Source organism: Salmonella sp. SAL04157 (assembly GCF_046551635.1).
GTDB classification, from domain to species: domain Bacteria; phylum Pseudomonadota; class Gammaproteobacteria; order Enterobacterales; family Enterobacteriaceae; genus Salmonella; species Salmonella enterica.
Genome location: NZ_JBGDVS010000001.1, coordinates 468,561 through 583,903, shown reverse-complemented (window position 1 = coordinate 583,903; position 115,343 = coordinate 468,561). Strand labels below are relative to the sequence as shown.

At 51.6% G+C, this 115,343-nt stretch carries 107 protein-coding genes, 1 tRNA gene, 1 other RNA gene, 4 pseudogenes and 1 riboswitch (2 of these 114 cut by a window edge); of the genes and pseudogenes, 53 read left to right on the top strand and 60 right to left on the bottom strand.

Translation table 11 applies throughout. The features are described from left to right. From gatD to ACLJRE_RS02805, 9 genes are all read right to left on the bottom strand, one after another. Positions 1–22, bottom strand: the 5' end (the start) of a protein-coding gene (gatD, locus tag ACLJRE_RS02845) for a galactitol-1-phosphate 5-dehydrogenase (protein WP_023212279.1). It extends 1,022 nt beyond the left edge of the window; the window shows 22 of its 1,044 coding nt (coding positions 1–22); it begins with the start codon at positions 20–22; its stop codon lies off the left edge, out of view. Positions 23–65: 43 nt separating this feature from the next. After that, positions 66–1,439, bottom strand: coding sequence for a galactitol-specific PTS transporter subunit IIC (locus ACLJRE_RS02840; RefSeq protein WP_023212278.1), 1,374 nt, complete (start codon positions 1,437–1,439; stop codon positions 66–68). Between the two features lie 3 nt (positions 1,440–1,442). Then, positions 1,443–1,727, bottom strand: coding sequence for a PTS galactitol transporter subunit IIB (gene gatB, locus ACLJRE_RS02835; RefSeq protein WP_000824293.1), 285 nt, complete (start codon positions 1,725–1,727; stop codon positions 1,443–1,445). A 30-nt stretch (positions 1,728–1,757) separates the two neighbouring features. Then, complete coding sequence (gene gatA / locus ACLJRE_RS02830) at positions 1,758–2,222, bottom strand: PTS galactitol transporter subunit IIA (RefSeq protein ID WP_000080444.1); 465 nt, start codon at positions 2,220–2,222, stop codon at positions 1,758–1,760. A 14-nt stretch (positions 2,223–2,236) separates the two neighbouring features. Next, positions 2,237–3,514, bottom strand: coding sequence for a tagatose-bisphosphate aldolase subunit GatZ (gene gatZ / locus ACLJRE_RS02825; RefSeq protein WP_058109002.1), 1,278 nt, complete (start codon positions 3,512–3,514; stop codon positions 2,237–2,239). A gap of 191 nt (positions 3,515–3,705) precedes the next feature. Continuing rightward, a complete protein-coding gene (locus ACLJRE_RS02820) occupies positions 3,706–4,512 on the bottom strand; it encodes an HPr family phosphocarrier protein (RefSeq protein WP_001175244.1) in 807 nt (268 codons plus the stop codon). Beyond that, positions 4,499–5,926 (bottom strand): PTS fructose transporter subunit IIC, encoded by a 1,428-nt coding sequence (locus tag ACLJRE_RS02815; protein ID WP_000719914.1) that lies wholly within the window; start codon positions 5,924–5,926, stop codon positions 4,499–4,501. Before ACLJRE_RS02815 ends, ACLJRE_RS02820 begins: the two co-directional genes overlap by 14 nt. 26 nt (positions 5,927–5,952) lie before the next feature. Continuing rightward, positions 5,953–6,867 carry a 1-phosphofructokinase gene (gene pfkB, locus ACLJRE_RS02810; RefSeq protein ID WP_000640685.1) on the bottom strand — a complete coding sequence of 305 codons (915 nt, stop codon included), beginning with the start codon at positions 6,865–6,867 and terminating at the stop codon, positions 5,953–5,955. 10 nt (positions 6,868–6,877) lie between these two features. Continuing rightward, entirely contained in the window at positions 6,878–7,732 is an 855-nt protein-coding gene (locus tag ACLJRE_RS02805) for a tagatose bisphosphate family class II aldolase (protein ID WP_000469985.1), read from the bottom strand. 333 nt (positions 7,733–8,065) lie between these two features. Here ACLJRE_RS02805 and ACLJRE_RS02800 point away from each other — a divergent pair, with 333 nt between their 5' ends. Both ACLJRE_RS02800 and ACLJRE_RS02795 read left to right on the top strand, forming a co-directional pair. Then, positions 8,066–8,899, top strand: coding sequence for a DeoR/GlpR family DNA-binding transcription regulator (locus ACLJRE_RS02800; RefSeq protein ID WP_001118368.1), 834 nt, complete (start codon positions 8,066–8,068; stop codon positions 8,897–8,899). 10 nt (positions 8,900–8,909) lie between these two features. After that, on the top strand, positions 8,910–9,857 hold the full coding sequence (locus tag ACLJRE_RS02795) for a sugar kinase (RefSeq protein ID WP_001027806.1): 948 nt from the start codon (positions 8,910–8,912) through the stop codon (positions 9,855–9,857). A gap of 239 nt (positions 9,858–10,096) precedes the next feature. Here the strand turns inward: ACLJRE_RS02795 and garD are convergent, their stop codons facing one another. Continuing rightward, positions 10,097–11,668, bottom strand: a complete 1,572-nt coding sequence (gene garD / locus ACLJRE_RS02790) for a galactarate dehydratase (protein WP_001273723.1) — start codon at positions 11,666–11,668, stop codon at positions 10,097–10,099. Between the two features lie 529 nt (positions 11,669–12,197). Between garD and garL the strand changes: the two genes are divergently transcribed. From garL to ACLJRE_RS02730, 12 genes are all read left to right on the top strand, one after another. Next, positions 12,198–12,968 (top strand): 2-dehydro-3-deoxyglucarate aldolase, encoded by a 771-nt coding sequence (garL, locus tag ACLJRE_RS02785; RefSeq protein ID WP_023212276.1) that lies wholly within the window; start codon positions 12,198–12,200, stop codon positions 12,966–12,968. Between the two features lie 25 nt (positions 12,969–12,993). Further along, positions 12,994–13,884, top strand: a complete 891-nt coding sequence (garR, locus tag ACLJRE_RS02780; RefSeq protein ID WP_000178106.1) for a 2-hydroxy-3-oxopropionate reductase — start codon at positions 12,994–12,996, stop codon at positions 13,882–13,884. A 97-nt stretch (positions 13,885–13,981) separates the two neighbouring features. Next, positions 13,982–15,127, top strand: coding sequence for a glycerate 2-kinase (garK, locus tag ACLJRE_RS02775; protein WP_000706456.1), 1,146 nt, complete (start codon positions 13,982–13,984; stop codon positions 15,125–15,127). 32 nt (positions 15,128–15,159) lie between these two features. Then, positions 15,160–15,534, top strand: an RNA gene (gene rnpB / locus ACLJRE_RS02770) — RNase P RNA component class A. A gap of 719 nt (positions 15,535–16,253) precedes the next feature. Continuing rightward, positions 16,254–17,192, top strand: coding sequence for a transcriptional regulator TdcA (gene tdcA / locus ACLJRE_RS02765; protein ID WP_001094907.1), 939 nt, complete (start codon positions 16,254–16,256; stop codon positions 17,190–17,192). A 97-nt stretch (positions 17,193–17,289) separates the two neighbouring features. Next, positions 17,290–18,279 carry a bifunctional threonine ammonia-lyase/L-serine ammonia-lyase TdcB gene (gene tdcB, locus ACLJRE_RS02760; protein ID WP_000548368.1) on the top strand — a complete coding sequence of 330 codons (990 nt, stop codon included), beginning with the start codon at positions 17,290–17,292 and terminating at the stop codon, positions 18,277–18,279. A 20-nt stretch (positions 18,280–18,299) separates the two neighbouring features. Continuing rightward, entirely contained in the window at positions 18,300–19,631 is a 1,332-nt protein-coding gene (gene tdcC, locus ACLJRE_RS02755) for a threonine/serine transporter TdcC (RefSeq protein WP_000108129.1), read from the top strand. Between the two features lie 66 nt (positions 19,632–19,697). Beyond that, complete coding sequence (gene tdcD / locus ACLJRE_RS02750) at positions 19,698–20,906, top strand: propionate kinase (protein ID WP_001001862.1); 1,209 nt, start codon at positions 19,698–19,700, stop codon at positions 20,904–20,906. A 33-nt stretch (positions 20,907–20,939) separates the two neighbouring features. After that, entirely contained in the window at positions 20,940–23,234 is a 2,295-nt protein-coding gene (pflB, locus tag ACLJRE_RS02745; RefSeq protein ID WP_410957305.1) for a formate C-acetyltransferase, read from the top strand. Between the two features lie 69 nt (positions 23,235–23,303). Further along, positions 23,304–24,668 (top strand): L-serine ammonia-lyase, encoded by a 1,365-nt coding sequence (gene tdcG, locus ACLJRE_RS02740; protein ID WP_000622073.1) that lies wholly within the window; start codon positions 23,304–23,306, stop codon positions 24,666–24,668. Between the two features lie 315 nt (positions 24,669–24,983). Continuing rightward, positions 24,984–26,315: an amino acid permease gene (locus tag ACLJRE_RS02735; protein ID WP_000443189.1), complete on the top strand. Its 1,332-nt coding sequence runs from the start codon at positions 24,984–24,986 to the stop codon at positions 26,313–26,315. A 25-nt stretch (positions 26,316–26,340) separates the two neighbouring features. Then, on the top strand, positions 26,341–27,651 hold the full coding sequence (locus ACLJRE_RS02730) for a serine dehydratase subunit alpha family protein (RefSeq protein ID WP_023212274.1): 1,311 nt from the start codon (positions 26,341–26,343) through the stop codon (positions 27,649–27,651). A gap of 112 nt (positions 27,652–27,763) precedes the next feature. Here ACLJRE_RS02730 and ACLJRE_RS02725 read toward each other — a convergent pair whose 3' ends face one another. Together ACLJRE_RS02725 and ACLJRE_RS02720 are read right to left on the bottom strand one after the other, a co-directional pair. Continuing rightward, positions 27,764–27,928, bottom strand: a complete 165-nt coding sequence (locus tag ACLJRE_RS02725; RefSeq protein WP_000039326.1) for a hypothetical protein — start codon at positions 27,926–27,928, stop codon at positions 27,764–27,766. A 23-nt stretch (positions 27,929–27,951) separates the two neighbouring features. After that, entirely contained in the window at positions 27,952–28,653 is a 702-nt protein-coding gene (locus ACLJRE_RS02720; protein WP_000633548.1) for a pirin family protein, read from the bottom strand. A gap of 104 nt (positions 28,654–28,757) precedes the next feature. Here ACLJRE_RS02720 and yhaJ point away from each other — a divergent pair, with 104 nt between their 5' ends. After that, positions 28,758–29,654: a DNA-binding transcriptional regulator YhaJ gene (gene yhaJ / locus ACLJRE_RS02715; RefSeq protein WP_001041026.1), complete on the top strand. Its 897-nt coding sequence runs from the start codon at positions 28,758–28,760 to the stop codon at positions 29,652–29,654. Between the two features lie 38 nt (positions 29,655–29,692). Here yhaJ and ACLJRE_RS02710 read toward each other — a convergent pair whose 3' ends face one another. The 14 genes from ACLJRE_RS02710 to ACLJRE_RS02645 form a co-directional block, all read right to left on the bottom strand. Further along, a complete protein-coding gene (locus ACLJRE_RS02710; RefSeq protein ID WP_000384139.1) occupies positions 29,693–30,058 on the bottom strand; it encodes a DUF805 domain-containing protein in 366 nt (121 codons plus the stop codon). A 123-nt stretch (positions 30,059–30,181) separates the two neighbouring features. Continuing rightward, entirely contained in the window at positions 30,182–31,168 is a 987-nt protein-coding gene (locus tag ACLJRE_RS02705) for a glutathione S-transferase family protein (RefSeq protein WP_000531160.1), read from the bottom strand. A 67-nt stretch (positions 31,169–31,235) separates the two neighbouring features. Beyond that, positions 31,236–31,628 carry a DoxX family protein gene (locus tag ACLJRE_RS02700; protein ID WP_001592732.1) on the bottom strand — a complete coding sequence of 131 codons (393 nt, stop codon included), beginning with the start codon at positions 31,626–31,628 and terminating at the stop codon, positions 31,236–31,238. Positions 31,629–31,875: 247 nt separating this feature from the next. Beyond that, positions 31,876–32,175: a YqjK-like family protein gene (locus ACLJRE_RS02695; protein ID WP_000095496.1), complete on the bottom strand. Its 300-nt coding sequence runs from the start codon at positions 32,173–32,175 to the stop codon at positions 31,876–31,878. Further along, complete coding sequence (locus ACLJRE_RS02690) at positions 32,172–32,570, bottom strand: phage holin family protein (RefSeq protein WP_000785622.1); 399 nt, start codon at positions 32,568–32,570, stop codon at positions 32,172–32,174. The genes ACLJRE_RS02695 and ACLJRE_RS02690 overlap by 4 nt, the downstream gene beginning before the upstream one ends. A gap of 2 nt (positions 32,571–32,572) precedes the next feature. Further along, on the bottom strand, positions 32,573–32,878 hold the full coding sequence (locus ACLJRE_RS02685) for a YqjD family protein (protein WP_000031219.1): 306 nt from the start codon (positions 32,876–32,878) through the stop codon (positions 32,573–32,575). A 41-nt stretch (positions 32,879–32,919) separates the two neighbouring features. Further along, a complete protein-coding gene (locus tag ACLJRE_RS02680) occupies positions 32,920–33,288 on the bottom strand; it encodes a DUF1090 domain-containing protein (protein WP_000877297.1) in 369 nt (122 codons plus the stop codon). 144 nt (positions 33,289–33,432) lie between these two features. Continuing rightward, on the bottom strand, positions 33,433–33,816 hold the full coding sequence (gene mzrA, locus ACLJRE_RS02675; RefSeq protein WP_000917516.1) for an EnvZ/OmpR regulon moderator MzrA: 384 nt from the start codon (positions 33,814–33,816) through the stop codon (positions 33,433–33,435). Between the two features lie 3 nt (positions 33,817–33,819). Next, positions 33,820–34,482, bottom strand: a complete 663-nt coding sequence (gene yqjA / locus ACLJRE_RS02670) for a DedA family general envelope maintenance protein YqjA (RefSeq protein WP_000422141.1) — start codon at positions 34,480–34,482, stop codon at positions 33,820–33,822. Positions 34,483–34,931: 449 nt separating this feature from the next. Beyond that, complete coding sequence (gene sstT / locus ACLJRE_RS02665; protein ID WP_000235360.1) at positions 34,932–36,176, bottom strand: serine/threonine transporter SstT; 1,245 nt, start codon at positions 36,174–36,176, stop codon at positions 34,932–34,934. Positions 36,177–36,430: 254 nt separating this feature from the next. After that, positions 36,431–37,399, bottom strand: a complete 969-nt coding sequence (locus tag ACLJRE_RS02660; protein ID WP_001098836.1) for a TerC family protein — start codon at positions 37,397–37,399, stop codon at positions 36,431–36,433. Between the two features lie 269 nt (positions 37,400–37,668). Continuing rightward, positions 37,669–38,667 (bottom strand): Gfo/Idh/MocA family protein, encoded by a 999-nt coding sequence (locus ACLJRE_RS02655; protein ID WP_000617687.1) that lies wholly within the window; start codon positions 38,665–38,667, stop codon positions 37,669–37,671. Positions 38,668–38,755: 88 nt separating this feature from the next. Next, entirely contained in the window at positions 38,756–39,448 is a 693-nt protein-coding gene (locus tag ACLJRE_RS02650; protein ID WP_000951044.1) for a vancomycin high temperature exclusion protein, read from the bottom strand. Between the two features lie 151 nt (positions 39,449–39,599). After that, positions 39,600–40,097, bottom strand: coding sequence for a M48 family metallopeptidase (locus ACLJRE_RS02645; RefSeq protein WP_000202969.1), 498 nt, complete (start codon positions 40,095–40,097; stop codon positions 39,600–39,602). 85 nt (positions 40,098–40,182) lie between these two features. On the opposite strand from ACLJRE_RS02645, the gene rlmG reads away from it, so the two are divergent. Then, positions 40,183–41,319, top strand: coding sequence for a 23S rRNA (guanine(1835)-N(2))-methyltransferase RlmG (gene rlmG / locus ACLJRE_RS02640; protein WP_000019989.1), 1,137 nt, complete (start codon positions 40,183–40,185; stop codon positions 41,317–41,319). A gap of 80 nt (positions 41,320–41,399) precedes the next feature. Here rlmG and ACLJRE_RS02635 read toward each other — a convergent pair whose 3' ends face one another. Further along, entirely contained in the window at positions 41,400–43,418 is a 2,019-nt protein-coding gene (locus tag ACLJRE_RS02635; protein WP_000121535.1) for an NADPH-dependent 2,4-dienoyl-CoA reductase, read from the bottom strand. A gap of 170 nt (positions 43,419–43,588) precedes the next feature. Further along, a complete protein-coding gene (gene ygjG, locus ACLJRE_RS02630; RefSeq protein WP_001520281.1) occupies positions 43,589–44,968 on the bottom strand; it encodes a putrescine aminotransferase in 1,380 nt (459 codons plus the stop codon). 429 nt (positions 44,969–45,397) lie between these two features. Between ygjG and ACLJRE_RS02625 the strand changes: the two genes are divergently transcribed. Then, on the top strand, positions 45,398–46,918 hold the full coding sequence (locus ACLJRE_RS02625) for a PAS domain-containing methyl-accepting chemotaxis protein (protein ID WP_023212682.1): 1,521 nt from the start codon (positions 45,398–45,400) through the stop codon (positions 46,916–46,918). A gap of 387 nt (positions 46,919–47,305) precedes the next feature. Beyond that, positions 47,306–48,874: a methyl-accepting chemotaxis protein gene (locus ACLJRE_RS02620; protein ID WP_000478462.1), complete on the top strand. Its 1,569-nt coding sequence runs from the start codon at positions 47,306–47,308 to the stop codon at positions 48,872–48,874. Here the strand turns inward: ACLJRE_RS02620 and ACLJRE_RS02615 are convergent. Continuing rightward, positions 48,871–49,518 (bottom strand): PadR family transcriptional regulator, encoded by a 648-nt coding sequence (locus tag ACLJRE_RS02615; RefSeq protein WP_000983434.1) that lies wholly within the window; start codon positions 49,516–49,518, stop codon positions 48,871–48,873. The genes ACLJRE_RS02620 and ACLJRE_RS02615 overlap by 4 nt on opposite strands. A 231-nt stretch (positions 49,519–49,749) precedes the next feature. Here ACLJRE_RS02615 and ACLJRE_RS02610 point away from each other — a divergent pair, with 231 nt between their 5' ends. Beyond that, on the top strand, positions 49,750–50,517 hold the full coding sequence (locus ACLJRE_RS02610) for a siderophore-interacting protein (protein WP_023212683.1): 768 nt from the start codon (positions 49,750–49,752) through the stop codon (positions 50,515–50,517). Between the two features lie 233 nt (positions 50,518–50,750). Here ACLJRE_RS02610 and ACLJRE_RS02605 read toward each other — a convergent pair whose 3' ends face one another. The 4 genes from ACLJRE_RS02605 to ACLJRE_RS02590 all read right to left on the bottom strand — a co-directional run bounded on the left by ACLJRE_RS02605 (position 50,751) and on the right by ACLJRE_RS02590 (position 54,023). After that, positions 50,751–51,125: a hypothetical protein gene (locus tag ACLJRE_RS02605; protein WP_053296622.1), complete on the bottom strand. Its 375-nt coding sequence runs from the start codon at positions 51,123–51,125 to the stop codon at positions 50,751–50,753. A 435-nt stretch (positions 51,126–51,560) separates the two neighbouring features. Beyond that, positions 51,561–52,604 (bottom strand): tyrosine-type recombinase/integrase, encoded by a 1,044-nt coding sequence (locus ACLJRE_RS02600; RefSeq protein ID WP_023136705.1) that lies wholly within the window; start codon positions 52,602–52,604, stop codon positions 51,561–51,563. Positions 52,605–52,618: 14 nt separating this feature from the next. After that, a complete protein-coding gene (locus ACLJRE_RS02595) occupies positions 52,619–53,431 on the bottom strand; it encodes a hypothetical protein (protein WP_023212685.1) in 813 nt (270 codons plus the stop codon). A gap of 1 nt (position 53,432) precedes the next feature. Continuing rightward, a complete protein-coding gene (locus ACLJRE_RS02590) occupies positions 53,433–54,023 on the bottom strand; it encodes a phage repressor protein CI (protein ID WP_023212686.1) in 591 nt (196 codons plus the stop codon). Between the two features lie 134 nt (positions 54,024–54,157). Here ACLJRE_RS02590 and ACLJRE_RS02585 point away from each other — a divergent pair, with 134 nt between their 5' ends. The 5 genes and pseudogenes from ACLJRE_RS02585 to ACLJRE_RS02565 all read left to right on the top strand — a co-directional run bounded on the left by ACLJRE_RS02585 (position 54,158) and on the right by ACLJRE_RS02565 (position 58,616). Beyond that, positions 54,158–54,379 (top strand): hypothetical protein, encoded by a 222-nt coding sequence (locus ACLJRE_RS02585; protein ID WP_023136702.1) that lies wholly within the window; start codon positions 54,158–54,160, stop codon positions 54,377–54,379. Between the two features lie 30 nt (positions 54,380–54,409). After that, a pseudogene (locus ACLJRE_RS02580) lies at positions 54,410–54,837 on the top strand (phage regulatory CII family protein); the annotation flags it as partial. After that, positions 54,801–56,282 (top strand): annotated as a pseudogene (locus ACLJRE_RS02575) (hypothetical protein); the annotation flags it as partial. The pseudogenes ACLJRE_RS02580 and ACLJRE_RS02575, both read left to right, overlap by 37 nt. A gap of 671 nt (positions 56,283–56,953) precedes the next feature. Then, complete coding sequence (locus ACLJRE_RS02570; protein ID WP_023136699.1) at positions 56,954–57,886, top strand: HipA domain-containing protein; 933 nt, start codon at positions 56,954–56,956, stop codon at positions 57,884–57,886. After that, positions 57,876–58,616: an HIRAN domain-containing protein gene (locus ACLJRE_RS02565; protein ID WP_023136698.1), complete on the top strand. Its 741-nt coding sequence runs from the start codon at positions 57,876–57,878 to the stop codon at positions 58,614–58,616. The genes ACLJRE_RS02570 and ACLJRE_RS02565 overlap by 11 nt, the downstream gene beginning before the upstream one ends. A gap of 353 nt (positions 58,617–58,969) precedes the next feature. On the opposite strand, the gene ACLJRE_RS02560 is transcribed toward ACLJRE_RS02565, so the two are convergent. Next, positions 58,970–59,045, bottom strand: a tRNA-Ile gene (locus ACLJRE_RS02560). Between the two features lie 125 nt (positions 59,046–59,170). Here ACLJRE_RS02560 and mug point away from each other — a divergent pair. Beyond that, positions 59,171–59,677, top strand: a complete 507-nt coding sequence (mug, locus tag ACLJRE_RS02555) for a G/U mismatch-specific DNA glycosylase (RefSeq protein ID WP_000237779.1) — start codon at positions 59,171–59,173, stop codon at positions 59,675–59,677. Between the two features lie 123 nt (positions 59,678–59,800). On the opposite strand, the gene rpoD is transcribed toward mug, so the two are convergent. The 3 genes from rpoD to rpsU all read right to left on the bottom strand — a co-directional run bounded on the left by rpoD (position 59,801) and on the right by rpsU (position 63,994). Beyond that, complete coding sequence (gene rpoD / locus ACLJRE_RS02550) at positions 59,801–61,783, bottom strand: RNA polymerase sigma factor RpoD (RefSeq protein ID WP_001120162.1); 1,983 nt, start codon at positions 61,781–61,783, stop codon at positions 59,801–59,803. A 14-nt stretch (positions 61,784–61,797) separates the two neighbouring features. Then, positions 61,798–63,543, bottom strand: coding sequence for a DNA primase (gene dnaG, locus ACLJRE_RS02545; RefSeq protein WP_000918870.1), 1,746 nt, complete (start codon positions 63,541–63,543; stop codon positions 61,798–61,800). A 235-nt stretch (positions 63,544–63,778) separates the two neighbouring features. Then, on the bottom strand, positions 63,779–63,994 hold the full coding sequence (gene rpsU / locus ACLJRE_RS02540) for a 30S ribosomal protein S21 (protein WP_001144069.1): 216 nt from the start codon (positions 63,992–63,994) through the stop codon (positions 63,779–63,781). A gap of 227 nt (positions 63,995–64,221) precedes the next feature. Here rpsU and tsaD point away from each other — a divergent pair, with 227 nt between their 5' ends. After that, the gene (gene tsaD, locus ACLJRE_RS02535) at positions 64,222–65,235 is read left to right on the top strand and encodes a tRNA (adenosine(37)-N6)-threonylcarbamoyltransferase complex transferase subunit TsaD (protein ID WP_001264389.1); all 1,014 of its coding nucleotides are present in this window, start codon (positions 64,222–64,224) and stop codon (positions 65,233–65,235) included. 23 nt (positions 65,236–65,258) lie between these two features. Then, on the top strand, positions 65,259–65,453 hold the full coding sequence (locus ACLJRE_RS02530) for a hypothetical protein (RefSeq protein WP_001135053.1): 195 nt from the start codon (positions 65,259–65,261) through the stop codon (positions 65,451–65,453). 4 nt (positions 65,454–65,457) lie between these two features. On the opposite strand, the gene plsY is transcribed toward ACLJRE_RS02530, so the two are convergent. After that, entirely contained in the window at positions 65,458–66,075 is a 618-nt protein-coding gene (plsY, locus tag ACLJRE_RS02525; RefSeq protein ID WP_001272785.1) for a glycerol-3-phosphate 1-O-acyltransferase PlsY, read from the bottom strand. 106 nt (positions 66,076–66,181) lie between these two features. Here plsY and folB point away from each other — a divergent pair, with 106 nt between their 5' ends. Together folB and bacA are read left to right on the top strand one after the other, a co-directional pair. Further along, a complete protein-coding gene (folB, locus tag ACLJRE_RS02520) occupies positions 66,182–66,541 on the top strand; it encodes a bifunctional dihydroneopterin aldolase/7,8-dihydroneopterin epimerase (RefSeq protein WP_000355776.1) in 360 nt (119 codons plus the stop codon). Between the two features lie 97 nt (positions 66,542–66,638). Continuing rightward, positions 66,639–67,460, top strand: coding sequence for an undecaprenyl-diphosphate phosphatase (bacA, locus tag ACLJRE_RS02515; RefSeq protein WP_001281933.1), 822 nt, complete (start codon positions 66,639–66,641; stop codon positions 67,458–67,460). On the opposite strand, the pseudogene ACLJRE_RS02510 reads toward bacA, so the two are convergent. The 3 genes and pseudogenes from ACLJRE_RS02510 to ACLJRE_RS02500 form a co-directional block, all read right to left on the bottom strand. Continuing rightward, positions 67,459–67,543 (bottom strand): annotated as a pseudogene (locus ACLJRE_RS02510) (hypothetical protein); the annotation flags it as partial. The gene bacA and the pseudogene ACLJRE_RS02510 overlap by 2 nt on opposite strands. A gap of 20 nt (positions 67,544–67,563) precedes the next feature. Further along, positions 67,564–68,805 carry a multifunctional CCA addition/repair protein gene (locus ACLJRE_RS02505; RefSeq protein WP_000708454.1) on the bottom strand — a complete coding sequence of 414 codons (1,242 nt, stop codon included), beginning with the start codon at positions 68,803–68,805 and terminating at the stop codon, positions 67,564–67,566. Between the two features lie 62 nt (positions 68,806–68,867). Next, positions 68,868–69,482, bottom strand: a complete 615-nt coding sequence (locus ACLJRE_RS02500; RefSeq protein ID WP_001125344.1) for a TIGR04211 family SH3 domain-containing protein — start codon at positions 69,480–69,482, stop codon at positions 68,868–68,870. A gap of 241 nt (positions 69,483–69,723) precedes the next feature. Here ACLJRE_RS02500 and ACLJRE_RS02495 point away from each other — a divergent pair, with 241 nt between their 5' ends. The 3 genes from ACLJRE_RS02495 (at position 69,724) to hldE (ending at position 75,467) form a co-directional block, all read left to right on the top strand. After that, positions 69,724–71,025: an inorganic triphosphatase gene (locus tag ACLJRE_RS02495; RefSeq protein WP_000046232.1), complete on the top strand. Its 1,302-nt coding sequence runs from the start codon at positions 69,724–69,726 to the stop codon at positions 71,023–71,025. Between the two features lie 117 nt (positions 71,026–71,142). Next, positions 71,143–73,986, top strand: a complete 2,844-nt coding sequence (gene glnE / locus ACLJRE_RS02490) for a bifunctional [glutamate--ammonia ligase]-adenylyl-L-tyrosine phosphorylase/[glutamate--ammonia-ligase] adenylyltransferase (protein WP_000188315.1) — start codon at positions 71,143–71,145, stop codon at positions 73,984–73,986. 47 nt (positions 73,987–74,033) lie between these two features. Beyond that, on the top strand, positions 74,034–75,467 hold the full coding sequence (gene hldE, locus ACLJRE_RS02485) for a bifunctional D-glycero-beta-D-manno-heptose-7-phosphate kinase/D-glycero-beta-D-manno-heptose 1-phosphate adenylyltransferase HldE (protein ID WP_000867682.1): 1,434 nt from the start codon (positions 74,034–74,036) through the stop codon (positions 75,465–75,467). Between the two features lie 159 nt (positions 75,468–75,626). Here the strand turns inward: hldE and ACLJRE_RS02480 are convergent, their stop codons facing one another. The 3 genes from ACLJRE_RS02480 to ACLJRE_RS02470 form a co-directional block, all read right to left on the bottom strand. After that, the gene (locus ACLJRE_RS02480) at positions 75,627–75,686 is read right to left on the bottom strand and encodes a type I toxin-antitoxin system Ibs family toxin (protein ID WP_001804776.1); all 60 of its coding nucleotides are present in this window, start codon (positions 75,684–75,686) and stop codon (positions 75,627–75,629) included. A 238-nt stretch (positions 75,687–75,924) separates the two neighbouring features. Beyond that, entirely contained in the window at positions 75,925–77,604 is a 1,680-nt protein-coding gene (locus ACLJRE_RS02475) for a flotillin family protein (RefSeq protein ID WP_000342876.1), read from the bottom strand. 18 nt (positions 77,605–77,622) lie between these two features. Next, positions 77,623–78,243 (bottom strand): OB-fold-containig protein, encoded by a 621-nt coding sequence (locus ACLJRE_RS02470; protein WP_000171742.1) that lies wholly within the window; start codon positions 78,241–78,243, stop codon positions 77,623–77,625. Positions 78,244–78,500: 257 nt separating this feature from the next. On the opposite strand from ACLJRE_RS02470, the gene glgS reads away from it, so the two are divergent. Beyond that, entirely contained in the window at positions 78,501–78,710 is a 210-nt protein-coding gene (gene glgS / locus ACLJRE_RS02465) for a cell surface composition regulator GlgS (protein ID WP_000928927.1), read from the top strand. Between the two features lie 73 nt (positions 78,711–78,783). Here the strand turns inward: glgS and ubiK are convergent, their stop codons facing one another. Then, complete coding sequence (ubiK, locus tag ACLJRE_RS02460) at positions 78,784–79,080, bottom strand: ubiquinone biosynthesis accessory factor UbiK (protein WP_000566824.1); 297 nt, start codon at positions 79,078–79,080, stop codon at positions 78,784–78,786. 132 nt (positions 79,081–79,212) lie between these two features. Then, a riboswitch (FMN riboswitch) is annotated at positions 79,213–79,411 on the top strand. A gap of 105 nt (positions 79,412–79,516) precedes the next feature. On the opposite strand from ubiK, the gene ribB reads away from it, so the two are divergent. After that, the gene (ribB, locus tag ACLJRE_RS02455; protein ID WP_001076978.1) at positions 79,517–80,170 is read left to right on the top strand and encodes a 3,4-dihydroxy-2-butanone-4-phosphate synthase; all 654 of its coding nucleotides are present in this window, start codon (positions 79,517–79,519) and stop codon (positions 80,168–80,170) included. A gap of 170 nt (positions 80,171–80,340) precedes the next feature. On the opposite strand, the gene dsbI is transcribed toward ribB, so the two are convergent. Genes dsbI through ACLJRE_RS02440 form a run of 3 tightly spaced genes read right to left on the bottom strand, consistent with a single transcriptional unit; the run spans position 80,341 to position 83,520 of the window. Beyond that, complete coding sequence (gene dsbI, locus ACLJRE_RS02450; RefSeq protein ID WP_000345576.1) at positions 80,341–81,018, bottom strand: protein-disulfide oxidoreductase DsbI; 678 nt, start codon at positions 81,016–81,018, stop codon at positions 80,341–80,343. Between the two features lie 14 nt (positions 81,019–81,032). Beyond that, positions 81,033–81,704 carry a thiol:disulfide interchange protein DsbA/DsbL gene (locus tag ACLJRE_RS02445; protein WP_000096230.1) on the bottom strand — a complete coding sequence of 224 codons (672 nt, stop codon included), beginning with the start codon at positions 81,702–81,704 and terminating at the stop codon, positions 81,033–81,035. A 19-nt stretch (positions 81,705–81,723) separates the two neighbouring features. Beyond that, entirely contained in the window at positions 81,724–83,520 is a 1,797-nt protein-coding gene (locus ACLJRE_RS02440) for an aryl-sulfate sulfotransferase (RefSeq protein ID WP_410957301.1), read from the bottom strand. Positions 83,521–83,919: 399 nt separating this feature from the next. Here ACLJRE_RS02440 and ACLJRE_RS02435 point away from each other — a divergent pair, with 399 nt between their 5' ends. Beyond that, positions 83,920–84,096 (top strand): hypothetical protein, encoded by a 177-nt coding sequence (locus ACLJRE_RS02435; RefSeq protein WP_000469257.1) that lies wholly within the window; start codon positions 83,920–83,922, stop codon positions 84,094–84,096. Between the two features lie 66 nt (positions 84,097–84,162). Here ACLJRE_RS02435 and zupT read toward each other — a convergent pair whose 3' ends face one another. Then, positions 84,163–84,936, bottom strand: a complete 774-nt coding sequence (gene zupT / locus ACLJRE_RS02430; protein WP_000115874.1) for a zinc transporter ZupT — start codon at positions 84,934–84,936, stop codon at positions 84,163–84,165. A gap of 140 nt (positions 84,937–85,076) precedes the next feature. Between zupT and ygiD the strand changes: the two genes are divergently transcribed. Next, positions 85,077–85,865, top strand: coding sequence for a 4,5-DOPA dioxygenase extradiol (ygiD, locus tag ACLJRE_RS02425; protein WP_023220866.1), 789 nt, complete (start codon positions 85,077–85,079; stop codon positions 85,863–85,865). 61 nt (positions 85,866–85,926) lie between these two features. On the opposite strand, the gene ACLJRE_RS02420 is transcribed toward ygiD, so the two are convergent. The 3 genes from ACLJRE_RS02420 to tolC all read right to left on the bottom strand — a co-directional run bounded on the left by ACLJRE_RS02420 (position 85,927) and on the right by tolC (position 89,455). Further along, positions 85,927–87,090, bottom strand: a complete 1,164-nt coding sequence (locus ACLJRE_RS02420; protein WP_023212691.1) for a glutathionylspermidine synthase family protein — start codon at positions 87,088–87,090, stop codon at positions 85,927–85,929. A gap of 5 nt (positions 87,091–87,095) precedes the next feature. Then, complete coding sequence (locus ACLJRE_RS02415) at positions 87,096–87,767, bottom strand: DUF1190 family protein (RefSeq protein WP_000831528.1); 672 nt, start codon at positions 87,765–87,767, stop codon at positions 87,096–87,098. Between the two features lie 212 nt (positions 87,768–87,979). Continuing rightward, positions 87,980–89,455, bottom strand: a complete 1,476-nt coding sequence (gene tolC / locus ACLJRE_RS02410) for an outer membrane channel protein TolC (RefSeq protein WP_015899378.1) — start codon at positions 89,453–89,455, stop codon at positions 87,980–87,982. A 200-nt stretch (positions 89,456–89,655) separates the two neighbouring features. Here tolC and nudF point away from each other — a divergent pair, with 200 nt between their 5' ends. Genes nudF through parE form a run of 5 tightly spaced genes read left to right on the top strand, consistent with a single transcriptional unit; the run spans position 89,656 to position 94,060 of the window. Then, entirely contained in the window at positions 89,656–90,288 is a 633-nt protein-coding gene (gene nudF / locus ACLJRE_RS02405; RefSeq protein WP_001231950.1) for an ADP-ribose diphosphatase, read from the top strand. Further along, on the top strand, positions 90,285–90,707 hold the full coding sequence (locus ACLJRE_RS02400) for a DUF1249 family protein (RefSeq protein ID WP_000833404.1): 423 nt from the start codon (positions 90,285–90,287) through the stop codon (positions 90,705–90,707). The genes nudF and ACLJRE_RS02400 overlap by 4 nt, the downstream gene beginning before the upstream one ends. A gap of 24 nt (positions 90,708–90,731) precedes the next feature. Then, a complete protein-coding gene (gene cpdA / locus ACLJRE_RS02395) occupies positions 90,732–91,559 on the top strand; it encodes a 3',5'-cyclic-AMP phosphodiesterase (RefSeq protein ID WP_000444735.1) in 828 nt (275 codons plus the stop codon). Further along, positions 91,559–92,140 (top strand): esterase YqiA, encoded by a 582-nt coding sequence (gene yqiA / locus ACLJRE_RS02390; protein ID WP_000105725.1) that lies wholly within the window; start codon positions 91,559–91,561, stop codon positions 92,138–92,140. Before cpdA ends, yqiA begins: the two co-directional genes overlap by 1 nt. Positions 92,141–92,167: 27 nt before the next feature. Next, entirely contained in the window at positions 92,168–94,060 is a 1,893-nt protein-coding gene (parE, locus tag ACLJRE_RS02385; protein WP_000195315.1) for a DNA topoisomerase IV subunit B, read from the top strand. Positions 94,061–94,184: 124 nt separating this feature from the next. Here the strand turns inward: parE and ACLJRE_RS02380 are convergent, their stop codons facing one another. From ACLJRE_RS02380 to qseB, 4 genes are all read right to left on the bottom strand, one after another. Then, on the bottom strand, positions 94,185–94,499 hold the full coding sequence (locus ACLJRE_RS02380; protein WP_000958587.1) for a putative quinol monooxygenase: 315 nt from the start codon (positions 94,497–94,499) through the stop codon (positions 94,185–94,187). Positions 94,500–94,530: 31 nt separating this feature from the next. Further along, complete coding sequence (locus ACLJRE_RS02375; protein WP_000065416.1) at positions 94,531–95,112, bottom strand: NAD(P)H-dependent oxidoreductase; 582 nt, start codon at positions 95,110–95,112, stop codon at positions 94,531–94,533. A gap of 106 nt (positions 95,113–95,218) precedes the next feature. Then, complete coding sequence (gene qseC / locus ACLJRE_RS02370; protein ID WP_000779333.1) at positions 95,219–96,568, bottom strand: quorum sensing histidine kinase QseC; 1,350 nt, start codon at positions 96,566–96,568, stop codon at positions 95,219–95,221. Then, positions 96,565–97,224: a quorum sensing response regulator transcription factor QseB gene (qseB, locus tag ACLJRE_RS02365; RefSeq protein ID WP_001221574.1), complete on the bottom strand. Its 660-nt coding sequence runs from the start codon at positions 97,222–97,224 to the stop codon at positions 96,565–96,567. The genes qseC and qseB overlap by 4 nt, the downstream gene beginning before the upstream one ends. A gap of 151 nt (positions 97,225–97,375) precedes the next feature. Here qseB and ACLJRE_RS02360 point away from each other — a divergent pair, with 151 nt between their 5' ends. From ACLJRE_RS02360 to ACLJRE_RS02310, 11 genes are all read left to right on the top strand, one after another. Beyond that, positions 97,376–97,768, top strand: coding sequence for a YgiW/YdeI family stress tolerance OB fold protein (locus ACLJRE_RS02360; protein ID WP_000731553.1), 393 nt, complete (start codon positions 97,376–97,378; stop codon positions 97,766–97,768). Between the two features lie 129 nt (positions 97,769–97,897). Next, positions 97,898–100,156 carry a DNA topoisomerase IV subunit A gene (gene parC / locus ACLJRE_RS02355; RefSeq protein WP_410957300.1) on the top strand — a complete coding sequence of 753 codons (2,259 nt, stop codon included), beginning with the start codon at positions 97,898–97,900 and terminating at the stop codon, positions 100,154–100,156. Between the two features lie 256 nt (positions 100,157–100,412). Then, the gene (gene plsC, locus ACLJRE_RS02350; protein ID WP_000965733.1) at positions 100,413–101,150 is read left to right on the top strand and encodes a 1-acylglycerol-3-phosphate O-acyltransferase; all 738 of its coding nucleotides are present in this window, start codon (positions 100,413–100,415) and stop codon (positions 101,148–101,150) included. A gap of 73 nt (positions 101,151–101,223) precedes the next feature. Further along, positions 101,224–102,636 (top strand): cell division protein FtsP, encoded by a 1,413-nt coding sequence (gene ftsP / locus ACLJRE_RS02345; RefSeq protein WP_023212692.1) that lies wholly within the window; start codon positions 101,224–101,226, stop codon positions 102,634–102,636. Positions 102,637–102,656: 20 nt separating this feature from the next. Next, positions 102,657–103,310 (top strand): hypothetical protein, encoded by a 654-nt coding sequence (locus ACLJRE_RS02340; protein ID WP_024147019.1) that lies wholly within the window; start codon positions 102,657–102,659, stop codon positions 103,308–103,310. A gap of 20 nt (positions 103,311–103,330) precedes the next feature. After that, positions 103,331–103,522, top strand: coding sequence for a hypothetical protein (locus ACLJRE_RS02335; RefSeq protein WP_043942885.1), 192 nt, complete (start codon positions 103,331–103,333; stop codon positions 103,520–103,522). Between the two features lie 183 nt (positions 103,523–103,705). Continuing rightward, complete coding sequence (locus ACLJRE_RS02330) at positions 103,706–104,083, top strand: hypothetical protein (protein WP_175527785.1); 378 nt, start codon at positions 103,706–103,708, stop codon at positions 104,081–104,083. A gap of 139 nt (positions 104,084–104,222) precedes the next feature. Continuing rightward, complete coding sequence (locus ACLJRE_RS02325; protein WP_223202024.1) at positions 104,223–105,128, top strand: hypothetical protein; 906 nt, start codon at positions 104,223–104,225, stop codon at positions 105,126–105,128. Between the two features lie 15 nt (positions 105,129–105,143). Further along, a complete protein-coding gene (locus ACLJRE_RS02320) occupies positions 105,144–106,568 on the top strand; it encodes a hypothetical protein (protein WP_001630791.1) in 1,425 nt (474 codons plus the stop codon). Positions 106,569–106,632: 64 nt separating this feature from the next. Then, positions 106,633–108,054: a DUF4459 domain-containing protein gene (locus tag ACLJRE_RS02315; RefSeq protein ID WP_023212694.1), complete on the top strand. Its 1,422-nt coding sequence runs from the start codon at positions 106,633–106,635 to the stop codon at positions 108,052–108,054. A gap of 134 nt (positions 108,055–108,188) precedes the next feature. Beyond that, complete coding sequence (locus ACLJRE_RS02310) at positions 108,189–110,360, top strand: YgiQ family radical SAM protein (RefSeq protein ID WP_001274469.1); 2,172 nt, start codon at positions 108,189–108,191, stop codon at positions 110,358–110,360. A gap of 135 nt (positions 110,361–110,495) precedes the next feature. Here the strand turns inward: ACLJRE_RS02310 and ACLJRE_RS02305 are convergent, their stop codons facing one another. From ACLJRE_RS02305 to yqhD, 4 genes and pseudogenes are all read right to left on the bottom strand, one after another. After that, positions 110,496–110,951, bottom strand: a complete 456-nt coding sequence (locus ACLJRE_RS02305) for an HIT family protein (RefSeq protein ID WP_000128242.1) — start codon at positions 110,949–110,951, stop codon at positions 110,496–110,498. A gap of 44 nt (positions 110,952–110,995) precedes the next feature. Then, a pseudogene (locus ACLJRE_RS02300) lies at positions 110,996–112,481 on the bottom strand (DASS family sodium-coupled anion symporter). A 165-nt stretch (positions 112,482–112,646) separates the two neighbouring features. Then, positions 112,647–113,474 (bottom strand): 2,5-didehydrogluconate reductase DkgA, encoded by an 828-nt coding sequence (gene dkgA / locus ACLJRE_RS02295; protein WP_000013100.1) that lies wholly within the window; start codon positions 113,472–113,474, stop codon positions 112,647–112,649. A gap of 105 nt (positions 113,475–113,579) precedes the next feature. After that, a complete protein-coding gene (gene yqhD, locus ACLJRE_RS02290) occupies positions 113,580–114,743 on the bottom strand; it encodes an alcohol dehydrogenase (protein WP_023212695.1) in 1,164 nt (387 codons plus the stop codon). Between the two features lie 192 nt (positions 114,744–114,935). On the opposite strand from yqhD, the gene ACLJRE_RS02285 reads away from it, so the two are divergent. Beyond that, positions 114,936–115,343: the 5' portion of an AraC family transcriptional regulator gene (locus ACLJRE_RS02285; protein WP_001078198.1), read on the top strand. Its footprint extends 492 nt past the window's final position; the window shows 408 of its 900 coding nt (coding positions 1–408); it begins with the start codon at positions 114,936–114,938; the stop codon falls past the right edge of the window.

Here is a 115,343-nt window from a genome sequence, read left to right as displayed (position 1 = left end):
CGTGAATAACCACTGATTTCATAACATTCTCCAGGAAGGTGAGGGGAGCGATTGCTCCCCTAAAATTAAGAGGCGATTTGATTTTGCTGTAGCGCCGTGGCTTTCTCAGCCGCAACAAACTGTCGGGCGCGACGCCAGGTCAGCAGTACGCCGGCCAGATAGATAATGGCAATGACGGCGAAGCCGACGATATTCTGCCAGGTAAAAAGTTGAATCAGCAGCCAGGTGATGGGGGAACCGCCCTGATCCAGCGAGGCGACTTGTCCGCCGGCTTTTAGCGCTCCGGCATTGGCAGCCAGTTGGGTATGCAGGCCAATCGTCTGCGTGGCTATCCACAGGGTGATACCCATGATAATGACACCTGAAATCAGCGTGCGGAACAGGTTGCCCTGGTGTACCGCGACCGCCATCGCAATAAAGAAACCGATGGTGGCGAGGTCGCCGAACGGCAGCACCTGGTTCCCCGGTACTAAGACGGCAATCAGGATGGTCAGCGGAATGAATATCAGGCTCGCGGAGACAACAGAGGTATGACCGAGCAGTAGCGCTGGATCAAGGCCTATCAGGAACTCCTGCCCGCCAAATTTGGCCTGTAGACGTTTACGCGCATGTTTCGCGATAGGCGTTAGGCCATCCATAATAGGTTTAATGACGCGTGGCATAAGCAGCATCACCGCTGCGGTTTTGACCGCCAGTTGCAGAACGGCTTTGGCGTCGTAGCCTGCCAGCACACCAATCACCAGCCCCATCACGAAGCCGACAGTCACCGGCTCGCCAAACGGTCCGAAGCGTTTCTGAACATCATCTGCGCTAAAGCGAATACGATTGAGGCCCGGAATTTTTTCGATGATGGTATCAACGAGCACCGCCACGGGGCCCAGGTAGGCGGATGAACCGTGTGGGATAGCAATCCCCTCGAGGCCAAAATAGTCGCGGGTATCTTTGGCAAACCAGTCCCCCAGTTTGTAGACAAAGGCGGCATGAACCACAACGCCCAGAATCCCCAGCCAGTATGAACCGGTCGCCAGATGCAGCATGGCGCCCGTAAAGGTCATGTGCCAGATATTCCAGATATCGACATTCACCACGCGGGTCATGCGGGTCACCAGCATCAGGACGTTAACCCCGATAGCGACAGGGATCGCGACCAGCGCGATTTGTGACGCCCAGGTCATGGGCGATGAACCCGGCCAGCCGACGTCAATAACGTGGAGATTGATTTGGAAATGTTCCGCCATGGCTTTTGCCGCGGGGCCGATAGAATCCAGCATCAGGCCGATGACCAGACCAATACCCACGAAGCCGATACCAATATGCAAACCCGATTTAAAACAATCCCCAAGCTTCATTCCCAGCAGTTTAGAGAACACGATGATCACCAGGGGCAACATCACCGTTGGGCCTAAGTCGAGGATATAACGCATTATTTCGCTAAACATACGTTACCCCATGAGAATGGACAGAATTTTTTGCTGTAATGCTTCAATACCCACGCCGGAAACAAAAGGCATACCGTGAACGACGGGAATATCGCCAAAGGCGCGATCGACCCTGGCAGTGGTACAGATAAGATCGGCTCCGTCCATATAGGTTTCGATTTCGGTGACCCGACATTGCACTAAGTCGAGCTCAATATGGTTGGCATCACATAGCTCTTTAATTTCTTCCGCAGCCATCGTTGAGGTTGCAACCGCACCGCCACAGGCCACAATTACTTTACGTTTCATAGGGTATTCCTCATTATTATCAATTTATTATCAAACCTGGGCGCACTGCTCAGGCTCAAGGATGGTTTCCTGAAAGCGTATCGCCAGTTCGGCATCCGGCGCGCTTAACAGGGCATCGAGGGTGCTCGGGTTCTGTAGCTCACTAAACAGGCGGCGCAGAAGTTTTAGCTGTGCCGCCGGGTTTTCAACGATTAAGGCGATGATTAACGAAACGGCAATCTCTTCGTCATCATCCGCCTGTTGAAACATGACCGGCTTATCTGGACGAATCAGATAGATAGCGGGTGATTTCGCATGAACCGCCTCGCAATGAGGGATAGCGACGGCGTGACGCTCCAGCGCAATGCCGGTAGGAAAAGACGCTTCACGTTCCACCAGCGCCTGCGGATAACTATCATGTACCACGCCTTTCGCCAGCATCTCTTTGCCAATGTGCGCCAGCGCCTGTTGGCTCGAGTCGAATGTGATTCCGGTTCGGACAAATAGTTGGCTCATAAATTCTCCATTATTCAGGCGACATCCGGCGTGCAACCGAAGCGATAAGCGCGCAGAACATCCTGAATTTTGTCAATAATCAGGTTATGCGGCGTAGGGGTGAGCACGCCCTCAGACAGGCGTTCAAACTGTACGGGCATAAACTGGCTAATTAATCCCAGCGGCAATGTGACGTTGTTCAGATTGGCGATTAACTTCTCTACGCTTTGACGAATACGCGGGTGCGGCCAGTAATAGCGAATACGGTCAGACAAACTAAAGTGGATGTCGACCATCGCCTGGCTCCAGGTTGGACGGTAGTATTTTTTCCAGTAGCCCGGTTCGTTTAGCATAACTTCATCAATGACCTCCAGTACCCGACTACGTTGTTCCGGGGAGATCAGCTCGTTTTCCATTTGCGCAAGTGCGAAAATGGCTTCGCGCAGCGCGAAAGTGAGCGCCGGGCCGACCTTCAGAATGGCGTAATGATCGCGAACGAGGGCGCGGTAGGCCTGTCGCGTCTGATAATCAGTCGAATGCGCTTCATAGACCATCGGCGTTTCTTTTATCCAGTCGGAAAGCGCTTTAGCGGCCTGCGGTTGATAGTGGATAATCTGTGTATGATCAAATTCTACGCCCGGCTGTACGACAATCGCGATAACCCGGTTCAATGCCTCATCCAGCCCCAGGGCGCGAAAAGCAGCCTGATGCGTTTGCAGCGTGCGGGCCGCATCCTGTTCGCGGGTAACATGCACGGCGTTAATGGCGCTGGCTTCCCCGCCAGGAACCGGAACTTCAGTGCCGATAACATAGGTTAAATGGCGTTTTTGTTCGTCGGTCGCCGTCGTTTCCGCTGCCTGGCAAAGCAGGGCGGCGCGTTTAGCGACAACCATTGGGTCCAGCGGCGTCGGGTCGTCAGCGCAGGACATAGAGGCATCAAGATGGATTTTGCTAAACCCGGCAGCGACGTAAGCCTTAATGAGTTCGACAGATTTTTCCATCGCCGTATCTGCCGGTTCGTTCTGCCAGCAGTTAGGCCCTAAATGATCGCCACCAAGAATCAACCGCTCACGTGGAAATCCCACTTCCTGGGCGATGCCATAGACAAAATCACGAAAGTCAGCCGGTTTCATGCCGGTATAACCGCCAAACTGATTCACCTGATTGGATGTGGCTTCAATCAATACTTTGTTGTCAGTGTTGAGATCGAAAAGCAGAGCTGATTCGATAACCAGGGGATGAGCAGAACAAACTGAACAGATGCCCAGATGTTCTCCTGCTTTATGACGAGCAATTATTCCTTTCTCTTTTATCTCCGAATTCTTTCGTTTATCTTCTTCGAAAGAATTTATAGGCTTTCGTAATGTTGTTTTGTGATTTTGATCTGATAAATGAAAGTTGCGAAAGAAAATGTAAGATGACGAAAGGGTATGTAATGTCTGTGATTTCACTTTGTCATGAAAAACCGTACCCGCCGGAGCGGGCACGGAGGAACAAACGAAGGCTAATTAAACAATCGAGATAGCCAACTGCGCTTTGGCTGCATGACTTCTGGTGGTGGGGTAACGGGAACGGTGATCATCTCGCCTGCACCAGAGGCGATAAGCTCCTCGATTTCACGTAGTGCCTGCTGTGCATCTTCGCCCTGCGCCCGGAACAACAAGCGATGCCCCTTTTTCGCGCCGAGCGACACCACCCGCATCAGGTTTTTCCCGTCCACCGGGCCGGAGGCGTTATCCAGATTTTCTACCGTAATGTGGCTTTGAAACTGTTTGATAAACTTCACCAGCACCGCACTGGGTCTGGCATGTAAACCATGCGGATTATGGATGACAAACGTTGCCTGCTCACCCTCCTGCAACTCCACGGCTGCTGGCGTATTGGTCGTCGATCCAGTCAGTAGCGTTAAAACCTGACTGGGGGATTCGGCTTTAGCCAATGCTTGCGGAATAGCGTCATCGCTGAGCACGCGAGTCAGTTGGCGCAAAATCTCAAGATGTTCATTGGAGCGCGCGGCAATTCCGGTGACCAGATACGCGGTGTTGCCGTCACCCCAGTCAACGCCGTAGCGAAAAACGATTACCTTTACACCGGTTTGTAATACCGCATCGCGAGACTCTGGCGTACCGTGTGGGATCGCGATTCCATTGCCCAGATAAGTGGAAATCTGTGCTTCGCGATCCAACATGCCGCGTAAATAGTCAGGCGTGGTATTGCCAGCCGCAGATAACTTTTCCACCACACGGTGCAGAGCGGTGACTTTATCGAGGCGCTCATCGCTGACAAAAATATCGTGTTCACAGAGCTGCATTCTGACCTCCAGCCTTTACTACAGGAGTTGTGTTGACTGAATTTTTGCGCACAGCCCACAATCTCCATAGGCCAAGCATCACCGCACCACATGCAGAGCCCGCAAGGATACATAACACCCAGGCCAGCGGCTGACTCACCAAAGGTAAAATTAAGAAGCCGCCGTGAGGAGCCGGAACCTGAATACGCAAGCTGTAGCTAAGTACCGCGGAAATGCTGGAAGCAATCATCATCATCGGGATGACACGCAAAGGATCTTTCGCTGCGAAAGGAATCGCGCCTTCAGTGATGTGTGTACAACCGAGGATATAGTTAACCATGCCTGCGGCACGTTCTTCCTCGCTAAAACCTTTTGGAAAGAAGGTGGTCGCCAGAGCAATTACCAGTGGTGGAGTAATACATGCGGCAGACACACCAGCCATAAAGTAGAAGTTGCCCTGGCCCAGTAAAAGCGTGCCGGTGACATAAGCGGCTTTGTTTACCGGGCCGCCAAAGTCAAAGGAGCACATTGCACCCACCACAATACCCAGCAATATTGGATTCGCTTCCTGTAGAGATGCCAGCCAGTTCATCATGCTATTATTGATAGCTGCGACAGGTTGCCCAAGCAGCGACATCAACACGCCAATAACCAGTACGCCAATGAGCGGCATAATAAAAATCGATTTCAGGCCTTCATACTGACGCGGTAAGCCTTCGAGTCGATTCTTTACCCATAACATCAGGTAACCGGCGGCGAATCCGGCAATTATCCCACCGAGAAATCCTGCGCCGGTAGCATTTGCCAGTAAGCCGCCGACAAATCCAGCCACCATCCCTGGTCTGCCAGAAATAGAGAATGCAATATAAGCGGTAAAGACCGGAACCATAATCGAAAAGGCTTGCTGACCGATTTTCATTAGCATAGCGGCGGTTGCATTGTATTCAGCTGAATTAGGATCAGCGGAATAAATCCCCCATAAAAACGACACCGCAATTAATATGCCTCCGGCAACTACAAAAGGCAGCATATTTGAAACACCACTCATCAGGTGTTTATAAATTTGTCGCCCAAGCGATTCTTTTTCGATAATTTCCGTTCTGGTGGTTGATTCGCCTTTACGTATTGGGGCTTCACCATTAATAACTTTGTTAATCAGCTCCGCAGGATGATGGATTGCTTCTTTTACCGGTACTTCAATAACCGGTAAACCATTAAAGCGATCAGGTAAGACATCTTTATCCGCCGCAATAATGACTCCGGCAATATCTACCAGATCAGCAGGTTGAATAGCATTTTCAACGCCACTGGCACCATTGGTTTCAACTTTTATTTCAACAGATAATTTTTTCGCGGCATTTTTTAAGGCTTCTTCAGCCATAAATGTATGCGCAATACCGGTAGGGCAGCCGGTCACTGCAATGATCTTTTTCATAAGCAGACCTTAAATTGTAATTTAACCTACAGCTTTCTGACGTGGATTTGCGAAAGTAAGGTTTCTATTGCCGCAAGTTGGCCTAATCCGGCAGAACTTGCGACATCAGCTCCTGTTGCACTGGCAAGAGATAAGGCATATTCCACTTCTCCTGTAGATAACCACTGGCTGAGAAAGGCGGCCAGTGCAGCATCGCCTGCACAGGCGGAGCTCACCAAATCAACTGTTGGCGCGCTACAAAACCAGTAATCAATCCCATTGGAGAAATACATTCCTTTAGCGCCAAGGGTTAGCAGAACATTTTGTGCACCAAGTGCATGTAAAGTGGTAAGAGTATTTTTCGCATCATTGTCGTCAGAGACAGTTAAACCGAATATTGCTTTAACCTCTTCATCATTTGGTTTAATTAATAACGGTTTGAACTCCAGTAACTGACGTAATGACGGATGACTAATATCTAAAATTACGCCGATATTTTTTTGCTGACAAATATGCATAATTTCTGCGTAAAAGCGGCTTTCAATACCTTGTGGCAGGCTGCCGCTTATCACCAGATATTCTGCATCGGGCAGTTGAGAAATAATCGTGATGATTTGTTGTTTACATTCATCTGGAATATATGAGCCAGGGTTGATCAGTTTATATTCCTGCTGCCCGTCATGAATGAAAATATTAATCCGCGTGGGTTCTTCTACCCATGCTGGTGTGACTGGCATTTTTCGGGTACGCAGGCTTTCTACAATATAATGCCCGGTGAAACCTCCAAAAATTCCTAATATATGCGCAGGTATTTGAAAGTGATCCAGAACCAGCGCAACATTTACCCCTTTACCATTTGGGCAAAACTCGGTGTGGTGAGTGCGATTGACAATATTTGGCTGTAAAGGATCGCTAAATATATTCATATCAATCGCGCTATTAAGTGTTAGCGTGTAGATCACAGGCGATTCCTCACAGTTGCCCTTCACAGCCGCAAACATGAATTACTTTGCGTACCACCTCTTTCATCGCCTGTTTTGCTGGTTGCATATAGTGGCGGGGATCATTGGCTTTCGGGTTTTGCAGGAAATACTCTTTTAAGGCGTCGGAGAAGGCGATTTTCAGTTCGGTGGCAACATTGACTTTGCATACCCCAAGGCTGATGGCCTGGCGAATATCGCTTTCCGGCAAACCAGATGCCCCATGCAATACCAGAGGGATATCCACCAGAGCGCGTATTTCTGCCAGTCGCTCAAAATCAAGTTTAGGTTCAGCGGCATACATGCCGTGTGCCGTGCCGATAGCAACCGCCAGCGAATCAATGCCGGTGCGCGCCACAAACTCACGTGCTTGCTGTGGATTGGTGTAAAGGGCATCTTTGCTGTCTACCACTAAATCATCTTCGATCCCACCAAGGCGGCCCAGTTCTGCCTCCACGCTGGTGTCGTAGCGATGGCAAAAATCGACCACGCTTTTCACCAGCGCCACATTCTCTTCAAAGGGAAAGTGGGAACCATCGATCATGACTGAACGGATCCCTGCCATAACTTTGCTTTCGATATCGGCTAACGATTCATGATGATCCAGATGAATGGCCAGTGGCAGATTGTATTCACGAGCCAGATCGCCCGCGATCGCCACAATGTTACCCATTCCGGCATAGCTAAACGTGCCTGGTGTTCCGGCAACGATCAGCGGTGAGCGCATTTCTGCGGCGGTTTCTACCACCACCTGCAAGGTTTCCAGGTTATGGATGTTAAAGGCTGGCACGGCATAGCCTGCATGCTGGGCCTTCTGGAGCATATTTTTACTGGAAATAATGAACATAGTGGTCTCCGTTTATAACTTTCGAAATTAAAGTTTAAAATAAAAATAACCTTCGTTTTGAAAGTAATGTAACGATCATTGCCACACATGATTGTGATCATCGACACAAAAGCAGGATAATTTTTCTTAAATGAAAGCAAAAATGTGGATTTAAATTTTGTTTTGTAAGTAAATAGGAGACGTGAAAATTCTATAATTAATTGATTTTATTGTTATGTTTTCCATTGAGCATTCGGTGACGTGGTGCAAAATTGACATCCCCTGTCAGAAGTTTAAAAATGAAAGTTAAAGCACGGGATAACTTCCCGACGAAGCGGAAAAAAAGGGTATGTTGTGGCAAAACCATCTACCAGCCTGTTGAAAAGGCGTCTGGACATTGCCGAAATCGTCCGTAAAAACGGCGAAATAAAAGTAGACGATTTGGCTGAAATGTTATCGGTTTCAGGGGTAACGATCCGTAATGATCTCAATTACCTGGAGCAACAAGGCTATCTGAAACGCTCCTTTGGCGGAGCGATTTACACGGCCCAACCCGTCAGAGCAGCGGTAAGCCATGAAGTGGTGCAGTCGCAGGCGTTAGAGCATAGCGTAGAGCTGGAACTGGCTAAGCAGGTTGCCCGTCTGGTCTGCGACGACGATACCGTGTTTCTGGGGGCCGGAGAGGTGTTGCGTAAAGCGCTTCCTTTCCTGGGCGATTATCGGGATCTGTGCCTTATCATCAACGATCTTAGCCATGTTGCGCCGGCCCGTGATTATATCGATGGTGAAATTGTGTTGTTGGGCGGTGTACTGGGGCGTAGTGGCCAGGCGCTGGGGGGCGAAATCGCCATCCAATCTTTGCAACAATTTCAACCGTCATGTTGTCTGGTGATGGTAGACCATATCAGCGAGGATGGCACGCTCAACGTGAAAAACGAAAGTGCAGCTGCTTTGCTAAGTGAATGCCTGCGCCTTAGTGGACAGAGTATTGCCGTGGTGGCGCAGCGTCCGATTCATGATGTGGCGCGTTATCCGGTAGGGAAACTGAATACGCTGAGCGCGATTATTACGCCACAGATTGTCGCCGCTGAGTACCACTCACGGTTTCTGGCCGACGGCTTAACCAACAGTTATACCAATAACGAATGTCTGACCTGGATAAACCCGACCCTGCATCAGGCAAGATGAAGGACAACGCATGAACATAACAATCGCAACATTGGGTGAATTGCTCGTCGAGTTTCTGGCAAAAAAAGAGAACCAGGGATTTTCCTCTCCGGGAGAATTTTGGGGGCCGTATCCCAGTGGGGCGCCCGCCATATTTGCCGATCAGGTTGCTAAACTTGGTTTTCGTTCATTGTTGTTTAGCTGTGTTGGCAACGATGCCTTTGGCGTTATGAATATTACCCGCTTGTCGCGCGATGGCGTAAATGTACAGGGAATTTCCGTACTGCCGAACGCCACAACAGGCAGTGCTTTTGTCAGCTACCGAAGCCAGGCCCAGCGCGATTTTATTTTCAACATGCCGGACAGTGCGTGCGGTTTGCTGAGTGCCGATCACCTTGATGAAACATTACTCAGACAATATCGCCACTTTCATATTATGGGATCGTCATTATTTTCCTTTCGTTTGATCGATGCCGTACGCAAGGCGATTAGCATTGTAAAAGAAAATGGTGGCACAATTTCTTTCGATCCTAATATCCGTAAAGAGATGCTAAAGATCCGCGAAATGTCGCAGGCCTTTGAATACATTCTTGATTACACGGATTTCTTCCTGCCAAGCGATGGCGAACTGGATTATTTCGGCCTGAGTAAATCCCGCGATGAAGAGAAAATTGTCGCAAGGCTTCACAAGCGTGGAATTGCCCACGTCATCATTAAACGTGGCGCCCGTGGAGCCAGTTACTATTCAAAAGACGAACAACATCATGTGGCTGGGTATCCGGTGAAGGTGGTTGATCCTACAGGCGCTGGCGATTGCTTTGGCGCAACCTTTGTTAGCCTGTTTCTTGCGGGATATTCCGTACCCGATGCTTTAGCCCATGCTAATGCCGCAGGATCGCTGGCTATCTCTGCGCGTGGGCCGATGGAAGGCACGTCCACGCTGGCACAAATTAAAGAATTGATGATGCAGCAGAATTGAGTAAAGGTGATTAATAGGCTGTCGTTATATTCGACATACCTCAAATTGCATGTGCTGCGACTCAAATTAGTGAGAAACGTAATGTTGCGCCTGGCAGAGAATTTCAATTTATTGAATTTTAATGCTTTTATGGTGGAGTGGGTGTTTTTGCCATATCCGGTATGAACATGGCGCAGTTTATCAAACATATGAAAACATGGCCCTTAAGCCATGTTTTGCGAGGCGCTTTCCAGAATAGATCAGGTCACAGGTGCCGGGTTAAACACTGCCAGCTGGTTATGCAATCCCCACTGGTCCGAGAAAGTCTTTTTCCGGCCGCTGGCGACATCGAGAATAAAGTGAAACAGCTTCCAGCCCACATCTTCGATTGTCTCTTCACCCGTGGCGATGGTGCCTGCATTGATATCCATTAAGTCATACCAACGGTTCGCCAGCTCGGTACGCGTCGCCATTTTAATGACCGGCACCGCCATCAGCCCGTAAGGCGTGCCGCGTCCGGTGGTAAAGACCTGTACGGTAATGCCGGAAGCGACCTGCTGCGTGCCGCAGACGAAATCGCTGGCGGGCGTCGCGGCGTAAATCAGGCCGCGTTTGGTGGGGCGCTGGCCCGGCGATAATACTTCGACAATGGCGCTCTTACCCGATTTAGCGATAGAGCCCAACGCTTTTTCCACGACGTTCGCCAGGCCGCCTTTTTTGTTGCCAGGGGACGGGTTAGCGCTGCGATCGGTTTTCCCCATATCAAGATAGTTATCGTACCAGGCCATTTCATCCAGCAGGCGTTTACCCACGGCTTCGTTGATGGCGCGCGGCGTCAGAAGATGAATGGCATCGCGCACTTCGGTGACCTCCGAGAACATGACGGTCGCGCCGCAGCGTACCAACAGATCGGAAGCATAACCCACCGCCGGGTTTGCCGTGACGCCGGAAAACGCATCGCTGCCGCCACACTGCATCCCGACGACCAGCTCGGAGGCCGGGCAGGTTTCGCGCTGGCGCTGGTTCAGTTTCGTCAGATGGCGTTCGGCGACCCGCAAAATATCGTCGACCATTGATTTAAAGCCGACATGCTGCTCGTCCTGTAAACGCACAATACTGGCGCTTTCAACGGCGATGGCGGGAACATCCTCGGTGCCTTCCAGCAGCCGTTCCGGCTGCAGTTTTTCGCAACCGAGGCCAATCACCATCACTTCGCCGCCAAAATTGGGGTTGAGCGCGATATTATGAATCGTGCGAATCGGCACGACCGCCGCCGGCGCGTTGATTGCCACGCCGCAGCCGTACAGATGGTTTAGCCCTACAACGCCATCGACATTCGGGTATTTGGGCAGGAGATCGCGCTCAATCACTTTCACCACATAATCGACCACGCCCGCCACACAGTGCACGCTGGTGGTAATGCCAAGCAGATTTTTGGTGCCGACGCTGCCATCGGCGTTACGATAGCCCTCAAACGTGTAGCCTTCCAGCGGCGGCAGCGGTTCCGGTACTTTGGTCGCCAACGGTAGCGTATTCAGCGGCGGCGCTTTTGGCAGTTCAACCAGCGACTCGTCGATCCAGCTTCCGCGCGGGATGTCGCGTACCGCATAACCGATGACTTCGCCATAACGGATGATTTCGCCGTGAGCGGGGATATCCGTCAGAGCGACTTTATGGCCTTGCGGAATATGTTCAGTCAGTTCCAGGCCATCCGGAAAACGTGTTCCGGCTTTAAGACCGTGGTCATTAACAATAATTGCGACATTATCGGTTTCATGTACTTTTATATAAAACGCCGATGGCGATTCCTGGCGAATTTCGATATTGGCCATTGTTCAACATTCTCCAGCCTGGATGATAGAAATAGGATTATCTATTTTGGTTATGGTTAAATCGTTAAATCTCAATATAAGAAATAAAGTTCATGCATAATGAAATAAGAATGACAGGAGTATAAATATAAGAATGTGATCCAGATCACCGCAAATTATGAAATTTTTTATGTAGGCCGGGTAAAGCGTAAATGTGTGCATTAGCGCCCAGTATCATGGGCGTATGCTCAAAAATAAGCGTTAAATAATCCCTTTTTAATGAGCGTTTGCACAATGATTATCCGCCATAGGCTGTTTATACTGAATGGCGAATTCAGTGTATCTGACGAGTTATTTGAAAATACCATGATAATAATAAAAGACGCTAAAGATATCAGAACGGTATATTGTGCTACAGGATGTGTACCACATTAGAAATAGAATGTGGAGATCCATTCTGATTTCAGATAAGCATTTTATTGTCGTTGCTATAAGTTATGGTGGCGGCATCACATGTAGAGAATTAAAGAAATAAGCGAAGGTATAAGCGATGAATAACGCTATTTTCCCTAATAAGTTTAAAGCGGCGCTGGCGGCGCAACAGGTGCAGATTGGCTGCTGGTCTGCACTGGCAAGCCCAATCACCACCGAAGTTCTCGGTCTGGCGGGATTTGACTGGCTGGTGCTGGATGGCGAACATGCGCCGAACGATGTGACCACCTTAATTCCGCAGCTAATGGCATTGAAAGGCAGCGCCAGCGCGCCTGTAGTACGTGTGCCAACCAATGAACCGGTCATTATCAAACGGATGCTGGATATTGGGTTTTATAACTTCCTGATCCCCTTTGTTGAAACGCAAGAGGAAGCGGCTCGCGCCGTCGCCTCGACGCGTTACCCGCCGGAAGGCATTCGCGGCGTCTCCGTTTCTCACCGCGCGAATATGTTCGGCACGGTGCCTGATTACTTTGCGCAGTCAAACAAAAACATCACCATTATTGTTCAAATCGAAAGCCAGTTGGGTGTCGACAATGTTGATGCCATCGCCGCAACGGAAGGCGTTGATGGCATTTTTGTTGGCCCAAGCGATCTGGCCGCCGCGCTGGGTCATCTCGGCAATGCTTCTCACCCTGACGTGCAGCAGACGATTCAACATATTTTCGCCCGCGCTAAAGCGCACGGTAAACCGTGCGGCATTCTGGCGCCGGTAGACGCGGATGCCCGCCGTTATCTGGAATGGGGCGCGACCTTTGTCGCCGTTGGCAGCGATTTAGGCGCATTCCGCGCCAGCACGCAGAAGCTTGCCGACACCTTTAAAAAATAATCCTGGTATGGAAAGAGAGAACGCTATGACGATGAAAGTTGGCTTTATTGGCTTAGGCATCATGGGTAAGCCCATGAGCAAAAACTTACTGAAAGCAGGGTATTCGCTGGTGGTGTCCGATCGTAATCCTGAAGCGATTGCCGACGTCATTGCCGCAGGCGCGGAAACGGCCTCTACGGCGAAGGCGATCGCTGAACAGTGTGACGTCATCATCACGATGCTGCCTAACTCTCCGCATGTGAAAGAGGTTGCGCTGGGCGAGAACGGTATCATCGAAGGCGCGAAGCCGGGAACCGTATTGATTGATATGAGTTCTATCGCGCCGCTGGCAAGCCGTGAAATCAGCGATGCGCTGAAGGCGAAGGGCGTTGAGATGTTGGATGCGCCGGTCAGCGGCGGCGAGCCGAAGGCGATTGATGGCACGCTGTCGGTGATGGTGGGGGGCGATAAAGCCATTTTCGACAAGTACTACGACCTGATGAAAGCGATGGCGGGTTCCGTGGTGCATACCGGCGATATCGGCGCAGGCAACGTCACAAAACTGGCTAACCAGGTGATCGTGGCGTTGAATATCGCCGCCATGTCTGAAGCGCTGACGCTGGCGACTAAAGCGGGCGTCAACCCGGATCTGGTCTATCAGGCGATTCGCGGCGGTCTGGCTGGCAGCACGGTACTGGATGCGAAAGCGCCGATGGTCATGGACAGAAACTTTAAGCCAGGTTTCCGTATCGATCTGCACATTAAAGATCTGGCGAATGCGCTGGATACCTCCCACGGCGTTGGCGCGCAGCTCCCGCTGACCGCCGCCGTTATGGAAATGATGCAGGCGTTACGCGCGGATGGACACGGTAATGACGACCATAGCGCGCTGGCGTGCTACTACGAAAAACTGGCGAAAGTGGAAGTCACTCGCTAACGACGTTGTGCCCGGATGGCGTGTAGCGATCCGGGCCTGAATTTCAGGCTGGATAAGTGAAACGCCATCCGGCGTTGTGCAGTAACAGGCTACCACTATGAAAATCGTAATTGCCCCCGACTCCTACAAAGAAAGCCTTTCTGCCGCCGAGGTAGCGCAGGCGATAGAAAAAGGATTTCGGGAAATTTTCCCCGATGCGCAATATGTCTCTGTTCCGGTTGCCGATGGCGGCGAAGGAACGGTCGAAGCCATGATTGCCGCGACGCAGGGCGTTGAACGCGCCGCATGGGTGACCGGGCCGTTGGGTGAAAAAGTGAAAGCCTGCTGGGGAATGTCCGGGGATGGTAAAACCGCGTTTATTGAAATGGCGGCGGCCAGCGGACTGGCGCTGGTTCCGCCAGAAAAACGCAACCCTTTGATTACTACCTCGCGGGGAACGGGGGAGCTGATATTGCAGGCGCTGGAAAGCGGCGCAAGCAATATCATTATCGGCATTGGCGGCAGCGCGACAAATGATGGCGGCGCGGGGATGATGCAGGCGTTAGGCGCAAAACTGCGCGATGCAAACGGCGCGGATATCGGTTACGGTGGCGGAAGCCTTCATTGTCTAAGCGACATTGATATTTCAGAGCTCGATCCCCGTTTAAAACTCTGCGCTATTCGTGTCGCTTGCGATGTCTCTAATCCTCTGATCGGCGACAACGGCGCATCACGAATTTTTGGGCCGCAGAAAGGCGCGACCGAAGAGAACATTGTTGAGCTGGACAGAAATCTTGCTCACTATGCCGACATCATAAAAAAATCGCTGAATATCGACGTAAAGGCGGCGCCCGGCGCAGGCGCGGCAGGCGGTATGGGGGCGGCGTTAATGGCTTTTCTCGGTGCGGAATTACGCAGCGGGATCGAAATTGTCACGGCGGCACTGAACCTGGAGGAGCATATCCACGACTGTACGCTGGTGGTGACGGGAGAAGGGCGGATTGATAGCCAAAGTATTCGCGGTAAAGTGCCGATTGGCGTCGCGAATGTGGCGAAAAAATATCATAAGCCAGTGATTGGCATTGCCGGCAGCCTGACGCACGATGTAGGGATAGTGCATCACTATGGCATCGACGCTGTCTTTAGCGTACTCACGCGCATCGTGACGCTGGAGGAGGCTTTTCGGGGCGCTTTTGACAATATTTATCGGGCATCCAGAAATGTTGCTGCCGCTCTGGCGATAGGAATGCGCAGCGCAGGGTGACAAAGTCGCGCGAACCCTCTATACTTCGCGCCGAAGCTGACCAGACAGTCGCCGCTTCGTCGTCGTCCTTTCGGGGAGACGGGCGGAGGGGAGGAAAGTCCGGGCTCCATAGGGCAGGGTGCCAGGTAACGCCTGGGGGGGAAACCCACGACCAGTGCAACAGAGAGCAAACCGCCGATGGCCCACGCAAGTGGGATCAGGTAAGGGTGAAAGGGTGCGGTAAGAGCGCACCGCGCGGCTGGTAACAGTCCGTGGCACGGTAAACTCCACCCGGAGCAAGGCCAAATAGGGGTTCATAAGGTACGGCCCGTACTGAACCCGGGTAGGCTGCTTGAGCCAGTGAGCGATTGCTGGCCTAGATGAATGACTGTCCACGACAGAACCCGGCTTATCGGTCAGTTTCACCTCTTCATAAAACCCGTCAGTGTAAGCTGGCGGGTTTTTGCTTATCAGGCCGGTGAAGGGGATAGAGGTTGCAGAAGACGCCAGCGTCACTATCCGGCAATTAATTGACAGCCGTGGTGACATAATATTATTCGTTTTTGTGATGAGAAACACAAAACGCTATAGACTGCGCTCTTTTTAGTTGAAGTGAAAAGCAATCGATTTCTTTCACAAAATTACATCCTGAAAAACAGCAAGAAAGCGGTGTAAATTATTTGTTGTAAATGAAAATTAAATGTATGAAATATTTTGGTTAAAATTTTATTAAATGTTTCTTTACAAACAAATAAGGTAAAAAAATGTGACGCGTAACGGTTTTTAAGCGCATTTACCTCCGGTTTATACTTAAATTTGAGAAATTACGCTTTAAATTTAACGCTGGAATTGTCGATAAAATGTCCCGTAATTGATTGAAATATCGTCTTCATAGGATGTCGAAAATAGGAGGTAAAATAGACTGGTTATCGCCATAATATATCGTTATCCCGACCCTGTTTTTTGATTGAAATCAGACTAAGTTACTGCTTTATTTTTGCAACTTATTGAAATAATAGGTTTTATTTATTTAATAGAGACCATGTAAAAATTGCGGCAAGTTAATTTGTGAGTGGTCGCACATAACCTTTAAGATTTAATTTGCTACACTTCCTGCCGTTCACAATGTTATTTCAGAGCGGTAGATATGAATACTCTTGTTCTCCCTAAAACACAGCATTTGGTGGTCTTTCAGGAAGTCATTAGAAGTGGTTCTATCGGTTCTGCCGCAAAATCGTTAGGGTTAACCCAGCCCGCCGTCAGTAAAATCATTAGCGATGTTGAGGCCTATTTTGGCGTTGAGCTAATTGTACGCAAAAATACCGGCGTTACGTTGACCGAAGCGGGACAGGTACTGCTTTCCTGGTCTGAATCTATCACCCGCGAAATGAAAAACATGATCAACGAGATGAACAGTATGACGTGCAATACCGTTGTCGACGTCTCGTTTGGCTTTCCTTCGCTGATTGGCTTTACCTTCATGTCCGATATGATTCATAAGTTCAAAGAGGTCTTTCCAAAAGCGCAAGTATCCATGTACGAAGCCCAGCTCTCTTCATTCCTGCCGGCCCTGCGCGACGGGCGGCTGGACTTTGCTATCGGTACGCTCAGTAATGAAATGCAGCTACAGGATCTGCATGTCGAGCCGCTGTTTGAATCAGAGTTTGTCCTGGTAGCCAGCAAGTCCCGAACATGCACCGGCACCATCACACTGGAATCGTTAAAAGACGAACAGTGGGTGTTGCCGCAAACGAATATGGGCTACTACAGCGAATTACTCACCACTCTACAACGAAATGGCATCAGCATCGAAAACATTGTTAAAACAGATTCCGTCGTCACAATATATAATCTTGTTCTCAATGCTGATTTCTTAACTGTTATTCCCTGCGATATGACCACGCCTTTTGGCTCTAATCAATTTATCACGATACCAATCAAAGACACATTACCCGTTGCACGTTATGCGGCGGTATGGTCTAAAAATTATCGTATCAAAAAAGCCGCTTCAGTATTAGTAGAATTGGCTAAACAATATTCATCATATAATGGATGCAGACGCAGGCAGTTAATAGAAATTGAATGATATGGAATAAACATATTTAGCGAAATTGACGTCACCTGTTTCTTTTGAACAGTGGGCAACGGTAACTTATTTTTAATACCCAGGTTAAGAGGTTATAATGCACATTACATACGATCTCCCGGTTGCAATTGAAGATATCCTCGAAGCGAAAAAAAGACTGGCGGGGAAGATATATAAAACGGGAATGCCTCGCTCTAACTATTTTAGTGAACGTTGCAAAGGCGAAATATTTCTCAAGTTTGAAAATATGCAGCGTACGGGTTCATTTAAAATTCGTGGCGCTTTTAACAAACTTAGCTCGTTAACGGAGGCGGAAAAACGTAAAGGCGTCGTGGCCTGTTCCGCAGGTAATCATGCACAGGGCGTTTCTCTTTCTTGCGCAATGCTGGGTATTGACGGCAAAGTCGTGATGCCGAAGGGCGCGCCAAAGTCAAAAGTGGCGGCCACCTGTGATTATTCGGCGGAAGTGGTGCTCCACGGTGACAACTTCAATGACACCATTGCTAAGGTGAGTGAAATTGTCGAAACCGAAGGCCGCATTTTTATTCCGCCTTACGACGATCCAAAAGTCATTGCCGGACAGGGCACTATTGGTCTGGAAATTATGGAAGATCTGTACGATGTCGATAATGTCATCGTGCCTATTGGCGGCGGCGGTTTAATTGCAGGTATTGCCATTGCGATTAAATCGATTAACCCGACCATTAAAGTTATCGGCGTACAGGCCGAAAATGTTCACGGTATGGCGGCGTCTTATTACGCTGGCGAAATAACCACGCACCGAACGACCGGCACCCTGGCGGATGGTTGTGATGTCTCCCGCCCGGGTAATTTAACCTATGAAATCGTTCGTGAATTAGTCGATGACATTGTCCTGGTTAGCGAAGATGAAATTCGTAACAGCATGATCGCTTTAATTCAGCGCAATAAGGTTATTACTGAAGGCGCTGGCGCTCTGGCCTGCGCTGCACTATTAAGCGGGAAATTAGATAGCCATATTCAGAACAGAAAAACGGTCAGTATTATTTCTGGCGGCAATATCGATCTTTCTCGTGTATCACAAATTACGGGTTTAGTTGACGCTTAATCTTTTCGTGAGGATAGGATATGAGTACTACTGATAGCATTGTATCCAGCCAGGCAAAACAGTCGTCATGGCGTAAATCGGACACGACGTGGACGCTGGGTTTATTTGGTACCGCCATTGGCGCCGGGGTGCTGTTTTTCCCTATCCGCGCCGGGTTTGGCGGGCTTATCCCCATTCTGCTGATGCTGGTTTTAGCTTACCCCATTGCGTTCTATTGTCACCGGGCGCTGGCGCGTCTGTGTTTATCCGGATCTAATCCGTCCGGCAATATTACGGAAACGGTCGAAGAGCACTTTGGTAAAACGGGCGGGGTAGTTATCACGTTCCTTTACTTCTTTGCGATTTGTCCGCTGCTGTGGATTTATGGCGTCACCATTACTAATACGTTCATGACGTTTTGGGAAAACCAGTTGCAGATGCCAGCGTTGAATCGCGGTTTCGTGGCGCTGTTCTTGCTGCTGCTGATGGCCTTTGTGATCTGGTTTGGTAAAGATCTGATGGTTAAGGTGATGAGTTACCTGGTATGGCCGTTTATCGCCAGTCTGGTGCTAATCTCATTATCGCTGATTCCTTACTGGAACTCGGCGGTTATCGATCAGGTTGATCTCAGTAATATCGCGCTGACCGGGCATGATGGCATACTGGTTACGGTGTGGCTGGGCATCTCTATCATGGTGTTCTCCTTTAACTTTTCGCCCATCGTCTCTTCCTTCGTGGTGTCTAAGCGTGAAGAGTATGAGAAAGAGTTTGGTCGCGAATTTACCGAGCGGAAATGTTCACAGATCATCTCGCGCGCCAGTATGCTGATGGTCGCCGTGGTGATGTTCTTCGCCTTTAGCTGCCTGTTTACGCTCTCTCCGCAGAACATGGCGGATGCGAAAGCGCAGAACATTCCGGTACTTTCCTACCTGGCCAACCATTTCGCCTCTTTGTCGGGGACAAAATCTACTTTTGCAACGGTGCTGGAGTATGGCGCGTCTATCATCGCGCTGGTTGCTATTTTCAAATCTTTCTTCGGTCACTACCTGGGGACGCTGGAAGGGCTGAACGGCCTGGTGCTGAAATTCGGTTATAAAGGCGATAAAACCAAAGTCTCTATGGGCAAGCTTAACACCATCAGCATGATCTTCATTATGGGGTCTACCTGGGTCGTAGCTTACGCAAACCCGAACATTCTGGACCTGATTGAAGCGATGGGCGCGCCGATTATCGCCTCGCTGTTATGCCTGCTGCCGATGTACGCCATTCGTAAAGCGCCGTCGCTGGCGAAGTACCGTGGTCGTCTGGATAACGTGTTCGTCACCCTGATTGGTCTGCTGACCATCCTGAATATTGTCTACAAATTGTTCTAATCCTCACGTTTAGCCTGCGTTCCGCCCCAGGGCGCGGACGCAGGCTGACATCGACGGAGGCACTACATGAATGAATTTCCGGTCGTTCTGGTCATTAATTGCGGCTCATCTTCTATCAAATTCTCTGTACTGGATGTCGCTACCTGTGATGTTTTAATGGCGGGAATAGCAGATGGAATGAATACTGAAAACGCCTTTTTATCTATTAATGGCGGTAAGCCGATACACCTCGCGCACTCTAATTATGAGGACGCGTTAAAAGCCATTGCCTTTGAGCTGGAAAAACGTGATTTAACGGATAGCGTGGCATTAATTGGTCACCGTATCGCGCACGGTGGAGAGCTATTTACACAGTCCGTCATTATTACCGATGAGATTATCGATAATATTCGTCGGGTATCACCTTTGGCGCCGCTGCATAATTACGCTAATTTAAGCGGCATTGACGCGGCGCGGCACCTTTTCCCGGCCGTGCGTCAGGTGGCGGTATTTGATACCAGTTTCCACCAGACGCTGGCGCCGGAAGCCTATTTGTACGGATTGCCGTGGGAGTATTTTTCCAGCCTGGGTGTGCGTCGCTACGGCTTTCACGGTACGTCGCATCGCTATGTTTCGCGGCGCGCGTATGAACTACTCGATCTCGATGAAAAAAACTCGGGTCTGATTGTCGCGCATCTGGGCAATGGGGCGTCTATCTGCGCGGTACGCAATGGTCAGAGCGTGGATACCTCAATGGGGATGACGCCGCTTGAGGGGCTGATGATGGGCACTCGCAGCGGCGACGTTGATTTCGGCGCGATGGCGTGGATAGCCAAAGAAACCGGGCAGACGTTGAGCGATCTGGAGCGAGTGGTGAATAAAGAGTCCGGTTTGCTCGGCATCTCCGGGTTGTCATCCGACCTTAGAGTCCTGGAAAAAGCCTGGCACGAAGGACATGAGCGCGCCCGGTTAGCGATAAAAACATTTGTCCACCGTATCGCCCGTCATATTGCCGGACACGCGGCATCGTTACATCGGCTGGATGGCATTATTTTTACCGGCGGTATTGGTGAAAATTCAGTATTAATTCGCCAGTTGGTGATTGAACATTTGGGCGTACTGGGGCTTACGTTAGACGTTGAAATGAATAAGCAGCTGAATTCTCACGGCGAGCGCATTATTTCCGCTAACCCTTCTCAGGTTATTTGCGCTGTTATTCCCACGAATGAAGAGAAAATGATTGCCCTTGATGCCATTCATTTAGGCAACGTGAAAGCACCAGTGGAATTTGCATAACTTAACGGCTGTTCTGTAGAGAGATTATTTTTCATGAAGGTAAATATCGATACCAGCGATATGCTGTATGCCGAAGCATGGCGTGATTTTAAAGGTACGGACTGGAAAGAAGAAATTAATGTCCGTGATTTTATTCAGCATAACTATACGCCCTATGAGGGGGATGAATCTTTTCTCGCCGACGCGACGCCAGCGACCACGGCGTTGTGGGAAAAGGTGATGGCGGGAATACGTATCGAGAACGCGACCCATGCGCCGGTGGATTTCGATACCAACATCGCGACGACGATTACCGCGCACGATGCGGGATATATTGAAAAAGATCTGGAAAAAATCGTCGGTTTACAAACGGATAAGCCGCTTAAACGCGCTTTGCATCCGTTTGGCGGCGTTAACATGATCAAAAGTTCATTCCACGCTTATGGCCGCGAAATGGACGCCGATTTTGAATATACCTTTACCGACCTGCGGAAAACCCATAATCAGGGCGTATTCAATGTTTACTCGCCGGATATGCTGCGCTGCCGTAAATCCGGCGTATTAACCGGTTTGCCGGATGGTTATGGTCGCGGGCGCATTATTGGCGATTATCGCCGCGTCGCGCTGTATGGCATCCGTTATCTGGTGCGCGAACGCGAGCTGCAATTCGCCGACCTGCAGTCGAATCTGGAGCGGGGACAGAATCTTGAGGCGACGATTCGCCTGCGTGAGGAGTTGGCGGAGCACCGTCGCGCGCTGCTGCAAATGCAAGAGATGGCGGCGAAATACGGCTATGATATCTCCCGCCCGGCGCGGAACGCGCAGGAAGCGGTACAGTGGCTCTACTTCGCTTATCTGGCGGCGGTAAAATCGCAAAATGGCGGTGCAATGTCGCTGGGAAGAACCGCCTCGTTCCTTGATATCTACATTGAGCGCGATTTCAACGCGGGCCTTCTGACAGAGCAGCAGGCGCAGGAACTGATCGACCATTTCATCATGAAGATCCGCATGGTGCGCTTCCTGCGCACGCCGGAATTTGACTCGCTCTTTTCCGGCGATCCGATCTGGGCCACCGAAGTTATTGGCGGGATGGGGCTTGATGGCCGCACGCTGGTGACGAAGAACTCCTTCCGTTATCTGCATACCCTGCACACGATGGGGCCAGCGCCGGAGCCGAACCTGACCATACTGTGGTCAGAAGCGTTGCCGGTGGCATTCAAAAAATATGCTGCGCAGGTCTCCATCGTGACCTCATCTTTGCAGTATGAAAACGACGATTTAATGCGTACCGACTTTAACAGCGACGATTACGCCATCGCTTGTTGCGTCAGCCCGATGGTCATCGGTAAGCAGATGCAGTTCTTCGGCGCGCGCGCCAACCTTGCCAAAACGTTGCTGTACGCTATCAATGGCGGCGTTGACGAGAAACTGAAAATCCAGGTTGGGCCGAAAACCGCGCCGTTAACGGATGAGGTGTTGGATTACGACGCAGTAATGGAGAGCCTCGACCATTTTATGGACTGGCTGGCGGTGCAGTACATTAGCGCGCTGAACATCATTCACTACATGCACGATAAGTACAGCTATGAAGCTTCGCTGATGGCGCTGCACGACCGTGATGTGTATCGGACGATGGCGTGCGGCATCGCCGGACTGTCGGTGGCGGCGGATTCCCTGTCCGCCATCAGGTACGCTCAGGTGAAGCCGATCCGCGACGAAAACGGCCTTGCCATCGACTTCGCTATTGAAGGCGAGTATCCGCAGTACGGCAACAACGATGAGCGCGTGGACAGCATCGCCTGCGACCTGGTGAAACGCTTTATGCAAAAAATTAGTGTGTTGCCGACGTATCGCAATGCGGTGCCGACGCAGTCCATTTTGACCATCACCTCGAACGTCGTGTACGGGCAGAAGACCGGCAATACGCCGGATGGACGCCGCGCCGGAACGCCATTCGCGCCGGGGGCGAACCCGATGCATGGTCGTGACCGCAAAGGGGCGGTAGCCTCGCTGACGTCGGTGGCGAAACTGCCGTTTACCTACGCCAAAGACGGTATTTCGTACACCTTCTCGATTGTGCCTGCGGCGCTCGGGAAAGAAGATGCGGTGCGGAAAACCAATCTTGTCGGCCTGCTGGACGGCTATTTCCATCATGAAGCACAGGTAGAAGGCGGGCAGCATCTGAACGTCAATGTCATGAACCGTGAAATGTTGCTGGATGCGATTGAACATCCGGAAAACTACCCGAACCTGACGATCCGCGTTTCCGGCTATGCCGTGCGCTTCAATGCGCTGACTCGTGAGCAGCAACAGGACGTTATTTCGCGCACCTTTACTCAGGCGATGTAACGTGAACGGGGCGATCGTGTGGATCGCCCCGCGACGGATCTTCACTGAACGGTAATCTTAGGGGGAGATATGATTAGCGCATTTGATATTTTTAAGATTGGCATTGGACCTTCAAGCTCCCATACCGTAGGGCCAATGAATGCAGGAAAATGTTTTATCGATCGGCTGATCGACAGCGGCGACCTGCCGCGAACGACTCGCATCACGGTTGATCTTTACGGATCGCTATCGCTGACGGGCAAAGGCCACGCGACCGATACCGCCATCATTATGGGCCTGGCGGGCAATACGCCGCAGGATGTCAATATTGATAGCATTCCGGCGTTTATCCAGGAGGTTGCCCGCAGCAGCCGTTTATCGGTGGCGGGTGGCGCGCATGTGGTGGATTTTCCCGTCGCCGACAGTATTCTCTTTCACGCTGAAACCCTGGCGCGCCATGAAAACGGTATGCGAATTACCGCCTGGCACGGGCAAACGCCGCTTTTACACAAAACGTATTACTCTATTGGCGGCGGCTTTATTGTCGAAGAGGAGCGTTTTGGTCAGTCGCACGACGTAGAAAAATCGGTGCCGTATGATTTTCATTCCGCCAGCGAACTGTTGACGCTGTGTGAAAGACAGGGGCTCTCGGTTTCCGGCCTGATGATGCAAAATGAACTGGCGTTGCGGAGCAAAGAGCAGATTGACGCTGGCTTTGCCCGCATCTGGCAGGTGATGGAGACCGGAATTGAACGTGGCATGAATACTGAGGGCGTGCTGCCGGGGCCGCTGAACGTTCCACGCCGCGCGGTAGCGTTACGGCGTCTGCTGGTCTCCAGCGATAATCTCTCCCGCGATCCAATGAACGTCATCGACTGGATTAACATGTTCGCCCTGGCCGTGAGCGAAGAGAACGCGGCGGGCGGGCGAGTGGTCACCGCGCCGACCAACGGCGCGTGCGGCATTATTCCTGCGGTGCTGGCCTATTACGACAAATTCCGTCGTCCGGTCAATGCCAACTCTATCGCCCGTTATCTGTTGTCGGCGGGGGCGATTGGCATGCTGTACAAGATGAACGCCTCGATATCCGGCGCGGAAGTGGGGTGTCAGGGCGAGGTTGGCGTCGCGTGTTCGATGGCGGCGGCGGGGCTGACAGAACTGCTGGGCGGTAGCCCGGCGCAGGTCTGTATTGCGGCGGAAATTGCGATGGAGCATAACCTTGGCCTCACCTGTGACCCGGTGGCGGGTCAGGTGCAAATCCCTTGTATTGAACGTAATGCGATTAACGCCGTTAAAGCGGTAAATGCGGCGCGAATGGCGCTACGCCGTACCTCTGAGCCGCGGGTTTCGCTCGATAAAGTGATCGAAACCATGTACGAAACGGGTAAAGACATGAACGACAAATATCGCGAGACGTCGCGCGGCGGTCTGGCGATTAAAGTCGTTTGTGGATAGGCCCGACAGGCGCAGAGTGAGTAGGCTATGGGATAACGCAGAAGACAGAAGCTGAGAAAAGGGCGCACCAATGTGCGCCCTTTTTTGTTGTGATGTGCGTCAAATAGAGAAAATAACAACATTAAACCAATAGTAAATAGAAAAGAATTCTTAACCCACAAGAAATGCAGGTGTTTTATTGGTAAGTTTTTCTCTTATCGTGCGCGTATGATTTTCTTATTACAAGAAAGTACCTGCACCTCACGTTCTGCATATCGCCTTGCTGCGGCACGAAAAATAAAAAAAACCTCTACCTACACATTGAGCGAGAATTTTATGGAATCGGCTAGTAATACCAGCGTAATCCTCGACGCATCAGCCCCGGCGCGTCGGGCAGGGATGACAGAAAGCGAATGGCGTGAAGCCATCAAATTTGATAGTACCGACACCGGTTGGGTCATTATGAGTATCGGGATGGCGATCGGCGCAGGAATCGTTTTTCTTCCTGTCCAGGTTGGCCTGATGGGACTTTGGGTCTTTTTACTCTCTTCTATTATTGGCTATCCGGCCATGTACCTGTTCCAGCGGCTGTTTATTAATACGCTGGCGGAATCCCCGGAATGTAAAGACTACCCCAGCGTGATCAGCGGCTATCTGGGCAAAAACTGGGGTATTTTATTAGGCGCGCTGTACTTTGTAATGCTCGTCATCTGGATGTTCGTCTATTCTACGGCGATTACTAACGACAGCGCCTCTTATCTGCATACTTTCGGCGTAACGGAAGGATTACTTTCCGATAGTCCGTTTTATGGTCTGGTGCTGATCTGCATCCTGGTGGCGATTTCCTCACGCGGTGAAAAATTACTGTTCAAAATTTCCACCGGCATGGTGCTGACCAAGCTACTGGTAGTAGCGGCGCTGGGCGTCTCCATGGTGGGTATGTGGCATCTGTATAACATTGGCGCGCTGCCGCCGATGGCCCTGCTGATTAAAAACGCCATTATTACCCTGCCATTTACGCTGACCTCGATTTTATTTATCCAGACGTTAAGCCCAATGGTGATCTCTTACCGTTCACGCGAAAAATCTATTGAGGTCGCACGTCATAAAGCGTTGCGCGCCATGAATATCGCGTTTGGCGTCCTGTTCGTTACCGTATTTTTCTATGCGGTTTCCTTCACCCTGGCGATGGGGCATGACGAAGCGGTGAAAGCCTACGAGCAGAATATTTCCGCCCTGGCGATCGCCGCGCAGTTTATTAGTGGCGATGGCGCTGGCTGGGTCAAAGTGGTTAGCGTAATTCTGAACATCTTTGCCGTCATGACCGCCTTCTTTGGCGTTTACTTAGGATTCCGCGAAGCGACGCAAGGCATTGTGATGAATATCCTGCGCCGCAAAATGCCCGCCGAGAAGATTAAGGAAAATCTGGTACAGCGCGGCATTATGATTTTCGCTATTTTGCTGGCCTGGAGCGCCATTGTGCTCAACGCGCCGGTACTGAGCTTCACCTCTATTTGTAGCCCTATCTTCGGTATGGTGGGCTGTTTAATTCCGGCATGGTTGGTCTACAAGGTTCCCGCATTGCACAAATATAAAGGCGCTTCGTTGTACCTGATTATTATTACCGGTCTGCTGCTATGCGTTTCTCCGTTCCTAGCATTCTCTTGATATACCTGAGATTAAGGTTGTTGTTATGTTTGAATCTAAAATAAATCCATTGTGGCAAAGTTTTATCCTGGCCGTACAGGAAGAAGTAAAACCGGCGCTGGGGTGTACTGAGCCAATTTCACTGGCGCTGGCGGCAGCGGCGGCGGCGGCTGAACTTGACGGCACAGTTGAACGCATTGACGCGTGGGTTTCGCCTAATCTGATGAAAAATGGTATGGGCGTTACCGTTCCAGGAACGGGAATGGTAGGGCTACCGATCGCCGCGGCGCTTGGCGCGTTGGGCGGTGATGCGAAAGCCGGGTTGGAGGTGTTAAAAGACGCTTCCGCTAAAGCCGTTGCCGATGCAAAAGCGATGCTGGCCGCCGGACATGTCGCAGTGATGTTGCAGGAGCCATGTAACGACATCCTGTTTTCACGGGCGAAAGTTTATCGCGGCGATAGCTGGGCATGTGTCACGATCGTCGGCGATCATACAAACATTGTGCGGATAGAAACCGACAAGGGCGTGGTATTTACCCAGGCCGATAATGCGCAGGAAGAAGAAAAAACCTCGCCACTGGGAGTGCTGTCTCATACCTCGCTGGAAGAGATCCTGGCGTTTGTGAATGCGGTGCCCTTTGACGCTATCCGCTTTATTCTCGATGCGGCCAGGCTAAACGGCGCGTTGTCGCAGGAGGGACTGCGTGGTTCCTGGGGGCTGCATATCGGTTCGACGCTGGCCAAACAGTGCGATCGCGGTCTGCTGGCGAAAGATCTCTCCACGGCGATTTTGATCCGTACCAGCGCGGCGTCAGACGCCAGAATGGGCGGCGCCACGTTGCCCGCGATGAGCAACTCCGGCTCCGGCAACCAGGGGATTACCGCCACGGTGCCAGTCATGGTGGTTGCTGAACATGTCGGTGCCGATGACGAGCGCCTGGCGCGCGCGCTAATGTTATCGCATTTGAGCGCTATCTATATTCACCATCAGCTTCCGCGTTTGTCGGCGCTGTGCGCGGCAACTACGGCGGCGATGGGCGCGGCGGCGGGTATGGCGTGGCTGATAGATGGTCGTTATGACACTATCGCAATGGCTATCAGCAGTATGATCGGCGATGTCAGCGGGATGATTTGCGATGGCGCGTCGAATAGCTGTGCGATGAAAGTCTCTACCAGCGCGTCGGCGGCGTGGAAAGCCGTACTGATGGCGTTGGATGATACGGCGGTGACCGGAAACGAAGGGATTGTGGCGCACAATGTCGAACAATCTATTTCGAATTTGTGTTCGCTGGCGTGTCGCTCAATGCAGCAGACAGACAAGCAGATCATCGAGATTATGGCCAGTAAAGCGCATTAATAATAACGCCCCGGCATGACGTCGGGGCAGCGTGTTGCCCGATGGCGCTGCGCTTATCGGGTCTACCTGTTCTAAGCCGGATCGGGCGCTTGCGCCGCCATCCGGCATGATTTCAGGCTGCGGCCTCTTCTTCTGCCAGCCGGGCTTCGGCGTCCGCCACGATGGCTTCCAGTTCGGTTAGCATCTCTTCATAGCCCAGCGGCACAGTGGCGCTCATCGCCTCCTGTACGGCAGGTTTTACCACGGGCTGACGTTTCTTCGCCGATTTTTTGCTCATCTTGTGACTCCTTTTCTGGCTGACTACACCGGTAAATCTACCAGTAATGCGCGCAGCGGCGTATCGGCAACCAGCGTAATGTTAGGTTCATCACGAATAAATGCGCCATCCCCGCAGGTTAACGCCTCGCGTTCTTCGTTGTGCGTCAGCGCGTGGAACGTACCGTGAATCGACTGCAAATAGGCGCGCGGCCCGTGAAGCTGGAAATTAAGCGATTCGCCTTTCTCCAGCGTAATATGATGTACCCAGACCTGTTGGCGCAGTTGTAAGCTGTTTTGCTCACCGTCGGGCGAGGCAAGAAGCTGTTGTTGCGCCGCCAGGAGTGGGATTTTTTGTACCAGCGCGTTTTCCCGTTCAGGACAGGCGTCAAGCCACAGTTGCATTCGGGTTAACGGCTTAACTTTGCTGAGATTATGTTCGCTGTAGCTAATGCCCGGCTGCGCGGCGAGCAGTAACGCTTCGCCCGCTTTAGCCTGTACATGGTTGCCGTCGCTGTCGCGGTATTCCGCTTCGCCGTCCAGAATCAGGTTTAAAATATCCACCTTTGGATAAGTTCGAGGCTGAAAAGAGGCGCCCGGCGCCAGCACTTCCTGGTTCAGTACGCGCAACGACGCGTAGCCCAGCAGTGTAGGGTCGAAATAGTGTCCAAAGGAGAAGGTATAGCGGGCCTGTAGCCATCCGTAGTCTGCTTGTCCACATTGTTTGGCGGTTCGGGTCGTAATCATCGTTATTAACCTCTCTTTACTTCCTTTTATGTTAAGGGGCTGGACGCTGCATTGTTAGCCAGATATTCTGCCCGGTATGTTCAAATTTCCTGAATGAGAACGTTATGGCTAAAGAGAGAGCGCTGACGCTTGAAGCATTGCGTGTGATGGACGCCATTGACCGCCGGGGCAGTTTTGCCGCAGCGGCTGATGAGTTGGGGCGGGTGCCCTCCGCGCTGAGTTACACCATGCAGAAGCTGGAAGAAGAGTTGGACGTTGTACTGTTCGATCGCTCCGGCCATCGTACAAAATTCACCAACGTCGGGCGTATGCTGCTGGAACGCGGGCGGGTATTGCTGGAAGCGGCAGACAAGTTAACGACGGATGCTGAAGCGTTGGCCCGCGGTTGGGAAACGCATCTGACGCTGGTCACTGAAGCTCTGGTACCGACGCCTGCTTTTTTTCCGCTGATCGACCGGCTGGCCGCTAAAGCCAATACGCAGCTTTCATTGATTACCGAAGTACTGGCTGGCGCATGGGAGCGGCTTGAGCAGGGACGGGCGGATATCGTTATCGCCCCGGATATGCATTTTCGATCGTCGTCGGAAATTAACTCCCGTAAGTTGTATACGTTAATGAATGTGTATGTCGCCGCGCCTGACCACCCTATTCATCAGGAGCCGGAGCCGCTTTCGGAAGTGACGCGGGTTAAATACCGCGGCGTAGCGGTAGCGGATACCGCGCGCGAGCGGCCGGTATTAACGGTGCAACTGCTGGATAAGCAGCCACGTCTGACGGTAAGCACGATTGAAGATAAACGTCAGGCGCTGCTGGCCGGGCTTGGCGTCGCGACCATGCCATATTCGATGGTGGAACAGGATATTGCCGAAGGGCGGCTACGCGTGGTCAGCCCGGAATCGACCAGCGAAATCGATATTATTATGGCCTGGCGGCGCGACAGTATGGGGGAGGCAAAAGCCTGGTGCCTGCGGGAAATACCTAAGCTATTCGCCGGAAAATAAATAGCGCGCGGCGCTTTAAAAGCGGCGCCGCGCTGCCATCAGGAAAAACGTTTCGGGTCGGGGCCGAAGCGGTTGTCGCCTGGCGTACCATTCTGGCAGTTGAACGCGATGATGATAAGCCAGCCGATAATGGGGATAAGTAGCAACAGTAGCCACCATGCGGAGCGGTCAGTGTCATGCAGACGACGGAACTGCACGGCCCACCACGGTAAAAAGATCAGAACGCCGTAAATGGTGGTCAGAACGCCTTCACCCCCGGCGCGTTGCCAGCCAAGCATGGCGTCCAGCAGGCCCAACACAAAGGTAAAGATGATATTGACCAGAATAAACATCCAGTACTCTTTGCGTCGCGCGCGGCCGCCAAATCCCAGATAATTTTTTAAAACCTTTAAATACCAATCCATTTTCGCCTCAATAATGGTTCAATCACTTGTTTTTAAAGTAATCAAACTAAGAATAGCCGCGAATGAAATGCTGGTAAATATTTGTGGTATTAATTAATAAGGCGTCCCGGAGGACGCCTGAAATTAGCCAAAGCGCACGTCGCGTCCGTGAGGTTCGAGCAGATCCTGCCACGGTCCGATAGAAATGATACCTGTGGGGTTAATCGTTTTATGGCTACGGAAATAGTGGTGACGAATATGGTCCATATTAACGGTTTCAGCAATGCCCGGTATTTGATAGATATCGCGCAGGAAACCGTACAGATTCAGGTAGTCGCTGATTCGGTATTTGTCGCACTTGAAATGAGTCACGTAAACCGGATCAAAGCGTACCAGGGTCGTCCATAAGCGGATATCCGCCTCGGTCAACTGGTCGCCCGTCAGATAGCGGTGCTGTCCGAGAATCTGTTCCAGGCGCGCCAGCGCAGTAAATACCTTGTCTACCGCTTCATCATACGCTTGCTGGCTGGTGGCGAATCCTGCTTTATAAACGCCGTTATTAACGTTGTCATAAATCCAGCCGTTTAACTCGTCAATTTTGCTTTGCAGCGCGGGGGGATAGTAATCCCCGGCTTTAGCGCCCAGCCCATCGAAGGCGGAGTTAAACATACGAATGATTTCGGCGGACTCGTTGCTGACGATAGTATGATTTTTTTTATCCCATAAGACCGGTACGGTGACGCGGCCGCTGTAGTGTGGATCGGCGTGCAGATACAACTGGTAGAGAAATTCATGCTGATAGAGGGTATCGCCGGTGGCCGCCGGAAAAGTATCATCAAACGTCCAGCCGTTTTCCAGCATCAATGGATTCACGACGGAAACCGGAATAAATGGCTCCAGACCTTTCAGTTTACGGAAAATGAGCGTGCGATGCGCCCAGGGGCAGGCAAGGGAAACGTACAGATGGTAACGATCTTTTTCTGCGGCGAATCCGCCTTCGCCGGAAGGTCCGGGCGCGCCGTCAGCGGTAAGCCAGTTGCGGAAAGCCGACGCTGAACGCTGAAATTTCCCCCCGGAAGATTTGGTGTCATACCAGGTGTCGTGCCAGACGCCATCGATCAGTTGTCCCATGTCTCTCTCCTTCAGATGACAAAAGCGAGGCGCTATTCCCTCGCTTTTTTAATTGAGTATAGATTGCTTACCACTTTTTATTCAGCAGACGGTCAAGGCTGAACGCGCCAGGCCCGGTTAACGCCAGTAATAAGAATCCGCCGGCAATGGTCAGGTTTTTCATAAACATCAGCGAGTTTACACCTTCTGCAAAATTGCTATGGAAGATCAATGCCGTCAGCAACGTAAAACCAGCGGTAAAAAGCGCAGTGGTGCGGGTGAGGAACCCCAGCAGAATCGCCAGACCGCCGCCGAACTCAAGCAGTATGGTGAGCGGCAGCAGGAATCCTGGTACGCCCATCGCTTCCATATACTGTTGTGTGCCCGCATAGCCGCTAATTTTTCCCCATCCTGCGGTAATAAACAGAACTGGCATTAAAATACGCGCTATCAGTACACCAACATCTTCTAATTTTTTCATTTTATTCTCCAGGAGGCCGATTCGGCTGCTGCTGCTATTTTCATGAGCAATGGCGCGGTTTAGCGCGTCATTGTTATCGCTGGAGAGAATCATAAACGTGGCGTACAGGAATTGTTAGCAAGGAAAATTGCCAAATTTTTTCAAAAAATTTGAGTGATTGATAAAGAGACGATATGCATAAAAGTATCGCGCCACCAGGTGTAATAGGGCGATAACCTGATGGCGCGATGCTATAAAAGAAAAGATATTAACCGCGGAGCTGTTGTTGACGGAGGGTAGTTTTTACCAGGCGCCAGGCGCTCCAGATACCCAGGCCGCGTTTCGCCCAGCGTACCAACATATTAGGATGACGGATGGTCCAGATGGCCATTACGCTGCTACCGACCAGCGCCCAGGAGCGCAGGCTTAACACCGTATTCCAGCCGCGATCGTACGCGCCGGTGGTCTCCAGCCAGTCGCGACGACTGGCGGACAGATCCAGCCGTTGCTGCTGGATCTGACTGAGAAGCAGCGCTTTACGTTTTTCGCGTTCGCCTTTGCTGCTCACGACTGATCGTCCTCCAGAATTTGCCGATCGTTAGCCAGTTCGTGCCGCGTATGGCGCAATAGCGTGGACTGACGCGCTTTGCGCAAAGTCCAGATGCCGCCGATTAGCGCAAGCACTAACAGCACAACTGTGGTAGCGATCATCGCGTTCAAACGGTACTGAGGATCGATAGCCCAGATGACCAGAACCATCAGGCTCATTAAGCCAAACGCCGCGAAGAGCATGGTAAGACCTACCATCAGCAAAAGCTGAAAGAGGTTCGCCTTCTCTTCTTCCAGTTCTACTACCGCCAGTCGCAGCCGGGTTTCCACCATCTCAACGATAATGGTGACAATCCGCTGCCCGATATCCAGTACGCTTTTGCCTGGTCCTTGTGCCTGTCGAGAGTCCGCCATAATTAACGACGCGTCAGCAGTACGCCCAACACCAGACCGACAGCGGCGCCAATGCCTACGCCTGTCCAGGGATTTTCGCGCACATAATCATCGGCGCGGGCGGCGGCGACGCGAGTCTGTTTGGCAATCACATCACCCGTTTCGCCCAGGCGGTAACGGCTCTCTTTCAGCGCGCGCTCGGCTTTGCTACGAATCTTACTCAACTCTTCTTTCGACTTTTCGCCCGAAGAGCTCAGCACTTCTTCAAGCGTATCGGTCAGGGATTTCAACTCAGCGCGCAGATGTTCCGTAGTGTTATCTTTCGACATAGTTTTCTCCAGGTGAGTGAGTATTTACATTCGGCGTTAATTTAGTAGTCTCTGGCCTCAAGTTTTTTTAGCTCATCCTGAGCCTCGGCCAGCTTACGTTCACGTTTGTCTATTTTATCCGCATCGCCTTTTGCTTTTGCCTCGGCTAAATCACGTTGGCGTTCGGCTACCTCTTCTTTTTGCTCAGCGATCTTTTTCTGATGCTCGGCGCGTAGCTTGCTGTCAGTACAATTAGCGCGTACTTCGCTGAGCGCCTTGTTCAGACCCTCAATACGGCGCTGATTGTTGTGCTTTTCAGCGTAGCTAATTTCCTTTTGTATATCCTGCTCTTTTTCCTGACAAAGCGAATTAGCGTAGCTACCGGCGCTAAGTGTAAAAAGCGTGATAGCCAAAGCGATGCGGTATTTCATTCCTGAACTTTCCCTTATGTTCGGACCCGTTGTCCGGGGCGGTGATCCCGATAATAACGCGGTGGGTTAAACACCGCTTTATTAATCATAGTCATTAAACAATGAAATCACCAAAGTGAGTGATATGATTCGGATTCCTGGAGATTAGCCAAAGCGGTGTGAGCTTTCCCGTAAGCGGGACAGCCACTGTACCGTTTCGTTGTCATCGTCCTGCTGAGCGACGACATAACCGTGTGGTAACGTTTGATCAAGCACTGTTTTTGCTGCGGCGCTTTGCGCAGGGGAATCGAAGGTAATGAGCAACATGTCATTTTTAGGCGTAATACTTTTAAAATGAATGCCGTTCGCATCCAGATGATGCAGAACTGAGAAGCCGTCTGGCATACTGGCGCCCTGGTTAACCGCGCGAATGGCCAGCGTCGACTCTTGCTGACGCAGCGTTGACCACGTCATCATGAGTATGGTCAGCATCAGTAGAAAAGCGCTGATCCAAATGAGTTGTCGGGCAGTTATGCGTGGTTTAAGCATAAGTTATCCCCGGCTCCCATACTTCTTTTTCCACAGCATGACCAGTGAACCCGCCAGGCCAAAAAAGAGCAGCACCACGGGCAGCAGCATCAGGCATGACATTAACTGATCTTCATACTTCATAAAGACGGGCGTTTTGCCCAGCAGATAGCCCAGCGACGTCAGGATAAGCACCCACAACAAGCCGCTCATCCAGTTGAAGAACTGAAAGCGCGCGTTATTCAGGCCGGATATGCCGGCAATGGTGGGCAGCAGCGTTCTGACAAACGCGATAAAACGGCCTATCAATAATGCCGACAGGCCGTGTTTATGGAAAAGGTGATGGGCGCGTTGATGATAATGTGCGGGGAGATGAGAGAGCCAGTTTTGTACGGTGCGGGTATTCCCCAGCCAGCGGCCCTGAATATAGCTCACCCAGCAACCCAGGCTGGCCGCGACGGTAAGCAGCAAAATGGTTTGTGGAAAACCCATCGCGCCTTTGGCGATCAGCACGCCGACCAGGATCAACAGGCTGTCGCCAGGTAAAAAGGCGGCAGGGAGCAGCCCATTTTCCAGAAACAAAATCATAAATAACACAAAATATAACATGCCAATCATGGAAGGATTGGCCAGTGTTTCAAAGTCCTGAGCCCACAGGGCATTCAGCAATTGAGTCAGTAGTTCCATTCAGTATTCCTGGAGAATCGGTTAACGTCACGCCGGTGATCTGAGGTTTGCACTGCCGCAACAGAGTTGGAGTTTTTATCAGCGTTGCGGAAACGGCAAATTCGCGGCCTGAACTATTCCTTGTTAAGTTGTGAAGTAAGCAAGCACTAACACACAAAAATTCAAAATGCATCTAATTGTAACAAAGGTCAACGAAGTCCGTTATAGAAATTACGCGTCGTTGAGCTTTGATTTTGCTTATCGCAAAGGAGGGTGGCGAGAGGATTTACACAGGCTGACACTTTATACTGTACGCTGACCGAGCGCCGCGGCAGACGCCATCTACATATAACGTTACGCGAGGATGTCGCGCGTGAACATCAATTCGCTTTAGGTCACAGCCTATGGATTGGGAGATTCAGATCTATCGTTACGCCGGATGGCATACGCCATCCGACATCGATAATCACTTAGCTACGCAAGGCGTTATTCGCCAGACGTTCGTCCTCTGCCTGGCAGGCTGCCGCAGTGAACAGAACATCGGTAGATGAGTTCAGCGCCGTTTCACACGAATCCTGCAATACGCCGATAATAAAGCCGACCGCTACTACCTGCATCGCGATATCGTTCGGGATGCCAAACATGTTGCACGCCAGCGGGATCAGCAGCAATGAACCGCCTGCCACGCCGGAGGCGCCGCAAGCACACAGCGAGGCCACCACGCTCAGCAGCAGCGCTGTAGGCAGATCCACCGGGACGCCTAACGTATGAACTGCCGCCAACGTCAGAACCGTAATGGTAATTGCCGCGCCGGCCATATTGATGGTGGCGCCCAGCGGAATGGAAACGGAGTAAGTATCCCTGTCCAGATTCAGTTTTTCGCACAGCGCCATATTCACTGGAATATTGGCGGCAGAGCTGCGGGTAAAGAAGGCATAAACGCCGCTTTCACGCAGGCAGGCGAACACCAGCGGATAAGGGTTGCGACGAATTTTCCAGAATACCAACAGCGGGTTGACCACCAGCGCGACCAGCAGCATACAGCCAATCAAGACGACCAGCAGGTGCGCATAGCCCCACAGGGTGGAGAAGCCAGTGGTTGCAAGCGTTGATGAAACCAGACCAAAAATACCGATTGGCGCGAAACGGATCACCAGTTTCACCATAAAGGTCACGGCGTTAGACATATCGTTCACGAGGTTTTTGGTGGTTTCATTGCCATGACGCAGGGCAAATCCCAGGCCGACGGCCCACACCAGAATCCCGATATAGTTAGCGTTCAGCAGCGCGTCGATGGGGTTCGACACCATGCTCATCAGCAGACCGCGCAGGACTTCTACAATGCCGGACGGCGGCACGATATCCTGGGCGCTACTGGACAGATGCAGCGTTGAAGGGAAGGCGAAGCTGAACACAACGGCCGCCAGCGCGGCTGAAAAGGTGCCTAGCAGGTAAAGGAAGAGAATAGGGCGAATATTGGTTTTTTGACCGTGCTGGTGGTTGGCGATCGAGGCCATTACCAGCATCAGCACCAGAACGGGGGCGACCGCTTTTAAGGCGCCGACGAACAGGGTGCCAAGCAAGCCAACCGCTTCTGCCGCAGGCTTAGAAATCCATGCCAGTAAAATCCCCAGTACCAGACCCACTAAAATTTGTTTAACCAGACTGCCTTGCGCTAAACGCTGCAGTAGCCCTGATGCTCGTTGCGTAGCCATTTCATGTTCCTTGTATTGTGTTGCTGGTCATCCCCTGCACGCTCTTACGGCGCATCTTTCAGGATGTAACAAAGTGTTTGCCTGGTTGAGTATAAGGAAAGTTGAAGGTTCGGGAAGCGAAATATCCTGGATTTTTTGCTGCGATCATGTTTTATAACTTTATATTAACAGTATTGTGACATGTTAAACAAAAACGCCCGGCAGGTGTGCGCTGCCGGGCGTTTTTGACGGGGCAGGTTTACCCCGATAAAAGATTATTGCGCTCGCAGTTTCTTATCGCGCTGATGGTTAACCCAGGCGTTAATCACCAGCGTAATGGTCAGAATGCCAAACACTACGCCCAGCGAAATCGCGATAGGAATATGGTAGAAGTCGACGATCAGCATCTTAATGCCGATAAAGACCAGAATGACCGCCAGACCATATTTCAGCATCGAGAAGCGTTCCGCCACGCCGGACAGCAGGAAGTACATCGCGCGCAGTCCTAAGATGGCAAACAGGTTAGAGGTCAGTACGATGAACGGGTCGGTGGTGACCGCAAAGATCGCCGGAATACTGTCAACGGCGAAGATTACATCGCTGAGCTCAACCATAATCAGCACCAGCAGCAGCGGCGTGGCATACAACAGGCCGTTTTTACGTACGAAAAAGTGCTCGTTCTCGATCGTATCGGTCATACGCAGATGCCCGCGCAGCCAACGCACCATCGGTTTTTCGCCAATGCCGGATTCGTCTTCCTTCGCCAGCGCCATTTTTACGCCGGTAAACAGCAGGAAGGCGCCGAACACATACAGCAGCCATTCGAACTGAGTGATAAGCCAGGTACCGGCGAAAATCATGATAGTACGCAACACGATCGCGCCAAGGACCCCATACACCAGCACCCGGCGTTGCAGAGCCGGAGGGACGGAGAAATAGCTAAACAGCATCAGCCAGACAAAGACGTTATCTACGGCCAGCGACTTTTCAATCAGATAGCCGGTAAGGAACGCCAATGCCTGCGGGTCAGCAACTTCGCGCCCTTGCGTTTCAGCCAGATACCACCAGAAAGCAGCGTTAAACAGTAGCGAGAGCGTTACCCACAGGATTGACCATCCTGCCGCTTGTTTCATCGACATCGCATGTGCGCCACGGCGTCCCTGCAACAACAGGTCGATGGATAGCATTATCACCACAACAACCGCGAATCCACCCCATAATAATGGCGTACCAACAGTATTCATTATTTCTCCCTATGCAAAAAAAAACGGCTAACGCCGAATGGCATTAGCCGCTGCTTTTATGCATAGACCTTGCCATTCGGCAAGGTCTCACTTACAACAATAAAGGAATACGCTGACGCATTCCTTTATGGCTGCCCGGTGACCGGATGTGGTTTTGCACACATCGTAATGACGATCGACCGGCAATGAAGTTACTCCCCTTTGCGCGTAACAAAGTATGACAGGCCACGCGTAGAGTCAATGACCTGTAACATATAATTTACATAATTTTACGCAGTAAGGGGATGGGTCAGATCGTCCGCCGGGAAGATGACCCCGGTTTGACGGCGTATTTCTGTCAGCCATTTTGCCGTGGCGCGACTTAGCGACAACCCCGGATGTTCCACGGCATGGTTTTCAATAAGCTGGGCAAACGCCCCGGCTTCATACAGCATGGTATTAATATGCTGAGGCTGGGTCAGATCCTGCATCAGCGCGCCGCGCGGCGCAAAACACACTTTCTGGCATTCCGACAGCTTTTCAATGACCAGCGATCCCCTCTCGCCCTGAATTTCACTGGCCAGTACCGAGTCGCTGACTTTGGAATGCTGTAGCGTGACGCTAAAATCGCCGTAATCCATAACCACGACGCCGTGCGCATCTACTCCGCTTTCCAACAAATTCGCCGACGCCTGAACGCTGCGCGGCTCGCCCCATAGCGCGATCGCCGACGCCAGACAGTAATACCCGATATCCATAATCGAACCATTGGAGAAGGCCGGATTAAACGTATTCGGATTTTCACCGTTCAGATAGCGCTGATAACGTGAAGAGTACTGGCAGTAATTTAGTAATGCTTTATGCATTCTGCCGATTTTCGGCAACGATTCCCGCAGCAGCAGAAAATTGGGCAGGCAGGCGGTTTTAAAGGCTTCAAACAGTACCCGCTGGTTATCGCGCGCGCAGGCGATAGCGGCATCAACCTCCGCCAGGTTAGAAGCCAGCGGCTTTTCGCACATGACATGTTTTTTATGCTGCAAAAAGCGCTGTGTCTGGGAGAAATGCAGGGAGTTCGGGCTGGCGATATAAACCGCCTCAATCGCGTCGCTTTGCGCCATCGCTTCCAGCGAGGTAAACAGATGCTCGACGGGATAATCATTTGCGAAAGACTGCGCCTGTTCAAGACTACGGGAGTAAACGGCGGCGAGCCTGAATTTGCCGGTTTCGTGGGCGGCGTCGACAAACTGGCGCGTGATCCAGTTAGTCCCAATTACAGCGAAACGTATCATAAACGTCAGCGGACTCCAGAAAGGGATTTTTCGTCAATGTAGCACGCCTTTCCGCCCTTGCCAGTGCGCTGCGACGCACTCTGGCATTTTACTGGCGAGAAGGGCACCCGTGTGCGCTATCAGCCCCAATAGTGACGCCAGCGCCCAGATATTTAGGCTGACGGTGCAAAATTTTGGCATCCAGCACCGCGCTAACCCGCGCCAGCTTTTCCCGAATTCGTGTGTAGGTTCCGTGCCTTTTATTCAGATCCGGCGCGTTAACGCCGATAGCGTCAATGCCATATTGTTGCGCTAGCCAGATCGCCCGTTGATTATGGAATGCTTGCGAGATAATCGTAATGCGGCTTTCGCCAAACACTTTCCGGGCGCGAACTACGGAGTCCAGCGTGGAGAATCCGGCATAATCACAAAAAATGGCCGCTTCCGGCACACCTTTCGCTATCAGCGCCTGCTGCATCGCCGAAGGTTCATCGTACTCTTTTTTGCCGTTATCGCCGCTGACTAACAGCCACTTCACTTTACCGGCGTGATACAACGCGGCGGCAGTATTAATCCGCCGGGTAAAATACCGATTGCCGGGTTTAGCGCCTAACACCAGCCCGACGTTGCGGGCGGGAACGGTCTGAATGTCATTCCATGTCAGATGCTGCGAGGCGTTGACGATAAGCCAGTTGGAATAGAAAAGCGCGACGCCTGCTGCGACAAGCAGAAAACACGCCACTGTTAACGCCCGGCGTGTAAAACAGAGGCGGCGGATAAAACGGGCACATTGTGAGAGCATGGTTGTTGCGCGGTTCCGTTGGCGGTGGATAAAAAATACCCTCTACAGATCGTCATCCTTGACGTGGCGGCAGGCAATGAGCGAAATGTGAACGCGCCGATTTTATGCCCACGCCGTTAAAAAGATACGGGGGAAGGGGCATTTTCAGAATTTATTGTGCCGACAGCGCCTGATGCGTCAGCCACAGTCGCGTATCAAACTCCAGTTGATGGTACTGCGGCTCCATATGGCAGCAGAGCTGATAAAACGCTTTGTTATGATCTTTCTCTTTCAGGTGCGCCAGCTCGTGAACCACAATCATCCGTAAGAATGGCTCCGGGGCGTTACGAAACACGGTGGCGACGCGGATCTCCGCCTTTGCCTTGAGCTTGCCGCCCTGAACGCGCGAGACAGCGGTATGTAGTCCCAGCGCATTTTTCAGCACATGGATCTTGCTGTCATACATCACTTTATTGATGGGCGGCGCATTGCGCAGAAACTGACTTTTCAGTTCCTGAGTATAGTGATATAGCGCTTTGTCAGTGGCGTAATCATGCGCGCCGGGATAACGTTTTTCCAGCACCGCTCCCAGGCGCTGCTCGGCGATTAAGGTACGCACCTGGGCAAGGAGATGTTCCGGATACCCCTGAAGGTAAGTTAGTGAGGTCATCAAAGCTCCATGTTGCTGATAAAAAGTGTATACTCACGCACCCTTTTCAGGGATAACGCCGCAATTTTACCATTCAGGAGGCCTAATGAGCCACGTAGACGACGGTTTCCGTTCACTGACGCTGAAACGTTTTCCGCAAACGGATGATGTTAACCCGCTTCTGGCGTGGGAGGCGGCCGATGAGTATCTGCTGCAACAGTTGGATGAGACGGAAATTCGCGGCCCGGTGCTGATCCTGAATGATACGTTTGGCGCGCTAAGCTGTGCGCTGGCGGAGCATTCGCCATACAGTATTGGCGATTCGTATTTAAGCGAACTGGGTACGCGAGAGAATTTACGCCATAACGGCATCGCGGAGTCCAGCGTAACGTTTCTCGACAGTACCGCTGACTACCCGCAGGCGCCGGGCGTGGTATTGATTAAGGTACCGAAAACACTGGCGTTGCTGGAACAGCAGTTACGCGCTTTGCGTAAGGTCGTTACGGCGCAAACGCGTATTATCGCCGGCGCGAAAGCGCGTGATATTCATACCTCTACGCTGGAACTGTTTGAAAAAGTGCTGGGCCCAACCACGACGACGCTGGCGTGGAAGAAAGCGCGCCTGATTAACTGTACCTTCAGTCATCCGCAACTGGCCGACGCGCCGCAAACGCTAAGCTGGAAACTGGAAGATACAGGCTGGACGATTCACAACCACGCGAATGTGTTTTCTCGTACCGGATTGGATATCGGCGCGCGCTTCTTTATGCAGCATTTGCCGGAAAACCTCGACGGGGAGATTGTCGATCTCGGCTGCGGCAATGGGGTGATTGGCCTGAGCTTACTGGCGAAAAATCCGCAGGCGAACGTGGTATTTGTCGATGAATCGCCGATGGCGGTAGATTCCAGCCGTTTGAATGTAGAAACGAACCTGCCGGAAGCGTTCGAACGCTGCGAATTTATGATCAACAATGCGCTCTCCGGCGTGGAGCCGTTCCGTTTTAACGCTGTGTTCTGCAACCCGCCGTTCCACCAGAAACATGCGCTGACGGATAATATCGCCTGGGAGATGTTCCATCACGCCCGCCGTTGCCTGAAAATCAACGGCGAACTGTATATTGTGGCGAACCGCCATCTGGACTATTTCCACAAGCTGAAGAAGATTTTCGGTAATTGCGCGACGATAGCAACCAACAATAAATTTGTTATTTTGAAAGCGGTGAAGCAGGGACGCCGTCGATAAGGCGCTCAAGCGTCATACCGGCCTATAAAACCGGTATGACGGCGTAAGCCCGATAAGCGCAGCGCCATCAGGTAAAGTCGTTAAATCTCCAGCGCCAGTCGGGTGCCCTGGGCAATCGCCCGTCGGGCATCCAGCTCCATCGCGACATCGCATCCGCCGATAAGATGTACCGTTTTACCTGCGGCGCGTAACGGGTCCGCCAGCTCGCGGCGAGGCTCCTGTCCGGCGCAGATCACCACATGATCCACTTCCAGCAACTGCGGTTCGCCGCCGATCAAGAGATGTAATCCGTCGTCGTCGATCTTCTGGTAACTAACCGCCGGGATCATCTTCACGCCGCGCGCCAGTAACGTCGCGCGATGGATCCAGCCGGTGGTTTTACCTAACCCTTCGCCCGGCTTGCTGGCTTTGCGTTGCAGCATGACGATTTGCCGTGGACTACGTGCCAGGCGTGGGCCTTCCGGGCGCAGACCGCCTGCCTGCTGCAGGCTGGTATCAATTCCCCATTCCGTACAAAATTCAGCAATATTTTGGCTGGTGGATTCGCCGTGCTGGCTCAGATACATGGCCGTGTCAAAACCGATCCCGCCGCAGCCGATGATCGCCACTCGTTTACCAACCGGCGCTTTATCGCGCAATACCTCCAGGTAGGTCAATGCCTTTGGATGATCGATACCGTCTATCGGCGGGCGGCGCGGTACTATTCCACAGGCGAGGATCGCTTCGTCAAACGGCTGAAGATCCTCTGCGTTCACCCGTTGGTTCAGTTTCAGCGTAACGCCAGTAATATCGATCATTCGACGGTAGTAGCGCAGCGTTTCGTAAAACTCCTCTTTACCCGGGATCTGCCTGGCGATAGTGAACTGACCGCCAATTTCACTCTGGGCGTCAAACAGCGTGACATGATGGCCGCGCGACGCGGCGTTAATCGCGAAAGCCAGCCCCGCCGGGCCTGCGCCGACAACGGCCAGGTTCTTTTTGCGTATGACCGGCGTTATCGGCATGTGGGTTTCGTGACAGGCGCGCGGGTTCACCAGACAGGAGGTCACTTTGCCGATGAAGATCCGATCCAGACAGGCCTGATTACAGCCGATACAGGTGTTGATCTCATCTGCGCGTCCGGATTGCGCTTTAGTCAGGAATTCGGCATCGGCAAGGAAGGGACGCGCCATCGACACCATATCGGCATCGCCGCGCGTCAGGATCGTCTCAGCGACCTGCGGATCGTTAATGCGATTGGTCGCGATCAGCGGAACCGACACATGACCTTTGAGTTTCCGCGTCACCCAGCTAAAGGCGCCACGCGGTACTGGCGTGGCGATGGTCGGGATTCGCGCCTCATGCCAGCCAATGCCGGTATTAATTAGGCTTGCGCCTGCGGCTTCAATGGCTTGCGCCAGTTGTACCGTTTCGTCGAACGTGCCGCCATTTTCCACCAGATCGAGCATCGACAGGCGATAGATAATAATAAAGTCGTTCCCTACCCGCTGGCGTACCGCGCGTACTACCTCAACCGCGAAGCGCATACGGCTGGTATAGTCGCCGCCCCATTCGTCATCGCGATGGTTAGTTCGCCGGGTGAGAAATTCATTAATCAGATAGCCCTCTGATCCCATCACCTCTACGCCGTCGTAGCCTGCTTCCCGCGCCAGTTGCGCGCAATGCGCGAAGTCGTCGATTAACTGCAAGATTTCATCATGCGTCAGTTCGTGCGGCATAAAGCGGTTGATTGGCGCCTGAATTGCCGACGGCGCGACCAGGTGCGGCTGATAGCTGTAACGTCCGGTGTGCAGAATTTGCAGCGCGATTTTACCGCCTTGCGCATGTACGGCATCGGTCACCACGCGGTGAGGCGTTAATTGGCTGGCATCGTTCAGCATCGCACCGCCGGTCATCACGACCCCGGAGGGAACGGGCGCAATACCGCCGGTGACGATTAACGCTACGCCGTGTCGCGCGCGCTCGGCATAAAATGCCGCCAGGCGCTCAGCGCCATCAGGATGTTCTTCCAGACCCGTGTGCATCGATCCCATCAGCACGCGGTTTCTGAGAGTAGTAAAGCCCAGATCGAGCGGGGCGAACAGCGACGGGTAGCTCATAAGCGTATCCAGTATGTAAAATTATTGTTATGTGGTCGGATGAGTTACTACTGTAGCCGTCGCGAGGTAAAAGGGAAAAGGGGAATGTGGTGATTGTGATGGGATTCAAAAAAGAGGCCGCGACCCGGGGAAAACAGGCCGGATAAGCATAGCGCCATCCGGCATCGTTTTTAAACCTCTTCAACGCTCACCTGCATCGCCGCCAGCGCATTACGCGCTGATTTCAATACCTGTTCGCACAGTTCAATGGTTAGCGTGAGCGGTGGCTCGATACGAATTGTTTTCGCATTATTCAGCGTACCAGCGACCAGCACGCGTTGACGGAACATCTCACTGGCAAAACGGTAGCCCGTTTCGTTATCGACAAATTCAATGGCCATCAACATACCTTTGCCGCGCGCATCGTGTACCAGATTGGGATATTCACGCGCAAGTTGTCGAAAACCATCCAGTAGCGTATCGCCTTTTTGTTCCGCCTGGGCCGGGAGGTTTTGCTCCAGCAGGACGTTAATGGTCGCCAGCGCGGCAGCACAAGCCAGCGGATTACCGCCAAAAGTGGTGGTATGCAGGAAGGGGTTGTCGAACAGAACCGAAAACACCTCTTCAGTCGCGATGGTGGCGCCAATCGGCATCACGCCGCCGCCCAGGGCTTTCGCCAGACACAGAATATCAGGCTGCACATTTTCGTGCTCACAGGCAAACATCTTGCCGGTACGCCCCATGCCGGTTTGTACTTCATCCAGAATCATCAGCGCGCCGAATTCGTCACAGAGCTTACGTACCTCTGTCAGGTATCCCTGCGGCGGCAGGATCACGCCGCCTTCACCCTGAATAGGCTCCAGAATCACGGCTGCTATCTCGTCGCCCGTTTTTTTGCCTTCGCTAAATGCCATGCTCATCGCGTCAATATTGCCAAACGGCACATGGCGGAAGCCCGGCAGTAAAGGCATAAAGGGTCTGCGGAAGGTAGATTTGGCCGTGGCGGAGAGCGCGCCCAATGATTTGCCGTGAAATGCGCCGCTGGTGGCGATAAAGGTAAACTTGCCGCGCGGCGACTGATACGCTTTTGCCAGTTTTAGCGCCGCTTCGACGGATTCGGTGCCGCTGTTACAGAAAAAGCTGTACTTGAGTTTCCCCGGTGTCAGCGCCGCCAGCGTTTTTGCCAGCATCGCCCGCAAGGGATCAAGTAACTCCTGGCTGTGGAGAGGTTGTTTTGCGAGTTGATTCTGGACGGCGGATACCACAACAGGATTACGGTGCCCCACGTTAAAGATGCCAAATCCCCCAAGACAGTCGATAAACTCCTGCCCCTGGGTGTCGACAAGCGTATTCAAACTGCCCGCTTGCCACTCTACGGCTCCGTAATCCCCGCCGGCGGTAACAGATTTCCGGTATTCCAGAAATCCTGGATTTACATGCTCTTTAAAGTAGTCAATGACCTCTCGGTTTAGTGCTTTCATTTCCTCATGGTTTAGCGTTCGCTTCTCGATGAGATTCAGTGCGTGCGCGCTACAGGCCAAAGCCGATGCGCTGGAAGGTAACCTGTTCAAAATGAGCTCCAGAGGGCCGTGTATCACATGATACTGAATTAAGTATTGCAGGGATTAGCGGGGGTCTAAGCCCATAGTGAAAATCGGGATAAACACCAGGAATAATCACATTTACACAACATTTAATGTTATGTGTTAACAATTGGATGCATTTTGAGCAGATCTTGTTTTATGGTTTACGGTGTGTTGCGTTAACGGCGGCGTGAGAAAAAGGTGAGCCAGGGCAGATTTTAAAGAAAAAGGTTGTCCATGCTAAACAATTTCATAATGAAAATAAGGCGCAGGATGAGGTGAAAATCGTACAAATATTAAGGATTAATCGCAAATTGCGATCCAGAGCAATTTTAACAACTAAAGATAAATAGATTAGCGCCGAAATAACATCTGAGCGAAAAATTAACATCCAGATAACCTGCACAGGACGCTATCATGTCTTCTCATCCCTACGTCAGCCAGCTAAATACCCCGCTGGATGATGATACCACTCTGATGTCTACGACCGACCTGGAAAGCTATATCACTCACGCCAATGACACTTTTGTCCAGGTGAGCGGCTATCAGTTAAACGAGTTACTGGCGCAGCCACATAATCTGGTGCGTCATCCGGATATGCCGAAAGCTGCCTTCGCAGATATGTGGTACACCCTAAAACAGGGCGAACCGTGGAGCGGCATTGTGAAAAACCGGCGTAAAAACGGCGACCATTATTGGGTGAGGGCCAACGCGGTACCGATGATACGTGAAGGGCGTGTGACGGGATATATGTCGATCCGTACCCGCGCCACGGATGATGAGATTGCCGCCGTCGAGCCTTTATATCAGGCGCTAAATGAAGGGCGGTGTAGTAAACGTATTCATAAAGGCCTGGTGGTTCGTCAGGGCTTGCTGGGCAAACTGCCCGCTATGCCTGTTCGCTGGCGAGTGCGTAGCATTATGGGGCTAATGGCCGTAATGCTGGCGTTGGCGCTGTTCGGTACGGATGCCTCATGGCAGGCGTTGCTGTTGGGCGCGTTGGCGATGCTGGCAGGTACGGCGCTATTTGAATGGCAAATTGTGCGTCCCATTGAAAATGTGGCGACGCAGGCGCTGAAAGTGGCGACCGGCGAACGCAACAGCGTACAACATCTTAATCGCAGCGATGAGTTGGGGCTGATGCTGAGGGCCGTGGGGCAGCTTGGCTTGATGTGCCGCTGGCTGATCAATGACGTATCAAGTCAGGTTTCCAGCGTCAGAAACGGCAGTGAAAGGCTGGCGAAGGGTAACAATGATCTGAACGAACACACCCGTCAGACCGTGGAGAATGTTCAGGAAACGGTAACGACCATGAACCAGATGGCGGAGTCCGTGAAGCTCAATTCCGAGACGGCTTCCGCTGCGGATAAGCTTTCCATGGCGGCCAGTAGTGCGGCGACTCAGGGAGGTGAGGCGATGGATACGGTGATTAAAACGATGGATGATATCGCTCACAGTACGCAACGTATCGGGACGATCACCACGCTAATTAACGATATCGCTTTTCAGACGAATATCCTGGCGCTGAATGCGGCGGTAGAAGCGGCGAGAGCGGGCGAGCAGGGGAAAGGGTTTGCCGTGGTTGCTGGCGAGGTACGCCATCTTGCCAGCCGCAGCGCTAACGCGGCGAACGATATTCGTAAATTAATTGATGCCAGCGCAACAAAGGTGCAGTCAGGCTCCGAGCAGGTTCACGCCGCAGGCCGTACCATGGATGACATTGTAGCCCAGGTGCAAAATGTCACCCTGCTTATCGCACGGATCAGCCAGTCGACGCAGGAACAGACAGATGGGCTTTCCAGCCTGACTCGCGCCGTGGACGAGTTGAACCGCATAACCCAGAAGAATGCGGCGCTGGTGGAAGAGAGCACACAAGTCTCCGCAATGGTAAAACACCGTGCCAGCCGGCTGGAGGATGCGGTCACGGTACTGCATTAAGTTTATTTGTAGGTAGCAACGGTAATGACATCCGCCCGGTAGCAACAAGCTTACCGGGCGGATGCGCTCTGATAGAAGGCGGTGCCTGCCATCACAGAGAGTATCAGTGGCCTGTGATGTTAAAAATAATGTGATATTTATTCCTTCTCCCTTGTCTACCTATTAATAGGTATAAGCTCAGTTGATAAATAAGAAATGGTTAACCTTTTAGCGTATTTCTTTCATTATTAGTGCCAATTTATGTCACTTTTGGTTCATCTTTCTGTGAACAATAAAAATTACTTACTAATAATGTTCCGAAATAAAAAGCGATCAATATCATAAAGTTAGTAACATTATTGCCGATAAATCTTCCTGTATGAGGATATGCAATCCCAGGGAGAAAATATGTTTTTGCATAACATTAAAATACGTTCAAAATTATTTATGGCCTTTGGCTTATTCATTGTTCTCATGGTGGTGAGTTCCGCTCTGTCTTTGTTTAGCCTTGATCGGGCTAATACGGGTATGCAGGACATTATTACCAATGATTATCCCACCACGGTAAAAGCCAATCTGTTAATCGATAATTTTAATGATTTCATCATCGCGCAGCAGCTCATGTTACTGGATGAAGAGGGGCGCTGGAGCCAGAGCTCGCAGAAAGAACTCAGTGAGATAAGCCAGCGTATTTCGGCGTTACTGGATGAGCTTTCCAGGGAAAATAGTCACGATGCGGATTCACAGAAAATCATTAATGAGATCCGTGAAGCGCGCCAGCAATATCTGGAGTCCAGATTCCGTATTTTGAAAGATATTCAAAGCAATAATCGTCAGGCGGCCATTCAGGAGATGATGACCAGAACGGTGCAGGTGCAAAAAGTCTATAAGGACAAAGTCCAGGAACTTATCGCTGTTCAGGACGCGCAGATGCATGAAGCGAGCGTGCAGGTCAAAGAGGATTTTAAAAATAATCGGACGCTGTTAATCACTTTGGCGCTGATAAGCATCGCCGCCGGAGGCGTAATGGGATGGTATATTGTGCGTTCTATTACCCGGCCGCTTGATGACGCAGTACGCTTTGCCGAGGCGATTGCCGATGGCGATCTGACTCGCCATATCACCACCGACTATAAAGATGAAACAGGCGTACTACTGCAAGCGTTAATGGCGATGAAAACGCGTCTACTGGATATCGTACAGGAAGTGCAAAACGGTTCGGAGAGTATCTCCACGGCGGCGGCGCAAATTGTCGCCGGTAACCAGGATTTGGCGGCGCGTACGGAAGAGCAGGCCAGCTCGGTTGAAGAAACGGCGGCGTCGATGGAACAGATTACCGCCACGGTTAAAAATACGGCTGACCATACCAGTGAAGCGACCAAACTCTCTGCCGGCGCCGCCAGCGTGGTGAAAAACAATGGGGAGATGATGAATCAAGTGACGCAGAAAATGCGCGTCATTAACGACACGGCAAATCGTATGTCGGATATCATCAATATCATTGATTCCATTGCCTTTCAGACCAATATTCTGGCGCTGAACGCGGCGGTTGAAGCGGCGCGCGCGGGCGAACATGGGCGCGGTTTTGCCGTTGTCGCCGGAGAGGTTCGCCAGTTGGCGCAAAAGAGCGCCTCGTCAGCCAGTGAAATCCGTAATTTGATTGAAGATTCAACCAGTCAGACTCAGGAAGGGATGCACCTGGTGGAGAAAGCCAGCGCCCTGATTAATGGCATGGTGGATAACGTCGAAGAGATGGATGTGATATTACGTGAGATTGGGCAGGCCAGCCGCGAGCAAACTGACGGTATTTCGCAGATTAACAGCGCGATTGGCCTGATTGACGCCGCCACGCAACAAAACTCCTGCCTTGTGGAAGAGTCTGTTGCCGCCGCGGCGTCGCTGAACGAACAGGCGTTACATTTAAAAGAGCTGGTTAACGTGTTCCGCGTCCGCGAAGAGGACACGCAGCCCGCTTAATCCAGTTCGGCGATTTCCAGCGCCGCGCGATCAATCACGCCGATAATGCGTTTGATTTGCGCGTCGTTGATATCGCTGTGGTTTATCCGCAGATCCAGCACGGCCTTGAAGTTATCCAGCGCCCGCTTCATCTGCGGATTTTTACGTAACTCCATGCCCACACAACGGGCTTTTAGCCGCGCCTGAATATGCGTCAGATGTTCGCGATTTTCATCAAGCCATTGCGCGCCGTTCGCGGTAATCGCGATTTTTTTCCGCCCGCCTTCTTCGTCGCTAATCGTGATAAATTGCTGATCCTGTAAAAAATCCAGCGTAGGGTAGATCACGCCAGCGCTTGGCGTATAGCCGCCCCCCGTCAGGTTTTCTATCGCTTTAATCAGTTCATAGCCGTGGCTGGCGTCCCGGGTCAGGATATCAAGAATGACCAGCCGAAGTTCCCCGTGGCCAAAAAATCGCTGACGTCGACCACCGCCCTGTCCATGACGACCACAGCCGTGTCCGTGACGGTGTTCGCCGCCGCAACTGGCGTTCTCATGCTGATGCGCGCTATGGCAGCCTTCATGCTGATGTTCTCGATCTTTGCAGCAACCATCGTGCTTATGATCCCGGTTTTTGCAACACCCTTCATGTTGATTTTGCATCATTGCCTCCTGCTTATTTAGATATATCTAATTTATATCTAAATGATGGGTTTTAGCAAGGGTAAAAGCGATTGTTGCTATAATCTATTAATTTATAACGTTTTATTCTAAGGTTATAGTTAGCGACGCGTTGCCAGATCACTATCAAAAAACAGTTGCATTTTTACTGATTAACAATCATTATCATTTAAAACTTTAATTTAGATATATCGTATTACTTCACGAAGGCAAAAAATGACGACATCATCCTCACGCTATCCACAGCGTGTTCGTAATGAACTGCGTTTTCGCGAGCTGACCGTTCTGCGGGTAGAACGTATTAGCGCAGGATTTCAGCGGATCGTACTTGGCGGCGAGGCGCTGGACGGTTTCACCTCCCTGGGCTTTGACGATCACACGAAAGTTTTTTTCCCTGAGCCAGGCTGTCGCTTTACGCCTCCGACAGTCACTGAGGAAGGCATTATCTGGGGGGAGGGCGTTCGTCCGGTCTCCAGGGATTACACGCCGCTGTATGACGAGGCGCGTCGCGAGCTGGCGCTGGATTTCTTTATCCACGATGGCGGCGTAGCCAGCCGTTGGGCAATGGAAGCCCGTGAAGGCGATACACTGACGATCGGCGGGCCGCGCGGTTCGCTGGTGGTGCCGGAAGATTATGCCTGTCAGGTTTATGTCTGCGATGAGTCCGGTATGCCTGCGCTGCGTCGTCGTCTGGAATCGCTTAGTCGTCTGCCTGCGCGCCCTGCGGTAACCGCGCTGGTGAGCATTCAGGATGCCGCATATCGCGATTATCTCGCCCATTTGACGGATATTACTGTGGAATATGTTGTTGGCGGCGATGAACAGGTAATGCAAACGCGCCTGTCGCAGCTGACAATACCAGAATCGGACTATTTCATCTGGATTACTGGTGAAGGCAAAACGGTAAAACGTTTAAGTCAGTGCTTTGAAAAGGGGTTTGATCCACACCTGGTACGTGCGGCAGCCTATTGGCATCGTAAATAGCGGTATGGGGCGACCCTGTCAGAAACAAAAAAGCCACTCTTTAGAGTGGCTTAATTATATGATTTTAAAGCTAAAATTTGGTGGCCCCTGCTGGGCTTGAACCAGCGACCAAGCGATTATGAGAAGAGTGACCTACCTATAAAAATCAATAAGTTATAGTCAAATCATAAACTTGGATGACGAATGTTATCCAAGTTTATTGAGTATTTGAGTTTTGAGGGGACAAAAAAGGGTCAAAAATCAGTGGCATCATCCCAAGGGGTTTTACCTTCTTTGACTAGGTCGTTAGCGCGAGTAATGACCTCCGCCGCCCGATGAGAAAGAAATAGTATTTTTCTGTCTTGGCGTTCAAAAATATAACGGAACTGAGTCATGTTTGTATTCGTATAGCATGAGATAAAAAAGAGAATATCTTCATTAATTTTTGTATGATACATCCGTAACATTAAACTATAGGTTTCTTCATCGGTAGTTTTGTCTAAAGTGTCGATAAGATACAAAAAATGTTTGAATTCGTCTTTAAAACTTATCTTCATTTCTGATAAAACAATAGCCGGTCGATGAAAATCAAATCCTCTTCTATTTTCCGGAATAGTGTTACTCAGCATTGACCATAAATCATTTAGCAATCTTCTGTAAGCTTCTTTAATGAAATCCTCCTGGGGAACTATGTTTTTTTTTGTTTATAGCATATATTTTCCTCTCAAGTATGGAATTGAATGCGTCGATATAACTCTCAAACAGCTTTAAAGAAAATTCTTTCTCCATGTTTTTTATTTGCCGCTCGTTGTTTTTGATTGACTCCATTGTTAGGTTATGTGTTTTTTCATTGTTTTTAAGTGTGATATGAAGTGTATATATTAACGCAAATATGCTACATGCTGACAAAAGTGTGCCACTCGTCCCGCTTAAAAATGAACCTAGGCTTGACCAATTAGCTTGATTATTAGAAAGTTCACCGTGAAAATGATAAAAATAAACAGCCAATGGAGTTAATGATATAATAATAATTGCAAGGGAAATTAAAAAAGGTATTGTTTTTTTTATTTGTTTTCATTCTTAAATACTCCGGAAAGAGGATTGAATCTTAATGCTTCGTCAAGATGAACAGGGGAGAAATGGGAGTATCTCATGGTCATTTTAATATCTGTGTGCCCTAATATACTTTTAAGAACGAGGATGTTTCCGCCATTCATCATAAAATGTGACGCAAAAGTGTGGCGCAGAACGTGCGAAAGTTGGCCATCTGGTAAGTTCAAATCGGCACGTTCGACAGCTTTACGAAATGCTGAATAACAAGATTTGAAGAATCGCCCAAGCTTTGCCGGTTTTGGTAGTGCGTCATAAAATTCTTGGCTGATAGGCACAGTTCTGTTTCTGTTCCCTTTCGTTTTGAAAAAGCTGACTTTCAGGTTTTTGATTTGTTTAGTTGTAACTGATTCAGCTTCATCCCAGCGAGCCCCTGTAGCCAGGCACAAGCAAGCCACCCAGTACGTGCTTTCATTCCTGCTTTTCATACATTCTTCTAACAAGCGAGCGATCTCTTCATCTTCAAGGTAGGCTAATTCGGCTTCCTCAGATTTGAAGGGACGAATGTTAGTTAGGGGGTTATCTAGTTTCCAGTGGCCGAGGCGCTTCAGCTCATTAAATACCGCCCGGAAATACGCCAGCTCAAGATTCATTGTTCTAGGGGAAACCTGTTTGACGCGTGATGTGCGGGATATCTCACCGGACAGGCGTTTTTTGCGATACAGAGAAAACATGGTGGCATCAAATTCATGAGCCAGTGGATCGCCCATGCTTTCACAGGCAAACTCCATTGCGCTTTTACGCTTCTCACCATCGTCTAATGTCACGCCGTGCTCGTTGTACCATTGCTGCACGAGTTCACGCAGTTTGCGGGGATCTTCTTTTCCATCCAGCCACGGTTTTACATGGATATTCTCCATGATGTGATTTTCGTAGGCTTGCGCTTCGCCTTTCGTAGTGAATGTCTTACGAATTCGCTTGCTGGGTTTACCTTTTGGTTTTCCTTCTGGGTAGAAGTCCAGTAACCATTTCCCATCTAATTGTTTTCGGATTGACACCACTAATACCTTAACTATGAATTATCATCATCTTTTTTCGTATGAGTATAAATAATGTTTATCGTATCTTTAGATTTCTCTTCAAGATAATCATCAACTGCTTGTAGTAAAGAGTTGGAACAATTTTTATTCTCAGATTGACTCAGAATCTTTCTAGTCCAAGAGTTCATAAGTTGATTGTCTAATTTTTTGTTTTTCTGTAATGACTCTATTCTTGACATCTTTTCGTCAAGTCTTTTTATCATTTCAAATATGAGGCTGTCTTTCTCATTAAGTTGCAAATGTTCAACATTGGCTGGTTGAATTTTTAATAATTTCACAATTGAATTAACGTCATCTTCGGTTGCTTCATCTGTTTCCATAAGCATTGCTGCTATTTCATCAATATCATTCATTACACTGTCGACACGTAAAGTATGATCGTATTTTACGTAACGAAAACCAGTTATATCAAACGGTGTATTAGTTCGTCCATCTGTGATGAGAATTGTTTTTTTGTTGAATGCTTGTCTAAGTCCTAATTCGTAGAACACATTGGCATTTTTAGAACTTAAATCACAAATAGCCATGTCGCATTCGACTATGTTTTTTAAAATATCAAACATAATCATGTGCGAGGCTTTGGCGTCATCTGCCCTTACTACTTTGAAGCCTGCTTTCTCACATGCGGGTTTTATTAGGTGGTTATAAACCCGACCAAAATGACCATTGTCATAATCAGGATGATCGGCAATAGGCATAATAGCAAAGCACGTCTTCTCTTTTTCTACTGCTTCCTGAGGTACTTCATCATTATTTCTAGTTATTTTTTTTTGAGAGGTGCTCATGTCAATTCCCTTCTGAAATAATTAAAACCACACGACCTATTACATTAATATCATCAAGTGCGCAGTCAAATGCCATACCAACACCACTAACACGCACTTTTTTAATCGGGATACGTGTGAGCGTTCTGATGCTGGTTTTACCCTCAATGTTTACCAGCCATTCGCCGCCGAAAACTTCTGCAAACTTCTGATCGAGGATAAATTGGGCCTTTTCGTCCTGGACACAAATAGGAGCTGCCGGTAGTGGCGCGCCAGCGCGGAAAAATACTTTGTCAAACATCACATAGCCGGAGTCATAAAGTTGGCCATCAACTAGTTTTTGGCTGGGGAATTTCATGATATCCAGTTCGGCATCCTCAAACTTTTTCCCTTGTCCCGTCGATAGCCATTCTAAGGAAGCCCCTGTCTCTGCAACGCAACGAACAACCATATCTGCAGGAAAAATACCTCTTTTGAATCTTGCTGAAAGGCTACTCGAAGCCATGTCGAAGTGATCGGCTAGTTGAAGCTTAGATGTAAAACCATACGCTTCAACTACGCGATCAAGTACTTCGCTGCTGTGCCCTATTTGGTCAAAGGGGAATTTGCTCATAAGTACACAACTTTCGACTAAAGCGAAAATTTATTTATTTCTCTATTTAGTCGAATTAAAGCCTCTCCATGATTTAGTTTTAATCGAATGCTGATGAGTGTTGCCGCGCTCAACTGAACAAAGGAGTTTGCCTTATGCGTCCTAACATTACAATCACCATCCCTACCCCTTACCTCCCGATTGATGAGTATTGCCGCATTACTGGTACGCCTATGGGGACGGCTCGTGACATGGTACGTGATGGCCGTCTGCCTATCCGTGGAAAAGGTGATAAGCCTCGTGCACGCGTTGAAATCAATATGGCTGCGTTAACGGTGCAAGCGTTAAGCGAATGCAATATTTCGGTTAACGCGTAATTCATCCTACGGATTAGAGTGAGGCAAACAATGTTTGATTACCAGACCTCTAAACATGCGCACTTTAATGCGGCTTGCCGAGCATTTGCAATTGAGCACAATCTGGAAGATGTGGCCGCTGCCGTTGGTATGAAACCACAGATCCTGCGTAACAAACTGAACCCAGCACAGCCGCACCGTTTAACCTGTAACGAGCTTTTAGCTATTACGATTACACCGAAGATGCGCGTTTACTGGATGGGATGCTGGGGCAAATTAACTGCCTTCCATCCGTGCCTGTGAACAATGCCACAGAAGGCAACATGCAGCTGTGTGCACTGAGCGCCACAGCCTGTGTGGGCGCAATTGCTGGGGAAGCCGTATCAACTGGTCATATGACCGCCGCCCGCCGTACACAAATTCTGGATCGCGCTCGCGATGCTATCAGCGTCTGTTCGTCCGCGAGCTGGCTGGCGTATTTGAACGGATGTGGCCATGCTCATTCCAGCATCCGACACTGCGCGATGTGGCCGGATGGCTGGAGGAAAACAGCGGGATCAGCATTGCGGTACCGGATGTGCCGTACAGTGATAAACCGAACCCCCATTTCACCCATAACGGGACGGGATACCAGCTGCTGAATAACCTGGGCAGGGCATTCAGTATCACGGATTACATCTGGTATCCATTGCCGGATGGTTCGCTGTATGTCGGCGGCGCAGAAAAGGCGCTGTTTGCCGGACGCCCGGTAGAAATCCCGGCAGAGTTCAGCCAGGGAACGGCGGGCGGTAATTCCATGACATTGCCGGTGATCCAGAGTCTTCGTCCGGGCGTGGACGTGAACGGGGAACGCGTGACCAAAGTTCATCTGACTAATGACACAATGACCATCACGTGGACACCACGGAACCGCGCCACAGGTCAGCCATTGCAGAAAACACCGGCGCAGCGTCAGATAGAAAGCCATTATCCGGAATTGGCTTCAGGTCTTCACCTGCCCAAACTGGCCAGGGTGGTGGCACCCAGCGAGGCCGTAAAAAGCGGTAATTTTGCCGACCCGTTCCGGCCACGGTACGCTGTTGACGTGCAGCTGCTTGACGCGGACGGCAACCCGGACAACCAGACGCCGGTGTATTCCGCCGTACCGCTGCCAGTGCCAATGGCCGGTAACGATTCGGGAATGTTCCAGTTTCCACCGGAAGGAACGCTGGTAGAAGTGGCGTTTACGGGCGGCAGACCGGACAAGCCCTTTATCAGGCAGACGCTGCCGGATGGCACCAGTCTGCCGGACATTAAGCCCGGCGAACAGCTGCAACAGCAGCGAGCGGAAGTCTCGCAACGCATGACACAGGCAGGAGACTGGGTACGCCAGACGGATCAGACCATCAGTGAAACATCGATGGCGCGGACGGTGAAAGCCGACACGGAACGACGAGAACTGGTCAGCCGTGAAACCACGGTGAAAGCCACGGATAAAATCACAGTACTGGGTACCGCCACGCTGATGGCCGGAGCCATACAGCAGGTCAGTGCTGGCGACTTCAGCCAGGCGGTAAAAGGAAACCGGCTGGCCAGTATTACAGGAAATGAAGAAACCGAAATCGCCGGGCAGCTGTCCACGAAAGTGGCCGGCGCCATGAATGTTGATGTGGGGGGAACCCTGACAGAAAAGATTGCCGCATTACGTAAATCTGTGGCGGCGGGCGGTCAGCAGATTATGGGGCCAACCGTGCATATCGGTAGTGAGGGCGTAAATACGCTAACTATGATGCTGGTCACCATTGATTTACTGGCAGAGCTGGCGCAGCAGTGCGCGAGCCATTCACACCCCAGTGTTGGTACGCCGACCAATGCCGGAGCATTCAACCAGACAGCAGTAAAGGCCGGGCAGACCCGGAGCAAGTACCAGAACATCATCGCCTGATTCTCTCTTTTCAGCCCGCATAATGCGGGTTTTTTTACACCCTTCATCAGGCGTCACCTGACGCATTCTAAGCGCTTCTTTTATCTGACCACTACCGCGCAACACCACAAAAGGATCTGTGCTGTCACGTTACGCTGACGACGCCACACGCTGACAAAATAAATCTTTCGCAGACAAAAACGGCGCTACACCGCACCCGCCTGCGGTTTCTGGAACGATTAAATTTTTCAGTTGGATTTTTCTTCAAATCATATCGCCAGTCCGCACCAGTACTGGCAGATTTGCGGAGGCTGGAAACTGAAAAGATTGAAAGGAATTTCAGTGTGTTTCAGTTTTAAGGATCGCTGAACAATCATTCCAGCTATTCATCCCTCTGAAAACAAAGGGGTTTAATTTATTTATGTGAAAGATGGAGAACACTTTGTAGGATTGAAATAAGGTCATTGGTATATAACTTATTATTTATTAAAGTGTTTTTTGATGGGCTCTGAAAAACTGAAATTTAACTATGTATAATTATATGAAATTGGTAATCATTATCACAACAATAGATAGTAATTAACTGGATATAATTACAGTGTCATGATACTGTTTATTACAAGTTGTGGCGTAACCCTGAGCAGCTTGAGTACAATGATTCAAACTTTTTGTATCTCATACAGGGAAGATTAATGGCTCAGTATCGGTTAGAACGCCTAGCTCCTGTAGCCAGCGATCTTGAGCAACTCGGGACGAAGGAAAAATTCTGGTTTTCATATATGGATACGGAACCAAGATTGTGGCTTTTCAAGTTCTCAAGGGCTGGGACTGGCGAACATTGGTCTGAAAAATGTGCAGCTGAGCTTTGTCATCTGCTAGGAATCCCTCATGCAGAGTATGAGTTAGCTCTGACTGATGGGCGTTACGGTGTGATTTCACCTAATATGATCCCTCCTGGATACCGTATGGTTATGGGGAATGAGGTTCTTCACACTACAACAGTGGATTATCCCCAGCCGTTACCGCCCGGCCAGAGTGCCGTGAGGGTTAAGGAACACACAGTTACTCGTGTATTAGGATGTCTTGATAATGATAATGAAAAAATCCTTCCTCCTGTAAGTGACTATGATTTAAAAGATTTAAACGCGGGAGATGTTTTTTGCGGTTACTTGTTGCTTGATGCATTGATTAGCAATCAAGATCGTCATCATGAAAATTGGGCGATTATGCTAAACAATGAAACTGGTGAGAGAATGTTGTGCCCAACGTATGATCATGCAGCTAGCCTTGGTCGTGAAATGAGGGATGTTGAAAAGGCGGAACGTCTTACAACTAAAGATCGTAATCGGCAAATCCCTACTTTCGTGGGAAAAGCTCGTTCAGAGCTTTTTAAACTTAAGACAGATAGGAAACCGCTGTTAACAGTTGAAGCGTTTAGTCATGCTATAGAAGACAGACCAAGGGCGAGAGAGTACTGGTTAGGCCGGTTAAACGCCTTAACTCATGAGGATATTGTTCGCGTATTCAATGATGTACCAGCAGATTGCATTAGCGAAGTTTCTCGAACTTTTGCAATTGAAATGGTTTTAGAAAATAGAAGAAGGTTACTTGAAGATGAATCGTAATGACTCCGTATATGTTGCATGGCAGGCTCCTGATACCCATGATTGGCATGTCGTGGGAAATTTACAGGCGCGTAATGCTGAATATGTCTTCAACTACACTAAAGGTGCTTTAACTTCTTCAAAGTTCACAAAGTTTAGTGGTATGAATGATTTTAGCGAAACTTATGTTTCTGAGGAATTATTCCCATTATTCAAAAACAGACTTCTGTCACCAAAACGGCCTGAGTATCCAAAATTCATCCATTGGCTAGGATTGGATGGGGCGGGTGCGGAACCAATTGAGATCCTGGCTCGCTCTGGCGGTATGCGTAGCACTGACCAACTGCAAATGTTTAAGCGCATCGAAATTGGTAGTGACGGATATTTTGAACATTTCTTTTTTGCGCACGGGTTAAGGTACATGTCTCATTCCGCTAATGAACGCGTATCTAGCCTGAATCCAGGGGATAGCCTACGCCTATGCCTAGATGTACAAAATGGCTATGATAAGGCTGCTGTGCTCATTAGGGCAGATAACCCAGCAGAAATTGTAGGATACTGCCCTCGTTATTTTGCCAGTGATATCAAGAGAATGCTTCTTGATAACGATACATCGATTAGTTTAAGTGTGGAACGTATCAGTGACGATGCCCCTCATAATTATAGGCTTCTTTGTAAAGTAGTCGGGGAAGTGTCGAGAGCTTTCCTTGATCAGATGATTCTCCAGGAAGAGTTCCAACCTGTAGTGTAAATGTAAAGCCTAGAGGACATCTTCTAGGCTTTTTGCTTTCTACTGTTACGCAAACCTTGTCAACGCCCCATTTTCTACAAAAACTAAGTTTTATATCCCTTCCGTGAGTTACTTTTTACTTTACGAGTTTTGCTCAAAATTGTTCGCTACAAATTTTTTTCAAAAAAATAGCGTTACAGCTTCGAGGTAAATCTCTTTTAGCGTCTAATTTTTACATTTGAACTAGCCTGGTTCAGGTCAATTAGGTAGGCATATTTGGTTCTTGAGGGGACAAAAAGGGGGCACTAACTCTCGAGATAACAAAAAAGCCACTCTTTAGAGTGGCTTAATTATATGATTTTAAGGCTAAAATTTGGTGGCCCCTGCTGGACTTGAACCAGCGACCAAGCGATTATGAGTCGCCTGCTCTAACCACTGAGCTAAGGGGCCGTGGCGGTGGATTATAATGTAACTTTACGCTGTAATCCAGCCGTAACCGTGCGGGTGCTGTTTTTATAAACAATGTGTTTTCAACCCGTTATACTTAAAGTACGTTGTATTGCTCAGGAGTAATAATGGTTAAGGACATACTGGCGCCAGGGCTACGGGTGGTTTTTTGCGGCATCAATCCGGGACTCTCCTCGGCGAATACCGGCTTTCCGTTTGCGCATCCCGCGAATCGTTTTTGGAAAGTTATTCATTTGGCCGGTTTCACCGATCGACAGTTGAAACCGGAAGAGGCGGAAAAATTACTGGATTTTCGCTGCGGGGTAACGAAACTCGTCGACCGACCGACGGTACAAGCGACTGAGGTGAAGTTGCATGAATTACGTAGCGGCGGACGCAACCTGATTGAAAAGATAGAGGACTATCAGCCCGCGGCGCTGGCGGTGCTTGGTAAACAGGCTTTTGAACAGGGATTCAGCCAGCGCGGTATCGCCTGGGGTAAACAAAATATCGCCATTGGCGCGACGATGGTGTGGGTGTTGCCGAATCCCAGCGGCTTAAACCGAATTAAAACGGAAAAACTGGTCGAGGCCTATCGCGAACTGGATCAAGCGCTCATTATGCGTGGGCTATAGCAATGGGGAATGAGGGCGCGAATACTCGCGCTGTGTAGAAATTCTGCAGGCCAAATAGGGCGCTCGCGCATGACCTGATAAAAAAACGCCGCCTTGCGGCGGCGTTTATACGTGTGCGGCGAATTAATCGTCGAGGAAGCTGCGCAGCACTTCAGAACGGCTCGGGTGGCGCAGTTTACGCAGCGCCTTCGCTTCGATCTGACGGATACGTTCGCGGGTAACATCGAACTGTTTACCCACTTCTTCCAGCGTGTGGTCGGTGTTCATATCGATACCGAAACGCATACGCAGCACTTTCGCTTCACGAGCGGTCAGGCCAGCCAAAACGTCGTGAGTGGCGGCACGCAGGCTCTCGGTAGTGGCAGAGTCCAGCGGCAGCTCGAGGGTGGTATCCTCGATGAAATCACCCAGATGCGAATCTTCATCGTCGCCGATCGGCGTTTCCATGGAGATAGGCTCTTTGGCAATCTTCAGCACCTTACGAATTTTATCTTCCGGCATCAGCATCCGTTCAGCCAGCTCTTCCGGCGTTGGCTCGCGGCCCATCTCTTGCAGCATCTGGCGAGAAATACGGTTGAGCTTGTTGATGGTCTCAATCATATGCACCGGAATACGGATGGTGCGCGCCTGATCGGCGATAGAACGGGTGATCGCCTGACGGATCCACCAGGTTGCGTAGGTGGAGAACTTGTAACCACGACGGTATTCAAATTTATCAACCGCTTTCATCAGACCGATGTTGCCTTCCTGAATCAGGTCAAGGAACTGCAAGCCACGGTTGGTGTATTTCTTGGCGATAGAAATAACCAGACGTAAGTTCGCTTCAACCATCTCTTTCTTCGCACGGCGGGCTTTCGCTTCCCCGATGGACATGCGACGGTTGATGTCTTTCACCTGTTCGATGGTCAGACCGGTCTCTTCTTCAATCTGCCGCAGTTTTTGCAGGCAGCGTTGCACTTCTTCCGAGACATCGTGCAGTTTTTCCGACCACGGTTTGTTCATCGCGATAGCGGCGTTGAACCAGGTTTCGCTGGTTTCGTTACCGGTAAACAGCGTGATAAAGTTCTTCTTCGGCATTTTGCACTGCTCGACGCAGAGCTTCATGATCAAACGTTCCTGAGTACGCACGCGATCCATCATCACGCGCATACTGTTGACCAGATAGTCGAATTGCTTCGGTACCAGACGGAACTGTTTGAACACTTCAGACAGCTTCAGAATCTCTTCCTGCGCGGCAGCATGGCTGCGGCCTTTCGCTTTGATGGTGTCGCGCGTAACGACGTATTGCGCGCGCAGCTCAGCGAATTTTTCGCGTGCCAGTTCAGGGTCAATGCTGTTGTCGTCATCGGCGGCGTCATCGTCGCCGTCTTCTTCATCTTCGTCTTCGTCATCATCCAGGTCTTCCTGGGAGAGTTCAGAACCGACGTGAGTTGCGGTCGGCGCCATCTCTTCTTCCGCGTTCGGATCGACAAAGCCGGTGATAAGATCGGACAAACGAGCCTCTTCAGCCTCAACGCGATCGTACTGTTCCAGCAGATAGGTAATGGCTTCCGGGTATTCGGCAACGGAGCATTGAACCTGGTTGATCCCGTCTTCGATACGTTTAGCGATGTCGATTTCGCCTTCCCGGGTCAACAGTTCAACAGTGCCCATTTCACGCATATACATGCGTACCGGGTCAGTCGTACGACCGATTTCAGACTCAACACTGGACAGAACTTGTGCAGCAGCTTCTTCCGCATCTTCATCGGTGCTGGTGGTATTTTCAGCCAGCAGCAGATCATCGGCATCAGGCGCTTCTTCCATTACCTGAATACCCATGTCGTTGATCATTTGGATGATATCTTCAATTTGATCTGAATCGACGATATCTTCCGGCAGATGGTCATTGACCTCAGCATAGGTCAGATAGCCTTGCTCCTTACCACGGGTGACAAGAAGTTTCAGCTGTGACTGCGGGTTTTGCTCCATAAGACGGTATCCACACTTATTCGTTTGATTGGTGTCGACGGTATAGCTGTCGACATTTAAAGCGAGGGCATACTTATATTTTGGCCGCTGCCTCTCACTGCGGCTGTCGGGGGCTTCCCGATCGATATGCGGCATTTAAGCCGTTAAATTCATTTTCTGGCCAGCTCCTGGTTTAACGTCCAGAGCTCTCGGCGTTCTTCGCTGCTTAAACCGTGAGTGCGATCGCGAGCGATCAGCTCTTCTTGTCGCAGTTGCAGCAGCGAATCAAACATATGGTTGAGTGAGTCGGTAAAGGTCTTTTCGGCAATCGCCTTATCTGCTATATCGTCCCACATCGATAATTTTTCAAGGGTCGCAGCATCATTTGTGCCACGGTAGAGTTCCAGAAGTTGTCCGGTAGTAAGACCTGGCTGAGCCAAACAAGTTTTGACCAATTCTTTAAATAAGCCAAGTCCAGGCAGCTTATTCTGATCCAGCGCGTCTAAGGGCGGCACTAACGGCGCGAGATCCGGATTTTGCACCAGTAATCCTATCAGTATACGCATGGTCGTGCGTTTTAGCTGTGGAGCCGGGCGGGAAACGCCGCTTTCCGCCTGTTTTGGCACTAAACGATCAAGCTGACTATCATCGAAAATGCCTAACTTCAGCCCCAACGTCTGGCGCAGCTGAATACGGTGCGCGTCGCCAGGCACCTGATTAATGAGCGGCAGCGCCAGCGCGGCTAACTGCGTGCTGCCATCCGGCGAGCTTAAATCCACCTGCGGCAGGAGGCTATTAAACAGAAACGTAGAGAGCGGCTGCGCCTGCTCCATCCGCGCTTCAAAAGCCGCCTTGCCTTCTTTACGCACCAGCGTATCCGGGTCTTCGCCGTCAGGTAAAAACATAAAGCGTACCTGCCGACCGTCGGTCATATAAGGCATTGCTGTTTCCAGCGCTCTCCAGGCGGCATCACGGCCAGCCCGGTCGCCGTCGTAACAGCAAATTACGTTGTTCGTCGCCCGGAATAACATATGCATATGGTCTGCCGTGGTTGAGGTACCCAGCGAAGCAACCGCATAGTTAATGTCGTATTGCGCTAGTGCGACGACATCCATATAACCTTCGACCACAAGCAAGCGTTGCGGTTCAGCACTATATTGCTGAGCCTCATAAAGACCATATAGCTGGCGGCCTTTATGGAAAATGTTCGTTTCCGGAGAGTTAAGGTATTTCGGCGTGTCGTTCCCCAGAACTCGACCGCCAAAACCAATCACCCTGCCGCGTTTGTCCCGAATAGGGAACATGACCCGATTACGGAAACGATCGTAAGTGCTGCCCTGCTCGTTATTGACCAGCATTCCGGCATCCAGCAACAATGCCTTGTTATCGCTGTTATTACCGAAGCGCTTTAACGCGTTATCCCAACCAGGCGGCGCGAAGCCAATGGCGAAACGCTGAATAATTTCAGCGCTCAGACCGCGCTTTTGCAGATAGTCACGCGCAGGTTTTGCCGCAGGATGGGTAAGCGACTGCTGATAAAAGTCATTCAGACCATTCATCAACTGATAGAGGTTTTGCCGTTGATGGCGCTCTATCTGGCTAAGCCCGGTGCCTGCTTCATAGGGAATTTCCAGGTTATGCATGGCCGCTAATTCTTCGACGGTTTCGACAAATTCGAGCTTGTCGTAATTCATCAAAAAGTCGATCGCATTGCCATGCGCGCCGCATCCAAAGCAGTGATAAAACTGTTTTTCACCGTTTACGGTGAAAGAAGGGGTTTTCTCATTATGGAATGGACAACACGCGTGATAGTTCTTGCCCTGTTTCTTGAGTTTTACGCGCACGTCGATCAGATCGACGATATCGGTTCTCGCCAGCAGGTCATTAATGAATACGCGTGGGATTCGTCCAGCCATATGCCCCTTTTATACACGTCATTCTTCAGGCTGCCGCAGTATTGACTACGTTCGCTCACCCCTGTCGCTGACTTGCGTAAGCGCCGGGGACTTGCTCTCTTGCCGCCTGGACGCAGCATGAATGATTTTGTGTATATGCTAATGCATAAACGAAAACAAGCCGCGCATTCCTTTCGGAAGCACGGCCTTACAACTACAACTCGATCTGAATTGAGAGCAGCCCGCTCTCAAAAGATTAGTACAGACGAGTACGGCGTGCGTTTTCGCGAGCCAGTTTCTTCGCGTGACGTTTCACTGCAGAAGCTTTAGCGCGCTTACGTTCGGTCGTCGGTTTTTCATAGAACTCACGACGACGAACTTCCGCCAGAACACCTGCTTTTTCGCAGGAACGCTTGAAGCGACGCAGAGCTACGTCGAACGGCTCGTTTTCACGTACTTTAATTACCGGCATGTGCCTCTCACCTTTGATTAATTCGGTTTGCCGCTGGCATCAACGCCAGCTTATTTCAAAATGGTGCGGAATTTTACTGCAATTGCTGCTGCTTTGTAAAGCACCGCGGCCTTTTTTGAACGGGACTTTTATAAGGTGAGGGAGTATACACGAAGTCGGGACTGAGGGTATACATCCACCCGCATTCGACCTACACTGCGCGGTATTAGAGCGAGGTAAAACAAGTCATGCGTGTACTGGGTATTGAAACATCCTGCGATGAAACCGGCATCGCTATTTACGACGACAAAAAAGGTCTGTTAGCCAACCAATTGTATAGTCAGGTGAAATTACATGCTGACTACGGCGGCGTAGTGCCTGAACTGGCTTCCCGCGATCATGTGCGTAAAACCGTGCCGCTGATTCAGGCGGCATTAAAAGAAGCCGGTTTGACGGCGAGCGATATCGACGCGGTGGCCTATACCGCAGGCCCGGGCCTGGTCGGCGCGCTGCTGGTCGGCGCAACCGTCGGGCGTTCGCTGGCATTTGCCTGGAATGTGCCGGCCATTCCTGTACACCATATGGAAGGTCATCTGCTGGCGCCGATGCTGGAAGATAACCCTCCGGATTTCCCGTTTGTGGCGCTACTGGTCTCCGGCGGACATACGCAGCTCATTAGCGTGACCGGAATCGGTCAGTACGAACTGCTGGGAGAGTCGATTGACGATGCCGCCGGTGAAGCGTTTGATAAAACCGCCAAATTGTTGGGGCTGGATTATCCTGGCGGCCCGATGCTGTCGAAAATGGCGTCGCAGGGGACGGCGGGACGTTTTGTCTTTCCGCGCCCGATGACCGATCGCCCGGGGCTGGATTTTAGTTTTTCCGGTCTGAAAACCTTTGCCGCTAACACCATTCGTAGTAATGGCGACGACGAACAAACTCGCGCTGATATCGCGCGCGCTTTTGAAGATGCGGTCGTGGATACGCTGATGATCAAGTGCAAGCGCGCGCTGGAAAGCACCGGTTTTAAGCGTCTGGTCATGGCGGGGGGCGTCAGCGCTAACCGCACGCTGCGCGCGAAGCTTGCCGAAATGATGCAAAAACGCCGCGGCGAAGTGTTCTATGCGCGTCCGGAGTTTTGTACTGACAACGGGGCGATGATCGCCTATGCCGGAATGGTGCGGTTTAAGGCGGGCGTTACGGCGGATCTTGGCGTAACGGTACGTCCGCGCTGGCCGCTGGCCGAGCTGCCGGCGGCGTAAAAGCGGAAAAAGGGGGCGACATCATGCCGCCCCAACGGGTTTACAGCAAAACGACGGGCATCCACAACAGCCCGGTGACGATCAGCAGCACCAGGAAAATCAGGCCGAAAATCGCGCCTAACCACGCCAATGGTGGAAGAGTGACGCGCGGCGGATTCGATATGTACGCCTATCACCGAGCTATTTATCCGGCGATGCGCAGGCACGGCATAGCGTAAAAAACTACTCCGAATCTTTCTGGCGTTTCTTTTTCAGCTTCGTCCAGATTTTCGTCTCCTGGCGACGCCACAGACGCTGGATGTTGTCATGATGGCGCAGCAAAATGAGACATGACAGCATCGATACCGGGAAGGTGAACTGCGGTTTAAACCACCAGACGTAAAACGGCGCAATCAAGGCGCTGACAATCGCCCCTAACGATGAATAACCGCTTAACAGGACCGTCAGCAGCCAGGTGCCAGCCATAACGCCGGTTAAATCCCAGCCGATGGGCGCAATGGCACCAAATGCGGTTGCTACGCCTTTCCCACCTTTAAAGCCAAAAAAGACCGGCCAGATATGCCCCAGACAGGCGGCGATAGCGATAAGCCCCAGCCAGAAAGGGGTAACGCCTAACGCATACGCGCCCCAGACGGGCAACATGCCTTTAAGGATGTCAAAAATAAGTACCGCGACAGCCGCTCCCTTGCCACCGATTCGTAATACGTTCGTCGCGCCCGGGTTGCCGGAGCCGCTTTCACGCGGATCGGGCAGCCCGGCGATGCGGCAAACCAGAATGGCACTGGAAATTGAGCCGCAGAGGTACGCGAAGAGGATCATTCCAGGCGCGATTGCACTCATAAGCTGTTCCGTATTGAAAGTGTCGTTTTATTTACTATTTCTGTGGATAATACGCACATTTCGCCGGAAGTGGTATCCGGGTTAGCCAAAAAGCAGGCAGGTCGTGATGGATATTGTATTTATAGAGCAACTTTCGGTAATCACCACTATCGGTGTTTACGACTGGGAACAGACTATCGAGCAAAAACTGGTGTTCGATATCGAAATGGCGTGGGATAACCGTAAGTCGGCGAAAAGCGATGATGTCGCAGATTGTCTAAGTTACGCGGATATCGCCGACACGGTGATAAATCATGTCGAAGGCGGGCGTTTTGCTCTGGTCGAGCGCGTGGCGGAAGAGGTGGCGGATCTGCTGCTTAGCCGATTTAATTCTCCGTGGGTTCGCATCAAACTGAGCAAGCCTGGCGCCGTCGCGCGCGCGGCGAACGTAGGGGTAATTATTGAGCGTGGCAATAATCTGAAATAAAAATAAATAATTTTATATTTTTTAAACCAAACGGTTATATATGGGGTCTTAACGCGAGATCCATTTTTGCAGTGTTTTTCATTTTAGGGGTTTATTGATGAGCGATATGCACTCGCTGCTGATAGCGGCAATTTTGGGTGTGGTCGAAGGATTGACGGAGTTTTTGCCGGTATCCAGCACGGGCCATATGATTATTGTGGGTCATCTGCTGGGGTTTGAAGGCGATACGGCCAAGACATTCGAAGTGGTGATTCAACTTGGATCTATTCTGGCGGTCGTGGTGATGTTCTGGCGGCGGTTGTTTGGTCTCATCGGTATTCACTTTGGCCGCCCGCTACAGCGTGAAGGTGAAAGTAAAGGTCGATTAACGTTGATTCACATCCTGCTGGGCATGATTCCGGCGGTGGTGCTGGGGTTAGTCTTTCATGACACGATCAAGTCGCTATTTAACCCGATTAACGTGATGTACGCGCTGGTGGTAGGCGGTCTGTTGCTGATTGCCGCCGAGTGCCTGAAGCCGAAAGAACCGCGCGCGCCGGGGCTGGATGATATGACGTATCGTCAGGCGTTTATGATTGGCTGTTTCCAGTGTCTGGCGCTGTGGCCGGGCTTCTCGCGTTCCGGAGCGACCATTTCCGGTGGGATGCTAATGGGCGTCAGCCGTTACGCCGCCTCTGAGTTCTCGTTCTTACTGGCTGTGCCGATGATGATGGGCGCAACGGTTCTGGATCTCTACAAAAGTTGGTCATTCCTGACCGCAGCGGATATTCCGATGTTCGCAGTGGGCTTTGTGACGGCGTTTGTGGTGGCGCTGATCGCCATCAAGACCTTCCTGCAACTGATTAAGCGTATCTCGTTTATTCCGTTTGCGATTTACCGCTTTGTGGTGGCGGCTGCCGTTTACGTTGTCTTCTTCTGATGATTGACCTGCCGGATGGCGGCGTACCGCCTTGTCCGGCCTAACTGTTTTGTCGGTCTGATAAGCGCAGCGCCATCAGGCAATTTATCGTGCCGGATGGCGTTTAGCTGGCGGGGTTCGGGCAGCGCTTCTCTTTCCAGTTGGCGACCGCTGCAATTCGTCGCTTTGTCAGCTCCTCGCGAATCTCAATGCCCTTAAATCCGGCCTCCACCACCTCTTTCGTCGGTACCGCCTGCGCCACCTGCCAGGCTTCGCGCAGCCAGCGCCCCTGCGGGTAATCCGACGCTTCAAATCCGGTACGTCCACGGACATCGGCCTCGCTGGTCAGCGCAATCTGCTCGACGCGCTGCGGTTTACGCCATGCATCAATGGCGTCAAACAGCTTAACGATCGTTTTCGGCTGGAGTATCGGAAAGGTGTGGATCAGATCGTGGTATTCGGCGACCAGTTTAGCTAAATCACGCAGGTCATTGGGGACGCGCAAACGCTGGCATAACTGTTCGACCAGTTTCACGCCCGCCGGGCCGTGGCCATGATGGCGCGGCCAGAGGTTTTTCGGCGTTAAGCCTTTGCCCAGATCATGACAAAGCGTGGCGAAACGGACATCAAGCTGCGGACTGAGCATAGCGGCCATCGACAGCGTCATCAGCGTATGAACTCCGGTATCAATTTCCGGATGCCACTTTGCCGGCGCGGGTACGCCAAACAGGGCGTCGATTTCCGGAAACAGGACGCGCAGGGCGCCGCAGTCGCGCAATACCTGGAAGTAAACCTGCGGATTGCGGGTGGTAAGCGCATTTTCCGTCTCTTTCCATACCCGTTCCGGCGTCAGATGTTCCAGCTCGCCTGCCGCGGTCATGTCGCGCATTAGCGACAGTGTTTCATCGGCGATACGGAAACTCAGATGAGCGTAACGGGCGGCAAAACGCGCCACGCGCAATACGCGCAAGGGATCTTCGCCAAACGCGGGAGAGACATGGCGCAGTAGACGCGCCTCCAGATCCCGGCGCCCGTGGTAAGGGTCGATAATCTGGCCGTCATCGTCGCGCGCCAGAGCATTAATGGTCAGATCGCGACGCTGGAGATCGGCTTCCAGGGTAACGTCCGGCGCGGCATAACAGGTGAAGCCCGTGTAGCCGGAACCGGATTTACGCTCAGTACGCGCCAGCGCGTATTCTTCGTGAGTTTGCGGATGGAGAAACACAGGAAAATCACGGCCTACCTGCTGGTAGCCCGCATCAAGCATCTCCTGCGGCGTGGCGCCGACAACGACCCAATCTTTATCTTTAACCGGTAGCCCTAACAACGCATCCCGAACCGCACCACCGACCAGATAAATCTTCACGCCACTTTCCTTTTAAAAACGATCATCCTCTAATGATAAGACAGTGCCGCAGAGAAGGCGATTTAGTTCATCCAGCGGTCTTTGCGTTTACGGCTTGGGATCATATGCGGCAGCACCAGCCCTAACAGCAAGCCAATACCCAATACGCCGCCGCCATACATAAACCACTGCATAATAATGGTGCGCTGTTTGTCATCCAGTTGCAGATTCGCGGCGCTAACTTTTTTCTGCGCGACAATCAGTTCGTTTTTCAGCTTCTGGTTCTCTTCTTTTAGCCCATTGATGACGCTGTCGCTTTGCGCCACTTTCTGCTGCATATCGGCGGTGCGCTGATTCCACGTGGTATCAATATTGTTGAGTTTATCGGTCAACGTTTTGACCTGATTTTCCAGATCCGGCACGCGGGTACGCAGGCTTGGCGTGGTATTCAGTTCTTTTAACGGTATCCAGGCAGTACGACCAGAACTGTCTTTGATTTGACCATAGTTGGCATCGCTCTGTAAGAGCGTGACTTCCTCGCCGGCGTTGACGGTACCCACAAGGCGATAATTATCTCCCGGACCGCTGCGGACCCAGGTATTCAGTTCATCAGAAACGTAACGCGTCTCTTCAGCATGAGAGACGGCGGTGGCGCTAAGCGCAAGTAAAGTTAGTCCAATCAGGCGTAATTTTGGCATCAGGCTGTCGTTATTGTCAGAGAAAGTGGAACGATAGTAACGGCATCAGTGTCGCTACGCAAAGTAGTCGACATCAATCGGAATCATCTGTGTCGCCTTTGCCGCTACGTCAAACTTTTACGCCCGTCAAATTGCTCGTTGCATGGCAATTTGGCGCAAAATACTATCTACTGACAAAAATAATGCGGGTAAGTTCGCCAAGAATCTTCCCAGATGTGACATAACCCATAAGTACAAGGCCATGGCTCAGGAAATCGAATTAAAGTTTATCGTCAATCACGACGCCGTAGATGCGCTGCGAAATCATCTTCATACGCTCGGCGGTGAGCATCATGCGCCCAGCCAGTTGCTGAATATCTACTTCGAAACGCCTGATAACTGGCTACGCCGCCATGATATGGGGCTGCGTATTCGTGGTGAAAATGGGCGCTATGAAATGACCATGAAAATTGCCGGCCGGGTAACGGGCGGGCTGCACCAGCGACCCGAATACAATGTCGCGCTAAGCGAACCCGTGCTGGATCTGACGCAACTTCCGGCGGAGGTCTGGCCGGATGGTAACCTGCCCGCCGGCCTGGCATCAAGCGTACAGCCGCTGTTCAGTACCGATTTTTACCGGGAAAAATGGTGTCTGGACGTTGACGGCAGCAGGATTGAAATTGCGCTCGATCTCGGCGACGTAAAAGCGGGCGAGTTTGCCGAACCGATTTGTGAGCTGGAGCTTGAGTTGCTTCGCGGCGATACGCGCGCCGTGTTAAAACTGGCGAAGCAACTGCTGTCGCAAACCGGTTTGCGTCAGGGCAGTCTGAGTAAGGCGGCGCGAGGTTATCATCTGGCGCAGGGGAATGCGCCGCGAGAGAATACACCAACGACAATTCTGCGGACCGTCGCGAAAGCCACGGTAGAGCAAGGGCTGGAGGCCTCGCTGGATCTGGCGTTGTCACAGTGGCAGTACCATGAAGAGCTCTGGCTGCGCGGCGACGAGTCGGCGAAAGAACACGTGCTGGATGCTATGGGGTTGGTGCGCCATGCCTTAATGCTCTTTGGTGGCATTGTTCCGCGTAAAGCGAGCGCTCACTTACGTGATCTACTTACCCAGGCGGAAGCGACGATGACATCCGCGGTGTCCGCCGTCACAGCCGTTTATAGTACGCAAACGGCGATGGCGAAACTGGCATTGACGGAATGGCTGGTGACGAAAGCCTGGCAGCCATTTCTGGACGCGAAGGCGCAGGCCAAAATGGCCGATTCTTTTAAGCGTTTCGCCGACATTCATCTTTCTCGTCATGCTGCTGAATTAAAGAAGGTTTTTGGACAACCGCTGGGTGATAAGTATCGCGACCAGTTGCCGCGTTTGACTCGCGATATCGACAGCGTTTTACTGCTGGCCGGGTATTATGATGCGATGGTCGCGCAGGCATGGCTGGAGAACTGGCAGGGATTGCGTCACGCCATTATTACCGGGCAACGTATTGAAATTGAACATTTCCGTAATGAGGCCATTAACCAGCAGCCGTTCTGGTTGCACAGCGGAAAACGATAATCAGAACCGTAGAAAGCGCCTGATGACGCTGCGCTTATCAGGCTTACGGTATGCGGACTTGTAGGCCGGATCAGGCGAAACGCCGCCATCCGGCATTATTTAAAGGATATCCCCTAAATGACGCCGCTCTCTTCACCCTTATCGCAGTACTGGCAGACCGTTGTTGAGCGCCTACCAGAAGGATTTACTGAGACATCGCTTAGCGTGCAGGCGAAGTCAGTACTTACATTTAGCGATTTTGCGCTGGATAGCGTGATAGCGCATCCGGAGTGGCTTGCCGAACTGGAATCCGCATCGCCGCAGGCTGATGAATGGCGACATTATGCTGGCTGGTTACAGGAGGCGTTGGCAGGTGTCTGTGACGACGCCTCGCTGATGCGTGAACTGAGGCTTTTTCGTCGTCGCATCATGGTACGCATCGCCTGGGCGCAGACGCTGTCGCTGGTGGACGATGAGACTATTTTACAACAGTTGAGCCATCTGGCGGAGACGCTCATCGTGGGGGCGCGTGACTGGCTGTATGCCGCCTGTTGCCGCGAATGGGGAACCCCCTGTAACCCGCAGGGCGTTCCGCAGCCGCTGCTGATTTTAGGCATGGGAAAGCTGGGCGGCGGCGAACTGAATTTTTCGTCTGATATCGATCTGATTTTCGCCTGGCCGGAACATGGCGAGACCCGGGGCGGACGCCGTGAACTCGATAACGCCCAGTTTTTTACGCGTCTCGGGCAGCGGCTGATCAAAGCGCTGGATCAGCCCACAATGGATGGTTTTGTCTATCGGGTGGACATGCGCCTGCGACCGTTTGGCGACAGCGGCCCGCTGGTACTGAGTTTTGCCGCGCTGGAGGATTACTATCAGGAACAAGGACGCGACTGGGAACGCTACGCCATGGTGAAAGCGCGGCTAATGGGCGATAACGACGACGCCTGGTCTCGTGAATTACGCGCCATGCTGCGGCCTTTCGTTTTCCGCCGCTATATCGATTTCAGCGTCATCCAGTCGCTACGCAATATGAAAGGGATGATCGCCCGCGAAGTGCGACGCCGCGGTTTGAAAGACAACATTAAACTTGGCGCGGGCGGTATTCGTGAAATTGAGTTTATCGTGCAGGTATTCCAGCTGATCCGCGGCGGACGCGAGCCGTCGCTACAGTCGCGTTCGTTACTGCCGACGTTGGATGCTATCGCTGCGCTGCATTTGCTGCCTGAGAATGACGTGGCGCAACTGCGCGTGGCCTATCTTTTTCTACGTCGTCTGGAGAATCTGCTGCAAAGCATCAATGACGAACAGACGCAAACGTTGCCTGCCGACGATCTGAATCGGGCGCGGCTGGCCTGGGGAATGAAGGCGGAGAACTGGCCGCAGCTTGTTGGCGAACTGACGGATCATATGGCTAATGTACGCCGCGTATTCAACGAATTAATTGGCGATGATGAAGCCGATACCCCGCAGGAGGAAGAACGTTCAGAGCCGTGGCGTGAAGTATGGCAGGATGCGCTACAGGAGGATGATTCGACGCCAGTGCTGGCGCATTTAGCCGATGAGGATCGGCGACAAGTTCTGACCCTCATCGCTGACTTCCGTAAGGAACTGGATAAACGCCCTATCGGCCCGCGCGGGCGGCAAGTGCTGGACCAACTGATGCCGCACCTGCTTGCTGATGTCTGCTCTCGCGAAGACGCCGCTGTTACGCTATCGCGGATAACGCCGTTGCTGGCGGGGATTGTCACTCGCACCACCTATCTGGAGCTGCTGAGCGAATTTCCTGGCGCGCTGAAACACCTGATTATGCTCTGCGCCGCTTCGCCAATGATAGCGAGCCAACTGGCGCGTTATCCGTTGTTGCTTGATGAACTGCTCGACCCCGGCACGCTTTATCAGCCGACGGCTACCGACGCTTACCGCGACGAATTACGCCAATATTTGCTGCGCGTACCGGAAGAAGACGAAGAACAACAACTGGAGGCATTACGCCAGTTTAAACAGGCACAGCTTTTGCGGATTGCGGCGGCGGATATTGCCGGTACGCTGCCGGTGATGAAAGTGAGCGATCACCTCACATGGCTGGCGGAGGCGATGATTGATGCTGTGGTGCAGCAGGCGTGGACGCAAATGGTTGCGCGTTATGGTCAGCCAGCGCATCTGGACGAGCGCCAGGGGCGGGGGTTTGCGGTTGTCGGTTATGGCAAGTTGGGCGGATGGGAGCTGGGCTACAGTTCCGATCTGGATCTCATCTTCCTGCATGACTGTCCGATGGACGTCATGACCAACGGCGAACGCGAAATCGACGGGCGGCAGTTTTATCTGCGCCTGGCGCAGCGCATTATGCATCTGTTCAGTACGCGCACCTCCTCCGGCATTTTGTATGAGGTAGATGCGCGTCTACGCCCCTCTGGCGCGGCGGGAATGCTGGTGACTTCAGCGGACGCGTTTGCCGATTATCAGCAGCATGAAGCCTGGACCTGGGAACATCAGGCGTTAGTACGCGCTCGCGTGGTATATGGCGACCCACAACTTACCTCACAGTTTGATGCGGTGCGCCGCACTATCATGACGACGGCGCGCGACGGCAAGACATTGCAGACTGAAGTGCGTGAAATGCGCGAGAAAATGCGGGCGCATCTCGGCAATAAGCATCGCGATCGTTTTGATATTAAAGCTGATGAAGGCGGTATTACGGATATTGAGTTTATCGCGCAATATCTGGTACTGCGCTACGCTCATGAAAAACCTAAATTAACGCGCTGGTCTGATAACGTGCGCATCCTGGAGCTTCTGGCGCAAAACGGCATTATGGATGAACACGAAGCGCAGGCGCTGACGGTAGCCTACACCACACTGCGTGATGAACTGCACCACCTGGCGTTGCAGGAGCTTCCTGGTCATGTGGCGCAGACGTGTTTTAGCAAAGAGCGTGCGCTGGTGCAGGCAAGCTGGCGGAAGTGGCTGGTAGCCGTTTGAATTATGCTATTATCGCGCGCAAATTTTGAATCTCTCAGGAGACAGGAATGAAAGTAAATCTGCCAGCGTTTGAACGTGCAGGCGTCATGGTTGTGGGTGATGTAATGCTGGATCGCTATTGGTATGGCCCCACTTGCCGTATTTCACCGGAAGCGCCGGTGCCCGTGGTTAAGGTAAATACCGTTGAGGAACGTCCGGGCGGCGCGGCGAACGTGGCGATGAACATTGCGTCTCTGGGAGCGAACGCCCGTCTGGTCGGCCTGACGGGTATTGATGACGCCGCGCGCGCGCTGAGCAAAACGTTGGCGGAGGTCAATGTGAAGTGCGACTTCGTTTCTGTGCCGACGCATCCGACGATTACCAAACTGCGCGTACTATCACGTAATCAGCAGCTCATTCGTCTTGATTTTGAAGAAGGCTTTGAGGGCGTGGACCCGCAGCCGTTGCATGAGCGTATCAACCAGGCGCTGGGATCGATCGGCGCGCTGGTATTGTCCGATTATGCCAAAGGCGCTCTGACCAGCGTGCAGACTATGATTTCCCTGGCGCGCCAGGCGGGCGTGCCGGTGCTCATCGATCCGAAAGGAACGGATTTTGAACGTTACCGCGGCGCCACGCTGCTGACGCCAAACCTTTCTGAATTCGAGGCGGTCGCGGGGAAATGTAAAAGCGAAGACGAACTGGTTGAACGTGGTATGAAGCTCATTGCCGATTACGACCTTTCCGCGCTGTTGGTCACGCGTTCCGAACAGGGAATGACGCTGCTGCAACCGAATAAAGCGCCGCTACATATGCCGACGCAGGCGCAGGAAGTTTATGATGTTACCGGTGCGGGCGATACGGTGATCGGCGTGCTGGCGGCGACGCTGGCGGCGGGAAATACCCTGGAGGAGGCGTGTTATTTCGCCAATGCGGCAGCGGGCGTAGTGGTAGGTAAGCTCGGGACGTCAACGGTTTCCCCTATTGAGCTGGAAAACGCAGTGCGCGGACGCGCGGATACCGGCTTCGGCGTCATGACCGAAGAGGAGTTGAGACAGGCCGTCGCCAGCGCGCGTAAGCGTGGCGAGAAAGTGGTCATGACCAACGGCGTTTTCGATATTCTGCACGCGGGCCACGTCTCTTATCTGGCGAACGCGCGCAAACTGGGCGACCGCCTGATTGTTGCGGTCAACAGTGACGCCTCGACTAAACGTCTGAAAGGCGAAAGCCGTCCGGTTAATCCGCTCGAACAGCGTATGATCGTGCTGGGCGCGCTGGAGTCAGTCGACTGGGTTGTCTCTTTTGAAGAGGATACGCCGCAACGACTGATTGCCGGTATTCTGCCGGATCTGCTGGTAAAAGGCGGCGACTATAAGCCGGAAGAGATCGCGGGCAGCGAAGAGGTCTGGGCCAACGGCGGCGAAGTCATGGTGCTGAACTTCGAAGATGGTTGTTCCACGACCAATATCATCAAAAAGATCCAGACCGAGAGCGAAAAGTAAAACCGCGTCATCAGGCGTTACAGACGCTGCGGGCGCTGATTTTGAAGGCGCGTCGGACATTTTGTTTCGACGCGTATCTCGCGGTTGACGCTGCTTTTTTTTCGACCTAAAGTAAAGGAATAAGGGTGAGAGGGGATCTCTCCCCCCTCTGATTGGCTGTTAGTAAGCTGCGAAACTTATCAGTAACAGAACAATCAGTATGATGACCTGGTGCATCATAACCCTTTCCTTATTAAAGCCCCTTCCTCGGGAGGGGCTTTCCCGTTTCAGTCCCTTGCTGACATCGCGATTGTTGGTGAGTGGCCTGTCTGACGCAAGGGCTTTCTCCCGCCGATTTTGCGTTACTGGATCGCCCACGCAAAATGGCCTGCTGGTCATAACGCTTTGTACAGACAAGGTGGAAAAAAGATAAAAAAATCCCCGGTCTTATGACCAGGGACAGGAGATATGGCGGGGATTATTGCTCTTTTACCGTTGCTTCGCGATTAATCTCATCCGTTGCCGATGAAACCAACGGCGTGGTCAGCGCCTTTAGCGAGCCGCCAGCGATGCCAATCTCGTTTAACAGCGAATCGATCAGCGGCGCCTGGGTACGATAGGTGAGCGCGGCAGATAACGCTTGTTCCGCCAGGTTTCCCCCGTTAGCGCCGCCAGCGGCGACGTCGCCCGCCATCGCGCCGCGATTGAGGCCATCGACCTGAATAATCTTAATGCCGTCGATGGATTTCATCGGTTCAACAGACTTCTCAATAACAGCAGGCAACGATTGTAAGAGCGCTAGTTTAAATTTGAGGCTGGTTTGTTCGTCAGATAGTACGTTGATAGCGTCATTCAGCGCCCGCTGCGCTTCGGCTTCCGCCAGACCTTTTTTACGCGTTGCTTCCGCCAGTTCGATGATGGCGGCGGCTTGCAATTCTGCCGCTTCTTTCTCTGCTTTTGCCCGAACGGTCAGTTCGACCGCTTTGGTTTCCGCATCCTGCGCCGCGGCGATCAGAGCGACCTGCTTGGCGCGATCCGCTTCGGCGGTCTGGCGGGTGGTTTCTACGTTTTGCTGGGCGCGAACCGCATCGGCCAGCGCGTCGTTGGCGCGCGCTTCCGCTTGCGATTGCTGCTCGGATTTGGCGGCAATGGCGATAGATTTCGTCTGGTTGGCGATTTCTGTCACCTGTTGCTGTTCGATCTCTTTAATACGTACTTCACGCTCGGCCTCAACTTTCCTGGACCGTACTGCTTGCTCACGTTCGATCTCCGTCTCCTGGATCTGCCGCTCAGCAAGAATGCGCGTCTGTTCTGCTTCACGATGGCGCTCGGCCTCAAAAGCGGCAATTTTAGCGTTTTGTTCGGCGGTGCGGGTTTTAACCTGTTGCTCCTGCTCCAGAGTCATAAAGGCTTCTTGTTGCTCGATTTCCAGCTTGCGTTCAAGCGCGTCGCGGTTCTTTTCGCGCACCGCTACTTCCACATCCTGTTCCACTTCATTACGTTCACGACGGCGGCGTTCGGTTTCCTGCGTCAGTTTCGTCAGACCTTCGGCATCAAAGGCATTGTTTGGATTGAAATGCTCTTTGGACGTTTGGTTAAAGTTGGTTAATGAGACGCTTTCCAGTTCCAGGCCGTTTTTCGACAAATCTTCCGCAACGGTGTTTTGTACGCCCTGAACGAAGTTTTCACGCGTATCCTGTAGCTCATGCATCGTCATCTGGGCTGCGGTAGCGCGTAGGGCGTCAACGAATTTATCCTCAACCAGCATACGAAGATCTTCCGGCGACAGCGTTCGCTGGCCAAGGGTTTGTGCGGCGGTGGCAATACCTTCAACAGAGGGCTTTACACGCACGAAGAAAGCGACGACCACGTCAACGCGCATACGATCTTTGGTGATCAGGCTGTCGACGGTAGCACGGCTGACTTCAAGTTTTAGGGTATTCATATTGATCGGAATAATTTCGTGAAAGATTGGCATCACAATAGCGCCGCCGCTCATCACCACTTTTTGCCCGCCAAGCCCGGTACGGACAAACGCCTGTTCCGCAGATGCGCGGCGATAAAGGCGAGCAAAAATGATCCCGATAATTAGTAAGACGATAACCGCAACGATGGCGGTAAACATCCATGATGGCAATATGCCAAAAACATCATCCATTATGTAAGTTCCTCTCAATTAAACATAGAAGGTACGCTCAGCCAAATAACGCGTTGCGGAAAGTCGGCAGACAATCAGCACCTTGTCTCCTTTTTTAAATTCTTTTCCCTTTTCGGGTTCCAGCAGTAAATAGTGAATCTGGCCGAACTTATCGGTAAATTTTCCTTCGCAAGGTGTACCGGCGACGGCGGCGTGGCCGGTAATAATCGCCATGCCGCCGATAAATTCCTCTTCCCTGAGGGCGGAGCTTTCATCTCTGGGTAGCCAGGGCGCGAGGATTTTTCCGCTGTAATGCACGGCAAAGACCGACAGGACAATGCTCAACGGGACCAGCAGCAGATTGCTGAGCGGCGCTTGCCAGAGCATGATCCCGCCATGCTGGATGAGGATACCGAAGAGGCCGAAATAACCGGCCAATAGACAGAGGACGACCAGGGCGGGAACGCGTCCAATATTCAGATAATGAAGCGCCTGGCCCGTAGGGCCAGATGACAGGGCGTCATAATGATCGAGATGGGCGTCGAGCGCGCCTGAAAGAAAGTGGCCAAAAATCAGAGAAATCATCTCCAGCACGCCGATAAAGAAAACGAACGCGATGGCAAACAGATAGGGGCTGTTATACTCCGCAAATAAGGTCATATTTTCTATCCTTGTCGCCGCCTTCAGAAGGGTGTTCGCGTGATAATTTTCATGCTTGTTATTTCATTGCGTTACAATATCATGTGACCCATATCTCCTTAAGTCCGAAAAGCGATTTATCCGTCGTTATCTTTGGTGAATATTGTGATTTTGCGCATTAAATTTGCGCACGTTATGTATAAAACCGCCGTACATATAGGGAAATACTGAAATTAGAAAAAGCATATAGCCTTAACAGAATTCAATAACTGGAGGGTATGCTGATGAACAACAATAACGTCTATTCATTGAATAATTTCGATTTTCTGGCGCGCAGTTTTGCCAGAATGCAGGCGGAGGGGCGTCCTGTTGATATCCAGGCGGTAACCGGCAATATGGACGAGGAGCACCGCGACTGGTTTTGCAAGCGTTACGCGCTTTACTGCCAGCAGGCGACTCAGGCGAAAAGGTTAGAATTAGAACACTAATCCTCGCTCCCTTTACAGGTGCAGGGCATTATTCAGAGCTTATATGAGCGGGCCGTCAGGCCCGTTCACGTTTTTACTCTTGTGGATCGACTGGCGGGATGGCGGGCGCAGGTTTTACTTCTTCAGGCTTGTCGCGAGCTTCCAGTTCGCTGAGGCGTTGCTCCAGCAGCGCCAGTTTTTCCCGGGTGCGCAGCAAGACCTGAGTCTGGACATCAAACTCTTCGCGGCTCACCAGATCGAGACGCGTCAGCTGAGATTGCAGCGTTTGACGGATTTTTTTCTCGATATCTTCCCCGAACTCGCGAATACCTTTCGGCATTGACTCATGAACCTGGCGTGCGATTTGCTCAATTTTTTTCGGGTCAATCATTGTGGTTTCCCTGAACTGGTAAGTGTTAGCTCTTATTGTAGTGCGATATGTGGACGCCATAAACCAGAATTGTGTGACGTCATACGGAGTAAAGGCGTTGATGAAGGTAATCAATAGCGTTATAGTTAACCCGCTTATTCTCAGGGCGGGGCGAAATTCCCCACCGGCGGTAAATCAGCGATGTTTAACGCATTTCTCATCACGGCGCGCCGTGACGGAACGCGGAGAGCAGGTTGAAAGCCCGCGAGCGCTTTTTGCCATAGCGAAAAGGTCAGCAGATCCGGTGTAATTCCGGGGCCGACGGTTAAAGTCCGGATGGGAGAGGGTAACGATCCAGTCGGGCATGGACCCGCTCACGTTATTTTTTTGCCGCTTGTCGGCACTCCTAAGACTGCCCTGATTCTGGTAACCATAATGTTAATGAGGTTTTTTTACCATGAATCAGACGCTACTTTCCTCTTTTGGTACGCCTTTTGAACGTGTTGAACTTGCACTGGATGCGCTGCGTGAAGGACGCGGTGTGATGGTGCTTGATGATGAAGATCGTGAAAACGAAGGCGATATGATTTTCCCCGCAGAGACGATGACCGTAGAACAGATGGCGTTAACCATTCGTCACGGTAGCGGTATTGTTTGCCTGTGCATTACTGAAGACCGTCGTAAGCAGCTCGACTTGCCAATGATGGTGGAAAACAACACCAGTGCCTACGGCACCGGTTTTACCGTGACCATTGAAGCCGCAGAAGGCGTGACCACCGGCGTTTCCGCCGCTGACCGTGTCACTACGGTGCGTGCGGCAATTAAGGATGGCGCAAAACCGTCCGATCTTAACCGTCCGGGGCACGTTTTCCCACTGCGCGCTCAGGCGGGCGGCGTGCTGACGCGCGGCGGCCATACGGAGGCGACCATCGATCTGATGACGCTGGCCGGTTTTAAACCTGCAGGTGTACTGTGCGAGTTGACTAACGACGATGGGACGATGGCGCGCGCGCCGGAGTGTATCGCGTTTGCAGGCCAGCATAATATGGCGGTGGTCACGATTGAAGATCTGGTGGCTTACCGCCAGGCGCATGAGCGCAAAGCCAGCTGATCGAACGGATCATGGTTGAAAAAAGCCGATGAGATGTCATCGGCTTTTTTGTATTCCTTCGGTGCCATACTGTTCAGTTTCAAAGAACGACGAATAAGCTGAATGGTAAAATTATTGTGAGAAAAGCAGAGGCCTGAATGCAGACCTCTGCTTTGGTTTATCTATTCAGGTTATTTGCCTCTGGCCAGTTTCAATGCCCAGGCGCCGCTCATCACCAGCAGCAGAATCAGGCACAACCCAAAGGCCAACATACATGCCTGCGCCATGTTCATAAAGTGCCAGGGCGGAAGCAGATACCAGCCTTCAGACTGCTGGTAGAGATCGACAAACCACTGCTGTACGCTACTGAGCGTTACGCCATCAGGGACGATAGGCGCGTCATAACCGCAGTCTCCGGTAGGTTTAAACCACTCCGGTGCCCATTCCGCCAACGGTAAGTTGAAAGGAAAGGTCGGGTCAGTCGAACATCCTTGCACGCCAAAAAGTGAATCGGGGTCCGCATTATGTACCGCATGATGGATACCATTAAGCTTAATAGAAAACTTAATGCCCATAATGCTGCCATAAAACGCCGCGATGCAGCCAATCAGCTTCAGCACGATATTTTTGGGATTTATCGCCGCAATCACCCCGCCAATTACCATCACAAACATCGCGTAACGAATGTAAACACACTGTTCGCACGGCGCCATGTAGAGATAGATTTGGAAGAACGAGTGCGCCAGGATAATTAACCCTCCCATCGCGATGGCCATTAACAGCCACAGAAAGCGCTGTTCCTGCCATCTCACCAGCGTATCTACTGGTCTTGCGCGTAGGTCTCGCCATAATCCCTTAATAAAATCCATAATCGTTTCCCTGCTTATTTTTTAGTGGCCAGTTCCCGGACGAGTTCAGCCATAGAATCGATGGATTTGATGTTTTTGGTATAGATAAGGTACTTGCCGTTGACGACGTAAGCCGGAACACCCTGAATTTTGGCAACGTCATAGGCGGCTTTCCATTTTTCCAGAGTCTCCTGAACGGCAGGATCTTTCAGCGCCGCTTCAAAATCAGCCTGGCTCATGCCTGCGGCGTCCAGCCCGGTTTTAATAAATGCTGCCGGATCTTTCCCATCTGACCAGCGCTCTTTCTTATCATGGTAAGCCGCGTACCAGGCGAACTTCGCTTTTTTGAATTGTGATTTAGCATCAAATAACGAAATCCCGGCAGCTTTATCTTTGGCGATCAGGACTGCAAATACTTCGCTGGCCTGTTTGCCATATTCGCCTTTTGTTTCCAGGTGGAACGGGGTGAACGTAACAAGATCGGCTACTTTATCAGAAACCGGACCTGTTACGGCTTTGTCATATTTGTAGCAGAAAGGGCAGGCGTAGCTAAATACCTTAATCAGCGTTTTATCCGCATTAGGAATCGGTTTCTCCAGAACCATATAATCTGTGCCCTCGGTAAAAGCCGATGCCGCAAAAGGAGTGACCAATGCCGCGGTTAATACTACGCTTTTAAATAAAGAGGTAATCCATTTAGATGACATATTAATTCCTTCCCGTGATTTATTTAAACATTTGCGTTGGATGAACCAGTAATGCACGATAGTGAGTCTGGTTGGGTTTATCCGACAGCACATCAATTTCAACTTTCACTTCTTTCGTTTTATAGTCAATCTCATTCAGTTTGCCGACTGTGGGTTTACCAACGTCGAACAGGTTAATAGAACCGCCAAAGCCGAACATGGTGTCGCGGTCTTTTTGATATTCAACAACCGAGGTAATAGGACTATAGAAATCATACCCACGTTCTTTACCGTATTCCCAAACTTGTTGTACGGTGCCTTTCTTCTCATCGATCTTATATTCGACAAAACGGGAATATTTCATGGTCGGTAGAGCCGGTTGCTCCAGGCCGCGACCATCGCCGTTATCAAAGACCGTTAACGTGCCTTTGCTGGAAAGCCATGCCGTATGTTGGGTATAGGTGAAATCGAAATCGGTGTCCTTACACTTGCCGTTTTCGTCACAGGTCAACGGCTTACCATGATCGTCTACCGGCTTCAGCAATTTACTGGCTAGCTGCTTATTCCAGCCTTTAGACGGTGCCAGTATCCATTTCACCTGCTTATCGCGACCAATTTTTACAATACCCTGATGGCGGGAAGAAAGGATGATGGAGTCGTCTTTCGCGTCATAAGCGATAGAGTTGACGTGCGCCCAGTTACGACCGGCACCAACGCCAAGTGCATCGCCATACGGCGTATCCGGTTCGAGTTTCGCCTGCTGTCCGGCATGGGCCAGATCGACGTTCACGCATACTGCGCCCGCATCCAGCGCGCCTAGCAGCGCATCACGCATAGGGTCGAGGATTTTGGTTAAATCCCAAACGTCTACTACGCGGCCAGACTTATCGACCTCAATGATTTGGTCACGAATCGTATGAACATGTATGCCGTCTTCTTTGCGGTAATCGCGTTTGCCGACGCGCAGCAGTACGGTGCCGTTCACGGTTTCGATGGATCCATGAGACGCATCCAGGAACCCGCGCGGCAGTTTATGATCGGCAAGAATTTGCCCCATCATGTCAAACTCGTACCAGTGTTGGCCCTGCACCGCGGTAAAGGTGCCGCGAGGCGTTTCACGAATACCCATCAGGTAGCCGCGTTTGTTGATATTCATATCGTGGCCGTCGTAGAAGGTATCTTGATCCAGCCACCAGCGATATTCACCCTGGGTGTCGACCACAAACGTATAAGGGGCGATATCGAAAGGCAAAGCCCCGCCCGCCGGACCGGCATCAAGAATGCCCGCATTTTTATCTTTTTCGCCGTGCCAGTGAAATTCAGCGCCCTGCGGCGTAAAGGTATGGGTATTTACCAGATAAAGACGATCTTCAAATCCTGGCGCGACTTTAATAACTTTCGTTTGCTGGAGATCTGAAATAGAACGGTTATCCATATAATGGTTGACGATGGCGGACGTCTGCACCACATAGTCATCCTTCATGGCTTTGCCGTTTTCTTTATATTCTACCGTGACGTTGTTGGCAAATTTCTGATAAAGGCCAAAAATAGGAATACCGTCATAGGTTTCTAAAGACTCTTTCCCAACAGTATAAGTAACGGGAACGCCTTTTTCCCCTTTGCCATGTACAGTAACTTTAACGTCTGAAATAACATGGCTATCTAATTCCACCAGTGCGGTGAGAGGGGCATTACCGTAAGGATCGACAACGACTGCGCCTAATTTTCCTGCGGGCTGCGCCGGTTGAAAACCTGCGGCAAACGTACTGGCTGCGGTGAGTCCGCATGTCAGTGCGACGGCACCGGCAAGTATTGTTTTCCGGTATTGGTCAAACATGGATATATCTCCTTATATACAACTTCTAAATATAATACTTCTGTATATACTATGTTTTTATTAATGATAAATGAGGTAAATGATTGGTCTTTAAATATAAGTCATGATGCTATTACTTATTTTAAAGTATATTTTGTATCAATATTTTTTAATTGCCTGAGTGAGTCGATAGTAGGAGTGTGATATTTTAAGAACAATATAAATTAGTACGAAGTGTGATCTTATCGACATTGTTTTCTGCTTAATACCTCTTTCATTATTGTGTTTCACCACTGATTTATATGATCAAAATCATTTATTTGTTCCACAAATATGCCAGTATATGAATACGTCAAAATAAGGGTATGTAAAATTTTAACGTTAAATGTTTAGTGATGTTAAATTTTAAGGGTAAAAAGGATGTTTATTGCCTGGTATTGGATAATATTAATCGTTCTGGTGGTAGTAGGGTATATTTGCCATATGAAGCGTTATTGCAGAGCGTTTCGGCAAGACAGAGATGCATTACTTGAAGCGCGAACGAAACGTTTTCGCCAGACGAACGAAGGCGACAGCGTGATGAATGAGCAGAAATAGCGCATATCCTTGACGGGCAGCCGGATGTTGCCTGGCTAAAGGCCTGCATCCGGCGCGAGGTTTCTCTTAACCGATACCTATCGTCTGCAAAATGACGAGACTGAGCCCCATGATGGACATACCGCAAAGCACGCCATAGCTGGGGTTATTGTTAGGATCGATCTCTTTTGCCAGCGGCATCAGTTCATCGACGGAGAGCGCCACCATAATACCGGCGACTGCCGCCATGATAGCCGCCATAACGATTGGCGAAACCAGACTACCCAAAATCAGCCACGCCAGCACGCCGCCAAGAATTTCCGCCATGCCGGAGATACCGGCCCAAAAAATCGCGGTACGTTTTGATCCCGTCGCGGCATAAACCGGACCGGCAACCGCCAGACCTTCAGGAATATTGTGCAACGCCACCGCCAGTGCGATGCCGAAACCCAGTTCAAGATTGCTGCTGGCAGTGACAAAGGTGGCGATCCCTTCCGGAAAGTTGTGCAGGCTAATGCCGAGCGTCAATAAAATCGCAGTGCGTTTTATCGAGCCGGGAAGCGGCTGCTGCCTTTTTTGCACCAGATCCTGCGGATGAGCGTGAGGAAGCAGGCGATCCAGCCCGAAGTAGCCCAACAGGCCGATAATAAACATCCCGTAGCCCAGTACAGGCGACATTCCCTCGGTATCAAGCGCGGCGGGCAGCATCTCCATCAGCGAGATGAGCAGCATGATCCCTGCGGCGAAGCCCAGCGAAAAAGCCAGCACGCGATTAGACGGTTTTTGGCCGAGAACGCCAAGAAACGCGCCAATAAAGGTGGCGGCGCCCGCCAGTAAGGTCAGAATAAGTGGTACTGACATCCATTACTCCTTATCAATTTGCCGTCCGAACCTGACCTTCAAAATAACTGATGATCTTCATCATAGTTATCTGAGTTCTTCCTCTGTGAAGAAAGCGTATGGTGATGTTAACAAAATGTCTTTCCTGTAAGGATAACATCATGTCTTTAACGTGTATGCCAGCATTGTTTTTGGGGCATGGCAGCCCGATGAACGTGCTGGACGATAACGATTATACCCGCGCCTGGCGGCGATTGGGGGAAGCCCTACCGCGACCGCAGGCGATAGTGGTGGTGTCGGCGCACTGGTATACCCGCGGGATGGGCGTCACAGCGATGGAAAGGCCGCAAACTCTCCATGATTTTGGCGGTTTTCCGCAGGCGTTGTATGACACGCATTATCCGGCCCCTGGATCGCCTGCGCTGGCGCAGCGTCTGGTTGAACTGTTGGCTCCCGTTCCCGTCGCGCTCGATAAAGAAGCGTGGGGATTTGATCACGGCTCCTGGGGCGTATTGATCAAGATGTACCCGAATGCGGATATCCCGATGGTGCAGCTTAGTGTTGATAGTACCAAACCGGCGGCATGGCATTTTGAGGTGGGTCGTAAGCTGGCGACGCTGCGTGACGAAGGCGTGATGCTGGTGGCCAGCGGGAATGTGGTTCATAACCTGCGGACTGTGCGTTGGCACGGTGACAATATACCGTATCCCTGGGCGGCGTCATTTAATGACTTTGTTAAAGCCAATCTGACGTGGCAGGGGCCGGTAGAACAGCACCCGCTGGTGAATTATCTGCAACATGAAGGGGGGGCCTTATCGAACCCGACGCCGGAGCACTTTTTGCCTTTGCTGTATGTACTTGGCGCCTGGGACGGCAAGGAACCTATCACCATCCCGGTCGACGGTATTGAGATGGGCAGTATAAGTATGTTGTCGGTGCAGGTGGGGTAGGCCGGGTAAGGCGCGGAATGATTGCCCGATGGCGCTACGCGCATCGGGCTTACAGGAAAATCTATCCTTCGACAAAAATATGCGGATAGAAGCGGGAGAGATCCTGGGTGATCAGCGCCCGATCTTCACGGATACCAATGCCGGCGGGCTGATCGTTAATCAGCCAGCTACCAATCAGGGTGTAACTGTCGCCGAATTTTGGCAGCGGATAGAACTGTTGCACGATCATACCCTCTTCGCCATACGGGCCTTCCACGGATTCGATCGTTTTACCGTTCTCAATAATCGATACGTTCGCCCCTTCGCGGGAGAAGATCGGTTTCACGACATATTTATCCATTGACGGATGTTCGTCTTCGGCGAAATACGCAGGCAACAGATTCGGATGGTCCGGGAACATCTCCCACAACAGCGGCAACAACGCTTTATTGGAGATAATGCTTTTCCAGGCCGGTTCCAGCCAGCGCACGCCGGCATCTTCCAGCTTGGTGGAAAACATCTCGCGCAGCATAAATTCCCACGGATAGAGCTTGAACAGGTTCGCAATGACCTGATCCTGCAGATCCGTAAATTGGCCTTTTTCCCCCAGACCAATATCGTCGATATAGAGAAATTCGGTGGCGATTTCCGCTTCGGCCGCGCAATCCTGTAAATACTGAATGGTGCCGCGATCCTCAACCGTATCGCGACAGCAGGTGAGATGCAGCAACTGAAAACCGTACTGCTCGCGAAGTTCAGCAAAGCGTTCAATCAGCTTTTCCTGCAGGCTATTAAACTGATCGCTGCCTTCCGGCAGATTGCCCGCGTTGATCTGATCTTCCAGCCAAATCCACTGAAAAAACGCCGCTTCATACAGCGACGTTGGCGTGTCGGCATTATTTTCGAGCAGCTTAGGCTCGCCGATGCCGTCCCAGGCCAGATCGAGGCGGGAATAGAGCGACGGTTGTTGCGTTTGCCAGGACTGGCGAACAAAACCCCAGGTATGTTTTGGAATACGAAACTTCGTCATCAGCTCATCGCTGGCGATGACGCGTTCTACTACCTTGAGGCACATCTGGTGCAGCTCGGCGGTAACGTCTTCCAGTTTTTCCACCTGGGCGAGCGTTAACTTGTAATAAGCGTCTTCACACCAGTACGGTTCACCATACATAGTGTGAAAATTAAACCCGTATTCAGTCGCTTTATCGCGCCAGTCCGGGCGCTCGGTAATACTGACTCTTTCCATGCGTATCAGCCGCCCATCGAACGTGTTGAAGTACCGGCAGCGCTACGCTGCATGGTGCTCTGTTTGGCGACGGATTCGCCAAAACCGCCGCGGGTAACGGTTGTTGTGGTGGCAGGTTTCGGCGCCATCGCGGTTTTCGGTACGGTCATTGTCCGGCCCGGTTGCGCCGCGCCGTAGTTTTTACCTGCCGCATCGGTATATTTGCCGTATGCAGGGCTGGCCGGGTTTTTCGAGCTAAACAGCGGCTGTTGCGCAAAGCCTGCGCCGCCGCCCATCAGACGCCCCATCATGTAACCTGCCATAAGCGGCATCCAGAAACTGCCGCTGGATTGTTGGGCCTGCGCCTGATTTTCCGGTGCCATGCCAGCCTGTGCGGGCGCTTGCTGGCACTGACCTTCGCCAAACTCAGCGACGCAATCTTCGCGTGTAGCGTACTTAGGCGCAGTACGTTCGGCCTCTTTCAGCGCATTGTTATACGCGGTTGTACACTCCGCGCTTTTGCCCGGATTCGCCGCTGAACAGTCATCAGCGTTTTGATACAGCGATACGGTTTCATCGCTTTTTTCACAGCCAGCCAGCATAAAAACAGCCGTAACCGCCAAGGCGACCGGCGTTAAATGCCGCGCGCTCCAGCTTTTGCGAAATGATGCGTGATGGATGGATTTTGTCCGTTTCATATTTGTCTTCCAGGACCCAGTGGTAAATACAACATGCGTTCAGAATAGAGGATGACTGGTCGAAATTGAAGCGAGAAAAGGCGAGAATGCGGCGGAATAGCAGGATCTTTACGTTGTCTTACGTTCAGGCGCGGCTTTATGACAGGTAGCGCCGCGCTTACCAGACCTACAAGGGCACAGGTCTGATAAGCGCAGCGCCAGCGAATAACTTATCAATGCCGGAATGGATTGCCGTTATTGCTGTTGGCGCGAGCGGCGGTCGGCTGTACTGCCGGCGCGGCGCTATGGGCATTATAACCGTCTGCGGCAGCATCCTGATCTGGCGTTTCCGGCGCTACGCTTTCCGGCGACGTCGGGATAGGTTTACCCAACGTACTGTTAAGCGCGAGCAGATCCTGCTCGTTCAGCGTACCGAGCGCATATTTGATATTTAACTGATTAATCAAATAGGTATAACGCGCGTTGGCCAGTTGCTGCTTGGCATCATACAGAGTGGTGGTGGCATCCAGTACGTCAACAATGGTACGTGTACCGACCGAGTAACCGGCTTCCATTGCATCCAAAGAACTTTGCGCGGAAACGACTGCCTGTTTATACGCGTTGATGCTGCTGATGGAGGCGTTAATATTGTTAAAGGAAGAACGTACGGTCTGCACCACGCTACGGTGCGCGCTTTCCAGCTGTTCGCTTGCGCCGACGAAGTTATACTGCGCCTGTTTTACCTGCGAGTTAACCATCCCGCCTTGATACAACGGCAGGGAGAAGTTCAGGCCGATTTTATTCTGCCCCATGTTGCTATCGTCGTACTGGGCGGAGTTGGTTTTAGAACCGCTATAAGAGGTATCAGAAATGCCGGTTGAGGCCGTTAAATTCAGCGTCGGCAGATGGCCATCCTGCGCCTGACGGATTTGTTCGCGCGCCAGATCCTGACTTAAACGCGCCTGCAACAGCGACAGGTTACGGTTTTCCGCTTCCTTCAGCAGCGCATTAACAGCTTTGGGTTTGTCGGTTTTAAAATGCTCGACGTTAAGCGACGCCAGCTCCGGGTAATAATTGCCGGTTACCTGGCGCAGCTCTTCTACCGCGTTATCCAGGTTGTTGCGGGCGGTCACTTCATTCGCCAGTACGGTATCATATTGCGCACGGGCGTTTTGCACGTCGGTAATGGCGACCAGACCCACGTTAAAACGTTGCGTCGTTTGATCTAACTGACGGTAGATAGCCTCTTTTTGTGCCTGGGTATAGGAAAGCACATCAATAGCGTTCAATACCTTAAAATACGCGTTCGCGGTATTGAGGATCAGCGTCTGCTGATCGGTCTGATAGGTGACATCCTGAATGCCTGCTGCTTTTTCTTGCAGGGTGAGCCCACGCCATTTCGACATGTCAAATAACGTCTGCGTTAATTGCAGGGAAGCGCTGGTTTCATTGGAGTTGATACCGTTCGCATCGCGATAACCGTTGCTGTAGGTGTAGTCGGCACCTAAACCCAGTTGCGGCAGTAAAGGACTACGCGCTTCGTTAATTTTTTCGAATGCAGCATCGCGATCGGCAGCGGATTTACGCAATTCCGGGTTGCTCAGGCGTGCTTGCTGATAAACTTGCATCAGGTTCTCTGCCTGGCTTAGTGTGCTGAACCCCGACAGGCTCAGGCCGATAAGGATGGGGAGCAATTTCTTCATTTGCATTCCTTGTTGTGAAGCAGTATTTAGCGCTGATCAATTTGTAAAAATAATTGCTGATTCTAGCAGAATCCGCCACTGCAAAAAGTTGGCGTTACGTGCCATACGAGCCTTAATTGGCACCAATTTACCACAAGGGTGATAAAACAGCAGTCAACCACCCTTGAAATTCATCATTTAATCATTATTGCTAGCAGGGCAGCACAATGCGTAAATCAGACAACTTGCCAGTTACTTTCACCAAAAGCGATGTAGAAATTATTGCACGGGAAACGCGCTATCGCGGTTTTTTTTCATTGGATGTGTATCGATTCCGCCATCGTTTATTCAACGGAGAAATGAGTGGCGAGGTAAAGCGCGAAATTTTTGAGCGCGGGCACGCCGCCGTCTTGCTACCCTTTGACCCTGAACGCGACGAGGTGGTGCTGGTCGAACAGATTCGTATTGCCGCGTATGACACAAGCGTTACGCCGTGGCTGCTGGAGATGGTCGCTGGCATGATAGAAGAAGGCGAAACCATTGAGGCGGTCGCCCGGCGGGAGGCGATGGAAGAAGCGGGGCTGACCGTGGGCCGCACCCGACCGGTCATCAGTTACCTGGCGAGTCCAGGAGGAACCAGCGAGCGCTCATCTATTCTGGTGGGTGAAGTGGACGCCACGACCGCGGCAGGTATTCATGGTCTGGCGGATGAAAACGAAGATATTCGGGTTCATGTGGTAAGCCGGGAACAGGCATACCAGTGGGTAGAAGAGGGGAAAATCGACAACGCAGCCGCAGTCATCGCTTTGCAATGGCTTCAGTTGCATCATCAAGAGTTAAAAAACGAGTGGAAAAAATGAAGCGTTATACACCTGACTTCCCAGAAATGATGCGTTTGTGCGAAACCAATTTTTCGCAATTGCGCCGCCTGCTGCCGCGCAATGACGCCCCCGGTGAAACGGTGAGCTATCAGGTGGGCAACGTACAATATCGGTTAACGATTGTGGAATCGACCCGATACACTACGCTTGTAACGATCGAGCAAACGGCGCCAGCCATCACCTACTGGAGCCTGCCGTCGCTGACGGTGCGCCTCTACCATGATGCGATGGTGGCTGAAGTGTGTTCAAGCCAGCAGATCTTTCGCTTCAAAGCGCGGTATGATTATCCAAATAAAAAGTTGCATCAACGCGACGAAAAGCATCAAATTAATCAGTTTCTGGCCGACTGGCTACGATTCTGTTTAGCACATGGAGCGATGGCGATTCCGGTTTATTAGCGTCGTGAAACCTAAGGACACCATTTGGAAAGCCTGTTAACCCTACCTCTGGCTGGTGAGGCCCGAGTCAGGATTTTACAAATTACAGATACTCACCTGTTTGCCGAAAAGCATGAAACGCTGTTAGGCGTCAATACCTGGGAAAGTTACCAGGCTGTGCTGGAGGCTATTCGGGCGCAACAGTATGAATATGATCTGATCGTGGCCACCGGCGATCTGGCGCAGGATCAATCCGCTGCGGCTTATCAGCATTTTGCTGAGGGTATCGCAAGCTTTCGCGCGCCTTGCGTTTGGCTACCGGGCAATCATGATTTTCAGCCGGCAATGTACAGCGCGCTGCAAGAGGCGGGGATTTCCCCGGCTAAACGCGTGTTAATCGGTGAACAATGGCAGATTTTGTTGCTGGATAGCCAGGTGTTTGGCGTTCCGCATGGCGAACTGAGCGAGTTCCAACTGGAATGGCTTGAGCGTAAGCTCGCCGATGCGCCAGAGAGACAGACATTGCTCCTTTTGCACCACCATCCGTTGCCGGCAGGGTGCAGTTGGTTGGATCAGCACAGCTTGCGTAATGCCGGTGAGCTGGATAGCGTGCTGGCGAATTTCCCGCGTGTAAAATATCTGTTATGCGGACATATTCACCAGGAGCTGGATCTTGACTGGAACGGTCGCCGTCTGCTGGCGTCGCCGTCAACCTGCGTACAGTTCAAACCACACTGCGCGAACTTTACGCTGGATACTATCGCGCCGGGCTGGCGTACGCTGGAGCTCCGGGCGAACGGCGTCCTGGAGACGGAAGTGCATCGCCTGCAGGATACCCGGTTCCGACCCGATACCGCTTCGGAAGGATACTGATGTCTACGCTTCTCTATTTGCACGGATTCAACAGTTCCCCTCGCTCGGCAAAAGCGTGCCAGCTAAAAAACTGGCTGGCGGAGCGTCATCCGCATGTCGAGATGATCGTCCCTCAGCTGCCGCCGTATCCTGCCGATGCGGCGGAGTTGCTGGAATCTCTCGTGCTTGAGCATGGCGGTGCGCCATTAGGGCTGGTAGGATCGTCGCTGGGTGGTTATTACGCCACCTGGCTGTCGCAATGTTTTATGCTGCCGGCTGTGGTGGTGAATCCCGCCGTGCGGCCCTTTGAATTACTGACCGACTATCTCGGTCAGAACGAGAACCCCTACACCGGGCAGCAATATGTGCTAGAGTCTCGCCATATTTATGATCTTAAAGTCATGCAGATTGACCCGCTGGAAGCGCCGGACCTGATCTGGCTACTGCAACAGACGGGCGATGAAGTGCTGGATTACCGCCAGGCGGTGGCATATTACGCCTCCTGCCGTCAGACAGTGACCGAGGGTGGTAATCACGCATTCACGGGCTTCGAAGATTATTTCAACCAGATTGTCGATTTTCTTGGACTGCACAGTTGCTGACAATCAATTCGAATTGCTAATTAAACCATGACGCAAACTTATAACGCTGATGCCATTGAGGTACTCACTGGGCTTGAGCCGGTACGCCGCCGCCCGGGGATGTACACCGATACGACCCGCCCCAACCATTTGGGTCAGGAAGTGATTGATAATAGTGTGGATGAAGCACTGGCAGGTCACGCCAAACGCGTGGATGTCATTTTACATGCCGATCAATCGCTGGAAGTGATTGACGACGGACGCGGGATGCCGGTGGATATCCATCCGGAAGAGGGGGTTCCGGCGGTAGAACTGATCCTCTGTCGACTTCATGCCGGCGGTAAATTCTCCAATAAGAACTATCAGTTCTCTGGTGGTCTGCATGGGGTGGGGATTTCGGTAGTGAATGCCCTGTCAAAGCGCGTGGAAGTGACCGTGCGCCGCGACGGTCAGGTCTATAACATCGCGTTTGAAAACGGCGAAAAAGTGCAGGATTTGCAGGTTGTCGGCACCTGCGGTAAACGTAATACTGGCACCAGCGTCCATTTCTGGCCCGACGAAAGTTTCTTCGACAGCCCGCGTTTTTCTGTCTCTCGCTTAATGCACGTTCTGAAAGCAAAAGCGGTGCTGTGTCCCGGCGTGGAAATCACTTTTAAAGATGAAGTGAATAACAGCGAGCAGCGCTGGTGCTACCAGGATGGCCTGAACGACTATCTGGGCGAAGCGGTAAACGGCCTGCTGACGCTGCCGGAAAAGCCGTTTATCGGTAATTTTAACGGTGAAACGGAAGCTGTTGACTGGGCGCTATTGTGGCTGCCGGAAGGCGGCGAATTACTGACGGAAAGCTACGTCAACCTGATCCCGACCATGCAGGGGGGGACGCACGTCAACGGTCTGCGCCAGGGCCTGCTCGACGCGATGCGCGAATTTTGCGAATACCGCAATATTCTGCCGCGCGGCGTCAAACTGTCGGCGGAAGATATCTGGGATCGCTGCGCTTATGTGCTCTCCGTGAAAATGCAGGACCCGCAATTTGCCGGGCAGACCAAAGAGCGTCTGTCGTCGCGTCAATGTGCGGCATTTGTTTCCGGCGTGGTGAAAGATGCCTTCAGCCTGTGGCTGAACCAGAACGTGCAGGCGGCGGAACAACTGGCAGAGATGGCGATTGCCAGCGCGCAGCGGCGACTGCGCGCCGCAAAAAAAGTGGTACGCAAAAAGCTCACCAGCGGTCCGGCGTTGCCGGGGAAACTGGCGGACTGTACCGCGCAGGATCTTAATCGGACCGAGCTGTTCCTTGTGGAAGGGGATTCGGCGGGCGGTTCCGCCAAGCAGGCGCGCGATCGCGAATATCAGGCGATCATGCCGCTCAAAGGTAAGATCCTTAACACCTGGGAAGTCTCTTCCGATGAAGTGCTTGCCTCGCAAGAGGTGCATGATATTTCCGTGGCGATCGGTATCGATCCGGACAGCGACGATCTGAGTCAGCTGCGCTACGGCAAGATCTGTATCCTGGCGGATGCGGACTCCGATGGTTTGCATATCGCTACTCTGCTTTGCGCGCTGTTTGTCAGACATTTCCGCGCGCTGGTGAAGAATGGTCATGTCTACGTCGCGCTGCCGCCGCTATACCGTATCGATTTGGGTAAAGAGGTCTATTACGCGCTGACGGAAGAAGAGAAGGCGGGCGTACTGGAACAACTGAAGCGTAAGAAAGGTAAGCCGAACGTACAGCGTTTCAAAGGCCTGGGTGAAATGAACCCGATGCAGTTACGCGAAACCACGCTTGATCCAAATACTCGCCGCCTGGTGCAGCTCACCATTAGCGATGAAGACGATCAGCGTACTAACGCGATGATGGATATGCTGCTGGCGAAGAAACGTTCTGAAGATCGACGCAACTGGCTACAGGAAAAAGGCGATCTCGCGGATCTCGACGTGTAACGGTTGTTGCACGCTTTATCCGGTCTGCGCGCCGCAGGCCGGATAAGCGAATCCGACATGACGCCGCAGCCTGATGGCGACACTTGCGCATCGCATCAGGGAGACGTCAGACGAGGGTAATAACTTAAACGCCGGATTCCAGAATACGAATATTCATTTCCAGCACATCGTCTTTTACCGCGTCGCTGTAGGCTTTCATATGCGGGGTTTGCAGATGCGCCTCAAGGTGCGCAACGCTTTCCCACTGTTCAATCATCACGATCGAGTCAGGCGCCAGAGTCTGAAAACTCACGCCCGCGGCATGATCCACCATCGGCGCGTAACCGTGGCACCCCTCTTCTTTAAGAACAGTTGGAATAATTTTCGCAAACTGGTCGAGGACGGCCTGACGGTGATGTTGGCCCGGACGCGTGCGAATTTCGGCAATGACGGTAAGCATGGTTAACTCCTTCTAATTCCAGGATGACCAGTTAAGCAAAAATTTCGCTCAGATGCTTGCGATATTCTGCGGTATAGCGCGGAACATCCGGCATTTTAATCACGTCGTTGGCAATAAACGTTGGTAGCGCGTCCATGCCCAGGAACTGGTTGGCTTTATGGAATGGCAGATAGACGCCATCTACGCCTACGCCGTGGAAAAACTGATCTTTTTCGGTAAATGCTTCCATCGGCGCGTTCCACGTCAGTGACAGCATATATTTTTTCCCCTGCACCAGACCGCCGGAACCGTACTTTTTAGCGGCATCGGAACGCGTGCGGCCATCGCTGGCATAGAGCGTGCCGTGACCTTCGGTAAAGACATCATCCATATATTTTTTTACTGTCCATGGTGCGCCCATCCACCAGCCTGGCATCTGCCAAATCACCACGTCAGCCCAGACGAAATTCTGCACCTCTTCTTTAATGTCATAGTCGCTGTCGGCGCGGACGATCTTAACCTGATGACCCAGATCGCGCAGCAGCCCATCGGCAACTTCGGTCAGGGTGTCATTCAACTGGCCGTTGGAGTGCGCGAATTTTTTCGCCCCGTTGATAATCAGGATGTTACTCATTTTGTGTCCTCAAGAAATGCGTTTGCTGCTGATTCTACGCTGACGGGCGGTGCGGTGAAATTAGCAAAATGTGCAAAGTCTTTTGCGTTTTTGGCAAAAGTCTCTGTTACCAACTTACTACGGCCTCAAATCCACCTTCCGCGGCGTTGCCAAACGACACCGTCATGCCGTGCAGCGTAGCGATGCGGCGGACGATTGATAATCCCAGACCGCTGCCGGTCACACTTTGGCCTGGCGGGCGGTAAAAACGCTCGCCGATATGCGTCAGAATCTCTGGCGCTACGCCAGGGCCATTATCTCTGACGGTGAAGCTGCGGGCATGTAAGGTAACGTCGACGACGCTGCCCTGCGGACTGTAGCGAATCGCATTATCCAGCAGGTTACGCACTAACAGGCTTAAGAGTAGCGGCTGACCGGTACGTATGACGTCATGGGCGTTAAGCTGTAAACGCACGTCGATATTCGCCTGCTGCGCCGGATGATAAATATCCATTACCGCGGACTGCAGCAGCTCTTCCAGCGAAATCTCCGCCACATCCTGCAAATTATTGAGCGAGTCGAGGCGCGATAACGTCAGTAGCTGATCGACCAGCCGCGTGGCGCGATCGATCCCCGCATGGAGCTGGGTCAGCGCTTTATCGCGTGAGAGCGGATCGTCGCCCGAGAGCTGCGCCACCTCGGTTTGTACTTTCAGCGCGGCCAGCGGGCTGCGCAATTCATGGGCAGCGTCGGAGGTAAATCGCCGTTCGCGCACCATCATGGAGTGGATGCGGCTAAAAAGCTGATTAAGCGCTTCGACCAGTGGGCGAACCTCGCTCGGTACGCCTTTGGCGTCGAGCGGCGTTTCCGATTCCGGCGACCGGAAGCGCAGCGCCTGCGCCAGTTTTTTCAACGGTCTGAGCTCGCGGTGAAGCAGGAGTAATAAAATCAGTAGCATGAAGGGAAGGGCGAGCAGCCACGGCGTTAATTGCGCCGCCACGATCGCCAGCGCCATATCTTCGCGGTAATCCCACTCCTGACCGACGACGATACGATACTTGCCGTCCGCCGAGTTCAACCACAAAAAACGCCAGAGGTCGTTGTCATCCTTCAGATAGCCATTGTCGAAACCTTCCCGGCGATAGCGATACGGAATATCCTGGCCGTTGTCGCCATCATGCAGCAACATTTTGCCGTCAGCGGAAAAGATGGCGAACGCCAGCGCATCGTCATCGATATGCCCATGTTTTAATTTCTTTGGCGTATGCGCCATGCGCTGCGGGGCGTTGATCTCGTTAAGATCGAGGGTGCTAAGCCGTCTGGCGAACAACATCAACTGTGTGTCAAACAGCTCGTCGACATTATCCGTCGTCTTTCTCCAGGCCACAAAACTGGAGATTGCCCAGGTGATGGAGACCAGAATCAGGAAAATAAGCGTCAGCCTGACGCGCAGGCTGAGACGTTGCGTCAATTTCATGCGTCACCCAGGGTGTAGCCGATGCCGTGTACGGTGCGAATAAATTCGCTGCCGAGCTTGCGGCGTAAATGATGAACATGGACTTCCACTGCATTGCTGGACACGTCGTCATCCCAGTTATACAGCTTCTCTTCAATAAGCTTGCGCGGCAGCACGCGACCTTTGTTGCGCAGTAAGAGTTCCAGCAACGCGAACTCTTTTGGTTTTAAGGCCAGCGGTTCGCCGGCAAGCGTTGCGACGAGATTGCCTGGATTGAGCGTCACCTGGCCGTGGCGCAATTCGCTACTGGCCTGACCGCTGGCGCGGCGTACCAGCGCCTCCAGACGGGCGGCGACCTCAATGAGCGCGAAAGGTTTACATAAATAGTCATCAGCGCCCAGACGTAGCCCCTCGACGCGCTCTGCTAACGCGTCGCGCGCCGTCAGGATCAGGACCGGTTCCTGTTTACCCTTTTCGCGCCATTCGCGCAAAATATCCCGCCCGTCCATGCCTGGCAGCGTCAAATCTAAAATAACCGCATCATAAGGCGCGCTGTAAAGCGCCTCTTTTCCCGGACGTCCCTCGGTAAACCAGTCGACGCTGAAACCCATTTTACTCAGGCCCGCTTTTATGCCATCGCCAATAAGTGTGTCATCTTCTACCAGTAAAATTCGCATCTGTTCTTCCTTGCGGTAACTCGCGTTGCCGTCAGTTAACCTTGTCGCCGCAGGCGATGTACAGAAAAAAAGATTCTTTTTTTGCCTTAAGAAGTTGTTAAGGATTACCTTATTAAATGGATCTGAAACGACATGAAAGGGAAAAGTAATCATGAAAAAATTAGCTGCAATCGTTGCCGTTATGGCACTGTGTTCTACCCCGGTTCTGGCGGCTCAGCAGGGTGGTTTCTCCGGCCCGTCGGCGACGCAAACGCAAGGCGGCGGATTTGTCGGCCCGAACGGCAGCAGCACGACGGTAGAGAGCGCTAAATCGCTGCGTGACGATGCGTGGGTAACGCTGCGCGGGAATATCGTCGAGCGCATTTCCGACGACCTGTATGTGTTTAAAGATGCGACCGGTACTATCAATGTGGATATTGACCACAAGCGCTGGAACGGCCTGACCGTAACCCCGCAGGATACCGTTGAAATTCAGGGCGAAGTGGATAAAGACTGGAACTCTGTCGAAATCGACGTAAAACAGATCTCTAAAGTTGCCAAATAAACTCCATCAGGGCCGCGCTCGCGGCCCTTTTCTTTGTGACTCAACGCGCCAGATAGGGTAGTATCTGCGGCAATATTGCCTGAGAGATACCGGGTATTATTCGGGCTAACAGTTGAGGAATCACAATCAATGAGCGATATGGCAGAGCGCCTTGCGCTACATGAATTTACGGAAAACGCCTACTTAAACTACTCCATGTACGTGATCATGGATCGTGCGTTGCCGTTTATTGGCGACGGCCTGAAGCCAGTACAGCGCCGCATCGTCTATGCGATGTCAGAGCTGGGGCTGAACGCCAGCGCTAAATTTAAAAAATCCGCCCGTACCGTTGGTGACGTACTGGGTAAGTATCACCCGCATGGCGACAGCGCCTGCTATGAAGCCATGGTGCTGATGGCGCAGCCGTTCTCTTACCGTTACCCGCTGGTCGATGGCCAGGGGAACTGGGGCGCGCCGGATGATCCGAAGTCATTCGCGGCAATGCGTTATACCGAATCTCGCCTGTCCAAATACGCCGAGCTGCTGTTAAGCGAGCTGGGGCAGGGGACGGCGGACTGGGTGCCAAACTTCGACGGCACGATGCAGGAACCGAAAATGTTACCGGCGCGTCTGCCGAACATCCTGCTGAACGGCACCACCGGTATTGCGGTGGGCATGGCAACAGATATCCCGCCGCACAACCTGCGCGAAGTGGCGAAAGCGGCGATTACGCTGATTGAGCAGCCGAAAACGACGCTGGATCAGTTGCTGGATATCGTCCAGGGGCCGGATTACCCGACCGAAGCGGAGATCATTACCCCACGTGCGGAAATTCGTAAAATTTACGAAAACGGGCGTGGCTCCGTGCGTATGCGCGCGGTATGGACCAAAGAAGACGGCGCCGTGGTAATTTCCGCGCTGCCGCATCAGGTGTCTGGCGCGAAAGTGCTGGAACAGATTGCTGCGCAGATGCGTAATAAAAAACTGCCGATGGTAGACGATCTGCGTGATGAATCGGATCACGAAAACCCGACGCGTTTAGTGATTGTCCCGCGCTCCAACCGTGTGGATATGGAACAGGTGATGAACCATCTGTTCGCCACCACCGATCTGGAAAAAAGCTACCGTATTAACCTGAATATGATCGGTCTGGATGGTCGTCCGGCGGTGAAAAACCTGCTGGAGATCCTCACCGAGTGGCTGGCGTTCCGCCGCGACACGGTGCGTCGTCGTCTGAACTATCGTCTGGAGAAAGTGCTTAAGCGCCTGCATATCCTCGAAGGTTTGCTGGTGGCGTTTCTCAACATCGACGAAGTGATTGAGATTATCCGTAACGAGGATGAGCCGAAACCCGCGCTGATGTCGCGTTTCGGCATCAGCGAAACCCAGGCGGAAGCGATTCTCGAACTGAAACTGCGTCATCTCGCCAAACTGGAAGAGATGAAAATTCGCGGTGAGCAGGACGAGCTGGAAAAAGAGCGGGACCAGTTGCAGGGCATTCTCGCGTCCGAACGCAAAATGAATACCTTGCTGAAAAAAGAGCTACAGGCAGATTCCGATGCCTATGGCGACGATCGCCGTTCTCCGCTGCGTGAGCGCGAAGAAGCTAAAGCGATGAGCGAACACGATATGCTGCCGTCCGAACCGGTGACTATCGTGCTGTCGCAGATGGGCTGGGTGCGCAGCGCCAAAGGTCATGATATTGATGCGCCGGGGCTTAACTATAAAGCGGGCGACAGCTTTAAAGCCGCGGTGAAAGGTAAGAGCAATCAACCGGTGGTGTTTATTGATACCACCGGGCGCAGCTATGCTATTGATCCCATTACGCTTCCGTCGGCGCGCGGGCAGGGCGAACCGCTGACCGGCAAACTCACGTTGCCGCCGGGGGCGACCGTAGAGCATATGCTGATGGAAGGCGATGACCAGAAACTGCTGATGGCGTCGGATGCGGGCTATGGCTTCGTTTGTACGTTTAACGATCTGGTTGCCCGTAACCGTGCCGGTAAAGCGTTGATTACACTGCCGGAAAATGCGCACGTCATGCCGCCGCTGGTGATTGAAGACGAGCACGATATGCTGCTGGCGATTACCCAGGCCGGACGGATGTTGATGTTCCCGGTTGACTCTCTGCCGCAGCTGTCGAAAGGCAAAGGGAATAAGATCATTAATATCCCCTCTGCGGAAGCGGCGAAAGGCGATGATGGACTGGCGCACCTGTACGTGCTGCCGCCACAAAGCACTCTGACTATCCATGTCGGGAGGCGCAAAATCAAACTGCGCCCTGAAGAGTTACAGAAAGTGGTCGGCGAACGCGGACGCCGTGGCACATTAATGCGCGGCCTGCAGCGTATCGATCGCATTGAGATTGATTCACCGCATCGCGTAAGTCATGGCGACAGCGAAGAGTAAGACAGGGGCACCCGTAGGCCGGACAAGGCATTTAAGCCGCCATCCGGCGCTCTGCCGTTGCCGGATGACGACGCAGTAGCGTCTTATCCGGCCTACGGTTTCAGATCGGATTAACATTAAAATTTCCCGTAAAACCGTTGTTTATTCGTGCATTGCGATTAACAATACGTTTTTCCAGAGAGCCACACTTACCAAAATCCTAACCTGAATTTCAGGTGACGTAGAATGCCGGGCTCTTAGGCCTTCAGAGGTTGTTATGCTATATATTTTTCGTCTTATTGTTACCGTTATTTACTCCATTCTGGTCTGTGTTTTCGGTTCTATTTACTGCCTTTTCAGCCCACGTAACCCAAAACACGTGGCGACGTTTGGACATATGTTCGGTCGTCTGGCCCCGCTGTTTGGCCTGAAAGTGGAGTGCCGCAAACCCGCCGACGCGGAAAGCTATGGCAATGCTATCTATATCGCTAACCACCAGAATAATTATGATATGGTCACGGCGTCGAATATTGTGCAGCCGCCAACGGTGACGGTGGGGAAAAAAAGCCTGCTTTGGATCCCGTTTTTTGGGCAACTGTACTGGCTGACCGGTAATCTGTTGATTGACCGTAATAACCGCGCCAAAGCGCATAGCACCATTGCGGCAGTGGTTAACCATTTTAAAAAGCGCCGTATTTCTATCTGGATGTTCCCTGAAGGTACGCGTAGCCGGGGACGCGGTCTGCTGCCGTTTAAAACCGGCGCGTTTCATGCGGCTATCGCGGCTGGTGTGCCGATCATTCCTGTCTGCGTTTCCAACACCTCTAACAAAGTCAATCTAAACCGCCTGAACAACGGACTGGTTATTGTGGAAATGCTGCCGCCAGTCGACGTCAGCGAATATGGTAAAGATCAGGTTCGCGAGCTGGCGGCCCACTGCCGTGCGTTAATGGAGCAAAAAATCGCGGAACTTGATAAAGAGGTTGCGGAACGTGAAGCGACCGGTAAGGTTTAAGCAGCCTTACTCTGTTATTGTAGAAATCATTTTTTCAGGCACAACTCTTTAGCCTGTTTTACATGGAGCTTATATGTCATTCAGTCGGCGTCAGTTTCTTCAGGCATCGGGAATCGCACTATGTGCAGGCGCGATTCCCCTCAGGGCGAATGCTGCCGGTCAGCAACAGCCGTTGCCTGTTCCGCCGTTGCTGGAGTCCCGTCGCGGGCAGCCGTTGTTTATGACGCTACAGCGAGCGCACTGGTCCTTTACGCAAGGCACGCGCGCACCGGTCTGGGGAGTGAACGGTCGTTATCTGGGGCCGACAATCCGCGTCTGGAAAGGCGATGACGTTAAACTCATCTATAGCAACCGCCTGGCGGAAAATGTCTCCATGACGGTTGCTGGTTTACTGGTGCCGGGGCCGCTGATGGGTGGCCCGGCGCGTATGATGTCGCCGAACGCGGACTGGGCGCCGGTGTTGCCGATTCGTCAGAGCGCCGCGACGCTGTGGTATCACGCTAACACGCCTAACCGTACCGCGCAGCAGGTGTATAACGGCCTGGCCGGAATGTGGCTGGTCGAAGACGACATCAGTAAAACGCTGCCCATTCCGAACCATTACGGCGTGGATGATTTTCCCGTCATTATCCAGGATAAACGGCTGGATAACTTTGGGACGCCGGAGTACAGCGAACCGGGAAGCGGTGGTTTTGTCGGCGATACGCTGCTGGTGAACGGCGCGCAAAGTCCCTATGTCGAAGTGTCCCGCGGCTGGGTGCGGTTACGGTTGTTGAACGCCTCGAACTCGCGGCGCTATCAGCTTCAGATGAGCGATGGCCGGGCGCTGCATGTGATTTCAGGCGATCAGGGCTTTTTACCTGCGCCGGTTTCCGTCAAACAGTTGTCACTGGCGCCCGGCGAGCGACGTGAAATCCTGGTTGATATGACCAACGGCGACGAAGTCTCGATCACCTGCGGGGAGGCGGCCAGCATAGTCGATCGGATTCGCGGTTTCTTTGAGCCTTCCAGTATTCTGGTTTCTACCCTGGTGCTGACGTTACGACCAACCGGATTGCTGCCGCTGGTGACCGATAATCTGCCGATGCGTCTGTTGCCGACGGAGATCATGAGCGGGGCGCCTATCCGCAGCCGGGACATCAGTCTTGGTGACGATCCGGGGATTAACGGCCAACTATGGGATGTGAATCGCATTGATATTACGGCCCAACAAGGCACCTGGGAGCGCTGGACGGTACGCGCCGATATGCCGCAGTCGTTCCATATTGAGGGCGTCTCTTTCCTGATTCGTAACGTCAACGGCGCTATGCCGTTCCCGGAAGATAGAGGCTGGAAAGATACCGTCTGGGTGGATGGGCAAGTCGAACTGCTGGTCTACTACGGTCAGCCGTCCTGGCCGCACTTCCCGTTCTATTTCAATAGCCAGACGCTGGAAATGGCCGACCGCGGCTCGATTGGGCAAATGCTGGTGAATCCAGCGTCGTAAAGGCGGACCAGTGATATTCGATGAGAATCAGTGAGGAGGGATGGCGGCTGCTGACGTTCTGGATGTTTACTGCAGGCGGCTATCTTATTCTGTTCTTCATTGTTATTTGCCTGGCTTGTTTGTTCCAAACGCCTCGTCGCGTGTTGCTGTGGATTGCTTTGCCACAGATTACGCTGGTTCTTTTGCTATGGTTTGCTGCGGGTGATGAAACGCTTTTCTTCCCGATTGGCGCAGGGTGGATACTGGGGCTTAGTTTATTGCTGGCGCTACTGTTTAGCCATCGATTAGGCCAACCACACCACCTTTGGGCCGGGTGCCATGCGGTCGTATTGCTGCTGTTGTTAGCGCACATAGGGGATATTCTCGAGAGGCATCATCGGCGCGATGCCTATCAGGCACAGCAGGCGGCGGAAGAAACGCTGTTACAAAAAATCGATACGACCGATGACCGCGCTTTTTTAAATCATTTGATGTCACAAGCAATGCAGTCGCAAAACGCATTTCCCCTTTTGATATTGCGGACGGAACTGAAAAAATTTGGTTGGTTTTGGCCATCGACCGGCTTAATCGCCCTGCCGTTGGGGCGTTTGCCTCCTGGTTTATTGGCGATTCTGTACAGGCAAAGCAATATCGGCATCAGCTCTTACAAAACAATCCATTATTGGACCTACTGAATCGTATTTTTAATGATAGTATGGCTGACGAACAAATTTTTCTGCAACAACAACTTTTGGCGCGAGATATTTGTACCAGTTTGATTAGCGTCGTGCCGGAATTATTGACGGACGAACTGTATGCGCAAGCCGTTGCCTTTGATAATAGCAACAAACCGAAACCTTTCTCATGGCAGTTTGAATTCGATGTATTTTATCATCAGAAAAAATAACGGGCAATAATGAATTTTGGAAACGGATGGAGTTTGTTGTTGATGATAATATCCACCGTGCTGGGCAATATATACAATCATCGTATTGGCTATAGTTATTAGTGCGTTTAGCTCGCTGTGTTATCAGAAAATAGAAACGAGAGATTTGAATTCGGTAGTGAGCATGGAAAGTAAGGATGCTTTATGGTTGAATCATTTGCGTGGATGATGTGGGATTCAGTAATATTGATGAGCGCGTGGGGGATTTATGGCGTCGTATTATTGAGGTTAATTGTCGGCGCATTTGATTCTTTGCGCTATCGGCGGGTTTTTTTGCGTGTTGTTCTTCCGCAGGTGAGCGTTGTTTGTATATTGTGGGGAGGATTATTCTGGATCGATTCAAAAAATATTTATATCGTATATTTATTGATATTAGGATTGATGCCCTCGATAATAATTGCTATTTTTTCTAGTCGAGAGTCTCCATTTTTTATTCTGGGAACTATCGTGTCCCATACTATTTTTTTTGTTCGTTTTCGTTTATGTGATGGACGGCCCGCGATTATGGCACCACATTGGTGAAGACTGGGATAACTATAAAATTACCCGACTGTTTGAGCGCGCGAAGGGGGATGTTCAGGTTTTGCAGGATGCCTCTTGTTATCAATTGGCAAGTGTTTTGACGCTGGCTGCAGAACACCGCGATACACCGGAAAATTTATTGCGTTATCTGGCTAAAATACGAGGTATTTCGCCATTTTTGACAGCGGCAGAATCTTGCCCTGAAGCGGCGATCCCGAATGCCGAATTTCTTTATACGCCATTTGTTACCGCTCTTCGCCAACATAACGTACCGATAGTACGCTTTTTTAGCCAGCAACTGGTGGGCGAGACATCTTCCGCCAGAGAGAATCGCAACATTGTCGCTCGTAAAGAAAATCCACTGCTGACGCTTTATAAATCTAACTATATATCACAGTATCGCGAGCAGTACAGGCTAGAAATTAGTCATTTATTGCTGAATATTATGCCAGAACTGTTGAATGATGCTGTCTATATTTATCCCATTATCCAACGTAACACCGAGTTGGTTGCTTATTTTTGGCAGAAACATCCGCCCACTATTCCTCTACGCAGGCTCGAAGCGATGGTGTTGTTAGCCAAAACGGAACCGCTAATGAGCGAGGTAACCCATAATCCAGAAATATTGATCACACCGCCGATTGAGAGGTGGGATCGTGAAAACCTGCTCACTTTCATACTGAGCAATGGCAATCTGGTAATGATTCAGTCGCTTATTGATGCAAACGTAGTGGACTGGAAACGAGCAATGGAAGACGGAAATAATGAGCCTCTGCATCAGGCCATATTGCGACTGCGTGGTGGAGCGTTAGAGAACGCATTGCTGATACAGATCATTAAGGCGATGCAAGCGCAGAAAGCGTTATCCAACGAGCAAATCGCCCACTATCTTCCCTGGACACCGACGTTTCCTGCCGCTTTTTTACAGGCTGGGCTTTCCTGTGAGCAATTGCGTGAGGTGTTGAATGCTTCAGTGGCGGGGGGCGAACAAGCACGAAACGATACGCGGCAACGGCTGAATGCGCTATGTCCAGTCGCGAAGTGACTAAAGGAATAGTAAATGGATTATATTAATCGATGGCTTGGCTCTGAACTGCTGATGTTTTGTATTCTACCGTGGGGGTATGCCGCTGCGGTGGCATCACTGCTGATCCTGATGTTTTCCAAAAAACGCAGCCGACAGATTTTGCTGTGGGTATTACTACCACAGTGGGCAGTCGTGGTATTGCTGTTACTCACGTTGCAGTACACCCAGTTGTTGAGCCAAACAGGCACGGTATGGATGTTGATGCTCCTGTTGCCGATTCTGAGTTGGGCGGGCTTGCTGCCCGCGCTGCTGCTGGGAACCTGGCTGCGCAAGCCGTGGCCCGCATGGCTACTGTGCCATATTGTGTTCATTGGGGTGCTGTGCCCGGTGATGCCGGAGCTGTGGCGTGCTATTAGCCATCAATGGCAACAGCAAAATATTGCGCAGTTGCTCAGGCAGGTTCAGGCAGGCGACTTGGACCAGTTAGAGAGCATTCATGATAACAGTATGTTGGAACAGACACTGGTTCAGGCGGTAAAAGCGCCAGGCATATCAGAAAAAAACTTGCGCGCTCTGACTGCACGTGTGGCATCGCCTTTTAGTGTTTCGCGGGAAGATGGCTATTTTGTCAATGCGCCATTTTTTGCAGCTTTTGAGAGTGGCAATATCACTGCGGTGCGTATTTTTAGCGAGCAGCTCACGGGCGACTCTCAGCAGGCGCAGGCAAATCGCACCATCGTACGGCAGCAAAATCCGTTGGAATATCTCCCCACGCCCCATTTTAAGCCTGAGGGATTTCGCCAGACTTTTTTTGAGATGGCCGACGTTCTACTACGGGTCATGCCCGATCTCCTCACCGATGAAGCCTATTCGGGGGCGATACAGCTTCAGGATAAAGAGACTCTGGCCTTTTTCTGGCAGCGGCGTGAAGCGCAAAATCCGCTGTATCGCGCATATTATTTCTTGTTGCAGGGGCAAACTAAAGCGCTGCTTGCCCAGATAAAACTGACGCCGCAGGTGCTGGGACAATCAGTTTATCCGAATAAAAATCTGCTGGCGTCGCTGTTTAGTGATGCGGATGGCGAGACGCTGCGTGCGTTGGTGAAAGGGCAGATGCTGAACTGGCAGCACATCCCTCAGGATAAGTTGACGGACGGCTGGAATTTCCTGATTTCACGCACATTGCATACCGCCTCGAAAGAGGACGCGCTGCCGCCGGATATTCTGGCGGGGATACTGCAAAGTATGCAACAGCAACATACGGCGTTGCCGGAAGCCCTTATTGTAGCCAGCCTTGATTACCAGGATGAAATACATAGCCTGATGACTGCCTACCGGATGGCTTGGTTGGACTGTAACAAGCTTAACGCAATGATCGATAAGGTGTATCCACCAGAAGATACGCGGCGTACCAATGCGCGTATAAAATTAGCACAGCAGTGCGCCGATTTAGACTGATATGCCGTGCTCTGATAATTGAAATTACATTGATTGTTAATAGAAATACAGGGAGTGGTAAATAATGAAAAAATGTTTTTTATTTATATTTGTGTGCCTGTTTATCTTCTCAGCTAATGCGGAACTAAAATGCTGCCCTGAGTTCGAAAATAAAAAAATCTATTTTCAGGGCAAGGTCACAGACTACACACTAAATGACTTTACCTTTTTCGGTGACAGTCGCGAACCCTTTTATGGCAGCGAAAACGATGATTATACCGCCACTGCAGATGAGTGGCTCGGATTTTACGCTGAGTTGCCCGACGTTCGAAAATGGCAGCGCGTGGTTCCTGACGATTTTTCTACGATGTATGGCGCGCCGTGGTGTGACATCCAGTTTTTTGAACAAGAGAATGATCATTCGGTGATTACTGGAAGTGAACATATGCGCTGTATCGATTTTCTCGTGACGCCTAAAAGAAAAGGGCTCATTCCTATGGGGACAAAGGGAACGCTGATGGATTACGGCAGCTATCTTGCTTTCGCACCGCAGATAGAGCACATCACGCTGGAAGGCCGATTTCCTGAAGCCTCGCGGACCTGGCTTCCTGTAAGAAGCGTGCAAACCAGCGCAACCTCGATAGCCGATCTTAAAATTATGCTTAATGAGATTTATGCTCGCCACGGTTATATTTTCAGACCGGGCGGTGAGATGGATCGGTACTTCCGACAGCAGCCGTGGTATCGCCCACGCTATGCGAACGTTGATTACCTCATTACCAAGACAGAACATCGTAATATCAAACTCCTCAAAGAGCTGCTTTCTCCTGAGTCACAGCGTAAAAAGGCGCTGTATATTCAGAACACAACCGATTTTTGTGAGGCGCTGAAAGCGAATAATATCAAATATGTCATGGACAATACGGCAGAATACCTTACGACTGGCGCAGATCAGCCAATCAATTTAGAAAAAGTATGGCAAAAATACAGAGACTTAATGATCAATGGCGGCGGAAACTGTCAACGCGATATCGAGAGCTATAAGCGCTACTCCTTTTTATACAGCGAACCTTTAGGTATTTATTACAATTCCACTTTTGAGTTTGATGAAAAGAAAGGGAAATATGTTCTCACTTATGTGAACTTTGATTCTTCCTGCAACAAAGAGGGTGACACGATTGAACTGGAAGGTATGATGGTCAAACGCGAGCACGTCATTGAAGATAACCAAGGCCAACACTCGGATAAAGATCTCGAATTAAAAACAATAAACCTTCAGTGTGTGGCAGGGGCCATGATGGACCAACCTGACTGGGATCGCTATGTCCAGCTCATTCTTCCTCCTGAAAAATACAATTATTATCAACGGTTTATAGGGAAGAGAATCACCCTGCGAGGGAAAGTCATGATTGCAGAATCCATGTATCATGTCACGCCGGTACTGTTGAATTTGCTCGAAGAACAAAATCCTATTATCAAAGTAGCAGATATGCCTGCTCGTCCATAAGTACGATAACCGGCGGGGCAGGCAATCGGCCCCGCTACAGAGTGCAGCCTCACCAATCAATTCGATTTATCTTCCATTCCGGCTTATAATCCCCGACCTTTGATTATTTTTTTGCCAATCGTTTTGGAAGCAATATGAGCGCTATCTCCCTGATCCAACCGGATCGCGACCTTTTCTCCTGGCCGCAGTACTGGGCCGCCTGCTTTGGGCCGGCGCCGTTTTTGCCGATGTCACGTGAAGAGATGGATCAACTTGGCTGGGATAGCTGCGACATTATTCTGGTAACCGGAGACGCCTACGTCGACCATCCGAGCTTCGGCATGGCGATTTGCGGTCGTATGCTGGAAGCGCAGGGCTTCCGCGTGGGGATCATCGCCCAGCCGGACTGGAACAGTAAAGACGACTTTATGCGTCTGGGTAAACCGAACCTGTTCTTCGGCGTGACCGCTGGCAATATGGATTCGATGATCAACCGTTACACCGCTGACCGTAAGCTGCGCCACGATGACGCCTACACCCCGGATAACGTCGCGGGCAAACGCCCGGACCGCGCCACGCTGGTCTATACCCAGCGTTGCAAAGAAGCATGGAAAGACGTCCCGGTGATCCTCGGCGGCATTGAGGCCAGTCTGCGTCGTACCGCGCATTACGACTACTGGTCTGATACTGTGCGTCGTTCAGTGTTAGTCGATTCCAAAGCCGACATGCTGATGTTTGGCAACGGCGAGCGTCCGCTGGTGGAAGTGGCGCACCGTTTGGCAATGGGCGAAACCATCGATCAGATTCGCGACGTGCGTAACACTGCGATTATGGTTAAAGAAGCTCTGCCTGGCTGGAGCGGCGTCGACTCCACTCGTCTGGACACGCCGGGTAAAATCGATCCAATTCCCCATCCCTATGGCGAGGATCTGCCGTGCGCGGATAACAAGCCGGTCGCGCCGAAAAAGCAGGAAGCTAAAGCGATTACCGTGCAGCCGCCGCGTCCGAAGCCGTGGGAAAAAACCTATATCCTGCTGCCATCCTTTGAAAAGGTGAAAGGCGACAAGGTGCTGTACGCCCATGCGTCGCGTATTCTGCATCACGAAACTAACCCTGGCTGCGCGCGGGCGCTGATGCAAAAACACGGCGACCGCTATGTCTGGATCAACCCACCCGCCATACCGCTCTCCACTGAAGAGATGGATAGCGTGTTTGCGCTGCCGTATCAGCGTGTGCCGCACCCGGCTTACGGCAATGCCCGTATTCCGGCCTATGAGATGATCCGCTTTTCGATCAATATCATGCGCGGCTGCTTTGGCGGCTGCTCTTTCTGCTCGATCACTGAACATGAAGGGCGCATCATTCAGAGCCGCTCGGAAGACTCTATTATCAACGAGATCGAAGCGATCCGCGACACGGTGCCGGGGTTTACCGGCGTGATCTCCGATCTGGGCGGTCCTACCGCGAACATGTATATGCTGCGCTGTAAGTCGCCGCGTGCGGAGCAGACCTGTCGTCGCCTGTCATGCGTCTATCCGGATATCTGTCCGCATATGGATACTGACCATACGCCGACGATCAATCTTTATCGCCGCGCCCGTGAGCTGAAAGGCATTAAGAAAATCTTAATTGCCTCCGGCGTGCGCTACGATATCGCTGTAGAAGATCCTCGCTACATTAAAGAGCTGGCAAGCCATCATGTGGGCGGCTATCTGAAGATTGCGCCGGAGCATACTGAAGAAGGTCCGTTGTCGAAAATGATGAAGCCGGGTATGGGCAGCTACGATCGCTTTAAAGAGTTATTTGACCTTTACTCTAAACAGGCCGGAAAAGAGCAGTATCTGATCCCGTATTTTATCTCCGCACATCCGGGCACGCGGGACGAGGATATGGTGAATCTGGCGCTGTGGCTCAAGCGCCACCGCTTCCGTTTGGATCAGGTGCAGAACTTCTACCCGTCGCCGTTGGCGAATTCGACCACCATGTATTACACCGGTAAAAACCCGCTGGGTAAAATTGGTTATAAGAGTGAAGATGTGGTGGTGCCGAAGGGAGACAGGCAACGTCGCCTGCATAAGGCGCTGCTGCGTTATCACGATCCGGCGAACTGGCCGCTGATTCGCCAGGCGCTGGAAGCTATGGGGAAAAAGCATTTGATTGGCGGTCGCCGTGAGTGTCTGGTGCCTGCGCCGACCATTGAAGAGATGCGCGAAGCGCGTCGCCAGAACCGCAATACCCGCCCGGCGCTGACCAAGCATACGCCAGTGGAACATCAGCGGCAGGGGCTTGCTGCGAATAAGAAGCGCGGGAAAGGCGCGGGGCGTTAAACGGTTTTACAGGTATCCTGTCAGGCTGGATAAGGCGAAGCCGCGATCCAGCGATTATTTTGCCTGATGGCGCTGTGTTTATCAGGCCCACAGATCGACCCAGGCCGAACACCATCCGGCAGAAGTGCGCCGTATTTATGCCTCACGAATTCTGGCCGCCAGCGCGGCCAGTTTTTCATCATCCGCCCGTTCATGATCGTGTGACGACAGATATCCTTCATACTGTTCGAAAAATTTATTCTGCCGCGATTCAATCGGTTTCCAGTGGGTTAAATCGCCAGTACCGTGCATGGGGCTTAATTTACTGTGCACATGGTCTACACCGAAACCTTCGAAGAACATTCCCGTACGACTGACATCCGGGAAAGCCTTATCCAGTTTCTTAGCCACTTTTTGGGTCGCCAGCATCAGGTCCGCTAACGCCTGCGGCGGTAGATCGAACGCGTAGCTGGGGTAATGTTTTTTCGGGATCACTACGGTAAACCCATCGGTATTCGGAAAAATCGACAAAAAAGCCAGGTGATGCTCATCTTCCCAAACTTTATGACAAGGTGCTTTACCTTCAACTATTTGACAGAAAATGCAGGTCATTCCATTTCTCCGTTAACCGAGGGGCTTATCGATGCGTTAAGCGTTTAATACAACCCTAACACTTTCCACCATGCGAGGCCGACTGTCAAAAAGACCGCCTGATTAAAGAGGCTGATAATAAATCCCGTTCGCCACCAGACGCCCGTCGGTACATAGCCGGCGCCAAAAAGAATGGGGCCGCGTGCGTGGGTATACTGTGTAAGAGAGCAGTACAGGCTGCTGGTAAACGCCAGCATAAGCGCCATCGGCGCCGCCGGTATATTCAGATGCAGACCGACACCCAGAAACACCGCATACAGCGCGGCGATTTGCGCGTTGCCGCTGGCGAAAAAATAGTGGGTATAAAAATAGGCTGCGTTAAGCAGCAGCAGGATGATTATCCAACTGGTTCCATGCATCGTACTGCCGATGCTGTCGCCAATCAGGTTGCCAAACCAACTGGTGAATCCTAGTTTCTTCAACTGGTTAGCCATCATCAGCAGCGCGGCAAACCAAATCAACGTATCCCAGGCGCCTTTTTCGCTTTTAACGTCTTCCCAGGTGAGCACGCCGCTCAGTAATAAAATCGAGAGACCGACAAAAGAGGCCGTCGTGGCATCCACGCCGAGCGAGCTGCCAAAAATCCATAGCACCAGCAACACGCCGACGGTCGCCAGCATGAGCCACTCGCCGCGCGCCATACTGCCCATTTGCGCCAGCTCTTTGCGCGCCAGATCCGGCGCATCCGGCGTATGTTTAATTTCCGGACGGGTCAGCCAGTAGACCAGCAGCGGGACGATAAGAAATGAGACCAGGCAAGGCAGGAGCGCGGCGATAAACCAGCTTCCCCAGCTCAACGTAACGCCGGCATTCGCCGCCAGTTTTACCGCCAGCAGGTTACCCGTATAACCGGTCATAAACAGTGCGGCGGTGACGTCGTTAACATTGCCAATACAGGTGATCAGAAAGGTGCCGATTTTGCTGCGAGACTCATCTTCCGGATGTGAATCAAAGCTGCGCGCCAGCGAGTCGGCGATCGGGTAAATCACGCCGCCGCAGCGCGCGGTGTTACTGGGCATCGCGGGGGAGAGGATCAGATCGGCAAACGCCAGGCCATAAGCCAGACCCAGTGTTCGTTTACCTAACAGACGGATCATTTGTAGGGCGATACGCCGACCCAGCCCGGTTTTGATAAACCCACGGGCAATCATAAAGGCGACGACGATAAGCCAGATCAGCGAACTGTTCAGCTCGCTCAACGCCGTGGTAATCGCGCCGCTGGCCGTTTTGTCGCCGGCAGCATAGGCGAGCGCAAAGACGGTGATACCAATAATACCGACCGCGCCAATAGGCAGCACTTTCGCCACGATAGAGGCGATCGTCGCGACAAAAATAATCGCGGAATGCCAGGCCGGCGCGCTTAACCCGGAAGGGGGCGTTAGCTGCCACAGTCCGGCGGCGATAACCAGAATAAGAATGAATGGGAGCCATTTGACGCCCTGAGATTTTTTTTCCGCCACAATCACACATCCATAAATATTTTATATGTATTAAGTAAATTCATAATAAATATGAATAAATATTCACAAAATCAGAATAATTCTGCGCTTATGTGTGGGGGAAATATACTGTTGAATGCGCGTAATTGTTTCTTAATGTTTCGGAATGCAAAAAAGCCCGACGACATCGTCGGGCATGGCGTGCGATAAATCCGGCTTAACCGCCGAACTGATCCGGATCGGGGCCGAGGCGTTTTCCTTGATCCAGTTTTGCGATCTCGCCTAATTCATCTTTATCGAGACGGAAATCCCAGACAGCAAAGTTTTCCGCGATACGGGAAGGGGTGACGGATTTCGGAATGACGACCAGCCCGCAGTCCAGATGCCAGCGAATAACAATCTGGGCGGGCGTTTTGCCGTATTTATCCGCCAGTTCGCGAATCACTTTCTGATCGAATACGCCTTCGCCGCCCTGCGCCAGCGGGCTCCAGGACTCGGTCTGGATTTTATGCGTCGCATTCCACGCATGTAGCTGGCGCTGTTGCATCAAGGGGTGAAGCTCGATCTGGTTGATCACAGGGGTAACGCCGGTTTCATCGATCAGACGCTGGAGGTGATGGATCTGAAAGTTACAAACCCCGATACTCTTTACCAGCCCCTCTTTTTGCAGCGCGATCATGCCTTTCCAGGCGTCGACATAGTGATCGATAGCCGGTACGGGCCAGTGCATCAGATAGAGATCGAGATAATCAAGCTGCAGTTTTTTCAGACTCTCCTGCAGGGCTTCGCGGGGACGTTTTTGATCGTCATTCCACAACTTGGTGGTGATAAACAGCTCTTCCCGCGCCACGCTCGCTGCTTTTAGCGCTTTGCCGACGCCTTCTTCATTCTGATATGCTGTGGCGGTATCAATCGATCGATAGCCCACCTCCAGCGCTTTATGAATCGCCGCGATCACCTCTTCATTGCTTGCTTTCCAGACTCCCAGCCCAAGTTGTGGCATTACGTTGCCATCCTGTAGCCTGATAATGGTTGGATTAGCCATGATGTGTTCCTCTTTTAATTGGCTCGCCGGAGTCGGGTCCGGCGAGACTAAGTGACTTAAGTCTGGACGAAATGGCCAAAAACGAAAGTCAGAGGCGAAAAAACCTTAGCGCGCCGCTTCATAAATCCGACGGCTGACATCCAGCGTAATATCCTGATTTTCACCTAAATTTGTGCATCCATGCGCCTCAAGTTTAGCCAGTAGCGCCGGAATAGTGCTGCCATCCAGACCGTAATCGGACAAGTGGGTAGGCACGCCCATCTGTTCAAAGAAACGGCGGGTGGCGGCAATGGCGGCATCAATACGCTCGTCGTCGGAACCGTCGGTGATATTCCATACACGTTCAGCATATTGCAGGAGTTTTGCACGTTTAACGTCTCGTTTTTCGTTCCATAGCGCAGGCAGAATGATAGCCAGCGTCTGGGCATGATCGAGACCGTGCATCGCGGTAAGCTCATGGCCCAGCATATGCGTCGCCCAGTCCTGCGGAACACCAGCGCCAATCAGGCCATTCAACGCCTGAGTAGCGGCCCACATCACGTTAGCGCGGACGTCATAGTTTTCAGGCTCTTGCAGCGCTTTGGGACCTTCTTCGATCAGTGTGAGTAAAATGCCTTCGGCGAAACGATCCTGAATTTTGCCGTTAACCGGGTAAGTGACGTACTGCTCAACGGTATGGACGAAAGCATCCACGACGCCGTTCGCAACCTGGCGCGGCGGCAATGTATAGGTGTAGACCGGATCCAGTACGGCAAACACCGGTTGCACGAACGAGGAGTGGAAGGCCTGTTTGTCGCCAGTGGTTTTACGGGAAATGACTGCGCCGGCGTTCGATTCTGAGCCGGTTGCCGGTAGGGTCAGCACAGACCCCATCGGGATTGCGCTACGAATCTCAGTACCGCCAGTTTCCAGAATGTGCCACGGATCGACGCCGTCCGTATACTGCGCCGCTGCGGCGATAAATTTGGTGCCGTCCAGTACGGAACCACCGCCAACGGCCAGCAGGAAGGTAATATTTTCGTCGCGCACAAGCTGCACGGCTTTCATCAGCGTTTCATAGGACGGGTTCGGTTCAATACCGCCAAACTCCCGAACATCCAGTCCTTTTAACGCGTCCTGAACTTGCGCTAGTACGCCGGTCTTTTTCACGCTACCGCCGCCATAGGTAATCAGCACGCGGGCGTCCTGCGGGATCTGATCGCGAAGATCGACGATAGCGCCTTTACCAAACAGAATGCGGGTAGGGGTATGTAATGTGAAATTGTTCATTGCTCATTCCCTTATGTGGGTAAAAAGAGGGCAGGCGGCTGTCTGCCTGATGGTCATCATTGTGGTCTTGTGAGGGATGTCTCTCAATGCACATTTCTGCCAATGTTTTGCCTATTTCTCCAGAATGCTGGAGAAAATCGCTAAAAATGCGCACAATCCAGCGGAGTGGATTTGATGAAAAAATGGCGCGTTATGAATCGTGAAGCAATTTGCTTACAGTTGGCGGATAAAATTAATCATTTAAAAAATAATGATAAAATAATCAGCGAGCGGCTGGCGGGCATTCGTCTGTTGTATGGTGTTGAACCGGGGCCGCGCACGCCGGTCATGTATCAGCCTGGCATCATATTTCTCTTTTCCGGCCATAAAATTGGCTATATTAACAAGCGCAAGTTTCGTTATGACGCTAATGAATATCTCTTACTGACCGTGCCGCTCCCTTTTGAATGCGAGACCTGGGCGACGCCGGAGGTACCGCTGGCCGGTATTCGGCTCGACATTGATGTGCTGCAACTGCAAGAGTTGCTCATGGACATTGGCGAAGATGAGCGTTTCCAGTTGCCGATGGCGGCCAGTGGGATTAACTCCGCCACGCTGTCG

Coding starts and splice junctions, on each gene's coding strand:
- ACLJRE_RS02840 (WP_023212278.1), bottom strand. CDS start 1,439: ATGTTTAGCGAAATAATGCGTTATATCCTCGACTTAGGCCCAACGGTG.
- gatB (WP_000824293.1), bottom strand. CDS start 1,727: ATGAAACGTAAAGTAATTGTGGCCTGTGGCGGTGCGGTTGCAACCTCA.
- gatA (WP_000080444.1), bottom strand. CDS start 2,222: ATGAGCCAACTATTTGTCCGAACCGGAATCACATTCGACTCGAGCCAA.
- ACLJRE_RS02820 (WP_001175244.1), bottom strand. CDS start 4,512: ATGCAGCTCTGTGAACACGATATTTTTGTCAGCGATGAGCGCCTCGAT.
- ACLJRE_RS02815 (WP_000719914.1), bottom strand. CDS start 5,926: ATGAAAAAGATCATTGCAGTGACCGGCTGCCCTACCGGTATTGCGCAT.
- ACLJRE_RS02805 (WP_000469985.1), bottom strand. CDS start 7,732: ATGTTCATTATTTCCAGTAAAAATATGCTCCAGAAGGCCCAGCATGCA.
- ACLJRE_RS02795 (WP_001027806.1), top strand. CDS start 8,910: ATGAACATAACAATCGCAACATTGGGTGAATTGCTCGTCGAGTTTCTG.
- garD (WP_001273723.1), bottom strand. CDS start 11,668: ATGGCCAATATCGAAATTCGCCAGGAATCGCCATCGGCGTTTTATATA.
- garL (WP_023212276.1), top strand. CDS start 12,198: ATGAATAACGCTATTTTCCCTAATAAGTTTAAAGCGGCGCTGGCGGCG.
- garR (WP_000178106.1), top strand. CDS start 12,994: ATGACGATGAAAGTTGGCTTTATTGGCTTAGGCATCATGGGTAAGCCC.
- garK (WP_000706456.1), top strand. CDS start 13,982: ATGAAAATCGTAATTGCCCCCGACTCCTACAAAGAAAGCCTTTCTGCC.
- tdcA (WP_001094907.1), top strand. CDS start 16,254: ATGAATACTCTTGTTCTCCCTAAAACACAGCATTTGGTGGTCTTTCAG.
- tdcB (WP_000548368.1), top strand. CDS start 17,290: ATGCACATTACATACGATCTCCCGGTTGCAATTGAAGATATCCTCGAA.
- tdcC (WP_000108129.1), top strand. CDS start 18,300: ATGAGTACTACTGATAGCATTGTATCCAGCCAGGCAAAACAGTCGTCA.
- tdcD (WP_001001862.1), top strand. CDS start 19,698: ATGAATGAATTTCCGGTCGTTCTGGTCATTAATTGCGGCTCATCTTCT.
- pflB (WP_410957305.1), top strand. CDS start 20,940: ATGAAGGTAAATATCGATACCAGCGATATGCTGTATGCCGAAGCATGG.
- tdcG (WP_000622073.1), top strand. CDS start 23,304: ATGATTAGCGCATTTGATATTTTTAAGATTGGCATTGGACCTTCAAGC.
- ACLJRE_RS02735 (WP_000443189.1), top strand. CDS start 24,984: ATGGAATCGGCTAGTAATACCAGCGTAATCCTCGACGCATCAGCCCCG.
- ACLJRE_RS02730 (WP_023212274.1), top strand. CDS start 26,341: ATGTTTGAATCTAAAATAAATCCATTGTGGCAAAGTTTTATCCTGGCC.
- ACLJRE_RS02725 (WP_000039326.1), bottom strand. CDS start 27,928: ATGAGCAAAAAATCGGCGAAGAAACGTCAGCCCGTGGTAAAACCTGCC.
- ACLJRE_RS02720 (WP_000633548.1), bottom strand. CDS start 28,653: ATGATTACGACCCGAACCGCCAAACAATGTGGACAAGCAGACTACGGA.
- yhaJ (WP_001041026.1), top strand. CDS start 28,758: ATGGCTAAAGAGAGAGCGCTGACGCTTGAAGCATTGCGTGTGATGGAC.
- ACLJRE_RS02710 (WP_000384139.1), bottom strand. CDS start 30,058: ATGGATTGGTATTTAAAGGTTTTAAAAAATTATCTGGGATTTGGCGGC.
- ACLJRE_RS02705 (WP_000531160.1), bottom strand. CDS start 31,168: ATGGGACAACTGATCGATGGCGTCTGGCACGACACCTGGTATGACACC.
- ACLJRE_RS02700 (WP_001592732.1), bottom strand. CDS start 31,628: ATGAAAAAATTAGAAGATGTTGGTGTACTGATAGCGCGTATTTTAATG.
- ACLJRE_RS02690 (WP_000785622.1), bottom strand. CDS start 32,570: ATGGCGGACTCTCGACAGGCACAAGGACCAGGCAAAAGCGTACTGGAT.
- ACLJRE_RS02685 (WP_000031219.1), bottom strand. CDS start 32,878: ATGTCGAAAGATAACACTACGGAACATCTGCGCGCTGAGTTGAAATCC.
- ACLJRE_RS02680 (WP_000877297.1), bottom strand. CDS start 33,288: ATGAAATACCGCATCGCTTTGGCTATCACGCTTTTTACACTTAGCGCC.
- mzrA (WP_000917516.1), bottom strand. CDS start 33,816: ATGCTTAAACCACGCATAACTGCCCGACAACTCATTTGGATCAGCGCT.
- yqjA (WP_000422141.1), bottom strand. CDS start 34,482: ATGGAACTACTGACTCAATTGCTGAATGCCCTGTGGGCTCAGGACTTT.
- sstT (WP_000235360.1), bottom strand. CDS start 36,176: ATGGCTACGCAACGAGCATCAGGGCTACTGCAGCGTTTAGCGCAAGGC.
- ACLJRE_RS02660 (WP_001098836.1), bottom strand. CDS start 37,399: ATGAATACTGTTGGTACGCCATTATTATGGGGTGGATTCGCGGTTGTT.
- ACLJRE_RS02655 (WP_000617687.1), bottom strand. CDS start 38,667: ATGATACGTTTCGCTGTAATTGGGACTAACTGGATCACGCGCCAGTTT.
- ACLJRE_RS02650 (WP_000951044.1), bottom strand. CDS start 39,448: ATGCTCTCACAATGTGCCCGTTTTATCCGCCGCCTCTGTTTTACACGC.
- ACLJRE_RS02645 (WP_000202969.1), bottom strand. CDS start 40,097: ATGACCTCACTAACTTACCTTCAGGGGTATCCGGAACATCTCCTTGCC.
- rlmG (WP_000019989.1), top strand. CDS start 40,183: ATGAGCCACGTAGACGACGGTTTCCGTTCACTGACGCTGAAACGTTTT.
- ACLJRE_RS02635 (WP_000121535.1), bottom strand. CDS start 43,418: ATGAGCTACCCGTCGCTGTTCGCCCCGCTCGATCTGGGCTTTACTACT.
- ACLJRE_RS02625 (WP_023212682.1), top strand. CDS start 45,398: ATGTCTTCTCATCCCTACGTCAGCCAGCTAAATACCCCGCTGGATGAT.
- ACLJRE_RS02620 (WP_000478462.1), top strand. CDS start 47,306: ATGTTTTTGCATAACATTAAAATACGTTCAAAATTATTTATGGCCTTT.
- ACLJRE_RS02615 (WP_000983434.1), bottom strand. CDS start 49,518: ATGATGCAAAATCAACATGAAGGGTGTTGCAAAAACCGGGATCATAAG.
- ACLJRE_RS02610 (WP_023212683.1), top strand. CDS start 49,750: ATGACGACATCATCCTCACGCTATCCACAGCGTGTTCGTAATGAACTG.
- ACLJRE_RS02605 (WP_053296622.1), bottom strand. CDS start 51,125: ATGCTGAGTAACACTATTCCGGAAAATAGAAGAGGATTTGATTTTCAT.
- ACLJRE_RS02595 (WP_023212685.1), bottom strand. CDS start 53,431: ATGAGCACCTCTCAAAAAAAAATAACTAGAAATAATGATGAAGTACCT.
- ACLJRE_RS02590 (WP_023212686.1), bottom strand. CDS start 54,023: ATGAGCAAATTCCCCTTTGACCAAATAGGGCACAGCAGCGAAGTACTT.
- ACLJRE_RS02585 (WP_023136702.1), top strand. CDS start 54,158: ATGCGTCCTAACATTACAATCACCATCCCTACCCCTTACCTCCCGATT.
- ACLJRE_RS02570 (WP_023136699.1), top strand. CDS start 56,954: ATGGCTCAGTATCGGTTAGAACGCCTAGCTCCTGTAGCCAGCGATCTT.
- ACLJRE_RS02565 (WP_023136698.1), top strand. CDS start 57,876: ATGAATCGTAATGACTCCGTATATGTTGCATGGCAGGCTCCTGATACC.
- mug (WP_000237779.1), top strand. CDS start 59,171: ATGGTTAAGGACATACTGGCGCCAGGGCTACGGGTGGTTTTTTGCGGC.
- rpoD (WP_001120162.1), bottom strand. CDS start 61,783: ATGCCGCATATCGATCGGGAAGCCCCCGACAGCCGCAGTGAGAGGCAG.
- dnaG (WP_000918870.1), bottom strand. CDS start 63,543: ATGGCTGGACGAATCCCACGCGTATTCATTAATGACCTGCTGGCGAGA.
- rpsU (WP_001144069.1), bottom strand. CDS start 63,994: ATGCCGGTAATTAAAGTACGTGAAAACGAGCCGTTCGACGTAGCTCTG.
- tsaD (WP_001264389.1), top strand. CDS start 64,222: ATGCGTGTACTGGGTATTGAAACATCCTGCGATGAAACCGGCATCGCT.
- ACLJRE_RS02530 (WP_001135053.1), top strand. CDS start 65,259: ATGCCGCCCCAACGGGTTTACAGCAAAACGACGGGCATCCACAACAGC.
- plsY (WP_001272785.1), bottom strand. CDS start 66,075: ATGAGTGCAATCGCGCCTGGAATGATCCTCTTCGCGTACCTCTGCGGC.
- folB (WP_000355776.1), top strand. CDS start 66,182: ATGGATATTGTATTTATAGAGCAACTTTCGGTAATCACCACTATCGGT.
- bacA (WP_001281933.1), top strand. CDS start 66,639: ATGAGCGATATGCACTCGCTGCTGATAGCGGCAATTTTGGGTGTGGTC.
- ACLJRE_RS02500 (WP_001125344.1), bottom strand. CDS start 69,482: ATGCCAAAATTACGCCTGATTGGACTAACTTTACTTGCGCTTAGCGCC.
- ACLJRE_RS02495 (WP_000046232.1), top strand. CDS start 69,724: ATGGCTCAGGAAATCGAATTAAAGTTTATCGTCAATCACGACGCCGTA.
- glnE (WP_000188315.1), top strand. CDS start 71,143: ATGACGCCGCTCTCTTCACCCTTATCGCAGTACTGGCAGACCGTTGTT.
- hldE (WP_000867682.1), top strand. CDS start 74,034: ATGAAAGTAAATCTGCCAGCGTTTGAACGTGCAGGCGTCATGGTTGTG.
- ACLJRE_RS02475 (WP_000342876.1), bottom strand. CDS start 77,604: ATGGATGATGTTTTTGGCATATTGCCATCATGGATGTTTACCGCCATC.
- ACLJRE_RS02470 (WP_000171742.1), bottom strand. CDS start 78,243: ATGACCTTATTTGCGGAGTATAACAGCCCCTATCTGTTTGCCATCGCG.
- glgS (WP_000928927.1), top strand. CDS start 78,501: ATGCTGATGAACAACAATAACGTCTATTCATTGAATAATTTCGATTTT.
- ubiK (WP_000566824.1), bottom strand. CDS start 79,080: ATGATTGACCCGAAAAAAATTGAGCAAATCGCACGCCAGGTTCATGAG.
- ribB (WP_001076978.1), top strand. CDS start 79,517: ATGAATCAGACGCTACTTTCCTCTTTTGGTACGCCTTTTGAACGTGTT.
- dsbI (WP_000345576.1), bottom strand. CDS start 81,018: ATGGATTTTATTAAGGGATTATGGCGAGACCTACGCGCAAGACCAGTA.
- ACLJRE_RS02445 (WP_000096230.1), bottom strand. CDS start 81,704: ATGTCATCTAAATGGATTACCTCTTTATTTAAAAGCGTAGTATTAACC.
- ACLJRE_RS02440 (WP_410957301.1), bottom strand. CDS start 83,520: ATGTTTGACCAATACCGGAAAACAATACTTGCCGGTGCCGTCGCACTG.
- ACLJRE_RS02435 (WP_000469257.1), top strand. CDS start 83,920: ATGTTTATTGCCTGGTATTGGATAATATTAATCGTTCTGGTGGTAGTA.
- zupT (WP_000115874.1), bottom strand. CDS start 84,936: ATGTCAGTACCACTTATTCTGACCTTACTGGCGGGCGCCGCCACCTTT.
- ygiD (WP_023220866.1), top strand. CDS start 85,077: ATGTCTTTAACGTGTATGCCAGCATTGTTTTTGGGGCATGGCAGCCCG.
- ACLJRE_RS02420 (WP_023212691.1), bottom strand. CDS start 87,090: ATGGAAAGAGTCAGTATTACCGAGCGCCCGGACTGGCGCGATAAAGCG.
- ACLJRE_RS02415 (WP_000831528.1), bottom strand. CDS start 87,767: ATGAAACGGACAAAATCCATCCATCACGCATCATTTCGCAAAAGCTGG.
- tolC (WP_015899378.1), bottom strand. CDS start 89,455: ATGCAAATGAAGAAATTGCTCCCCATCCTTATCGGCCTGAGCCTGTCG.
- nudF (WP_001231950.1), top strand. CDS start 89,656: ATGCGTAAATCAGACAACTTGCCAGTTACTTTCACCAAAAGCGATGTA.
- ACLJRE_RS02400 (WP_000833404.1), top strand. CDS start 90,285: ATGAAGCGTTATACACCTGACTTCCCAGAAATGATGCGTTTGTGCGAA.
- yqiA (WP_000105725.1), top strand. CDS start 91,559: ATGTCTACGCTTCTCTATTTGCACGGATTCAACAGTTCCCCTCGCTCG.
- parE (WP_000195315.1), top strand. CDS start 92,168: ATGACGCAAACTTATAACGCTGATGCCATTGAGGTACTCACTGGGCTT.
- ACLJRE_RS02380 (WP_000958587.1), bottom strand. CDS start 94,499: ATGCTTACCGTCATTGCCGAAATTCGCACGCGTCCGGGCCAACATCAC.
- ACLJRE_RS02375 (WP_000065416.1), bottom strand. CDS start 95,112: ATGAGTAACATCCTGATTATCAACGGGGCGAAAAAATTCGCGCACTCC.
- qseC (WP_000779333.1), bottom strand. CDS start 96,568: ATGAAATTGACGCAACGTCTCAGCCTGCGCGTCAGGCTGACGCTTATT.
- qseB (WP_001221574.1), bottom strand. CDS start 97,224: ATGCGAATTTTACTGGTAGAAGATGACACACTTATTGGCGATGGCATA.
- ACLJRE_RS02360 (WP_000731553.1), top strand. CDS start 97,376: ATGAAAAAATTAGCTGCAATCGTTGCCGTTATGGCACTGTGTTCTACC.
- parC (WP_410957300.1), top strand. CDS start 97,898: ATGAGCGATATGGCAGAGCGCCTTGCGCTACATGAATTTACGGAAAAC.
- plsC (WP_000965733.1), top strand. CDS start 100,413: ATGCTATATATTTTTCGTCTTATTGTTACCGTTATTTACTCCATTCTG.
- ftsP (WP_023212692.1), top strand. CDS start 101,224: ATGTCATTCAGTCGGCGTCAGTTTCTTCAGGCATCGGGAATCGCACTA.
- ACLJRE_RS02340 (WP_024147019.1), top strand. CDS start 102,657: ATGAGAATCAGTGAGGAGGGATGGCGGCTGCTGACGTTCTGGATGTTT.
- ACLJRE_RS02335 (WP_043942885.1), top strand. CDS start 103,331: ATGGCTGACGAACAAATTTTTCTGCAACAACAACTTTTGGCGCGAGAT.
- ACLJRE_RS02330 (WP_175527785.1), top strand. CDS start 103,706: ATGGTTGAATCATTTGCGTGGATGATGTGGGATTCAGTAATATTGATG.
- ACLJRE_RS02320 (WP_001630791.1), top strand. CDS start 105,144: ATGGATTATATTAATCGATGGCTTGGCTCTGAACTGCTGATGTTTTGT.
- ACLJRE_RS02315 (WP_023212694.1), top strand. CDS start 106,633: ATGAAAAAATGTTTTTTATTTATATTTGTGTGCCTGTTTATCTTCTCA.
- ACLJRE_RS02310 (WP_001274469.1), top strand. CDS start 108,189: ATGAGCGCTATCTCCCTGATCCAACCGGATCGCGACCTTTTCTCCTGG.
- ACLJRE_RS02305 (WP_000128242.1), bottom strand. CDS start 110,951: ATGACCTGCATTTTCTGTCAAATAGTTGAAGGTAAAGCACCTTGTCAT.
- dkgA (WP_000013100.1), bottom strand. CDS start 113,474: ATGGCTAATCCAACCATTATCAGGCTACAGGATGGCAACGTAATGCCA.
- yqhD (WP_023212695.1), bottom strand. CDS start 114,743: ATGAACAATTTCACATTACATACCCCTACCCGCATTCTGTTTGGTAAA.